Origin of the sequence: methane-oxidizing endosymbiont of Gigantopelta aegis, from assembly GCF_016097405.1 — a bacterium.
In the GTDB taxonomy this organism is placed as follows: domain Bacteria; phylum Pseudomonadota; class Gammaproteobacteria; order Methylococcales; family Methylomonadaceae; genus Methylomarinum.
Map to the genome: position 1 here is coordinate 1 of NZ_JAEHGD010000001.1, position 115,343 is coordinate 115,343.

115 protein-coding genes, 1 tRNA gene and 7 pseudogenes (1 of these 123 running past the window's edge) are annotated in these 115,343 nt (G+C 45.9%); 67 read left to right on the forward strand and 56 right to left on the reverse strand.

All coding sequences use genetic code 11. From position 1 onward, the window contains the following. Positions 1-8: 8 nt before the first annotated feature. The 7 genes from ntrC to JEU20_RS00030 all read right to left on the reverse strand — a co-directional run bounded on the left by ntrC (position 9) and on the right by JEU20_RS00030 (position 9,389). Entirely contained in the window at positions 9-1,436 is a 1,428-nt protein-coding gene (ntrC, locus tag JEU20_RS00005; protein ID WP_281066755.1) for a nitrogen regulation protein NR(I), read from the reverse strand. Beyond that, positions 1,429-2,478, reverse strand: a complete 1,050-nt coding sequence (glnL, locus tag JEU20_RS00010) for a nitrogen regulation protein NR(II) (RefSeq protein ID WP_198242850.1) — start codon at positions 2,476-2,478, stop codon at positions 1,429-1,431. The genes ntrC and glnL overlap by 8 nt, the downstream gene beginning before the upstream one ends. 190 nt (positions 2,479-2,668) lie before the next feature. Beyond that, the gene (gene glnA / locus JEU20_RS00015; protein WP_198242852.1) at positions 2,669-4,078 is read right to left on the reverse strand and encodes a glutamate--ammonia ligase; all 1,410 of its coding nucleotides are present in this window, start codon (positions 4,076-4,078) and stop codon (positions 2,669-2,671) included. A 166-nt stretch (positions 4,079-4,244) separates the two neighbouring features. Beyond that, positions 4,245-5,459: a porin gene (locus JEU20_RS00020; protein ID WP_198242854.1), complete on the reverse strand. Its 1,215-nt coding sequence runs from the start codon at positions 5,457-5,459 to the stop codon at positions 4,245-4,247. Between the two features lie 357 nt (positions 5,460-5,816). Further along, positions 5,817-7,202, reverse strand: coding sequence for an IS3 family transposase (locus JEU20_RS00025; protein WP_425356662.1), 1,386 nt, complete (start codon positions 7,200-7,202; stop codon positions 5,817-5,819). Then, a complete protein-coding gene (locus tag JEU20_RS15705) occupies positions 7,163-7,372 on the reverse strand; it encodes a transposase (protein WP_425356663.1) in 210 nt (69 codons plus the stop codon). The genes JEU20_RS00025 and JEU20_RS15705 overlap by 40 nt, the downstream gene beginning before the upstream one ends. Continuing rightward, complete coding sequence (locus tag JEU20_RS00030; RefSeq protein WP_198242856.1) at positions 7,359-9,389, reverse strand: calcium-binding protein; 2,031 nt, start codon at positions 9,387-9,389, stop codon at positions 7,359-7,361. Before JEU20_RS00030 ends, JEU20_RS15705 begins: the two co-directional genes overlap by 14 nt. Before the next feature lie 244 nt (positions 9,390-9,633). On the opposite strand from JEU20_RS00030, the gene JEU20_RS15710 reads away from it, so the two are divergent. Together JEU20_RS15710 and JEU20_RS15715 are read left to right on the forward strand one after the other, a co-directional pair. Beyond that, positions 9,634-11,949 (forward strand): ABC transporter transmembrane domain-containing protein, encoded by a 2,316-nt coding sequence (locus JEU20_RS15710; RefSeq protein WP_425356664.1) that lies wholly within the window; start codon positions 9,634-9,636, stop codon positions 11,947-11,949. Next, a complete protein-coding gene (locus JEU20_RS15715) occupies positions 11,934-12,488 on the forward strand; it encodes a DDE-type integrase/transposase/recombinase (RefSeq protein ID WP_425356698.1) in 555 nt (184 codons plus the stop codon). The genes JEU20_RS15710 and JEU20_RS15715 overlap by 16 nt, the downstream gene beginning before the upstream one ends. Before the next feature lie 122 nt (positions 12,489-12,610). Here the strand turns inward: JEU20_RS15715 and JEU20_RS00050 are convergent, their stop codons facing one another. From JEU20_RS00050 to JEU20_RS00065, 4 genes and pseudogenes are all read right to left on the reverse strand, one after another. Then, positions 12,611-13,567 (reverse strand): NAD(P)/FAD-dependent oxidoreductase, encoded by a 957-nt coding sequence (locus JEU20_RS00050; RefSeq protein WP_198242858.1) that lies wholly within the window; start codon positions 13,565-13,567, stop codon positions 12,611-12,613. Then, complete coding sequence (locus tag JEU20_RS00055; RefSeq protein ID WP_198242860.1) at positions 13,560-13,877, reverse strand: (2Fe-2S)-binding protein; 318 nt, start codon at positions 13,875-13,877, stop codon at positions 13,560-13,562. Before JEU20_RS00055 ends, JEU20_RS00050 begins: the two co-directional genes overlap by 8 nt. Before the next feature lie 2 nt (positions 13,878-13,879). Next, a complete protein-coding gene (locus JEU20_RS00060; protein WP_198242863.1) occupies positions 13,880-14,956 on the reverse strand; it encodes an ornithine cyclodeaminase family protein in 1,077 nt (358 codons plus the stop codon). A gap of 5 nt (positions 14,957-14,961) precedes the next feature. Next, a pseudogene (locus JEU20_RS00065) lies at positions 14,962-15,327 on the reverse strand (MBL fold metallo-hydrolase); the annotation flags it as partial. Positions 15,328-15,413: 86 nt separating this feature from the next. Between JEU20_RS00065 and JEU20_RS00070 the strand changes: the two are divergent. Next, positions 15,414-16,165, forward strand: a protein-coding gene (locus JEU20_RS00070) for an IS5 family transposase (RefSeq protein WP_198242867.1) whose coding sequence is annotated in 2 segments (ribosomal slippage) — positions 15,414-15,977 and positions 15,980-16,165 — 750 coding nt in all. Because the reading frame shifts where the segments join, the coding sequence is not laid out codon by codon here. Here JEU20_RS00070 and JEU20_RS00075 read toward each other — a convergent pair. Both JEU20_RS00075 and lpdA read right to left on the reverse strand, forming a co-directional pair. Then, positions 16,154-16,450, reverse strand: a complete 297-nt coding sequence (locus tag JEU20_RS00075) for an MBL fold metallo-hydrolase (protein WP_198242869.1) — start codon at positions 16,448-16,450, stop codon at positions 16,154-16,156. The two genes, JEU20_RS00070 and JEU20_RS00075, sit on opposite strands and share 12 nt — an antisense overlap. Continuing rightward, positions 16,450-17,898, reverse strand: a complete 1,449-nt coding sequence (lpdA, locus tag JEU20_RS00080) for a dihydrolipoyl dehydrogenase (protein WP_198242871.1) — start codon at positions 17,896-17,898, stop codon at positions 16,450-16,452. Before lpdA ends, JEU20_RS00075 begins: the two co-directional genes overlap by 1 nt. Before the next feature lie 146 nt (positions 17,899-18,044). Between lpdA and JEU20_RS00085 the strand changes: the two genes are divergently transcribed. Together JEU20_RS00085 and JEU20_RS00090 are read left to right on the forward strand one after the other, a co-directional pair. Next, positions 18,045-18,839 carry a TIGR00266 family protein gene (locus JEU20_RS00085; RefSeq protein WP_198242873.1) on the forward strand — a complete coding sequence of 265 codons (795 nt, stop codon included), beginning with the start codon at positions 18,045-18,047 and terminating at the stop codon, positions 18,837-18,839. Positions 18,840-19,128: 289 nt separating this feature from the next. Next, positions 19,129-19,341 carry a cold-shock protein gene (locus JEU20_RS00090; RefSeq protein WP_198242875.1) on the forward strand — a complete coding sequence of 71 codons (213 nt, stop codon included), beginning with the start codon at positions 19,129-19,131 and terminating at the stop codon, positions 19,339-19,341. Positions 19,342-19,526: 185 nt separating this feature from the next. Here JEU20_RS00090 and ettA read toward each other — a convergent pair whose 3' ends face one another. Beyond that, positions 19,527-21,191 carry an energy-dependent translational throttle protein EttA gene (ettA, locus tag JEU20_RS00095; RefSeq protein ID WP_198242877.1) on the reverse strand — a complete coding sequence of 555 codons (1,665 nt, stop codon included), beginning with the start codon at positions 21,189-21,191 and terminating at the stop codon, positions 19,527-19,529. Between the two features lie 127 nt (positions 21,192-21,318). Between ettA and prmB the strand changes: the two genes are divergently transcribed. From prmB to JEU20_RS00110, 3 genes are all read left to right on the forward strand, one after another. Then, positions 21,319-22,251 carry a 50S ribosomal protein L3 N(5)-glutamine methyltransferase gene (gene prmB / locus JEU20_RS00100; RefSeq protein WP_198242879.1) on the forward strand — a complete coding sequence of 311 codons (933 nt, stop codon included), beginning with the start codon at positions 21,319-21,321 and terminating at the stop codon, positions 22,249-22,251. Beyond that, positions 22,252-23,340, forward strand: coding sequence for a chorismate synthase (gene aroC, locus JEU20_RS00105; protein ID WP_198242881.1), 1,089 nt, complete (start codon positions 22,252-22,254; stop codon positions 23,338-23,340). 84 nt (positions 23,341-23,424) lie between these two features. Continuing rightward, complete coding sequence (locus JEU20_RS00110; protein ID WP_245395029.1) at positions 23,425-23,793, forward strand: cupin domain-containing protein; 369 nt, start codon at positions 23,425-23,427, stop codon at positions 23,791-23,793. 516 nt (positions 23,794-24,309) lie between these two features. Here JEU20_RS00110 and JEU20_RS00115 read toward each other — a convergent pair. Next, positions 24,310-24,753, reverse strand: coding sequence for a ferritin-like domain-containing protein (locus JEU20_RS00115; RefSeq protein ID WP_198242883.1), 444 nt, complete (start codon positions 24,751-24,753; stop codon positions 24,310-24,312). A gap of 204 nt (positions 24,754-24,957) precedes the next feature. Between JEU20_RS00115 and JEU20_RS00120 the strand changes: the two are divergent. Next, positions 24,958-25,707: pseudogene (locus tag JEU20_RS00120) on the forward strand (IS5 family transposase). A 99-nt stretch (positions 25,708-25,806) separates the two neighbouring features. Here the strand turns inward: JEU20_RS00120 and JEU20_RS00125 are convergent. After that, positions 25,807-26,373 (reverse strand): substrate-binding domain-containing protein, encoded by a 567-nt coding sequence (locus JEU20_RS00125; protein ID WP_198242885.1) that lies wholly within the window; start codon positions 26,371-26,373, stop codon positions 25,807-25,809. A gap of 41 nt (positions 26,374-26,414) precedes the next feature. Continuing rightward, the gene (locus JEU20_RS15720) at positions 26,415-26,702 is read right to left on the reverse strand and encodes a winged helix-turn-helix domain-containing protein (RefSeq protein WP_198245740.1); all 288 of its coding nucleotides are present in this window, start codon (positions 26,700-26,702) and stop codon (positions 26,415-26,417) included. On the opposite strand from JEU20_RS15720, the pseudogene JEU20_RS00135 reads away from it, so the two are divergent. The 3 genes and pseudogenes from JEU20_RS00135 to JEU20_RS00145 form a co-directional block, all read left to right on the forward strand. After that, positions 26,660-27,166: pseudogene (locus JEU20_RS00135) on the forward strand (IS5 family transposase); the annotation flags it as partial. The gene JEU20_RS15720 and the pseudogene JEU20_RS00135 overlap by 43 nt on opposite strands. A gap of 177 nt (positions 27,167-27,343) precedes the next feature. Beyond that, entirely contained in the window at positions 27,344-28,726 is a 1,383-nt protein-coding gene (locus JEU20_RS00140) for an alginate export family protein (protein ID WP_198242887.1), read from the forward strand. A 39-nt stretch (positions 28,727-28,765) separates the two neighbouring features. Beyond that, positions 28,766-29,569 carry an ABC transporter substrate-binding protein gene (locus JEU20_RS00145; RefSeq protein WP_198242889.1) on the forward strand — a complete coding sequence of 268 codons (804 nt, stop codon included), beginning with the start codon at positions 28,766-28,768 and terminating at the stop codon, positions 29,567-29,569. Between the two features lie 62 nt (positions 29,570-29,631). Here JEU20_RS00145 and JEU20_RS00150 read toward each other — a convergent pair. Together JEU20_RS00150 and JEU20_RS00155 are read right to left on the reverse strand one after the other, a co-directional pair. Then, a pseudogene (locus JEU20_RS00150) lies at positions 29,632-30,369 on the reverse strand (IS5 family transposase). A 315-nt stretch (positions 30,370-30,684) separates the two neighbouring features. After that, a tRNA-Ser gene (locus JEU20_RS00155) sits at positions 30,685-30,771 on the reverse strand. Between the two features lie 243 nt (positions 30,772-31,014). On the opposite strand from JEU20_RS00155, the pseudogene JEU20_RS00160 reads away from it, so the two are divergent. Together JEU20_RS00160 and JEU20_RS14740 are read left to right on the forward strand one after the other, a co-directional pair. Beyond that, a pseudogene (locus JEU20_RS00160) lies at positions 31,015-31,961 on the forward strand (IS5 family transposase). Positions 31,962-32,031: 70 nt separating this feature from the next. Next, positions 32,032-32,313 (forward strand): hypothetical protein, encoded by a 282-nt coding sequence (locus tag JEU20_RS14740; RefSeq protein WP_214657269.1) that lies wholly within the window; start codon positions 32,032-32,034, stop codon positions 32,311-32,313. 150 nt (positions 32,314-32,463) lie between these two features. Here the strand turns inward: JEU20_RS14740 and JEU20_RS00165 are convergent, their stop codons facing one another. Then, positions 32,464-33,789, reverse strand: coding sequence for an IS3 family transposase (locus JEU20_RS00165; RefSeq protein ID WP_281066756.1), 1,326 nt, complete (start codon positions 33,787-33,789; stop codon positions 32,464-32,466). Positions 33,790-33,839: 50 nt separating this feature from the next. Here JEU20_RS00165 and JEU20_RS00170 point away from each other — a divergent pair, with 50 nt between their 5' ends. Continuing rightward, positions 33,840-34,814, forward strand: coding sequence for an IS630 family transposase (locus JEU20_RS00170; RefSeq protein WP_245395030.1), 975 nt, complete (start codon positions 33,840-33,842; stop codon positions 34,812-34,814). Here JEU20_RS00170 and JEU20_RS00175 read toward each other — a convergent pair. Beyond that, on the reverse strand, positions 34,801-35,148 hold the full coding sequence (locus JEU20_RS00175; protein ID WP_198242893.1) for a transposase: 348 nt from the start codon (positions 35,146-35,148) through the stop codon (positions 34,801-34,803). The two genes, JEU20_RS00170 and JEU20_RS00175, sit on opposite strands and share 14 nt — an antisense overlap. A 56-nt stretch (positions 35,149-35,204) precedes the next feature. Here JEU20_RS00175 and JEU20_RS00180 point away from each other — a divergent pair, with 56 nt between their 5' ends. From JEU20_RS00180 to JEU20_RS00190, 3 genes are all read left to right on the forward strand, one after another. Further along, positions 35,205-35,975: a multicopper oxidase domain-containing protein gene (locus tag JEU20_RS00180; protein ID WP_198242895.1), complete on the forward strand. Its 771-nt coding sequence runs from the start codon at positions 35,205-35,207 to the stop codon at positions 35,973-35,975. 11 nt (positions 35,976-35,986) lie between these two features. Further along, entirely contained in the window at positions 35,987-37,309 is a 1,323-nt protein-coding gene (locus JEU20_RS00185; RefSeq protein ID WP_198242897.1) for an MFS transporter, read from the forward strand. A gap of 80 nt (positions 37,310-37,389) precedes the next feature. Next, positions 37,390-38,319 carry a class I SAM-dependent methyltransferase gene (locus tag JEU20_RS00190; RefSeq protein ID WP_245395031.1) on the forward strand — a complete coding sequence of 310 codons (930 nt, stop codon included), beginning with the start codon at positions 37,390-37,392 and terminating at the stop codon, positions 38,317-38,319. On the opposite strand, the gene JEU20_RS00195 is transcribed toward JEU20_RS00190, so the two are convergent. Beyond that, positions 38,311-38,829, reverse strand: coding sequence for a putative metalloprotease CJM1_0395 family protein (locus tag JEU20_RS00195; protein WP_198242899.1), 519 nt, complete (start codon positions 38,827-38,829; stop codon positions 38,311-38,313). The two genes, JEU20_RS00190 and JEU20_RS00195, sit on opposite strands and share 9 nt — an antisense overlap. Before the next feature lie 132 nt (positions 38,830-38,961). On the opposite strand from JEU20_RS00195, the gene hrpA reads away from it, so the two are divergent. From hrpA to JEU20_RS00275, 16 genes are all read left to right on the forward strand, one after another. Further along, entirely contained in the window at positions 38,962-42,852 is a 3,891-nt protein-coding gene (gene hrpA, locus JEU20_RS00200) for an ATP-dependent RNA helicase HrpA (RefSeq protein WP_198242901.1), read from the forward strand. Positions 42,853-43,047: 195 nt separating this feature from the next. After that, positions 43,048-45,387 carry an alpha/beta fold hydrolase gene (locus JEU20_RS00205; protein WP_198242903.1) on the forward strand — a complete coding sequence of 780 codons (2,340 nt, stop codon included), beginning with the start codon at positions 43,048-43,050 and terminating at the stop codon, positions 45,385-45,387. Continuing rightward, positions 45,384-46,526: a thiolase family protein gene (locus JEU20_RS00210; protein ID WP_198242905.1), complete on the forward strand. Its 1,143-nt coding sequence runs from the start codon at positions 45,384-45,386 to the stop codon at positions 46,524-46,526. The genes JEU20_RS00205 and JEU20_RS00210 overlap by 4 nt, the downstream gene beginning before the upstream one ends. Then, positions 46,523-48,835 carry a 3-hydroxyacyl-CoA dehydrogenase/enoyl-CoA hydratase family protein gene (locus tag JEU20_RS00215; RefSeq protein ID WP_198242907.1) on the forward strand — a complete coding sequence of 771 codons (2,313 nt, stop codon included), beginning with the start codon at positions 46,523-46,525 and terminating at the stop codon, positions 48,833-48,835. Before JEU20_RS00210 ends, JEU20_RS00215 begins: the two co-directional genes overlap by 4 nt. 14 nt (positions 48,836-48,849) lie before the next feature. Continuing rightward, positions 48,850-51,168 (forward strand): acyl-CoA dehydrogenase, encoded by a 2,319-nt coding sequence (locus tag JEU20_RS00220; RefSeq protein WP_198242909.1) that lies wholly within the window; start codon positions 48,850-48,852, stop codon positions 51,166-51,168. 189 nt (positions 51,169-51,357) lie between these two features. Then, entirely contained in the window at positions 51,358-52,083 is a 726-nt protein-coding gene (locus JEU20_RS00225; RefSeq protein WP_198242911.1) for a rhomboid family intramembrane serine protease, read from the forward strand. 85 nt (positions 52,084-52,168) lie between these two features. After that, entirely contained in the window at positions 52,169-52,492 is a 324-nt protein-coding gene (locus JEU20_RS00230; RefSeq protein ID WP_198242913.1) for a hypothetical protein, read from the forward strand. Between the two features lie 100 nt (positions 52,493-52,592). Continuing rightward, the gene (locus tag JEU20_RS00235) at positions 52,593-53,228 is read left to right on the forward strand and encodes a phosphoribosylanthranilate isomerase (protein ID WP_198245744.1); all 636 of its coding nucleotides are present in this window, start codon (positions 52,593-52,595) and stop codon (positions 53,226-53,228) included. Next, on the forward strand, positions 53,225-54,427 hold the full coding sequence (trpB, locus tag JEU20_RS00240) for a tryptophan synthase subunit beta (RefSeq protein WP_198242915.1): 1,203 nt from the start codon (positions 53,225-53,227) through the stop codon (positions 54,425-54,427). Before JEU20_RS00235 ends, trpB begins: the two co-directional genes overlap by 4 nt. Beyond that, positions 54,424-55,233 carry a tryptophan synthase subunit alpha gene (gene trpA / locus JEU20_RS00245; RefSeq protein WP_198242917.1) on the forward strand — a complete coding sequence of 270 codons (810 nt, stop codon included), beginning with the start codon at positions 54,424-54,426 and terminating at the stop codon, positions 55,231-55,233. The genes trpB and trpA overlap by 4 nt, the downstream gene beginning before the upstream one ends. A gap of 14 nt (positions 55,234-55,247) precedes the next feature. Then, positions 55,248-56,207, forward strand: coding sequence for an acetyl-CoA carboxylase, carboxyltransferase subunit beta (accD, locus tag JEU20_RS00250; RefSeq protein ID WP_198242919.1), 960 nt, complete (start codon positions 55,248-55,250; stop codon positions 56,205-56,207). A gap of 2 nt (positions 56,208-56,209) precedes the next feature. Further along, a complete protein-coding gene (gene folC / locus JEU20_RS00255) occupies positions 56,210-57,490 on the forward strand; it encodes a bifunctional tetrahydrofolate synthase/dihydrofolate synthase (protein WP_198242921.1) in 1,281 nt (426 codons plus the stop codon). A 26-nt stretch (positions 57,491-57,516) separates the two neighbouring features. After that, positions 57,517-58,011 (forward strand): SPOR domain-containing protein, encoded by a 495-nt coding sequence (locus tag JEU20_RS00260; protein ID WP_198242923.1) that lies wholly within the window; start codon positions 57,517-57,519, stop codon positions 58,009-58,011. After that, a complete protein-coding gene (locus tag JEU20_RS00265; protein ID WP_198242925.1) occupies positions 58,008-58,499 on the forward strand; it encodes a CvpA family protein in 492 nt (163 codons plus the stop codon). The genes JEU20_RS00260 and JEU20_RS00265 overlap by 4 nt, the downstream gene beginning before the upstream one ends. A 17-nt stretch (positions 58,500-58,516) precedes the next feature. Beyond that, a complete protein-coding gene (gene purF / locus JEU20_RS00270; protein ID WP_198242927.1) occupies positions 58,517-60,028 on the forward strand; it encodes an amidophosphoribosyltransferase in 1,512 nt (503 codons plus the stop codon). A 36-nt stretch (positions 60,029-60,064) separates the two neighbouring features. Next, on the forward strand, positions 60,065-61,246 hold the full coding sequence (locus JEU20_RS00275; RefSeq protein WP_198242929.1) for an O-succinylhomoserine sulfhydrylase: 1,182 nt from the start codon (positions 60,065-60,067) through the stop codon (positions 61,244-61,246). 41 nt (positions 61,247-61,287) lie between these two features. On the opposite strand, the gene msrA is transcribed toward JEU20_RS00275, so the two are convergent. Beyond that, positions 61,288-61,752 carry a peptide-methionine (S)-S-oxide reductase MsrA gene (msrA, locus tag JEU20_RS00280; protein ID WP_198242931.1) on the reverse strand — a complete coding sequence of 155 codons (465 nt, stop codon included), beginning with the start codon at positions 61,750-61,752 and terminating at the stop codon, positions 61,288-61,290. Positions 61,753-61,788: 36 nt separating this feature from the next. Between msrA and JEU20_RS00285 the strand changes: the two genes are divergently transcribed. Further along, the gene (locus JEU20_RS00285) at positions 61,789-62,985 is read left to right on the forward strand and encodes a DEAD/DEAH box helicase (RefSeq protein ID WP_198242933.1); all 1,197 of its coding nucleotides are present in this window, start codon (positions 61,789-61,791) and stop codon (positions 62,983-62,985) included. Between the two features lie 87 nt (positions 62,986-63,072). Here JEU20_RS00285 and JEU20_RS00290 read toward each other — a convergent pair whose 3' ends face one another. Continuing rightward, entirely contained in the window at positions 63,073-63,576 is a 504-nt protein-coding gene (locus JEU20_RS00290) for a peroxiredoxin family protein (protein WP_198242935.1), read from the reverse strand. Beyond that, on the reverse strand, positions 63,560-64,834 hold the full coding sequence (locus tag JEU20_RS00295) for a chloride channel protein (protein WP_198242937.1): 1,275 nt from the start codon (positions 64,832-64,834) through the stop codon (positions 63,560-63,562). Before JEU20_RS00295 ends, JEU20_RS00290 begins: the two co-directional genes overlap by 17 nt. Before the next feature lie 363 nt (positions 64,835-65,197). Here JEU20_RS00295 and JEU20_RS00300 point away from each other — a divergent pair, with 363 nt between their 5' ends. Together JEU20_RS00300 and JEU20_RS00305 are read left to right on the forward strand one after the other, a co-directional pair. Continuing rightward, positions 65,198-65,686 carry a TonB-dependent receptor plug domain-containing protein gene (locus JEU20_RS00300; protein ID WP_198242939.1) on the forward strand — a complete coding sequence of 163 codons (489 nt, stop codon included), beginning with the start codon at positions 65,198-65,200 and terminating at the stop codon, positions 65,684-65,686. Between the two features lie 183 nt (positions 65,687-65,869). Further along, the gene (locus JEU20_RS00305) at positions 65,870-66,817 is read left to right on the forward strand and encodes an IS5 family transposase (protein ID WP_198242941.1); all 948 of its coding nucleotides are present in this window, start codon (positions 65,870-65,872) and stop codon (positions 66,815-66,817) included. Positions 66,818-66,854: 37 nt separating this feature from the next. Here the strand turns inward: JEU20_RS00305 and JEU20_RS00310 are convergent, their stop codons facing one another. From JEU20_RS00310 to JEU20_RS00340, 7 genes are all read right to left on the reverse strand, one after another. Then, positions 66,855-67,079 carry an EAL domain-containing protein gene (locus JEU20_RS00310; protein WP_198242943.1) on the reverse strand — a complete coding sequence of 75 codons (225 nt, stop codon included), beginning with the start codon at positions 67,077-67,079 and terminating at the stop codon, positions 66,855-66,857. Beyond that, positions 67,079-67,669 (reverse strand): GGDEF domain-containing protein, encoded by a 591-nt coding sequence (locus JEU20_RS00315; RefSeq protein ID WP_198242945.1) that lies wholly within the window; start codon positions 67,667-67,669, stop codon positions 67,079-67,081. Before JEU20_RS00315 ends, JEU20_RS00310 begins: the two co-directional genes overlap by 1 nt. Positions 67,670-67,872: 203 nt before the next feature. Beyond that, entirely contained in the window at positions 67,873-68,526 is a 654-nt protein-coding gene (locus JEU20_RS00320) for a PAS domain S-box protein (protein ID WP_198242947.1), read from the reverse strand. Between the two features lie 49 nt (positions 68,527-68,575). Then, positions 68,576-68,860, reverse strand: a complete 285-nt coding sequence (locus JEU20_RS00325; protein ID WP_198242949.1) for a hypothetical protein — start codon at positions 68,858-68,860, stop codon at positions 68,576-68,578. Between the two features lie 38 nt (positions 68,861-68,898). Beyond that, positions 68,899-69,444, reverse strand: coding sequence for a transposase (locus JEU20_RS00330; protein WP_214657270.1), 546 nt, complete (start codon positions 69,442-69,444; stop codon positions 68,899-68,901). Between the two features lie 691 nt (positions 69,445-70,135). Then, the gene (locus JEU20_RS00335; RefSeq protein WP_198242953.1) at positions 70,136-70,306 is read right to left on the reverse strand and encodes a hypothetical protein; all 171 of its coding nucleotides are present in this window, start codon (positions 70,304-70,306) and stop codon (positions 70,136-70,138) included. Further along, on the reverse strand, positions 70,278-70,721 hold the full coding sequence (locus JEU20_RS00340) for a hypothetical protein (RefSeq protein ID WP_198242955.1): 444 nt from the start codon (positions 70,719-70,721) through the stop codon (positions 70,278-70,280). The genes JEU20_RS00335 and JEU20_RS00340 overlap by 29 nt, the downstream gene beginning before the upstream one ends. Before the next feature lie 265 nt (positions 70,722-70,986). Between JEU20_RS00340 and serA the strand changes: the two genes are divergently transcribed. The 24 genes from serA to JEU20_RS00455 all read left to right on the forward strand — a co-directional run bounded on the left by serA (position 70,987) and on the right by JEU20_RS00455 (position 89,376). Beyond that, the gene (serA, locus tag JEU20_RS00345) at positions 70,987-72,573 is read left to right on the forward strand and encodes a phosphoglycerate dehydrogenase (protein ID WP_198242957.1); all 1,587 of its coding nucleotides are present in this window, start codon (positions 70,987-70,989) and stop codon (positions 72,571-72,573) included. Beyond that, positions 72,570-73,214, forward strand: a complete 645-nt coding sequence (locus JEU20_RS00350; protein ID WP_198242959.1) for an HAD-IB family phosphatase — start codon at positions 72,570-72,572, stop codon at positions 73,212-73,214. Before serA ends, JEU20_RS00350 begins: the two co-directional genes overlap by 4 nt. Positions 73,215-73,280: 66 nt before the next feature. After that, on the forward strand, positions 73,281-73,547 hold the full coding sequence (locus tag JEU20_RS14785; RefSeq protein ID WP_245395032.1) for a hypothetical protein: 267 nt from the start codon (positions 73,281-73,283) through the stop codon (positions 73,545-73,547). A 26-nt stretch (positions 73,548-73,573) separates the two neighbouring features. Next, entirely contained in the window at positions 73,574-73,870 is a 297-nt protein-coding gene (locus JEU20_RS14790; protein ID WP_245395033.1) for a transposase, read from the forward strand. Between the two features lie 100 nt (positions 73,871-73,970). Next, positions 73,971-74,936 carry a YebC/PmpR family DNA-binding transcriptional regulator gene (locus JEU20_RS14795; protein WP_245395034.1) on the forward strand — a complete coding sequence of 322 codons (966 nt, stop codon included), beginning with the start codon at positions 73,971-73,973 and terminating at the stop codon, positions 74,934-74,936. 154 nt (positions 74,937-75,090) lie between these two features. Then, positions 75,091-75,588, forward strand: coding sequence for a crossover junction endodeoxyribonuclease RuvC (ruvC, locus tag JEU20_RS00365; RefSeq protein WP_198242961.1), 498 nt, complete (start codon positions 75,091-75,093; stop codon positions 75,586-75,588). Continuing rightward, the gene (gene ruvA / locus JEU20_RS00370; protein WP_198242963.1) at positions 75,585-76,199 is read left to right on the forward strand and encodes a Holliday junction branch migration protein RuvA; all 615 of its coding nucleotides are present in this window, start codon (positions 75,585-75,587) and stop codon (positions 76,197-76,199) included. Before ruvC ends, ruvA begins: the two co-directional genes overlap by 4 nt. A 368-nt stretch (positions 76,200-76,567) precedes the next feature. After that, on the forward strand, positions 76,568-76,756 hold the full coding sequence (locus JEU20_RS00375) for a DUF4160 domain-containing protein (RefSeq protein ID WP_198242965.1): 189 nt from the start codon (positions 76,568-76,570) through the stop codon (positions 76,754-76,756). 72 nt (positions 76,757-76,828) lie between these two features. Beyond that, the gene (locus JEU20_RS00380) at positions 76,829-77,065 is read left to right on the forward strand and encodes a DUF2442 domain-containing protein (protein WP_198242967.1); all 237 of its coding nucleotides are present in this window, start codon (positions 76,829-76,831) and stop codon (positions 77,063-77,065) included. Positions 77,066-77,124: 59 nt separating this feature from the next. Next, positions 77,125-78,159, forward strand: coding sequence for a Holliday junction branch migration DNA helicase RuvB (ruvB, locus tag JEU20_RS00385; protein WP_198245748.1), 1,035 nt, complete (start codon positions 77,125-77,127; stop codon positions 78,157-78,159). Between the two features lie 2 nt (positions 78,160-78,161). Continuing rightward, positions 78,162-78,569, forward strand: coding sequence for a tol-pal system-associated acyl-CoA thioesterase (gene ybgC / locus JEU20_RS00390; RefSeq protein WP_198245750.1), 408 nt, complete (start codon positions 78,162-78,164; stop codon positions 78,567-78,569). Next, positions 78,559-79,236 (forward strand): protein TolQ, encoded by a 678-nt coding sequence (tolQ, locus tag JEU20_RS00395; RefSeq protein ID WP_198242969.1) that lies wholly within the window; start codon positions 78,559-78,561, stop codon positions 79,234-79,236. The genes ybgC and tolQ overlap by 11 nt, the downstream gene beginning before the upstream one ends. Then, the gene (gene tolR / locus JEU20_RS00400) at positions 79,233-79,655 is read left to right on the forward strand and encodes a protein TolR (protein WP_198242972.1); all 423 of its coding nucleotides are present in this window, start codon (positions 79,233-79,235) and stop codon (positions 79,653-79,655) included. Before tolQ ends, tolR begins: the two co-directional genes overlap by 4 nt. A gap of 2 nt (positions 79,656-79,657) precedes the next feature. Further along, positions 79,658-80,590, forward strand: a complete 933-nt coding sequence (gene tolA / locus JEU20_RS00405) for a cell envelope integrity protein TolA (protein ID WP_198242974.1) — start codon at positions 79,658-79,660, stop codon at positions 80,588-80,590. A 6-nt stretch (positions 80,591-80,596) separates the two neighbouring features. Continuing rightward, positions 80,597-81,892, forward strand: a complete 1,296-nt coding sequence (gene tolB, locus JEU20_RS00410) for a Tol-Pal system beta propeller repeat protein TolB (protein ID WP_198242976.1) — start codon at positions 80,597-80,599, stop codon at positions 81,890-81,892. Between the two features lie 160 nt (positions 81,893-82,052). Beyond that, complete coding sequence (gene pal, locus JEU20_RS00415; RefSeq protein WP_198242978.1) at positions 82,053-82,625, forward strand: peptidoglycan-associated lipoprotein Pal; 573 nt, start codon at positions 82,053-82,055, stop codon at positions 82,623-82,625. Further along, entirely contained in the window at positions 82,622-83,398 is a 777-nt protein-coding gene (gene ybgF / locus JEU20_RS00420) for a tol-pal system protein YbgF (RefSeq protein ID WP_198242980.1), read from the forward strand. Before pal ends, ybgF begins: the two co-directional genes overlap by 4 nt. A 3-nt stretch (positions 83,399-83,401) precedes the next feature. Further along, on the forward strand, positions 83,402-84,046 hold the full coding sequence (queE, locus tag JEU20_RS00425) for a 7-carboxy-7-deazaguanine synthase QueE (RefSeq protein ID WP_198242982.1): 645 nt from the start codon (positions 83,402-83,404) through the stop codon (positions 84,044-84,046). A gap of 5 nt (positions 84,047-84,051) precedes the next feature. After that, positions 84,052-84,723 (forward strand): 7-cyano-7-deazaguanine synthase QueC, encoded by a 672-nt coding sequence (gene queC / locus JEU20_RS00430; RefSeq protein WP_198242984.1) that lies wholly within the window; start codon positions 84,052-84,054, stop codon positions 84,721-84,723. A 130-nt stretch (positions 84,724-84,853) separates the two neighbouring features. Continuing rightward, positions 84,854-85,150, forward strand: a complete 297-nt coding sequence (locus JEU20_RS00435) for a hypothetical protein (protein ID WP_198242986.1) — start codon at positions 84,854-84,856, stop codon at positions 85,148-85,150. 327 nt (positions 85,151-85,477) lie between these two features. After that, positions 85,478-86,911: a type II secretion system protein gene (locus JEU20_RS00440; protein ID WP_198242988.1), complete on the forward strand. Its 1,434-nt coding sequence runs from the start codon at positions 85,478-85,480 to the stop codon at positions 86,909-86,911. Between the two features lie 205 nt (positions 86,912-87,116). After that, positions 87,117-87,695, forward strand: coding sequence for a DUF2939 domain-containing protein (locus JEU20_RS00445; protein ID WP_198242990.1), 579 nt, complete (start codon positions 87,117-87,119; stop codon positions 87,693-87,695). 175 nt (positions 87,696-87,870) lie between these two features. Next, positions 87,871-88,668 carry a hypothetical protein gene (locus JEU20_RS00450; RefSeq protein WP_198242992.1) on the forward strand — a complete coding sequence of 266 codons (798 nt, stop codon included), beginning with the start codon at positions 87,871-87,873 and terminating at the stop codon, positions 88,666-88,668. A gap of 174 nt (positions 88,669-88,842) precedes the next feature. After that, complete coding sequence (locus tag JEU20_RS00455; protein WP_198242994.1) at positions 88,843-89,376, forward strand: REP-associated tyrosine transposase; 534 nt, start codon at positions 88,843-88,845, stop codon at positions 89,374-89,376. A 79-nt stretch (positions 89,377-89,455) separates the two neighbouring features. Here the strand turns inward: JEU20_RS00455 and JEU20_RS00460 are convergent, their stop codons facing one another. Together JEU20_RS00460 and JEU20_RS00465 are read right to left on the reverse strand one after the other, a co-directional pair. Next, on the reverse strand, positions 89,456-90,805 hold the full coding sequence (locus tag JEU20_RS00460; protein ID WP_198242996.1) for a vWA domain-containing protein: 1,350 nt from the start codon (positions 90,803-90,805) through the stop codon (positions 89,456-89,458). 43 nt (positions 90,806-90,848) lie between these two features. Beyond that, a complete protein-coding gene (locus JEU20_RS00465) occupies positions 90,849-91,754 on the reverse strand; it encodes a DUF3438 family protein (RefSeq protein WP_198242998.1) in 906 nt (301 codons plus the stop codon). Between JEU20_RS00465 and JEU20_RS14800 the strand changes: the two genes are divergently transcribed. Together JEU20_RS14800 and JEU20_RS14805 are read left to right on the forward strand one after the other, a co-directional pair. After that, entirely contained in the window at positions 91,753-92,169 is a 417-nt protein-coding gene (locus tag JEU20_RS14800) for a helix-turn-helix domain-containing protein (RefSeq protein WP_198245250.1), read from the forward strand. The genes JEU20_RS00465 and JEU20_RS14800 overlap by 2 nt on opposite strands. Positions 92,170-92,198: 29 nt before the next feature. Continuing rightward, positions 92,199-92,777, forward strand: a complete 579-nt coding sequence (locus tag JEU20_RS14805) for an IS630 family transposase (protein ID WP_245395192.1) — start codon at positions 92,199-92,201, stop codon at positions 92,775-92,777. On the opposite strand, the gene JEU20_RS00475 is transcribed toward JEU20_RS14805, so the two are convergent. The 14 genes from JEU20_RS00475 to JEU20_RS00525 all read right to left on the reverse strand — a co-directional run bounded on the left by JEU20_RS00475 (position 92,764) and on the right by JEU20_RS00525 (position 104,476). Next, positions 92,764-94,245 carry a type II secretion system protein GspD gene (locus tag JEU20_RS00475; protein WP_198243000.1) on the reverse strand — a complete coding sequence of 494 codons (1,482 nt, stop codon included), beginning with the start codon at positions 94,243-94,245 and terminating at the stop codon, positions 92,764-92,766. The two genes, JEU20_RS14805 and JEU20_RS00475, sit on opposite strands and share 14 nt — an antisense overlap. 56 nt (positions 94,246-94,301) lie before the next feature. After that, entirely contained in the window at positions 94,302-94,868 is a 567-nt protein-coding gene (locus JEU20_RS00480; protein WP_198243001.1) for a hypothetical protein, read from the reverse strand. Continuing rightward, positions 94,868-96,085, reverse strand: a complete 1,218-nt coding sequence (locus tag JEU20_RS00485) for a type II secretion system F family protein (RefSeq protein ID WP_198243003.1) — start codon at positions 96,083-96,085, stop codon at positions 94,868-94,870. Before JEU20_RS00485 ends, JEU20_RS00480 begins: the two co-directional genes overlap by 1 nt. Before the next feature lie 336 nt (positions 96,086-96,421). Continuing rightward, positions 96,422-97,543, reverse strand: a complete 1,122-nt coding sequence (locus tag JEU20_RS14810; protein ID WP_245395035.1) for a GspE/PulE family protein — start codon at positions 97,541-97,543, stop codon at positions 96,422-96,424. A 75-nt stretch (positions 97,544-97,618) separates the two neighbouring features. Further along, on the reverse strand, positions 97,619-97,918 hold the full coding sequence (locus JEU20_RS14815; protein WP_245395036.1) for a GspE/PulE/PilB domain-containing protein: 300 nt from the start codon (positions 97,916-97,918) through the stop codon (positions 97,619-97,621). Between the two features lie 2 nt (positions 97,919-97,920). Continuing rightward, a complete protein-coding gene (locus JEU20_RS14820; RefSeq protein WP_245395037.1) occupies positions 97,921-98,196 on the reverse strand; it encodes a PilZ domain-containing protein in 276 nt (91 codons plus the stop codon). Between the two features lie 32 nt (positions 98,197-98,228). Further along, positions 98,229-98,435, reverse strand: a complete 207-nt coding sequence (locus JEU20_RS00495) for a hypothetical protein (RefSeq protein ID WP_198243005.1) — start codon at positions 98,433-98,435, stop codon at positions 98,229-98,231. 43 nt (positions 98,436-98,478) lie between these two features. Further along, positions 98,479-98,652: a hypothetical protein gene (locus tag JEU20_RS00500; protein WP_198243007.1), complete on the reverse strand. Its 174-nt coding sequence runs from the start codon at positions 98,650-98,652 to the stop codon at positions 98,479-98,481. 96 nt (positions 98,653-98,748) lie between these two features. Next, positions 98,749-99,033: a hypothetical protein gene (locus tag JEU20_RS00505; RefSeq protein ID WP_198243009.1), complete on the reverse strand. Its 285-nt coding sequence runs from the start codon at positions 99,031-99,033 to the stop codon at positions 98,749-98,751. Continuing rightward, entirely contained in the window at positions 99,030-100,451 is a 1,422-nt protein-coding gene (locus JEU20_RS00510; protein WP_198243011.1) for a PilN domain-containing protein, read from the reverse strand. Before JEU20_RS00510 ends, JEU20_RS00505 begins: the two co-directional genes overlap by 4 nt. Positions 100,452-100,782: 331 nt before the next feature. After that, positions 100,783-101,793 (reverse strand): type II secretion system protein, encoded by a 1,011-nt coding sequence (locus tag JEU20_RS00515; RefSeq protein WP_198243013.1) that lies wholly within the window; start codon positions 101,791-101,793, stop codon positions 100,783-100,785. A 31-nt stretch (positions 101,794-101,824) separates the two neighbouring features. After that, positions 101,825-102,820: a transposase gene (locus JEU20_RS00520; protein WP_245395038.1), complete on the reverse strand. Its 996-nt coding sequence runs from the start codon at positions 102,818-102,820 to the stop codon at positions 101,825-101,827. Then, the gene (locus JEU20_RS14825) at positions 102,783-103,091 is read right to left on the reverse strand and encodes a hypothetical protein (RefSeq protein ID WP_198245660.1); all 309 of its coding nucleotides are present in this window, start codon (positions 103,089-103,091) and stop codon (positions 102,783-102,785) included. Before JEU20_RS14825 ends, JEU20_RS00520 begins: the two co-directional genes overlap by 38 nt. Before the next feature lie 746 nt (positions 103,092-103,837). Continuing rightward, on the reverse strand, positions 103,838-104,476 hold the full coding sequence (locus tag JEU20_RS00525; RefSeq protein WP_198243015.1) for a tetratricopeptide repeat protein: 639 nt from the start codon (positions 104,474-104,476) through the stop codon (positions 103,838-103,840). A 128-nt stretch (positions 104,477-104,604) separates the two neighbouring features. Between JEU20_RS00525 and JEU20_RS00530 the strand changes: the two are divergent. Next, positions 104,605-106,162 (forward strand): annotated as a pseudogene (locus tag JEU20_RS00530) (IS3 family transposase). On the opposite strand, the gene JEU20_RS00535 reads toward JEU20_RS00530, so the two are convergent. Continuing rightward, on the reverse strand, positions 106,134-107,429 hold the full coding sequence (locus tag JEU20_RS00535; RefSeq protein WP_198243017.1) for an O-antigen ligase family protein: 1,296 nt from the start codon (positions 107,427-107,429) through the stop codon (positions 106,134-106,136). The pseudogene JEU20_RS00530 and the gene JEU20_RS00535 overlap by 29 nt on opposite strands. 211 nt (positions 107,430-107,640) lie before the next feature. After that, positions 107,641-108,042 (reverse strand): exosortase system-associated protein, TIGR04073 family, encoded by a 402-nt coding sequence (locus JEU20_RS00540; protein WP_198243019.1) that lies wholly within the window; start codon positions 108,040-108,042, stop codon positions 107,641-107,643. A 217-nt stretch (positions 108,043-108,259) separates the two neighbouring features. Between JEU20_RS00540 and JEU20_RS00545 the strand changes: the two are divergent. Both JEU20_RS00545 and JEU20_RS00550 read left to right on the forward strand, forming a co-directional pair. After that, a pseudogene (locus tag JEU20_RS00545) lies at positions 108,260-108,552 on the forward strand (BrnT family toxin). Further along, positions 108,530-108,772, forward strand: coding sequence for a BrnA antitoxin family protein (locus JEU20_RS00550; protein WP_198243021.1), 243 nt, complete (start codon positions 108,530-108,532; stop codon positions 108,770-108,772). The pseudogene JEU20_RS00545 and the gene JEU20_RS00550 overlap by 23 nt, the downstream one beginning before the upstream one ends. Before the next feature lie 44 nt (positions 108,773-108,816). Here the strand turns inward: JEU20_RS00550 and fdxA are convergent, their stop codons facing one another. From fdxA to JEU20_RS00565, 3 genes are all read right to left on the reverse strand, one after another. Further along, a complete protein-coding gene (gene fdxA, locus JEU20_RS00555) occupies positions 108,817-109,140 on the reverse strand; it encodes a ferredoxin FdxA (RefSeq protein WP_198243023.1) in 324 nt (107 codons plus the stop codon). A 371-nt stretch (positions 109,141-109,511) separates the two neighbouring features. Continuing rightward, positions 109,512-110,201: a tetratricopeptide repeat protein gene (locus tag JEU20_RS00560; RefSeq protein ID WP_198243025.1), complete on the reverse strand. Its 690-nt coding sequence runs from the start codon at positions 110,199-110,201 to the stop codon at positions 109,512-109,514. A 56-nt stretch (positions 110,202-110,257) separates the two neighbouring features. Then, positions 110,258-110,728 carry a CYTH domain-containing protein gene (locus tag JEU20_RS00565; RefSeq protein ID WP_198243027.1) on the reverse strand — a complete coding sequence of 157 codons (471 nt, stop codon included), beginning with the start codon at positions 110,726-110,728 and terminating at the stop codon, positions 110,258-110,260. A gap of 161 nt (positions 110,729-110,889) precedes the next feature. Here JEU20_RS00565 and sodB point away from each other — a divergent pair, with 161 nt between their 5' ends. Next, positions 110,890-111,468, forward strand: coding sequence for a superoxide dismutase [Fe] (sodB, locus tag JEU20_RS00570; RefSeq protein ID WP_198243029.1), 579 nt, complete (start codon positions 110,890-110,892; stop codon positions 111,466-111,468). A 322-nt stretch (positions 111,469-111,790) separates the two neighbouring features. Here sodB and fusA read toward each other — a convergent pair whose 3' ends face one another. The 3 genes from fusA to hda all read right to left on the reverse strand — a co-directional run. Beyond that, positions 111,791-113,875 carry an elongation factor G gene (gene fusA, locus JEU20_RS00575; protein ID WP_198243031.1) on the reverse strand — a complete coding sequence of 695 codons (2,085 nt, stop codon included), beginning with the start codon at positions 113,873-113,875 and terminating at the stop codon, positions 111,791-111,793. A 429-nt stretch (positions 113,876-114,304) separates the two neighbouring features. Continuing rightward, positions 114,305-115,237 (reverse strand): 2-dehydropantoate 2-reductase, encoded by a 933-nt coding sequence (locus tag JEU20_RS00580; RefSeq protein WP_198243033.1) that lies wholly within the window; start codon positions 115,235-115,237, stop codon positions 114,305-114,307. Then, positions 115,224-115,343 carry the final stretch of a DnaA regulatory inactivator Hda gene (gene hda / locus JEU20_RS00585; RefSeq protein ID WP_198243035.1) on the reverse strand. It continues 576 nt past the right edge of the window, so only the last 120 of its 696 coding nucleotides appear in the window; its start codon lies off the right edge, out of view; it ends in the stop codon at positions 115,224-115,226. The genes JEU20_RS00580 and hda overlap by 14 nt, the downstream gene beginning before the upstream one ends.

Consider the following 115,343-nt stretch of genomic DNA (forward strand, 5'->3'; position numbering starts at 1 on the left):
GCGGAGCTCTATGATGAGGTTGAAATATTCAGTTCTTTCAGTTTACGAGTTAAGGTATTGCGGCCATAGCCTAAAAGCTTGGCAGCCTCATTTTTTTTGCCATGAGTTTGAGCAAGAGCAGCTTTGATTAATATTGCTTCGGTAATTGGAATGGCTTGTTTGGCAAGGTCAGTCTCTCCTTGAGCCAATTTTTGTATCGCCCATTGTTTAAAGGCATATTGCCAATCTTCTATTAGCTCGTTGTTTGCATTGGTTTGCACTGGAGGTGATTTGAGTTCGGGAGGGAGGTCTTGTAAATGAATGTGACGGCCTGACGCCATTACCGTTAACCAACGACATAGGTTTTCAAGTTGTCGGACATTACCTGGCCAGTCCAAGGACTTTAAAAAGGTTTCAACTTCAGGTGTCAGGATTTTTATATCGGTTTGCAATTCTTCTGCACTTTTTTGCAGAAAATGCTGCATGAGTAAAATAATATCGCCATTGCGTTCTCGTAATGGCGGAATATGCACCCGGATAACATTAAGTCGATGAAATAGATCTTCTCGAAAACGGCCTTCAGCAACGAGCTGCTCAAGGTTTTGATGGGTCGCTGCAATGATCCTGACATCAACTTTAGTCGGGATGTGGGCACCGACAGGATAAAACTCGTTGTTTGCAAGAACGCGTAACAAACGTGTTTGCAGCTCAATCGGCATGTCACCAATTTCATCCAAGAATAAGGTGCCACGGTTGGCTTGCTCAAAACGGCCTGATCTGCGGCTGAGCGCACCGGTAAATGCGCCTTTCTCATGACCAAATAGTTCTGATTCCATTAAGTCCTTTGGAATAGCGGCCATATTTAACGCAATAAAGGGATATTTGGCACGTGGACTATGGCGGTGTAATGCTTGGGCAACCAGTTCTTTACCCGTTCCAGACTCTCCATTAATCAACACGGTGATATGTGAACGTGCAAGCCGGCCGATGGCACGAAAAACCTCCTGCATGGCAGGCGATTCGCCGATTATTTCTGGCAACTGTTGTTGAGAAGGTAGAGACGATTCTGTAGTGTTCTGCCTGCGTGCTGCGCAGGCTTGCCTGACTTTATCAATAACTATGTTCAGATCAAAGGGTTTGGGTAAATATTCAAAAGCGCCATGTTGAAATGCTGAAACGGCACTGTCTAAATCTGAGTGGGCGGTCATGATAATGACTGGAAGTTCAGGATATTGGTCTCTGATGGCTTGTGTCAGATCCAGCCCACTAATCCCGGGCATACGAATATCGGTAATTAATACATCGGGGTCTTCATGTTGTAGAGCCGTCATTAAATCATTGCCATGACTAAAACAGCGTGTATTGAAGCCGTTTTTTTGTAAAGCCTTTTCTAGTACCCAGCGAATGGATTTGTCATCATCAACAACCCAGATAGTATGAGTGCTCATATTATTCATTATTCTCCAAAGGTAAGAATACAGAAAAGCGTGTGTAACCCGGATGACTATCACATTCGATAAACCCCTGATGCTGATGGATCAGCGATTGGGCGATTGAAAGACCAAGTCCGGTTCCTTCGGGACGTCCGGTAATCATAGGATAAAAAATTTGGCTGATAATATCAGGATGAATGCCCGGGCCATTATCGATAATATCGATTTTTACACACAGTTTATAGCGTTGGCGGCCGATGGTGATCCAGCGCTGTATACGTGATTTAAATATAATTTTTCCACCTTCTGGCAAGGCCTGAACCGCGTTACGCGCAATATTAAGGAAAACCTGAATTAATTGATCCATATCAGCTTTTATTTCCGGAATGCTGGGGTCATAATCGGCGCTAAAAATAATATTTTTCGAGCATTCTGCGCTTAGAAGTTGTTTAACACGCTCCAATGCCTGATGGATATTCATGGGTGATTTTTGTGCGGGTTTATTCGGGCCTAGCATTTTATCGATCAGCTGCTGTAAGCGATCAGATTCTGCGATAATGATCTGAGTGTATTCTTTTAACTCAGGGGCATCTAATTCAAGCTCTAATAATTGTGCGGCACCACGCAGGCCGCCTAATGGATTTTTAATCTCATGAGCCAAGCCTCGCGCGAGCATTTTTGCGGTATTTTGTTGGGCAAGAAGTTGTTCTTCGCGAGTGATTCGTAGATGATTATCGACTGCAATGAGTTCAAGTAAAACAGAATCAAGTTGTTCGTTTTCAATAATGGGGGTCACACTGAAATTAACCATCCGGCTATGTTCAGTATGATTAAGCGGGAGCTCTCGGTCAATGAATTGCTCTTGGGTTTTAAGGCAATGTTCAAGCGTGCTGAGAAAAGCAGGGTTACGCGGTTTTAGTAAGCTTTGTGCAGTTTTTCCAATTAAATGCTTAGCGCTGTCATCAAATAAAATTTCTGCAGCGGAATTGATATAAATCAGCTTTAATTGTCGGTCAAACAATAAAATAGCTTCATTTAGATGATCTAGAATTTTTTTTTCAAGCATAAGCGCAAAGTCGATACGGTGATAGAAAATACAAGCAACTATAATGCCACAAAACAAAATCTGGGGTTAGGTGAGAATATTGCTCATATTCCAAGGAAAGGGCGGCTGGGAAAATAGAAAAAATTGAGAGGGTGGAAACAAAAACGCCCCATAATGGGGCGTTTCTGCTTGCAATGAAGGCAGGGCGCTATTACAGGCTGTAGTACATATCAAATTCAACCGGGTGCGTACTCATGCGCAGGCGCTGAACGTCTTCGGTCTTCAATGCAATATAAGCATCAATGGCATCATCAGAGAATACGCCACCGCGGGTCAAGAACTCACGGTCTTCATCTAATGCTTTTAATGCTTCGTCAAATGAGAAAGCAACCTGAGGGATTGCTTTTTCTTCTTCGGGTGGAAGATCATAAAGGTCTTTATCCATGGCTTCGCCAGGGTGAATTTTGTTTTGGATGCCATCGAGTCCAGCCATCAGCATAGCTGAGAAACACAAATATGGATTCGCGGTAGAGTCACCAAAACGCAATTCGATGCGGCGGCCTTTTGGATTGTTAACAAAAGGGACCCGAATAGAAGCGGAACGGTTGCGAGCGGAGTAAGCCAACATCACAGGTGCCTCAAAACCAGGGACCAGGCGCTTGTAGCTGTTGGTTGATGCATTGGCAAATGCATTCAGAGCTTTAGCATGTTTAATGATGCCGCCAATATAGAACAATGCTGTTTCGGATAGGCCGCCATACAGGTCGCCAGAAAACAGGTTGACGCCATCTTTGGACAAAGATTGGTGAACATGCATACCGTTACCGTTATCACCCACTAATGGCTTAGGCATAAAGGTTGCTGTTTTTCCATAAGCATGGGCAATATTTTGTACCACGTATTTTAACACCAGCACTTCATCGGCTTTGTTGACCAGGGTATTAAACTTGGAACCGATTTCACACTGGCCAGCAGTTGCCACTTCATGGTGATGAACTTCAGTGGTTTGGCCCATTTCTTCCAGCACCAGACACATGGCAGAGCGCATGTCTTGTAAGGAATCGACAGGTGGTACTGGAAAGTAGCCGCCTTTAATGCCAGGTCGATGGCCGATATTACCATCTTCATAGACTTTCTCGGAATTCCAGTGTGATTCTTCAGAATCAACTTGGTAACCGCAGCTTCCCATGGTGCTGGACCAGCGCACATCATCAAATACGAAAAATTCATTTTCCGGGCCAAAAAAAGCCGTGTCGGCAATACCCGTAGATTTCATGTAAGCTTCAGCGCGCTTGGCAATGGAACGTGGGTCACGTGCATAGCCTTGCATGTCTTTAGGTTCAATGATATCGCAACGCAAAATCAGGGTGTTGTCATCGAAGAATGGATCGATGACTGCAGTTGATGGGTCAGGCATCAGAATCATGTCAGATTCGTTAATGCCTTTCCAGCCAGCAACTGACGAACCGTCGAACATATTGCCTTCTTCAAAAGTGTCTTCATCGATGGTGTGGGCCGGGTAAGTGACATGTTGCTCTTTTCCGCGGGTATCGCAAAAACGGAAATCAACAAATTTAATGTCGTTTTCCTGGATCATTTTTAAAACGTTGTCTACTGACATGAGTCCAAATCTCCTGTGTTGTACGTAAGTATTATTGAGAGTTATAAGCGGTATAACGATACCATCAAATAATCCAATATGCCATAAAAAACAAAGCCCCCAGCTATGTTTTAATCATAACTGAGGGCTTTAAAGATTTCATCAAAGGCGATGCACCGATGAATAATCAGAAAGTAATGATAAAGTCCGCTGCAACTTGCACTTGCTCATTTTTGTTGCCACCGAAGACAGTACCGGCACCATTAGTATCGGCCCAATCATAACGGACTTCTGGGCGGAATTTTAACCAGGATACTGGCGCATAGTTGACACCAGCTGAAATGGCGTAGTAGTTGGCACCGAACCAATTGCCAGTTTGAGTTTTTGTGGGGATTCGGCCACCACGGTCACTAAACCATTCAGCACGCAGGCCAGCCGCCAGTTTATCATTGATGTCGTAAGTCAGGTATTGGTTGATACCATACCAGTCAGCATCATCACCAGGCGCATTGCCATCTTCCTGAATGCCAAAATCATGTTGGAAGACATAATGCAGTTTGTCGCTGAAATCATGGGAAAAAACAATGCTGTACATTGTTGTGTTTTGGCCTACTGAATCATTACCATTTTCACCGGTGATCAGTGAGATAGCTAAAGATGAGCGGCCATCATCACTGCCCCAGTTGACACCGCCTAGGAAGCTCCAATCACCACCATCTTGACGGAAGTTATCCCAGCCATCAACAGCACCACCCGTGACAGACCAATTGTCATTGAGTTGGTAAGTCGCTAAAACACCTGTGTGAGTGAATGGTTCGCCATAGTTCATGGTATAGGCGTGTGAATAAAAGAAGTTGTCTGGCGAAGTCACGACTTCATAACCAATAATGGTATAGAAGTGACCTGCTTTTACCGTTAAGCCATTACCCAGTGGGGCAAAAATTTCAACATAGGCCTGTGGGAAAGCAAGATCATATTGGTTGAAATCCCGGATGTTAGCAGGATAGCCTGAGCCGGATCTCAAGATTTGGTTGTCCCATCCAGCAGCCTGGGTTGAAGGTGCATCAGTACCAAACATAAAATCAACTCGGCCACCAATATCCCAGCTAGAACCGCTAGTATCAACCGCTTTTTCCAAATACAGATAAGCCTGATTCAATTGGAATTCATTAACGCGATCTGTGCCAAAAGGAATGGCACCATTATTACCACTAGGGTTGCTATGGGAAGCATAGGTCACGCCGCCATTAACCCAGCCGCCAAATTCCAGGCCAAGATTTTTCATCGCCTGAGTTTCATTGATATTAACGCCTGTAGCCGCTTCAATTGCGCCTTCAGCATGAACTGAACCACCGGCAAGCAAAGCGCCAGCGGCTAAAGGCAATAGTACTGTTTTTTTCATAAGATTTCTCCAAGGTCTTTATAAGTACATTAAAAATAAGGTTAAAGCTACCTTAAGATAATGCTTATATTGAATTATAGAGAATTGTTGGAGAAATGCAACTAATGTTGTTTATGCGCAAAAGTGGTGCGCAATGAACTATTTTGGTGCATAATAAGAAACTTTCTTTAGCTGCTTCCCATCCATATTGCTACCTCTTTGTATTACCAGAACCAACCAGAAGACTTCTTACTCTACTGAAGCACCTACAAAACACCATTCAACATCCATCAACAACTTGCGACAATGAATTTTTGGTGACGCTAAATGTCAACCAACCTGTCGCATTTTTTGCAATAATTTACGAAATGAATTTTATTAAGCTGCTTGACATTCTGTTGTGTTGAAATTTTCCTTATCCGGATTAAGATAAACATGGCCAATGGGCGTTAAATTTCGTGTTTGTCGTCCATTCCATCGCTCTGGATTGTCTCTTTTTGCTTGCTCGATGACTCGTTTTCTTTTTTCGAGTACGGCGCTGTCTAAGCCGTTATGGCGTTGGTTGGGTGTTACAAACTTGAGCGCACTGTGTTGATGTTCATTGTTGAACCAACAAACGAAAGCTTCAACCCAGTTCCTGGCTTCGCTTAATGTTTTAAAAGGGTTTTCTGGAAAGGTATGATGATATTTGACTGTTTTAAATAACGATTCTGAATAAGGATTATCATTACTGACACGAGGTCTGCTGAACGACGTGGCAATGTCTAAATCGACCAATTTGGCCCTTAATGTTGCGCCTTTCATCGGACTGCCGTTGTCAGAATGTATCACCAATTGCTTTTTGTCGATGTTTTCCCGGCGAGCGATATCTTCGATCAAATCAGCAGCGTGTGCGCTTGATTCGGCATCATGAACTTGCCAGCCTACGATTTTCCGACTATAGATGTCCATCACCATGTAGAGGTAAAAATACTGCCCTTTGACGGGGCTTAATAAATACGTAATATCCCACGAGTAGATTTGATTGGCCTGTGTGGCTTTGAGTGACTGCGGTTTATTATGCTGACCTGCGGCTCCTTTAGCTCTGTGCTTAAGCTGGTTGTGGGCTTTCATGACACGATAAAAGGTTGATTCTGATGCGAGATAGCAGCCCAAATCCAATAACCTCGGAACGATTTGATGCGGCGTTAAAGCGCTGTATTCCGGTTTATTAATCACGGTGATGATTTCTTGCTTGATGGCCTCGGATAATTGATTGTGCACAGGCGCTGTATTGTGCAGTCGTAGGTCTTCTGAGAGTCCTTCTCCCCGGTTCCAACGCTGATAGGTTCGAGCTGATATACCCACCAGTTCACAGGCTAATTTCTGCCGCGCTCCATTGTCAACGGCTTCATCAATGAGTGCGCTGTAGTGTTGGCGATCTGAGTAGGCGATTAATCGGCCGCCTTTTCCCCCAGATCGCTTGGCACTTTTTGATAACACCAGTAAAGCCGCTGTTTCTGATAACGCTTTCTCTTTGCGGTTTAGCTCCTTATGCAAACGCTTGTTTTCTTGTTTGAGTTTTGTTTGCGCCTGTTTATATACGGATTCTGTTGATTTAGATTCTGACAAAAATTCCGCTTTCCAGGTATTTAGATGATGTAAGTAGATGCCTTGTTCACGACAATAGGCGCTAGCCTGATCATCGGTGAGATGATGACAATGAACAATGGCTTCAAAACGTTCTACTGTATTCCAATCTTGAGGGCTTTTTTCTTTTGACATGTTTGACTCTGTTTTTCGAGTTGATTTTTCTTAGCTAACCGAATCCATTTTTGAAGTGTGGAGTAACCCACACCTAAAGTAACTGCAATTTGCTTTAGCGATTGTTCTGGTCTTCTGGATAATGCTTTTTCTACTGATTGTACTTTAAATTCTTGGCTAAATACGCTCATTTTTGTCTCCTGATTTAAAATTTCTAGGCGACAGGTATGTTGACATAGGGAAACCACTGCTTTCCTCTCCATGATCACCTGAATCGCTTTTAAACTGCTCTTCCTCTTTCAGGTTTTCATCCTGATCGTCACCCTTAGCTTGCTTCTCATCATGCGGCTTACTGCGTTCTTTATCGTCTTCGCGATCATCAGAGTCACTTTGTGCTAAACGCTCCTCTTTCAGGTTTTCATCCTGATCGTCACCCTTAGCTTGCTTCTCATCATGCGGCTTACGGTACTCTTTATCGTCTTCGTGATCATCAGAGTCACTTTGTGCTAAACGCTCCTCTTTCAGGTTTTCATCCTGATCATCACCCTTAGCTTGCTTCTCATCATGCAGCTTACGGTACTCTTTATCGTCTTCGTGATCATCAGAGTCACTTTGTGCTAAACGCTCCTCTTTCAGGTTTTCATCCTGATCGTCACCCTTAGCTTGCTCCTTACTGTATTCTTGATTGGAATCAGTGCTGGTATTTCTTTTCTCATTGACTAACTCAGGCGCCGGCTTACCGTCGGTAAAGGTGTCGATCTGGCCGTCTTTGATCTGGATGGTTTCAACATCATCGTAAATGTAGTTAGCTTCACCAGTCTGGAGGTTTTTCAGTACAAACCGGCCACTGTTGCCATCGCTTTCAGTAATGCTGATGCGGTCATCGCTAGATCCGGCGTTGATGTTGTTTCTACCGGCACCATCGGTAATAATGTTATTGCCTTCACCGCTAGAAATCGTATCATTGCTTGCGCCGCCACTGATGGTGTCATCTCCCGCATAGCCATACAGTTGGTCATTGCCTTGGGTGACATCATCGTAGTCTGAGTTGAATACTCGTTCGACGTTTTCCTGCTTGTCGGTACGGATTCCTTCTTGGGCATTGCGATAATTGACGCTGTCAAAACCCTCTCCACTATCAATCTGGTCCTGTCCATCGACATAGATGGTATCGTTGCCGTCGTCTCCTTTTACGGTGTCAACTACGCCCCGGGCATCGATGACATCGTTACCGGCACCACCGCTGAGGGTGTCATTGCCTTCGTCACCGGTCAGGTGGTCATTGCTCTCATACCCAAAAATTTGCTCACTGGAAGATGTTCCTTTTAATATGTCATTTTGACTGGTTTCATCAATTCTACTTGTTTCAACATTGATTACCGTGCTGCCTTCGACCTTGACTTGGCCGTCGCTGACGACAAAGTTCAGCGGGATGTCTTCGCCGTGAACATTCTCGGTCGGCGTAAACTTAATAGTGTCGATATTGCTGTCCCGGTCGGTGCTGTATTCCACTGAGCCGAATTTCTCATCCACCGAGACATCCACTACTGCCAGCTTGTTGTCGCCATCGGAATCCGGAGCATTTTCCAGTAACGCTTTGGCCTCAAATTTGATCGCGGTATCTTCTTCAATGGTGCCTAAGCCCACCTTGCCGGCTTCAGAGTTATGATTTTCAGAGTCTGAACTCTTTGGAGTAAGGTAAATTTCTGGTTGCTGAATTGCGTTTGGCGACTTTTGATCGGCAAAGCTTACCATGCTTTCTTGCGGCTTAAATGCCGTTGCCGGGACATAGTTTAAAGCAACTCCGTCATGCTCCAATACAAAATGATTGGATCGTAGTGTATCCTGCGAGCTCTTGAAGGTAATGCTTACTATAGAATCCGATACTGATGGCTCAGTCATATCAAATGTCTGATTATCAATAGCCAAATTCGCTGGGTGAAGCGTTTGGCTTTCATACTTTACAGGATCATCATTAAAGGAATAGCGGTTATTTTCTTTAAGCTTGAAGGCAGAATGCTCATTATTGGCAGCTTGTAAATCATTGGCTGCACCGGGCATAAAGATATTTTGCAGAAACAATTCTTCATGATGTTCTGAGCTGGAAACTGACGAATCAAAGAGTTCCTCTGTTTTCTTGTTTGTTTGTACGGATGAAAAAACAAAATCCTGATCGATGCCATTTTGATTATTGGTTTTATTTGCCATAACGGAACCTTTCAACAATATGCCATCAAGTCATTGATACGATCAGTGACTTTTCGGCTGGAATAAAAATCTTGTACCGAGTCTAGCAATCGTTATCTCATGAAAATGAGCAATCAATCCCAAAAACACTTTCTCAAAAATTCAGACGTTGAATTTTTAGATATCAATCACACAAATTTAGTAAGTTTTTTGTTTTTGAACTATGCTTTTTCGAACCAATATTTAAAAACCGGGAGTCGCGACATTGCCTGAAAGCATTTCACTGCCAAAACTCTGGCGAAGACCTGAAGTGATTGTTTCGTCATTATTGATCAATCTTCTGGCGTTGGCTTTGCCCTTCGTCATTTTGCAAGTTTATGACCGAATCATTCCACACCAGGCCCATGACACTTTTTTGGTGCTGATTTTAGGCATGCTCGTGGTGATTGTGCTGGATTGTGTGTTGAAAATCTTGCGCTCTTTGGTGATGAGTTGGGAAAGCGCCCGTTTTGACCATGAAATCAGCCTCAAAGCCATTGATAAAATTCTGCACGCCAAATCTCAGGATTTTGATAAAAAGCCGATTGGCTATTACATCGACAAGATTTATGCGCTGGAAAAAATTCAGGAATTTTTTTCCGGTCAATCTGTTTTGCTGCTAATGGATTTTCCTTTTGCAATTTTATTTTTGATTCTGGTGGGCATGATCGCCGGGCCCTTGATTGCGATTCCCCTAGTGCTGTTATGTGTATTTATACTGGTTTCCATCAAAACGGGTAATTTACTCCACCAGGCTCTGGAAAAACGCTCAGTCATGGAGGATCGGAGGCAGAATTTTATCATTGAAATTTTACAGGGAATCCACACGGTGAAATCTATGGCGATGGAACCGTTTATGTTGCGGCGTTATGAAAAACTGCAACTACAATCGGCTGAGAGTGTTTATGAACTCAGTCGGCTGAACAGTCTGGTGCAAGGCGTGGGGGCGACTTTTTCCCAATTGGCGGTAATTTTGTTTGTTGGAATCGGCAGTGTTTATGTGGTAAACGAGCAACTCACCGTCGGGGCGCTGGCGGCGGGCACCATGCTGACCAGCCGGGTGTTACAACCGGGGCTTAAAGCCATGAATGTCTGGATACAATTTCAGGCGGTGAGGCTGGCCATCGACAAAGTGAATGAATTGTTTGCCCTGGATATGGAAGTGTCCGGCAAGATCAAATCGACGAACCAATTACAGGGGGAAATCGAACTGGAAAATGTTTGTTTTAAATATCCCGAGCAAGAAAAATGGCTGTTAGACGATGTTTCTTTAACCATAAAAGCGGGCGAAACCATTGGCATAACCGGCCACAATGGGGCTGGTAAAAGCACGTTGATCAATTTATTATCCGGTTTTTTGTTGCCGGTGAGTGGCTCCATCAACATTGATGGCCATTCACTCCGTGAGTTTGATGCCGAATTTTTACGCGCCCGCACAGCCATTGTGCCGCAATATGGCGTACTGGTCGAAGGCACTATTCTCGAAAATATGACCTTATATCGGGAAGATGACGCCATTGATGATGCCATTGAGCTGTCACGCTTGTTTGGCCTGGATAAAATCATTTCCCGTTTGCCGGATGGTCTGGATACGTTTATTGGGGGCGCAGCGATGGAATTTAAAGTACAATCAGTAGAAAAAGCATTATCCAGAAGACCAGAACAATCGCTAAAGCAAATTGCAGTTACTTTAGGTGTGGGTTACTCCACACTTCAAAAATGGATTCGGTTAGCTAAGAAAAATCAACTCGAAAAAACAGAGTCAAACATGTCAAAAGAAAAAAGCCCTCAAGATTGGAATACAGTAGAACGTTTTGAAGCCATTGTTCATTGTCATCATCTCACCGATGATCAGGCTAGCGCCTATTGTCGTGAACAAGGCATCTACTTACATCATCTAAATACCTGGAAAGCGGAATTTTTGTCAGAATCTAAATCAACAGAATCCGTATATAAACAGGCGCAAACAAAACTCAAACAAGAAAACAAGCGTTTGCATAAGGAGCTAAACCGCAAAGAGAAAGCGTTATCAGAAACAGCGGCTTTACTGGTGTTATCAAAAAAGTGCCAAGCGATCTGGGGAAAAGGCGGCCGATTAATCGCCTACTCAGATCGCCAACACTACAGCGCACTCATTGATGAAGCCGTTGACAATGGAGCGCGGCAGAAATTAGCCTGTGAACTGGTGGGTATATCAGCTCGAACCTATCAGCGTTGGAACCGGGGAGAAGGACTCTCAGAAGACCTACGACTGCACAATACAGCGCCTGTGCACAATCAATTATCCGAGGCCATCAAGCAAGAAATCATCACCGTGATTAATAAACCGGAATACAGCGCTTTAACGCCGCATCAAATCGTTCCGAGGTTATTGGATTTGGGCTGCTATCTCGCATCAGAATCAACCTTTTATCGTGTCATGAAAGCCCACAACCAGCTTAAGCAAGAGCTAAAGGAGCCGCAGGTCAGCATAATAAACCGCAGTCACTCAAAGCCACACAGGCCAATCAAATCTACTCGTGGGATATTACGTATTTATTAAGCCCCGTCAAAGGGCAGTATTTTTACCTCTACATGGTGATGGACATCTATAGTCGGAAAATCGTAGGCTGGCAAGTTCATGATGCCGAATCAAGCGCACACGCTGCTGATTTGATCGAAGATATCGCTCGCCGGGAAAACATCGACAAAAAGCAATTGGTGATACATTCTGACAACGGCAGTCCGATGAAAGGCGCAACATTAAGGGCCAAATTGGTCGATTTAGACATTGCCACGTCGTTCAGCAGACCTCGTGTCAGTAATGATAATCCTTATTCAGAATCGTTATTTAAAACAGTCAAATATCATCATACCTTTCCAGAAAACCCTTTTAAAACATTAAGCGAAGCCAGGAACTGGGTTGAAGCTTTCGTTTGTTGGTTCAACAATGAACATCAACACAGTGCGCTCAAGTTTGTAACACCCAACCAACGCCATAACGGCTTAGACAGCGCCGTACTCGAAAAAGAAAACGAGTCATCGAGCAAGCAAAAAGAGACAATCCAGAGCGATGGAATGGACGACAAACACGAAATTTAACGCCCATTGGCCATGTTTATCTTAATCCGGATAAGGAAAATTTCAACACAACAGAATGTCAAGCAGCTTAATAAAATTCATTTCGTAAATTATTGCAAAAAATGCGACAGGTTGGTTGACATTTAGCGGTTAATGAACCTCGATTGATCAAGGCTTGATTGTAATTCGACCAATTCTTTAGTTTGTAGCGTTGTTTCTTTTTCTTGTCCATGCCCTATAATATGGGGATCCTTATGATTTATGCAACAAAGCCGATGCTGACAACTGGCCGCTTGCGTCAGCCAGATATGAGGAATGATGCCAAAATGCGTTAACAGCAAGTCGGTTTCGATGTGATAGGTTTTGCCATTTTTTTGATAGCTTACCGCTTCAATATGCTCATGACCTGTGGCCTGAATGTGTTGCACCGTTTTTATCGTGGGTACACCTGCCTGTTTTAGCGCCTGTTGCAGGATTAAGCCTTTTTGCAGGTAAGAATAGGCGGGCAGGGCTTTGGGCAATAATGGTAATGCATTGATTATATTGGCGAAAGGGGTGGTGTCGAGAATAGCTGCGATAGGTACACCGAGACGACTATATTGCCAAGCAAGTAATAATAACAGGGGGCCGGAGCCTGCAATTACAACCGGCTGCTCAGGGATGAGTTGTGCTGTTTTTAACAAAATTTGGGCGGCACCAGCCTGCATGACACCCGGTAAGGTCCAGCCAGGAAAAGGAATAGGGCGTTCCATGGCGCCGGTTGCAATTAGAATGTTATCGGCTGTGATAATTCGGCTTTGATTGTTGTGGGTCAAGCCGATTTCTCGCGCAGCATTGAGGGACCAGACGCGCGTTTTTGGAAAATAGGCGGCACCGGAGTATCGAAATGCGTCTGCCAGGTGACGGCCATAGCTGTAGTCAGGGCCTAACAGTTGGGCTGTTTTTTCAGGAATATGTTCGATATTGCGATAAATCTGGCCGCCCGGGGTTGGTTGTTCATCAAGTACGGCACATTCCAGGCCTTGTTCTGTGGCCAGTGTTGCGGCTGCAAGTCCGGCGGGCCCTGCACCAATAATAACCAGTGGATAATGTTCATTCACCCGTGTGTTCTCCTGTGCTGGGCAAGCAGCCGGTTTTGTCCTGAATCTCTATGTGCATACCGTCTTTGACATACGTGGTGCAAGCGCGTTGGTTAGGGATACCGTCAATTACCATCAAACAGTCGTAACACACACCCATGAGGCAAAAGGGGGCACGTTTGGCGCCGGATACCGGTGTGCTGCGGGTATAGCGGAGATTTTGACCGAGTACGGCCGCGGCAACGGAAATGCCACTTTGTACGCGGGCTGGTTGGCCATTGATGAAAATCTCGGTGAGCTTGTCAGCAGTTGACGTTAACGGTTTAAACATGATTAAAGCCTGATTTTACTGAGGATGTGTTCATGTTCAAAGACCATGGATTCTTGCAGTTTCAATTCCTGGCCAATATGAGCCGTTTTAGCGCGCTGATACATGGCGTGTGCCAACGCAATATCGACATAGGCTAGACCCACGGCATTGAAATAGATGCGTTCAGTATCCGAGGTGCGACCGGGTTTATGGCCGGAGACCAGTTCATGTAAATCGGCATGAATATCATTATGTGATAGCAGCCCTTCTTTGAACATGCGGCTCAAGGTCTGGGTGCGATGGGTCACGGTATCCCAATCGTCACAGACAATTTTGTCGCATTGCAGGGCGACCTCATATTCATCTTCCCAGCCGCCGATATGGCTGTAAAAAGCGCCGGGCTTCATCCATTCAGCTTTCAATAAAGGGGCCTGGGCGCTGGTCGCGGTGACTAAAATATCCGCTCCGTTCATAGCTTCTTTGGCTGAAGTATGGCAGGCAATAAATTCTATATCCGACAGAATGGGGGATAATTCATTGATAAAGATTTCTTCTTCAATCGCAGTTTTGGCCGAGACGCGACATTGTTTTAAGCTGGGGCGCACGACTTTCATCGCTAGAAGGTGCATTTTTGCTTGTTCGCCCGCGCCGATAAAGCCAATGTTGTGACTGTCTTTTTTAGCCAAGTGTTTGGCGGCAATTGCACCCATGGCTGCAACCCGCATATTAGATGCTAGAGTGCCTTCCATCACGGCGATAGGGAAGCCCTTTTCAATTTCTGACAGGACAAATAAGGCCGATAAGTTCTGCATATCATATTTTTGCGGATTACGCGGAAAAACCGAAACCCATTTCATACCGCATATTTTTTCATCTAGCAACGTGGCGGGCAGACAGTTGATGCGATCTTGGCTGACCGGGTCAAAAATTTGGACAATTTTTTCAGGAAACAGAATGCGATGGTCTTCGAAGGCGAGCATGGTTTTTTCGGCGACTTCGATAGCCATCCTGAGGTCAAAGCAGCCGGCATCGAGCAAGTCTTCCTGAGATAAATAGGTAAAACTGAGTTTGTGAGGACGAGAAGGTAATGGGTTATTCATATGGATTAAATTGCGACGTAAGGGTTGTTTTTCATTTCCTGGCCAAAGGTTGACATTGGGCCATGCCCAGGAATGAAGGCAATATCTGGGCCGAGTGGAAACAGTTTTTGCTGAATCGAGTCAATCAAATCCTGGTGATTACCGCGCGGGAAATCGGTGCGCCCAATTGAACCATTGAATAAAACATCGCCAACGATGGCCAGTTTTGATTCTGGTTGGTAAAACACCACATGGCCAGGTGTGTGGCCGGGACAATGGATAACCTGTAATTTGGTTTGGCCAAATTGAATCTCATCACCATCGCTTAGCCAGCGATCCGGCATAAATGGTTCTGACGGTGGAAAGTTAAATAATTGACATTGCTGTTCTAGGGGCTGTTGCCGTTTTGAAAATCCCCCTTGAAATTCAATAACTCCGCCACATAGATTGTTTATTTTGACTCAAAAACAAGCAAACTATGCCGCGACAACTGCTTACGGATGAACTTTGGGAGAAACTGAAGATAATTATGTTGAAAATGGGAATTTATGACAAACCTTGTCTTCGAAAAACAGTCGAAGGTATTTTTTATCGCTTGCGAGTAGGTTGTCCCTGGAGAGATTTACCCACGGCTTTTGGTAATTGGAATGCGGTATATAAACGATTCAATGACTGGTCTCGTAAAGAAAAACTGATGGGTATTTTTAACGCCCTGGTTGTTGATCCAGACCTGGAATGGGAATTTATTGATGGGAGTATTGTGAAAGCACATCAGCATAATAGTGGTGCGGCCTGTGAACAAGAAACAGCGATAGGGAAATCTGTCGCCGGGAACACCAGTAAAATTCATATGGCCGTTGATGCCTGTGGTCTTCCTATTCATTTCTCAGTGACAGGCGGCGAAGTTCATGACTGTAAAGAAGCACCGAAATTAGTTGCAGAGCTCCCAAAAGGTGACTATATAGTTGCTGACAGAGGCTATGACAGTGAAGCATTACGTCTTCAAATTAAAGACAAAGGGGCTGTTCCTGTTATCCCAAGAAAAAAAAGAATTCAACTCGGGGAAATGATGAAATGGATTGGTGTCTCTACAAATATCGCCATCTCGTTGAAAATGTGTTTGCAAGACTTAAGCATTTCAGAGCGATCGCCACGCGATATGACAAACTCAAACGAAATTTTGAAGGCTCTATCGCTCTGGCTTGCGCCTTTTTATGGTTACCTATGTGAAATGGCAACAGCCCCTAGTGACTGTATCCAAAATTCATCATCGATATGGGGGCCGAAAATCGGAATATCGAGTTGGTTGGCCAGTTTTTTGACCGCGCCGATATGATCCATATGACCGTGGGTGACCAAAATAATTTCAGGCGTTGTCTGTTGTTGTTCTAGGGCATCGATGATTTTGGGAATATCACCCCCTGGATCGACAATGGCGGCTTTGCTGGTTTTGTCGCAGCTTAGAATGCTGCAATTTTGTTGATAAGCTGTGACAGGAATAATGGTGTATCGCATCAATAGATTTTTTGTGGTGGTAAATGGATAGAGCGATTGGCAATGGATAAGGCGGCCTCATGCAGGGCTTCGGAAATAGTAGGGTGGGCATGAATTGTACGTGCTAAATCTTCCGCGCTAGCCGAAAATTCCATCGCCAGAACGGCTTCGGCAATCAAGTCTGAGGCTTGATGCCCAATAATATGGACGCCGAGAATTTGATCGGTTTCAGCCTGAGTAATGATTTTGACAAAGCCTTCCGGTTTTCCCATAGATAAGGCGCGGGCCGATGCTTTAAACGGAAACAGGCCGACATTATAGTTTTCGCCAATAGCTTTTAAGGCTTGTTCGGTTTGACCGACCCAGGCGATTTCGGGATCGGTATAAATGACACTAGGAATAACGTTGTAGTTGATGGGATTATGATTGCCAGCAATATATTCAGCGACAAAAATACCTTCCTCGATGCCTTTGTGAGCCAGCATTGGCCCCAGCAAGGTCAAATCACCAATGGCATAGACACCGGGCAGGCTGGTGCAGCAGTTTTCATCGACATGAACAAAGCCATTTTCATCCAGTAACAGCTCAATTTCATCGCTCACCAGCTTATCGGAATTTGGCTGTCTGCCGGAGGCGACAATCAGTTTATCCAGAACCAGAGTGTGCGTTCCCTCACTGTCTTCGTATTCAACAATCACTCGGTCATTGGCAACCTGGCTGGATATGACGCGCGTACCGAGGCGAATATCCAAACCTTGTTGACAGAATATCAAATACGCTTCCTGGGCGATTTGGTGATCCGGCGCCGTCAGAAAATTCTCTTGGGCTTCCAGTAAAATAACTTCAGAGCCTAGCCGATTCCAGATTTCACCCAGTTCCAGACCAATAATCCCGGCACCAATAATGCCAAGCCGTTCAGGGACTTCGGTCATATTCAGCGCTTGATGGATATTGATGATTAAATCATGGCAATGCGGGGCGCAGTCGAGTTTTATCGGCCTGGAACCTGTCGCCAGAATAATGTGTTCGGCTTCCAAAACCGATGATGTGTTTTGGCTGGAGAGTGAAACCAACTCAATTTGATGATTACTGATCAGTTTGCCATGTGCATGATAGCAATCGATATTCAGGTTTTTAAAAATAGCCTGGATTTGTTGGTTTAACAGGGCGATGGTTTTGTGTTTGCGGTCGATCATTTTACCGACATCAAGCTGAATATCACCGACCTGAATGCCATGCTCGTTTAAATCATGCGTCAGGGTGTGATAAATCCGCGCCGATTCCAGTAGTGTCATCGAGGAAATACAGCCGGCATTGATAAAGGTGCCGCCTAAACTTGGTCGGCCCTGTGCATCTTGCCAGTCATCGATACTGGCGACTTTGAGGCCGAGTTGAGCGGCCCGGATAGCCGCAACATAGCCGGCAGGGCCTGCACCGATAACGATAACATCATAATGTGGTGTCGACATGGCTGCATCCGATAATAAAAACAGTGTGTAGTTTACTACCCGCTGTGACCTATAGTCTATAATCTATCAATATTAGAGTGGTTGTTTGGACGAAAAGCATCTGAAAATAGATGTCATCTCAAGTATAGAAATAGCAGGAGAAAACGATGAGCAGACGATGCCATGAAGTAGATTATAAAATCTTCGGACATGAAATGCAGATGGTTGAAGTGGAGTTAGACCCGGGGGAAACCGTGATTGCCGAGGCGGGGGCTATGACCTATATGGAAGAAGGCATCAGCTTTGAAGCTAAAATGGGTGATGGTTCAGCGGCGGAAAAGGGGCTGTTAGGCGCCTTATTCAATGCCGGTAAACGGGCTATTACCGGCGAATCCTTGTTTATGACGCATTTTACACATAACGGCGCTGGCAAGAGTCATGTGGCGTTTGCAGCGCCTTACCCCGGAAGCATAATCCCCATCGATTTAAGTACTATAGGGGGTGAATTATTGTGTCAGAAGGATGCCTTTTTATGTGCCGCGCTGGGTACGAAACTGGACATTGCCTTCACTAAGCGCTTAGGGGTCGGCTTTTTTGGTGGCGAGGGCTTTATTCTGGAGAAGATGAGCGGTGATGGTATGGTGTTTATTCATGCTGGCGGCACGGTTATCGAAAAGGAACTGCATGGTGGTACATTACGTGTGGATACCGGCTGTTTAGTGGCTTTTCAGCCTTCGGTGGATTACAACATCGAGCGTGCGGGCAATCTTAAAAGTATGGTGTTTGGTGGAGAAGGCTTGTTTATGGCGACGTTACAAGGTCATGGCAAAGTCTGGCTACAAAGTTTGCCTTTCTCCCGTATGGCTGATCGTATTATTGCCAATGCGCCAAGTCATGGTGGTGGCGATCAGGGTGAGGGCTCGGTGTTAGGCGGCATTGGTCGCTTAATCGATGGCGATTGATTTGAGGGATAAGGGCTTTTCGAAAGATATTACGGTGTTGCCAAGCGTTTTTCGACTTGCCCTTTTTAAAAACATTTGCGAGGATGTGAAAATAAAATTGACAAAAGCATTTATCCGCTTATAATAAGCGGAAGCTAGAAAATATGATTTACCTTTGTTTTGTCCATTCGATGTTGCTCCTGTAGTTTCTCGTCCTGTTCTTCATTTCGTAATTTCAAAATTATCTGCTTTACTTAGCCTTTTAGAGCGAACTCTTAGGCTTTATTCAAATTCTTATATAGGACTTATTATGTCTACTACAACTGGTACCGTTAAATGGTTTAACTCTGACAAAGGCTTTGGCTTTATTGAACAACAGTCAGGCCCTGATGTTTTCGTACATTTCAGAAATATTATTAGCGGCGATAGCAGCTACAAATCTCTGGACGAAGGTCAAACCGTAGAATTCAATGTCACACAAGGTCAAAAAGGACCGCAAGCAGAAAATGTGACTGTGATCTAATCTATTCCGCTTGTTAAAAGCGGAAAGATTAAAAAACCGGCTGGGAAGCAACATCCCAGCCGGTTTTTTTTCGCCTGTAGAAAATGGTTTGTGTTTTGAAGAGAGTGGGAAGAGGCAATAAAGCCGATCTGTATTCCCATGCAGCCACATAGGAATACGAGAACGGACAGAGTAAGAGATAATGGTTAAGCGATTTTCTTGTACTTGATCCGATGCGGGTTTTCGGCATCGGCACCCAGTCTTTTAATCTTGTCAGCTTCGTAATCGGCGAAATTTCCTTCGAACCAGACGACTTTGCTGTCACCTTCAAATGCCAGAATATGGGTGGCGATACGATCCAGAAACCAGCGGTCATGTGAAATCACCACGGCGCAACCCGGAAAAGCCAGCAAGGCTTCTTCCAGCGCTCTGAGGGTTTCCACATCCAGGTCATTAGTTGGTTCATCGAGTAACAAGACATTGCCGCCGCTTTTCAATAACTTGGCCAGGTGAACCCGGTTGCGTTCACCGCCCGATAGGTTGCCAATGCGCTTTTGCTGATCCGAGCCTTTGAAGTTGAAGCGGCTGACATAGGCGCGCGACGGCGTGGTGTAATTGCCGACGGTAATCGTATCGAGGCCATCGGAAATTTCTTCCCACACGGTTTTGTTCGGATCAAGGTCATCCCGGTTTTGGTCAACATAGGCAAGCTGAACAGTCGGGCCGAATTCAATTTTACCCGCATCGGGCTGCTCTTCGCCGGCCATCATTCTGAACAACGTCGTTTTACCAGCACCATTCGGGCCAATAATACCGACGATGCCGCCTGGCGGTAATTTGAAACTCAAATCGTCGATCAGCAGACGGTCGCCAAAGCCTTTTTTCAGATGTTCGACATCGATGACCTTATCGCCCAGGCGCGGGCCAGGTGGGATATAAATCTCCTGGGTTTCATTGCGTTTTTGGGCTTCTTGTGAGGAAAGTTCCTCAAAGCGAGCCAGTCGCGCCTTGCTTTTGGCATGACGGCCTTTGGGGTTGGAGCGTACCCATTCCAGTTCCGCTTTCATGGCCTTGATGCGGGAATTTTCCTGTTTTTCTTCCAGCTCCAGTCGTTTTTCTTTTTGCTCCAGCCAGGATGAATAATTGCCTTCCCACGGAATACCCATGCCACGATCCAGTTCCAGAATCCAACCGGCAACATTATCCAGAAAATAGCGATCATGTGTGACTGCGACCACGGTGCCGGTGTAATCGTGCAGAAAGCGTTCCAGCCAGGCGACCGATTCGGCGTCAAGATGGTTGGTTGGTTCATCTAGCAGCAACATATCGGGCTTGGATAACAGTAAACGGCATAAGGCAACCCGCCGTTTTTCACCACCCGACAGTTTGGTGACATCGGCGTCCCAGTCCGGTAGCCGCAGCGCGTCGGCGGCAATTTCCAGTGTCCGATCCAGGTTATGCCCGTCGTGTGCGTTGATGATGTCTTCTAGCCGGGCTTGTTCTGCCGCCAGCTTGTCAAAATCAGCATCAGGTTCAGCATAGGCGGCATAGACTTTGTCCAGGTCGGCAAGTGCTTGTTTAACTTCGGCAACAGCTTCTTCAATATTACCGCGGACGGTTTTTTCAGGATCCAACTCAGGTTCCTGTGGCAGATAGCCGATATTAATCCCTTTTTGTGGTATCGCTTCCCCTTCGATTTCTTTATCGATGCCAGCCATAATGCGCAGCAAGGTGGATTTACCTGAGCCATTTAAGCCCAGTACACCAATTTTTGCACCCGGAAAGAAGGATAGGGAAATATCTTTTAAGATATGTTTTTTAGGAGGGACAATTTTGCCCACCCGATTCATAGAATAAATATATTGCGCCATTCGTTTATCAGCTTAAACACAAAAAAAACGCATTATACGCTTTAATCTGTATAAACAACATGAGTCAAGCGTTACAGTGGTCACAGATTGGTTTAAAATGACGCTTTGATTTGCAAGCTGACGGATTATGCCTTCAACAGACGACCACGCTATCGCTCAAAGCTTATCGAGTATCCGCGATTACATACGCTGGGGTGCGACCGAATTCGCTCGGGAATCGGTTTTCCTCGGACATGGCACGGCCACGCCATTAGATGAGGCGGCGGCTTTGGTGCTGCACAGTGTGCAGCAGCCTTATAACCTGGCAGAGAGTTATTTAGATTGCACGCTGACACTGACTGAACGCGAACACATTATTCAACTGATTCGGCGTAGGATTACAGAACGAAAGCCATCAGCTTATTTGACGCACGAAGCTATTTTTGCGGGATTGTCATTTTATGTCGACGAGCGGGTTCTCGTACCGCGTTCGCCCATTGCCGAATTGATCGAAGAGCGATTCGAACCTTGGGTGGATGAGTCGCAGGTATTTAATATTTTAGACCTTTGCACTGGCAGTGGTTGTATTGCCATTGCTTGCGCTTATGCGTTTCCGGAGGCTGCGGTCGATGCGGTCGATTTATCTGAAGATGCGTTGGCGGTTGCGGCGATCAATGTTGAAAAACATCAGATGCAGGAACAGGTTACGTTGCATCAATCTGATTTGTTCAAGGCGTTAGCTGAGAAGCCGTATGACATCATTGTCAGTAATCCGCCTTATGTCAGTCTGTCGGAATGGGAAAGCTTGCCACCCGAATTTCATCAGGAACCGGCCATGGGGTTTAAAGGTGGCGAAAACGGGCTTGATCTGGTGATAAAAATATTGGCACATGCTGGGGATTATCTGGCCGATAATGGCATTTTAGTGGTCGAAGTGGGAAGCAGCGCCGAAACCTTGCAGGCGACTTTTCCGAACCTGCCTTTTTACTGGTTGGATTTTGAGCGGGGTGGCGATGGGGTGTTTCTGTTGCGTGCAGAACAGGTTAGAGAATTTCATTCACAATTTGAGAGTGCGTTATAAATGTCAGGAAACAGCATAGGAAAATTATTTACCGTGACCACCTTCGGCGAAAGCCATGGTGTAGCATTAGGGTGTATTGTCGATGGTTGCCCACCGGGGCTGGCATTATCCGAGGCCGATTTACAACACGACCTAGACCGCCGAAAACCCGGCACATCCCGGCATACCACGCAAAGACGGGAACCCGACCAGGTCAAGATTTTATCGGGAGTGTTTGAAGGCAGAACCACGGGCACACCGATAGGCTTATTGATCGAAAATACCGACCAGCGTTCGAAAGATTATTCCGATATTGCCGAGACCTTTCGTCCAGGTCACGCCGATTACAGTTATCAGCAAAAATATGGCATTCGGGACTATCGCGGTGGTGGGCGTTCATCAGCGCGGGAAACAGCGATGCGGGTCGCCGCTGGTGCTATTGCTAAAAAATATTTGAAGCAGACACAGGGCATCGAAATTCGTGGCTATTTATCGCAGCTCGGGCCGATTAAAATCGACAAGGTTGACTGGGCTGTGATTGGTAGCAACCCTTTCTTTTGTCCAGATGTCGATAAAATTGCTGAACTGGAAGCGTATATGGATGCCTTGCGTAAAGAAGGCGATTCAATTGGCGCAAAAATAGAGGTTATCGCCAGCCATGTGCCGCCGGGGTTGGGCGAGCCGATTTTCGATCGAATTGATGCTGAACTGGCGCATGCCCTGATGAGCATTAATGCCGTTAAAGGTGTTGAAATTGGCGATGGCTTTGATTGTGTGGCTGCCAAAGGCACGGCATTTCGGGATGAAATGACGCCGGAAGGGTTTTTGAGTAATCATGCCGGCGGTATTCTTGGGGGCATCAGCACAGGTCAGGATATTGTTGCGCGTATCGCATTGAAGCCGACATCAAGCCTTAGAATTCCAGGACAAACAGTCAACCTACGCGGTGAAGCTATTGAAGTGGTCACGAAAGGGCGGCATGATCCGTGTGTCGGTATTCGTGCCACTCCGATTGCCGAAGCGATGATGGCGATTACCTTGATGGACCATATGTTACGACATAGAGCGCAAAATGCTGACGTTGATTCAGGCTTGCCGGTATTGCGATAAATCTATAAGCCATGTTGCCGGGTGATTGCAAAGCTATATGTTTTCTACATATGAATTTTTGGTTTATCAGGGGGCATTTTTGAAATGGAATTACCGACAGTACATAATATGTATCGACACCCGGAAAGCGGTGAGCGGGAAGTTATTTATCCACTGCTGGAAAAAGATAGTTTCAGATTGGAAAAAATCGTGTCTTATGGGCAGGCAACGCCGGCGGGCCAATGGTATGACCAGGATAAGGAAGAATGGGTTTTACTGATTAAAGGCACGGCTGTCATACGATTTGATCCAGGCGGATGCGTCACATTGGCAGAAGGCGATTTCTTAACAATCCCTGTCCATCATAAACACCGTGTGGAGAGTTGTTCTTTTGATGCTGTGTGGTTAGCTTTGCATTATGCAGTGGATGGCCGATTAACTATGCCTTTTTCAACTAAAAAATCGATAAGCTGAAAACCTCAGGTAAAATAAAATCAATGGCTTATATTTTTTAGTTGAGGAGCTTAGAGTTTGCATCACACTAAGCCATTGATTTGTTGTGCCACAATTTAGCTCTTAACTGATGTTACGTAGCGGCTCTTCCATCACATTTCCATAATCTTCCATTCATCATTATTGTGAAAAAAATTCTCTGGCCTCTATCTTTTATCGATACAGAGATCACAGCGCACACAGAGTTATCGTTTGTATCGCTTAATTCCATTGACTGATCTGGATTCATTCAGTTATTAACGACCCTGTAGAAACATTTGTTGTTCATCTTTGCTGTACGGTTTCATTCTCTGAGTTCTCAGTGGTCTGGAGTGTCTATTCATTAGACCCATTCGAGCCCGATCATCGCCGCTTACCGAAATTCTTGGGAATCGCCATTTCGGAGTAACGCAGTGGAAACTAAGGAATCCATAAAGTCACGGCATAACATCAGCTCTTAATTTACATTAAAACTGTAAGGTTTTAAGCTACATTGAGTTATTCGCCTGGTTTTCTTAACATCTTCTGTACATCTCCTAAATGCATTTCTTCAAGAGCGATCATACGTCGAGCATATTCTTCAAGCATGATATTGCGCCCGTTTACGAGCTGAAGTAGTTCCTTATAAGCAGATAAGGCCAATGATTCATGTTCTAATGATTCGCGTAGAATATCGCCAATATCATGACGATGAGTTTCCAGCAAGGGGCCTATACCTAAGGATGGGTGGCCGCCCAAATGGGTAATCAATTCACCGGCCTCGTTTGCGTGAGACAATGATTCAGTTGCCTGGCTACGCATCCAGGAAACAATCGGGATACGGTTGTAACCGAAGACCATCAAGGCATAATGTGTATAGCGGACAATGCCGGCTAACTCGGTTTCCAGAATTTTATTCAGTACGACGATGACGGCATCATTATCAATTTCAGTGCTGTTCATGAGAGTCTCCTCAAGTAGAATGAAGGAGATTTCACTATAACGGATTTATACCCAGTTTGATAGAACACAAGCAAATGGATCAGGATCAGTCGCGATCATGATAAAGAACTCAGAATAGGGGCTGTTGCCGTTTTGAAAATCCCCCTTGAAATTCAATAACTCCGCCACATAGATTGTTTATTTTGACTCAAAAACAAGCAAACTATGCCGCGACAACTGCTTACGGATGAACTTTGGGAGAAACTGAAGATAATTATGTTGAAAATGGGAATTTATGACAAACCTTGTCTTCGAAAAACAGTCGAAGGTATTTTTTATCGCTTGCGAGTAGGTTGTCCCTGGAGAGATTTACCCACGGCTTTTGGTAATTGGAATGCGGTATATAAACGATTCAATGACTGGTCTCGTAAAGAAAAACTGATGGGTATTTTTAACGCCTTGGTTGTTGATCCAGACCTGGAATGGGAATTTATTGATGGGAGTATTGTGAAAGCACATCAGCATAGTAGTGGTGCGGCCTGTGAACAAGAAACAGCGATAGGGAAATCTGTCGCCGGGAACACCAGTAAAATTCATATGGCCGTTGATGCCTGTGGTCTTCCTATTCATTTCTCAGTGACAGGCGGCGAAGTTCATGACTGTAAAGAAGCACCGAAATTAGTTGCAGAGCTCCCAAAAGGTGACTATATAGTTGCTGACAGAGGCTATGACAGTGAAGCATTACGTCTTCAAATTAAAGACAAAGGGGCTGTTCCTGTTATCCCAAGAAAAAGAATTCAACTCGGGGAAATGATGAAATGGATTGGTGTCTCTACAAATATCGCCATCTCGTTGAAAATGTGTTTGCAAGACTTAAGCATTTCAGAGCGATCGCCACGCGATATGACAAACTCAAACGAAATTTTGAAGGCTCTATCGCTCTGGCTTGCGCCTTTTTTATGGTTACCTATGTGAAATGGCAACAGCCCCTAGTCTCGACAAAGGCATTGTAATTTATTATCTGCGTTAAACATTGCGGATTTAACCTGTTTAAGATGTGTTTTAGCTCAGGTGTCAAAGATTTAAAAACCAAAAATAATATTCCCGGGTAATGGCTGAGAAATGTAGGTTTAATTGTTTTGCAACGCTTTCAATGCCTAATCCTGCATCGGCCTGCCGGCTGATAATCATAGTGGCGACGGCTAAATGCGTATGTTCTTCATGATAATAGCCTTGCAACTGCTGTGGCTGAATATGATGTTTCTTTAGTAAATTGTCCAGCAACAGGCGCGTACCCGAACCTGTTTGCCGGTTTACAAATTGCAGTTTCTGCTCAATCAATTGTTGTAGCGTATTGACAGGTTTGTCAGGGTGGCTCATCAATCCTTGCTGTCGTTGCTCTAGCAATATAAATTGGTCGTTTTTATGATTCAGATACTGGCAGAACTGATCCATTAGCTCTTTATTGGCGTCATCCACTGCAATATGAAACCCCGCCATTTCGCATTTTCCTTCCGCATAAGCGAGCAGCGCCTGACTGCTACCTTCTATTTGCAGAGATAGAGGTAATTGTTGTTGACGCAGCTTATTGAGTTTCTCAGAGTCGCTGGCAATTATTCTGAGCTTTTGTTGAGTAGGCAATAATGCCTGTAATGCATTCTGGGCTTTATCTGCTGCTGTTGTTAATGCATCGTTAAAAACAGTTTATTTTCGTGCTCAATTTCCAGTAGTTTTTGCCCAAGAGGACTTAACTGTGACCCTTTCCCGCGTTGCATATTAACCAGTTTCGCGTCAAATAAGGTTTCCATCTGTTTAAGCCTATCCCAGGCTTTGCGATAGGAATAACCGCAACGACTGGCGGCGATACGAAGATTACCGTGTTTTTGTACTTCATTTAATAGGGGCTGTTGCCGTTTTGAAAATCCCCCTTGAAATGGCTTTTGGTAATTGGAATGCGGTATATAAACGATTCAATGACTGGTCTCGTAAAGAAAAACTGATGGGTATTTTTAACGCCTTGGTTGTTGATCCAGACCTGGAATGGGAATTTATTGATGGGAGTATTGTGAAAGCACATCAGCATAGTAGTGGTGCGGCCTGTGAACAAGAAACAGCGATAGGGAAATCTGTCGCCGGGAACACCAGTAAAATTCATATGGCCGTTGATGCCTGTGGTCTTCCTATTCATTTCTCAGTGACAGGCGGCGAAGTTCATGACTGTAAAGAAGCACCGAAATTAGTTGCAGAGCTCCCAAAAGGTGACTATATAGTTGCTGACAGAGGCTATGACAGTGAAGCATTACGTCTTCAAATTAAAGACAAAGGGGCTGTTCCTGTTATCCCAAGAAAAAAGAATTCAACTCGGGGAAATGATGAAATGGATTGGTGTCTCTACAAATATCGCCATCTCGTTGAAAATGTGTTTGCAAGACTTACAGCCCCTAGTCTCAGTACAGCATCTAGTTCGTAATGTGTTTCATCGACAGTCAATTGCATGGTCAATGAAAAGTTTATTTTTATATCAGTCATCATTAAATAGAAAATAGTTGCATATTTTATAACGCAATATTAGTCATTATAATGCATCATCGCTCAATATAAGACGCTATATATGAAAATAAATACATATTTAAAAGCTGGGGCAGTGGCGATACTCGCCCTAAACAGTCTCGCCACTTATGCTCTGACCCGTCCCTGGAAACTGGAAGATGCCATGGACATGCCGGACTGGTTACACTTGTCTGTGGTGCACAGAACCCGTTATGAATCACTAGACGGCCAATACAGAGCCAGCACCAATGGCTTACCGGGTAACGGTGGCGATCAGGCGTTGGTATTACGGACGTTGATTCATGCTCGCACCGATTTAAATTACTTTACTATTGGCGCAGAAATGCAGGACTCGCGCATCGAGTTGGCTGACAGCGGTACGGCAACTTCCAGCAGTAAGTTAACGACAACCATTGCCAATCCATTGGAACTGTTACAAGCTTATATTGAAGCCCCGCTGGATAATCTGCTGATTGAAGGCAGCCATAGTGTGATTCGGGGCGGTCGTATTACGATGGATGTCGGCAGCCGGCGACTGGTTGCTCGCAATCGTTTTCGCAATACCATCAATGGGTTTACCGGACTGGATTGGCAATGGCACTTGGCAAACAAAACATTCAGAGCGTTTTATACGTTACCGGTACAACGCAGAGTTGCGGGAAATATTCTCAACAATCATGCACGTTTTGATTCAGAAGACAGCGCTGTACGTTTTTGGGGATTGTATTACAGTCAAACCGTGTTCAGCACGGCGGTTAAAGGCGAAGCTTTTCTGTTTGGACTGAATGAAAACGATAGCAAAGATAGAGCGACTAAAAACCGGGATCTTTATACCTTTGGTTTCCGCTTATGGCGTTCACCATTGGCCGGTCAGTTTGATTATCAGCTAGAAACAGTTTATCAATTAGGTAAGTCCAGAGTTTCGACGACATCTACAACATCACTGAATCATTGGGCTTATTTTCATCACACTGAATTGGGTTATAGTTTTAATGCGCCCGGAACACCCAGGCTCATCGCACAACTCGATTATGCCAGTGGCGATGATAATCCTAATGATAACCAGAATAATCGATTTGACACACTGTATGGCGCTCGCCGTTTTGATTTTGGCCCGACCAGTACGTACGGAGCCTTTGCCCGGAGCAATTTAATTTCGCCCGGGTTACGATTAAAACTAAAGCCCCTCTCATCACTTAAAACAATGTTTGTCTTGCGAGGATTCTGGCGTGAATCCACAGCCGACAGTTGGGCCACAGCCGGTATTAACGGCTCACAGTCCTATATCGGCACACAATTAGAAGCCCGTTTACGCTGGCAAGCCATACCTAAAAATCTGTCTGTTGAAGGTGGGGTTGTGCATTTGTTTGCCGGTGACCTGATGACTCAAGCCGGAAAAGATGATTCCACCTTTGTTTATACACAAATTACCATCAGCCTCTAAGTGGCATTTTCTTTAATCAATCTAAAAATGGAGTAACACATGAAAAAAATAAATCAAGCATTTTATTTGCTCACGCTTTTCGTTATTGCAACAGTCGTTAATGCCGAACAAGTTTTGCGCATGTCCACCACAACCAGCACTGAAAACTCCGGCCTATTAGCGGTATTGAATCCGGTGTTTGAACAACAAAATAATGTACGCCTGGATGTTATTGCCGTGGGGACGGGTAAGGCGCTAAAACTGGGCGAAAATGGTGATGTCGATGTGGTTTTTGTTCATGCCCCAGAAGCCGAAATGAAATTTGTTGCTGATGGCTTTGGTGTTGATCGCAAAGCTGTCATGCATAATGATTTTGTCATACTTGGCCCGGTTTCAGATCCAGCACATATCAAAGGTTCATCAACGGCTATTGAAGCGATGCAAAAAATCAATAGCAGTAAAGCTGTGTTTATTTCTAGAGGTGATGACTCTGGAACCCATAAAAAAGAAAAGAAATTATGGCAACTCGCCGGTATAAAACCTTCTGGTAGCGAGTACATGGCGGTCGGACAAGGCATGGGGGCTGTACTACAGATTGCTGATGAGAAACAGGCCTATACATTGAGTGACCGAGGCACTTTTATTGCTTATCAAGACAAAATTAACCTAGTTGTCGTTTTTGAAGGCGATAAAGTACTTTTTAATCCTTACCACATTATGGCCGTCAATCCTGAAAAACACCCTCATGTTCAGTATGAACTGGCTAAAAAATACATTGATTTTGTTGTCAGCAAGCAGGGGCAAGATATTATTGCCAACTATAAAAAAGGCGGGCAACAGTTATTTTATCCTGATGCGATATAGTCTGGCATCAATGGTCGATATTTTTAAAAATTAAGCCAAGTTTATTAGGGGCTGTTGCCATTTCACATAGGTAACCATAAAAAGGCGCAAGCCAGAGCGATAGAGCCTTCAAAATTTCGTTTGAGTTTGTCATATCGCGTGGCGATCGCTCTGAAATGCTTAAGTCTTGCAAACACATTTTCAACGAGATGGCGATATTTGTAGAGACACCAATCCATTTCATCATTTCCCCGAGTTGAATTCTTTTTTTCTTGGGATAACAGGAACAGCCCCTTTGTCTTTAATTTGAAGACGTAATGCTTCACTGTCATAGCCTCTGTCAGCAACTATATAGTCACCTTTTGGGAGCTCTGCAACTAATTTCGGTGCTTCTTTACAGTCATGAACTTCGCCGCCTGTCACTGAGAAATGAATAGGAAGACCACAGGCATCAACGGCCATATGAATTTTACTGGTGTTCCCGGCGACAGATTTCCCTATCGCTGTTTCTTGTTCACAGGCCGCACCACTACTATGCTGATGTGCTTTCACAATACTCCCATCAATAAATTCCCATTCCAGGTCTGGATCAACAACCAAGGCGTTAAAAATACCCATCAGTTTTTCTTTACGAGACCAGTCATTGAATCGTTTATATACCGCATTCAATTACCAAAAGCCGTGGGTAAATCTCTCCAGGGACAACCTACTCGCAAGCGATAAAAAATACCTTCGACTGTTTTTCGAAGACAAGGTTTGTCATAAATTCCCATTTTCAACATAATTATCTTCAGTTTCTCCCAAAGTTCATCCGTAAGCATTTGTCGGGGGCATAGTTTGCTTGTTTTTGAGTCAAAATAAACAATCTATGTGGCGGAGTTATTGAATTTCAAGGGGATTTTCAAAACGGCAACCCCTAGAACACTACACTTTTTCTTTAGGCTTTTTCATTTGTTTGCGGTATTGGTTAATTTTATGATGCCCCCTTATTTTTCACGGGTTTTAGTGATTTTGGGGGTATCGGCTTTAAATGTCTGGAGGATGCCCCTAAACATTGACGGACGATAGTACCATTTAGGTATAAAAAACCAGCAATGACGCTGGCTTGAGGACTTTCTTGGACTTGTTTGGATGTATGGCGGAGAGAGAGGATTCGAACCCTCGATACGTTGCCGTATACACACTTTCCAGGCGTGCGCCTTCGACCGCTCGGCCATCTCTCCAAAATGAAGCCGCCCATTATAATTTAAATGGCTAAAAATGCAATCCTATCCCAAAAATAAGTCAGTGCTGGTGATGCGAAACAACGGTGGCGTGGAGCTTCTTTTAAGGTGGGTAGACAAAGTGTGATTGCTCAAGCGTAAAACCACAATCTATTTAATTGAGTAAGGGTATAATGTCGGTAAACTTTTCTAGTTGGCGAAGGCTTTGTTGCATAAATCATAAGGATCCCCATAGTATAGGGTATGGACAAGAAAAAGAAACAACGCTACAAACTAAAGAATTGGTCGAATTACAATCAAGCCTTGATCAATCGAGGTTCATTGACGCTATGGTTCGAAGAATCCATGATCAAGCAATGGCATCAGCCTGAAAAGACAGGCTATAGAGGAAGCCCGATGACGTATTCTGATACTGCTATTCAATGCGCATTGACCCTGAGAGAACTCTTTAAGCTGCCGTTGAGAGCGACACAGGGATGTTTGTTGTCGTTAGTCCAGTTATTAAAGCTGTCTATCCAGATTCCTCATTACAGTACATTAAGTCGCCGCCAGCAAACTCTGGAGGTTCGGCTGCCTCGTTCAAGCAGTCGAACGCCAAGACACTTAGTCGTCGATTCGACCGGCTTAAAAGTCTACGGTGAAGGCGAGTGGAAAGTTCGCAAACATGGTGCCAGCAAGCGCAGAACCTGGCGTAAACTCCATATCATGGTTGATGCACAAACGCAGGAAGTCGTGGCAGTTGAGATGACGGCTAATTTTGTTGGTGATTCCGAAGTCTTGCCGGATTTATTAGAGCAGCTGGATGAACACGACCAAGTTGCCAGTGTGGCGGCGGATGGCGCTTATGATACGATCCAGTGTCATCAGGCGATTCGTAACAAAGGCGCCGATGCATTGATACCGCCGCGGGAAGGGGCGGTGGAATGGCCGAGTGATGAAGATGGGAGAACTCATCCAAGAACAGCGATTGTTCAACGTTGCGCTGAAATCGGGAGAAAGGCATGGAAACAAGAAAGTGGTTATCATCAACGCAGCCTGGCTGAAACGGCTATGTTTCGCATCAAAACGCTCTTTAGTGGCCAATTAAAAACCGGACCTTTGCGGCTCAGATGGTTGAGGCGTATCTCCGCGTCGGCGCAATGAATAAAATGACAGGCCTGGGTATGCCTGAAAGTTATTCTGTTTCATGAATAAAGACTGGAATTTAAGAAAAGAGTACGCTGTGGATTATTTATGCAACAAAGCCGTTGGCGAATAAAAATGAATAAGCAATTTGTTACTCTCTCCTCTCACTTGATGATTTCTCTTAGCGGAATTCTGTTTTGTTTGATGTCAAATATGGTTTATGCCAATGAATCTCGACATCATAATACCCAGCACAAAAATACCAGTTTTCCTAGTTTTGGGCCAGGTGATCATTATTTGCATACTATGTCGGTTAATTTGTCGGATTATCGGCATATTAAAGATATTAGTCATAAGGCGGGGATATTTCTTCGCCAATTTCACGGCGATGGCCTAAAAAGCACCATATCCAATTAACAGCAACTGAAGTTATCGCGCCTATTGCACATGGTATTCCATATCATTACTGGACGTTTAATGATACGGTCCCAGGGCCTATGTTGCGCGTGACGCTAAATGTCAACCAACCTGTCGCATTTTTTGCAATAATTTACGAAATGAATTTTATTAAGCTGCTTGACATTCTGTTGTGTTGAAATTTTCCTTATCCGGATTAAGATAAACATGGCCAATGGGCGTTAAATTTCGTGTTTGTCGTCCATTCCATCGCTCTGGATTGTCTCTTTTTGCTTGCTCGATGACTCGTTTTCTTTTTTCGAGTACGGCGCTGTCTAAGCCGTTATGGCGTTGGTTGGGTGTTACAAACTTGAGCGCACTGTGTTGATGTTCATTGTTGAACCAACAAACGAAAGCTTCAACCCAGTTCCTGGCTTCGCTTAATGTTTTAAAAGGGTTTTCTGGAAAGGTATGATGATATTTGACTGTTTTAAATAACGATTCTGAATAAGGATTATCATTACTGACACGAGGTCTGCTGAACGACGTGGCAATGTCTAAATCGACCAATTTGGCCCTTAATGTTGCGCCTTTCATCGGACTGCCGTTGTCAGAATGTATCACCAATTGCTTTTTGTCGATGTTTTCCCGGCGAGCGATATCTTCGATCAAATCAGCAGCGTGTGCGCTTGATTCGGCATCATGAACTTGCCAGCCTACGATTTTCCGACTATAGATGTCCATCACCATGTAGAGGTAAAAATACTGCCCTTTGACGGGGCTTAATAAATACGTAATATCCCACGAGTAGATTTGATTGGCCTGTGTGGCTTTGAGTGACTGCGGTTTATTATGCTGACCTGCGGCTCCTTTAGCTCTGTGCTTAAGCTGGTTGTGGGCTTTCATGACACGATAAAAGGTTGATTCTGATGCGAGATAGCAGCCCAAATCCAATAACCTCGGAACGATTTGATGCGGCGTTAAAGCGCTGTATTCCGGTTTATTAATCACGGTGATGATTTCTTGCTTGATGGCCTCGGATAATTGATTGTGCACAGGCGCTGTATTGTGCAGTCGTAGGTCTTCTGAGAGTCCTTCTCCCCGGTTCCAACGCTGATAGGTTCGAGCTGATATACCCACCAGTTCACAGGCTAATTTCTGCCGCGCTCCATTGTCAACGGCTTCATCAATGAGTGCGCTGTAGTGTTGGCGATCTGAGTAGGCGATTAATCGGCCGCCTTTTCCCCCAGATCGCTTGGCACTTTTTGATAACACCAGTAAAGCCGCTGTTTCTGATAACGCTTTCTCTTTGCGGTTTAGCTCCTTATGCAAACGCTTGTTTTCTTGTTTGAGTTTTGTTTGCGCCTGTTTATATACGGATTCTGTTGATTTAGATTCTGACAAAAATTCCGCTTTCCAGGTATTTATACTCTTCGCAAATGAGAATTTAGCATAAAAAGATGACGTAATGGAGTGAAATATATAAAATAAGGCCATGTCGAATTACACCCTTCCAGAGACTGAATTAGCCGATTTGCGCGAAGCCCATGGTGAGCTTCGAGAAAAACGTGATGCAGACCGAGTTAAAGCCATCATTCTTTTTAGGTTCAGGCTGGTCAGCAACAAACGTTGCCGAAGCACTTCTCATTGACCGCAATACAATCCGTACCTACTATCGAAAATATAAGAAAGGTGGTCTTGCTAAACTCCTACAAACTCAGCATGTTGGAAGTGCCAGTTTCTTATCGGTTTCAGAAGCGACCGAGTTGGATGAATATCTGCAGAAAAATCTTCACTTAACCGCTAAATCGGTTGCAGCTTACATTAAAGAGCGTTGGCAGGTTCGCTATAGTGAACGCGGTGTGACAGCCTTGCTGCATCGCTTGGGTTATGTCTATAAAAAGCCCAAGCTGATACCCGGCAAAGCTAATGCAAAAGCCCAACTGGAGTTCCTTGAGAAATATCAACAACTAAAGGAAGACAAGCAGCCCGAAGACTTGATATTGTTCATGGATGGTGTTCATCCACAACATAATCCTGTAATGGCTTGTGGTTGGATTAAGCGTGGTGTGGAATTCACGATTCAGAGTAATACCGGGCGTCAACGTCTCAATGTCAACGGTGCAGTCAATATCGATTCTCTGGATACTGTCTGCCGCTTCTATGACACCATCAATGGCGAGGCAACGATTGATCTTTGTAAGGCGATTGAAGAACGTTACCCGAAGGCTGGGACTATTTACATCATTTGCGATAATGCACGCTACTACCGATCAAAGGCTGTCAGACAATTTCTTGAAATGTCGCGAATTGAATTAGTGTTTTTACCGCCGTATGCGCCGAATCTTAATTTGATTGAACGGTACTGGCGATATTTCAAGAAAGAAATCTTATATGACCAGTATTATGAAACATTCAAAGAATTCAAAATAGCCTGCGAGACATTCTTTTCTGAGCCAGAAAAGCATGTCGACAATTTGCGCTCACTTTTAACTGAGAATTTTCAAATTATCGGTGCATGATGGTTTGCTCTATTTTCATGTGCGGAGAGTATAGATGATGTAAGTAGATGCCTTGTTCACGACAATAGGCGCTAGCCTGATCATCGGTGAGATGATGACAATGAACAATGGCTTCAAAACGTTCTACTGTATTCCAATCTTGAGGGCTTTTTTCTTTTGACATGTTTGACTCTGTTTTTTCGAGTTGATTTTTCTTAGCTAACCGAATCCATTTTTGAAGTGTGGAGTAACCCACACCTAAAGTAACTGCAATTTGCTTTAGCGATTGTTCTGGTCTTCTGGATAATGCTTTTTCTACTGATTGTACTTTAAATTCTTGGCTAAATACGCTCATTTTTGTCTCCTGATTTAAAATTTCCTAGGCGACAGGTATGTTGACATAGGGGGGTGATGCAAGGGGATAAGGTGGTGTTGACATTGCATAATGAAGATACGAGTAGTCATAGCCACTCAATTGATTTGCATGCGGTAACAGGGCCGGGTGGGGGTGCCGTTATCACAGAGGTTGAGCCGGGTGAAACGCGTACTCTGTCGTTTACGGCCAAACAACCGGGGTTGTATATTTATCACTGTGCATCAGGCAATGCAGCAACACATATTGCTAACGGAATGTATGGGTTGATTCTGGTGGAGCCGGTTGGTGGTTTGCCTAAGGTTGATAAGGAATTTTATATTGTACAGGGCGAGCTTTTTACCCGCGGGAGTATCGGTGCAACGGGGTTTCAGGCATTTTCACCACAGAAAATGATTGATGAGCGGCCAGAATATATTGTGTTTAATGGTAGAACTGGAGCTTTGACACGTTCTGGTGCATTAACCGCTAAAGTTGGCGATAAAATTCGCTTATTTATTGGTAATGCGGGGGTGTCAAAAATTTCTTCATTTCATATCATTGGTGAAATTTTTGATGCTGTGTATCCAGAAGCGGCGACTTCGACACCGTTGAAAAATGTACAAACGACACTGGTTCCGGCAGGTGGAGCCACTATGGTCGAGTTTAGCATCGATTATCCCGGTAATTATATTTTGGTCGATCACGCGTTAACTCGGATAGATCGAGGAGCATGGGGGGTATTAACTGTGACGGGCCCCAAGAATCCAGAGTTATACAAAAGCTTGGTTGAAAAACAACATTCCAACACAAGACATCATGAAGAATAAAGGAGATTGTTATGCATGAAATGAACGGGGTAGAGCCGGCTCAGCAAAACCGGAGCCTTATTGTCAGTACGGTAGCATTTACCGTCTGTTTCGCCGTTTGGACGATTTTTTCCATTATTGGCATTAAAATCAAGCAAAATCTGGGCTTGAATGACAGTGAATTTGGCTTGTTGGTTGCAACGCCAGTATTAACTGGATCGTTGAGCCGAATATTTTTAGGTATCTGGACCGATCAATACGGTGGGCGTATCGTTTATTTCTTATTGATGATTACGACATCGATTGCAGTTTGGTTATTGTCAACTGTATCCACCTATCCGATGTATTTATTGGCAGCATTGGGTGTGGGCTTGGCCGGTGGCTCGTTTGCAGTAGGCATTGCCTATGTTTCACGTTGGTTTGAGGCTTCTAAACAAGGCACGGCGCTGGGCATTTTTGGTATGGGTAATGTCGGGGCGGCGATTACCAACTTTGGCGCACCGTTTCTATTGGTAGCCTATGGCTGGGAAAATGTAGCCAGAATCTATGCGGTTATTTTATTTGCGACGGCCTTGATTTTCTGGTTTACCACCGAAGAAGATCCCGTGACCAAGGCGCGAAAGGAAAGGGGCGAAAAAATACGTCCAGCATTGATGCAATTGGCGCCACTAAAACATCTGCGAGTTTGGCGTTTTGCGACATATTATTTCTTTGTATTTGGTGGTTATGTGGCTTTGGCGTTATGGTTGCCGCGCTACTACATGGGCGCTTATGGTCTTGAGATCGGCACAGCCGGTATGCTGGCGGCAACCTATGCATTGCCAGGCAGTATCTTTAGAGCCTTAGGGGGCTGGATGTCCGATAAAATCGGTGCACGCAGGGTCATGTATATTACCTTTATCGGTTCGTTGATTTGTCTGTTTTTTATGTCATATCCGGCGACAGATTATGTGGTCCATGGTATCGAAGGGCCGATTCATTTTACGCTTGCGATTGGGCTGGTGCCATTCGTTATCTTGACTATTATTTTGGGTTTTCTGATGTCGCTGGGAAAAGCCGCCGTGTATAAGCATATTCCGGTTTACTATCCCGATCATGTTGGCTCTGTCGGTGGTTTGGTAGGGATGATTGGAGGATTGGGTGGTTTTGTTCTGCCGGTGTGTTTTGGGGTGATGAATGATTTGATTGGCATTTGGACCAGTTGTTTTATGCTGTTATTCGCTATTGTTGGTGTTTCACTGGTCTGGATGCATGTTTCTATTATCATGGCGAACAGAGAACAACACCCTGAATTAAAAGGTGTATCTCAGGATCTGCCTGAAATTATGACTGGCAAGGATGAAAGCTATCCTTGATCGTTTATTTTGGTAAACGCTAAAAAACCACTGGTATTCAGCCAGTGGTTTTTTTATGAAAACCTGGCCTGATAAATGAGATGGTTAAGTTGGAAAAGATTATCGACTATATGCATGCCCCGAGGCAACATGATGACTTGACTCAGGCGCAACGTTTGTTTCATGGTCGTGGTCATGCTTATCCGGGGTTAAATCATGTCACGGTAGACTGGTTGCCGCCGGTTATTTTGATTACCTTGTTTTCCGCGGAGGAATCTGCGCATATTGAGGCATTAACTGCAAGCCTATTATCACATTTTCCGCAATGCCAAAGTATTCAGCTGCAACACCGTTATATTTTAAATGGCCCGATTGAGCTGTTATGGGGTGAGCCAATACATGAGCTTGTAGTCGAGGAAAATAGTCTTAAATTCCACATCCATCTTGGTAAAGCCAGAAATACCGGTTTGTTTTTGGATATGCGTAATGGCCGTGACTGGGTGCGGCGACATAGTCGGTATAAAAGAGTACTGAATTTATTTGCCTACACATGTGGCTTTTCGGTGGCGGCCATTGCAGGTCAGGCTAATTTTGTCATGAATGTAGATATGAGCCGTGCTGCGTTGAGTTTAGGAAGGCAGAATCACCGATTAAATCAGCAGGATTTGAGTCGAGTCAGATTTGATAAGGTCGATATTTTTAAATCATTTGGGCGTTTTAAAAAAAGTGGACCTTTTGACTTGTTAGTTTGTGATCCACCGACCTTTCAGAAAGGAAGTGTCGATATTCGGCGTGATTATCCCAAAATTATGCGTAGGCTAGATCAGTTTATGGCGCCGGACGCGACGCTTATGCTGTGTCTTAACGCGCCAGCGTTAGGTGAGGATTTTCTAATGGACAATATGGCACAGTGTGCGCCGGAATATGAGGTTGTGAAACAAATTACGGCCCCATCCGTTTTTAAAGATGCGCAGGGTAGGGGATTAACCATACTTTGTTTTAAGCGTGAAGAGTATAAAAAATCAGGCTGAAATATCAATTTGCGGTGTTGATTGATTGGACTCTTTTTTATTTTTCAGTTCCTGGTTTTGATTTAATAATTCCATTTGCGCTTTCATTTGCATGGCTGTGGCTTTTGCAGCAACGCGTTGATCCTGCGTAGAAGGTTTGGCCGGGGCTAAGGCGGCACGTTTGATCTGCTCTGCTTTTTGCAGCGTGGCCAGTGGGTCGCCTGAGACCGGTGCGACATTGACGGAAACATCTCCGCCTATGGCATAGCGGCGCCCATCCGGGCCGGTTACAAAGGAAAAGTGAGGGCCGCCTTGCGCCAGTCCGCCGGCTGCCGATAGATGGGCTTGTTCATGAGACCTGACTTCCTGGTCGCGCTGTTTTAATTGCTGAACTTTTTGTAAGTCCTCGTCAGAAAGTTTTTGCGTGCTTTGATGATTCGTTTTATTTTTAGCAGGCGTATCAAGGCGGGCGGCCTGATCATGTCGCATTAAAGGTTGGGGCAATGTGGTGGCGGATGCTGCGTTGATCATATATTCCAGGTTCTCCCCCTGACAGCTCTTCTTATATTCCGGGCGCCTTATGGCAATTCCTGTCAGGAAGGTTATTCTGTGTTAAGCATTTCGCTGAATACCTTTATAATAATGGATTTTTCAGAATTGTCCATGTCCCAGATAGAACACATAAAATCACTGCGTCAACAGTTGGCCGAGTGTATGCAAGTCGATCGATTTCGCTTGAAGCGGCAATTAGATCGGCTCGCGCGTGACATCCGTTTGGGCAAGGATCTAACGGAACAAGTCAGCCGAGTGGCGGCGCGCATTGAGCAGTCGTTAGCAAAAAAAAGGGCACGGCGGGCGTCAATTCCAGTTTTTGATTATCCCGATTTACCGGTTTCAGGTAAAAAAGATGACATCGTTAAGTTGATTCGCAAGCATCAGGTAGTGATTGTTTGCGGTGAAACCGGTTCTGGCAAAACCACTCAGTTGCCCAAGATTTGTCTGGAAGCAGGGCGAGGGCAAACCGGCTTTATTGGTCACACGCAACCCCGTCGAATCGCAGCGCGCACAGTGGCTGATCGCATCGCCGAGGAGTTGGGCGAGAAGCTAGGACAGTCTGTCGGTTACAAGGTGCGCTTTCATGATAAAACCCACGATACCTCGTTGATCAAGCTGATGACGGACGGTATTTTACTGGCCGAGTCACAAAACGATCGTTTTTTGAATCAATACGATACCCTGATTATCGATGAAGCGCATGAGCGCAGTTTGAATATCGATTTTCTGCTGGGGTATCTGAAATGGCTGTTACCCAAACGGCCAGATTTGAAACTGATCATTACCTCGGCCACGATTGACCCGGAACGCTTTGCCAAACATTTTGATGAGGCGCCGATTATTGAGGTCTCTGGGCGCACCTATCCTGTTGAAGTGCGCTATCGCCCGATTGAATTGATTGAGGAAGATGATGAAACCTCGGCTGATGTGCAGCAGGGGCTTATCGACGCGGTGCAGGAATTGCAGCGCGATATGCCGGGCGATATTCTGATTTTTTTAAGTGGTGAACGTGAAATCAAGGAAGCTACCGATACCTTGACCCGCCATTTTTCCAAATCCTATGATATTTTGCCGCTATATTCCAAGCTCAGTGTGCGCGAGCAGGAACGGGTTTTCAAGGGCAGTGGTAGGGCACGTATTGTATTAGCCACTAATGTCGCTGAAACCTCTTTGACTGTGCCGGGTATACGCAGTGTGATCGATACCGGCCATGCCCGCATCAGCCGCTACAGTGCGCGCAGCAAAATCCAGCGCCTGCCTATCGAAAAAATTTCCCAGGCCAGCGCCAATCAACGGGCCGGGCGCTGCGGACGGGTGGCACCCGGGATTTGTATTCGCTTATATTCGGAAGAGGACTTTCTGAATCGGCCGCAATTTACCGAACCCGAAATTTTAAGAACTAATTTGTCGTCGGTGATTCTGCAGATGGCGGCACTGAAACTTGGAGAAATCGAAAAATTCCCGTTTGTCGAGTCACCGGAAGCGAAGATGATTCGTGATGGCAAACAGGTGTTGCATGAAGTCAACGCCTTAGATAACAACGGGAAATTAACCGAAACCGGTCGGCAATTAGCCAAAGTTCCGGCCGACCCTCGTTTAGCACGGATGTTACTAGCAGCGGCAAAATTCAATTGTTTGACGGAAGTAGCCATTATCGTGGCTGGTTTGAGTATTCAGGACCCACGCGAAAAACCGTCAGATAAATTGCAGCAGGCTGAAAGCAAACATGCGCGCTTCAAGGATGAAAATTCGGATTTTCTGGGCTTTTTGAATTTGTGGCAGCATTTTGAGGAAAAAAAGAAACATCTGAGCAATAACAAACTACGTAAATATTGCCGCGATAATTATTTATCGTATGTCAGGATGCGGGAATGGCATGATATTCATAGCCAAATTATGCAGGTCATCAAGGGGGAATTGAAATTAAGACCTAATCAGGTGCCGGCAAGTTACGATGAAATTCATAAAGCCTTGTTGCCCGGTTTGTTATCGAATATCGGTTTTCGGCATGAACAATACGAATACTTAGGTGCCCGTAATTTAAAGTTTTATATTTTTCCAGGATCAGGACAACATAAAGCGCGGCCAAAATGGATTATGGCGGCCGAACAAGTGGAAACTTCCAAAGTGTATGCGCGAACGGTGGCTAAAATTGAGCCGGAATGGATCGAGCAGGCGGCGCCGCATTTGATCAAACGCAGTTATTATGATCCGCATTGGGAAAAAAAGGCCGGCCGCAGCGCGGTTTATGAACGTACCTTGTTGTATGGCATCACCTTGCAGGCTAAGCGTAAAATCCCCTATGAACGGGTTGATCCGAAGGGCGCGCGGGAAATCTTTATCCGCTGTGGGTTGGTTGCGCAGGACTATCACACCCATGCTCCGTTTTTTAAGGCTAACCAGAAGTTGCTGGAAGAAGTGGGCTATATTCAGCATAAAGGTCGCCGCGTTGATTTAATCGAAGATGAAGAGTGGTTATATACCTTTTATGACAGAATTCTGCCGGAAACGGTGGTCAATGGCATCACTCTGGATCAATGGCGTAAAAAAGCCGAAAAGGAAAATCCTAAAATCCTGTTTTTAACCAAGGAAGATTTAACCCGAGGTGGTGATGAGCATGTGGATGAATGGAATTTTCCCGACAGTAAAAAAATTGGCAATTTAACGATTCGGCTGGATTATCGGTTTGAACCCGGACATCCTGAAGATGGTGTGACGGCAGTGGTGCCCGTGCATCAGCTCAACCAACTGACCGAAGCGCCGTTTGATTGGCTGGTGCCAGGCATGCTGGAAGAGAAGCTGATCGCCTTACTCAAGGCTTTACCGAAAAACTTGCGTAAACATTTTGTGCCAGTACCGGAAACAGTTAAAGCCTGTCTGGCAGTTGAGCCGGAAGGTAAGGGTTCGCTGTTTCAATGGTTAAGTGACAGATTGCGTAAATTAACCGGTGAATCAGTGCCCTTGAACCTGTGGCAGCCAGGTGTGTTGAGTGCACATTTACGCATGAATTTTCGTATTGTCGATGAGCAGGGCAAAATTCTGGGAAGCGGGCGGGATTTGAAAGCCTTGCAACAGCAATTTTCTGAAACTGCCGGTGACAGTTTTGATCAATTGGCTGCCGATGAATTGAATTTTACCGGCTGTATTGATTGGCCGGTCGATGAATTGCCGGAAACCTGGCAGTTTATCCAGAATGGTCAGTCTTTTCTTGGCTTTCCGGCGCTAGTCGATGAAGGTGAAACGGTTGGCGTAAAAATGTTCGATACCCGTGACAAAGCCGAATCGGCCCATGTCTGGGGATTGAACAAGTTGTTTCAACTGCAATGTCGAAAATCGTGTCAGTATCTGCGGAAGAACATACCCGTGGCGAAAACTGTGCCGGTATTGTATGGGCAGATGGCTCGGCATTCTATTCTCTCTGACAGGCCGGGTGGTGATTTCAAGCAGGATAGTGTGACGGCCGTGATCGCGCATGTTTTTCTGGGCAATACAGCGATTCGCAGTCAAGCTCAGTTTGAGGAATGCCTGAATCGGCATAAAACCGAGTTGGTCGAAGCGGGTAATCAGTTGGGGCAGAATCTTGATCAGATTATGGATTTGTATGTCAAAATCCGTCAGCAACTGCAACACCCCGGTGTTCAGGCAGCAACCCGCGATGATATTCAGCAGCAACTGGATTTATTGTTATATTCAGGATTTATTCGTTATACCCCGATGTCACAAATTCGGCATATTCCCCGGTATTTAAAAGCCATTTCAATGCGTCTGGAAAAACAAAAGAATGAGGCTCAAAATCTGCAAATACTTCAGCGTTATTGGCGACGTTATTGGGATGAGGTAGAAAAACAGGCCGAAAAACAACCGCTCTGGCCTGAGCTGCAGAAATTTCGCTGGGCGTTGGAAGAGTTCAGAGTGTCATTGTTTGCCCAGCAACTCAAAACCGCCTATCCGGTATCGGCGAAACGGCTGGAAAAAATGTGGGATGAAAGCCATTCGTAAAGAGTATAACGTAGGTCAATCGGCAGAGTTTTGAACCTCTGTAATTTATCTGAGTCCTATCCATTACCTGAAAAATAGCGTATGTTGAATTGTCCTGTTAAGACTTTTATGCAGTAAATCTTATTCGGTGTTTCCTGAATTCGTCTGACCGATGTGCTCAGCATACGTTTTGCCTGCACTACAGGAGTATTGCCGATGGCTTTATCTGACTATCCTGATGAGTGGCCGGATATCGATGATGATTTGTATCATCGCTCGGTTAAGTTATTCAGCGCTGTTCGTAATCTCCTGAGTGTCAACATAAGACTGCATGCTGACGAGCAAGCCCTGCAGGGCGATATTTTTCTATTCAATCATTTTTCCCGCTTTGAAACCTTTATTCCCCAATTTTTGATTTTTGAAAAAACTGGGGCCTACAGTTGTGCCATTGCATCTGCTGAATTTTTTAGAGAAGACACGATATTGTCCCACTATTTAAGACAAGTTGGTGTGTTTCCCCATAATCATCCGCGATTATTTCCGATATTGGCCAACCATATATTACGTGGCCGTAAAGTCATTATTTTTCCTGAAGGTGGCATGGTAAAAGATCGTCGGGTGATCGATAAAAAAGGTGAATACAGTATTTATTCCCGCATGACGGGAGAGCGGCGTAAGCAACACACCGGGGCAGCCATATTGGGACAAGGCGTTGAAATTGCCAAAGTCGCCATTAAAAAAGCATTTGCAGAGGCCAGAGATGATCAGCTACATGCCTGGAAAATAGCGTTGAAATTTGAAAACCTGGATGAATTGATGGCGGCGGCGCTGAAGCCCACATTAATTATTCCCTCAAACATCACTTTTTACCCAATCCGGTCGTCTGAAAATTTGCTGGTTAAGAGCGTTGATTTATTTATGGGCGATATGAGTCTCAGGCAGACGGAAGAATTATTGATTGAAAGCAATTTTTTGCTCAAGGATACGGATATGGATGTCTCAATGGGGGAGCCGATAAACCCCTGCTGTGATTGGAGCGGGCTGACCTATTGGGTGGCTGACAAGGTCGCCCAGGAAATTAAAAATATAGACGATGTTTTCAAACTAAATAAAGCACATGGCGGCTGGTGGGCGCGTTTGCTGAGTTATTTGATGACAAGAAATGCAATATGCTCACGTAACCAATATATGAAACAGATTTATGCCAATACCAGGGTTAATCTGAGTCATCTGGCCTCTGCTTTGATAATGAAGCGTGTGGCTAAACAACACTATGTGATCGAAAAAAAACGGTTTTATACCGTACTGTATATTGCGATTAAACGATTGCAGAAAAAAGAAAATATACATTTACATCGAAGTCTTTTAAATCCTGAGGATTATGCTGACTTGCTTTATGGGCATAGTCGACGTTTTGAGCAATTTATTTGTTTGGCGAAAGAGGCGGAACTGATAACCGAACAGGATGAATGTTATCAGTTTTTACCAAAATTATGTGCGGACTACGATTTTGATCAGATTCGCCTAGAAAATCCGATTGCAGTCTATAACAATGAAGTGGCGCCGTTGCGTGTTGTGCGGCAAATTATCATGGAGGCGGATCAAGATTATACACATATCAAAGATCAGCAACTGGCGGCCTGGAGTTTTGAAGACGAGCATATGAGTCTGGCGTGCGAGCGGGCGCAATATAGCATTGAAAGCTATGATGCGATCAATATGGAACAAACGGTAATCGTCGATCCATCGCCTTTTTTCATTCAGCCGGACAATGCTAATGGAATAGGTATTCTGCTGATTCATGGTTTGTTGGCCAGCCCTGCCGAGTTACGGGATTATGGTCATTATTTATCGCAGCAGGGATATACTGTTTTGGGTGTTCGCATAAAAGGCCACGGTACATCACCTTATGCCCTCCGCGATATCAGTTATGAGGAGTGGCTTAATAGCGTGCAAAGGGGCTTGTTTATTTTAAAAGCACATTGTACGGAAAACGTTGTAATCGGTTTTTCTACCGGTGGTGCGTTGGGATTGAAGCTTGCACATGATTTTCCACAACACATTCAAGCCGTGGTTGCTGTTTCTGTGCCGGTTAAATTTATCAGTGCCTCATTTATGCTGGTACCGTTGTTACACAACACCAATCAGATTGTGCAATGGGTTTCTTCATACGAAGGCGTTAAGCCATTTATCGAAAATGAACCCGAGCATCCACAGATCAATTATCGACATGTTCCTGTCAGAGCTTTATATGAATTAAGGCGCTTGATGCATGATTTGGAGCGTGATGCATCAGAGATTAACACGCCATCATTATTGCTTTATGCCGATAAGGATCCTGTGGTGGATCCTGAGGGTGGTACGGTATTGTTTGAAAAATTGGGCGCTATTGATAAACAGATACGCCTGATCAAGGCTGATCGGCATGGTATATTGATGGAAAATAGTGGCCATATCTGGTCGTTGATCGATGCCTTTTTAGCACAGCACTGTGACGTTCAGGCCTTGGCTAGCTCCCAGAACTCTCCCTTCGCAGAACAGGAGTCCCTGTCATGAAAAATGTTGTTATTTCGGCGTTTAGTCGTTCACCCTTTACGCCAGCCCACAAAGGCGAATTAGCGGCTGTCAGGCCCGATGACATAGCGGCGCAAGTGATTAAGGCGATGCTCAAAAAATCGGCTGTTAATCCGCAAGATATTGAAGATTTGATTTTAGGCTGCGCTTTCCCTGAAGCGGAACAAGGACTGAATATGGCACGCCTTTTGGTTCATTTAGCCGATCTGCCGATCAAAATTGCCGGTGTTACGGTGAACCGGTTTTGTGGTTCATCAATGCAGGCTATTCATATGGCGGCAGGCGCCATTCAGATGAATGCAGGCGAGGTATTTATTTGTGCCGGTGTTGAGTCGATGAGCCGGATACCGATGGGTGGCTTTAATAGTTTGCCAAATCCTGACTTGTATCAGCGCTTTCCACAAGCCTATATCGGCATGGGTGAGACGGCAGAAAATTTAGCCCGTAAATATCACATCAGTCGCAGCGAGCAGGAGCGGTTTGCTTATTTAAGTCAGCAAAAAGCGTTACAGGCGGTGCAGCAGGGACGATTTGGTGACGAAATTGTGCCGATTTATCCTAAAAAAGGTAAGCCGGTCAGTGAGGATGGCTGTCTACGACCGGATTCGAGCTTGGAAGCGATGGCAGAACTGAAGCCCGCTTTTTTGACGGATGGCAGCGTCACTGCTGCAACCTCTTCACCATTGACCGATGGGGCGGCCGCCGTTTTAGTGTGTAGTGAACAATATGCGGATCGACATCAATTAAACAAACTGGCCCGGATAAAAGCCATTGCCGTTTCGGCATGTGAGCCGGAAATTATGGGCATCGGTCCGGTGCAGGCAACAAAAAAGGCTTTACAGCGGGCGGCGTTGTCGTTGCAGGATATCGATTTAGTGGAATTGAACGAGGCGTTTGCAGCGCAGAGCTTGGCGGTTTTAAAGGAATTACCGATTGCCAATGACAAGCTTAATATTGACGGCGGCGCCATTGCCTTAGGGCATCCATTAGGGGCAACGGGAGCCAGGATAACAGGTAAAGCGGCTAGTCTGTTGCAACGTGAACAAAAACGATATGCCCTGGTGACACAATGTATCGGTGGCGGGCAAGGGATTGCCACTATCCTGGAGGCGGTGTCATGAAAATAGCACGTGTAGCGGTTATTGGTGCCGGGGTGATGGGCAGTGCGATTGCGGCTCAAATTGCCAACGCCGGAGTATCCGTCGAGTTGCTGGATAGAGTCGATGAGAAGCAGACCGATCGCGATGCAATTGCCCGTGCGGCCATAACCCGGTTGTTAAAGACAAAGCCCGCGCCATTGATGCATCCGCGCAATGCCCAACTGATTCGCCCCGGAAATATTGAAGATGATTTGAAGCGTGTAGCGACTGTTGACTGGGTCATTGAAGCGGTGATTGAGGATTTGGCTATTAAACAGGATTTATACCGTAAACTGACTGAAATCTGTAAGCCGAAGACATTGATTTCTTCCAATACATCTACCTTACCATTAGCGCTTTTAACTGCCGGTCAATCTGAGACATTTAAAAAGCGTTTCATGATTACGCATTTTTTTAATCCGCCACGATATATGCGTCTTTTGGAATTGGTGGCTCCTGTTGAAATCGATACCGAATTGTTTGACGCTGTAACACAATTTGCCGATATGAGTTTAGGGAAAGGCTGTGTGATTTGTAAAGATACGCCGGGGTTTATTGCCAACCGAATCGGCACTTTCTGGATGCAAACAGCCGTGTTACAAGCGATTCAGATGGATGTGCCGGTGCAGCAGGCCGATACGGTGATGGCGCTTTTTGGTATTCCTAAGACGGGGGTGTTCGGGTTGCTGGATCTGATTGGATTGGATTTGATGCCTCATGTTTTGAAAGGTTTCAAGCAAGCCTTATCAGCCGATGACAAATTGTATCAAATTGCAGTACTTCCAGAGCCTATTCAGAACATGATCGATAAGGGCTATACCGGCCGAAAAGGCAAAGGCGGTTTTTATCGCTTGAAGCCGGGTGAAAAACAAAAAATCAAACAAGTCATCGATTTGAAAACCGGTGATTATCATGTCGCGGATAAATTTAAAATTCAAGATGTGACGCATAAAGTAGAAGATCTACGGCATTTTTTAGAAAGCAACCAGCCTCTTTCACGTTATGCCTGGCGGGTATGGGCGGATACCTTTTGCTATGCGGCCAGCCTGATTCCTGAAATTGCAGATGATATTGCTACGGTCGATCGCGCGATGCGGTTGGGCTACAACTGGCGCTATGGACCGTTTGAATTATTAGAACGTTTGGGGGTTCGGTGGTTTATTGAGCGTTTGCAACAGCAGCAGGAGCAAATACCTGCGTTACTGGCTGATGGAAAAGCATTATATCGGGTGGAAAAGGGTAAACAGCATTTTCTGGATGCAGAGGGTCGTTATCATCCGCTTCAGCGCGCTGCCGGTGTGATGTTGCTTGAAGACATCAAAATACAAACTACTCCGATATTACATAATGCCTCCGCCAGTCTGTGGGATATTGGCGATGGCGTTGTGTGTTTTGAAATGCACAGCAAAATGAATACGCTGGATCCCGATAACTTAGGCTTATTGCAACAAAGCATCGATAAAGTTACGCATGAATACCGCGCAATGGTGATCTATAACGAAGCCGATAATTTTTCGGCTGGCGCAAATCTGACATTGCTGGCACCTGCCATTCAGGCCGAGGATTGGGATACGGTCAAGGCAATTATTCATCTGGGGCAAAATAGTTATCGCATGCTTAAATATGCGCCGTTTCCCGTAGTAGGTGCTCCAACGGGTCTGGCATTAGGAGGAGGCTGTGAGATTTTATTGCATTGTGATGCCATTCAAGCGCATGCTGAACTGTATATGGGGTTGGTTGAGGTTGGTGTTGGGCTTGTTCCGGCTTGGGGAGGCTGTAAGGAGTTGCTGCGGCGTTGGATGACATATCCAAAAATAGCGAAAGGCCCAATACCGCCTATTGCCAAGACATTTGAGTTAATTGGTATGGCTAAGGTGTCTCAATCGGCTCAAGAAGCGAGAGACTTTTTGTTTCTGGCGGAAACGGATGGCATTACCATGAATAAGGATCGTTTGTTGAGCGATGCTAAATCTAGAGCCATTGGATTGGCAGAGCAGTATCAGCCGCCTGAGTCACCAGTATTTTATTTGCCCGGAAAAAGTGGCTGGGCGGCACTCGATATTGCATTGCATAATATGTATTTGTCCGGTCAGGCGACGGCCTATGATGTCGTCATTGGGCGGCATTTGGCGACGGTTTTAAGCGGTGGTGATACCGATATTATCCAGCCATTGAGTGAACAGGAACTTTTGGATTTAGAGTTGGAGGCTTTTTTAGCTCTGTTGAAAAATTCACAAACCCTAGCTCGATTGGCGCATATGCTTAAAACCGGAAAACCTCTCAAAAATTAAACAGGAGGTCTGCTATGACAGGCTTAATCTGGAGTATGATCGGTATTTTTCTCGTTATTATGATAGCGATAACGGCGATACCCAGTTTGCGTCGGCGATGGATTTCCAAACCATTATTTCTGATTCTACGTCAACAAATGCCGCCTGTTTCGAAGACCGAGAGGGAAGCCTTAGAGGCAGGGAATACCTGGTGGGATGCTCAGCTTTTTACCGGAAAACCCGATTGGAGTTGTCTGCAAAATTTACCCATTGCGTGCTTAAGTGATGCGGAAAAAAAGTTTATTGATGGGCCGGTCGAGACTTTGTGTTGCATGTTGAATGATTGGGAAATCACTCATGATCGCTTTGATTTGCCACCAGAGGTTTGGGATTATATAAAACAAAATCAGTTTTTTGGCATGATTATTCCCAAACAATATGGCGGACTGGCATTTTCAGAATTTGCCCATTCCCAAGCGGTGATGAAAATTGCCAGCCGCTGCACAACGGCGGCTGTCACTGTGATGGTGCCTAATTCATTGGGACCAGCCAAATTGTTGTTGGCGTATGGAACCGAGGCTCAAAAACAATATTATTTGCCGCGCCTTGCCCGAGGAGAAGAAATTCCTGCTTTTGCCTTGACAGGCCCCGAGGCAGGAAGTGATGCCGGGGCGATGAGTGACACCGGCGTTGTTTGTTATGACACTTATGAAGGTCAGGAAAAAGTACTTGGTATTCGCTTAAACTGGGAAAAACGTTACATTACCTTAGGACCTGTGGCAACCGTATTGGGATTAGCCTTTAAATTGTATGATCCTGAGCATTTGCTGGGGAATATTGAAGACATTGGCATTACGCTGGCATTGATTCCGACCGATACAGCCGGTGTTTCGATTGGTAAGCGTCATTATCCATTGGATTCGGCCTTTCAAAATGGCCCAAATTGGGGAAAAGATGTTTTTATTCCCATTGATTGGGTCATTGGCGGTCGAGAACAGGTTGGTAATGGCTGGAAAATGCTAATGCAGTGTCTGGCGACGGGGCGAGCGATTTCATTGCCAGCACTCAGTGTCGGCGCGGCAAAATTTATTTGCCGAAATACCGGGGCTTATGCGCGCATTAGAACCCAATTCAAATTGCCGATTGGCGCATTTGAAGGCATTGAAGAGGTTCTGGCCAGGATGGCGGGATTGACCTATTTAATGGATGCAGCAAGACACGTTACCTGCGCCGCCTTAGATGATGGCCAAAGACCCGCTGTTATTTCGGCTATCGTCAAATATCATCTGACAGAGAATATGCGTCGGGTTATCAACGATGGTATGGATATTCAAGGCGGATCTGGAATTTGTTTGGGGCCGGCTAATTATATCGGTCGACTGTATCAGGTTATTCCTGTGGGTATTACGGTAGAAGGTGCCAATATATTGACCCGTAGCATGATTATTTTCGGCCAAGGTGCGGTGCGCTGTCATCCATTTGTGCAGGCTGAAATGCAAACCTTGATTGAGGCCGATGCGCAAAAGGCCATTATGGATTTCGATCGATTATGGGGCAAACATGTTCAATTTTTTATCCGCAATCTTGGGCGTGCCAGCTGGCTTGGGTTTAGCCGGGCTTATTTTGTAAAGACACCGGGTGACAAAGTGACTAAACCCTACTATCGGAAATTGGCTAAACTAACCAGCAGTTTTGCCGTAGCGGCTGACTTTGCCTTAATGATTTTAGGCGGGAAGTTAAAACGTAAAGAAAGAATATCGGCATACTTTGGTGATGTTTTGAGTTATCTATATTTATGCTCCTGTGTACTCAAACATTTTGAAAATCAAGGCGCTCAGGAAGAAGATAGGGCTTTATTGGCTTGGGCCTGTCAATACAGTTTATGGCAAGCTGAGGAGGCGTTATGGAAAGCGTTGGCATTATTGCCGACTCAAGTGCCGGCAACCATTCTGCGTGGTTTATTGTTTTCAACCGGACGAACCTGCGCGGCCCCGGATGAGCATTTGATTAGCGTATTAGCCAAAATATTGTTGAATGATAATTCAACACGCGAGCGCTTGACTGCCGGTATTTATATTGACCAACGTCCGGATGATTCAAGCGGTCGAATAGAAGTTGCATTTAAGGCGATTTTACAAGCGGCACCCATTGAGATTAAACTGCGTGAGGCTCGACAACAAGGTAAGCTGACAGAATATGAGTGGCCACAAATGGTGCGTGAGGCATTGCAAAAAGGACTGATAACTGAAAAAGAATCTGACATAATCGAAGCTGCAGAGATCGCTCGCTCAAAAGCCATTGCGGTTGATGACTTTATGCCGGAACAATTGGTGCGACGATCAAATTTTGCCTAATGCTGCATTAGAACAAAAAAACCGCAAAAAAGAGTCGTTGTTTTTTCGTCGTAGAATCAAACATCATTGGGCTGATTTGAACAAAGCATTGTTGCAGATTAGTTTTTTGCAATATATTTCTCATTTATAAACAGTCACTTGGGTTTTATATCAGACGGGTGACGCCATGCTAACAACAAAAATAATTTTATGATCCCACTCAGAGATACCGCCCCCTGTAATATTACGCCATATGTGACGCGCACCATCATGGTCATTTGTATTGTCGTGTTTGTGTGGATGCAGTTATTGCCACCCGCATGGCAACGCTATTTGGTTTATATGTATGGTATGGTGCCCATGCGCTATTCCAATCCACAATGGGCTTTAGCTTTTGGATTGCCGCCGGATGGCTATTTGTCTTTTCTGACCAGCTTGTTTTTGCATGGGGGATGGTTGCACTTGATTGCAAATATGCTGTTTTTATGGATTTTTGCCGATAATGTCGAGTCATCCATGGGGCATGTACGGTTTTTGCTGTTTTATATTCTGACGGGTCTGGTCGCAACCTATGTGCAATGGTGGTATGACCCGAATATGATTTATCCGGTCGTGGGTGCTTCAGGGGCGATTGCGGGGGTTTTGGGGGCGTATTTTTTTCTGTTCCCCTATGCGCGCGTCATTATTATGATTCCTATTTTGTTTTTTCCACTGTTGTTTGAGATTCCGGCAATCGCGTTTTTAGGGTTCTGGGTTATCATACAATTACAAAAAGCCACCACTGCAGTAATGTTTTCCGGTACTATCGTGCATGAAGCCTTATGGGCGCATCTAGGTGGTTTTTTGGCGGGTGCGTTATTGCATCCCTTGTTTTTGGATCGAAACCGGATTGACGGGACAGCAATAGAATCCGACGATGATGAAATTGAGCCTTAAAAACGCGCGTAAAAATTAACCTGTAGGGCAAAATTACTTTATAATACCTGGCTAGCTTCAAACTCAATTCGGGAAAAATATTTCAATGAAAAAAGTCAATATTGCGTTGGTAAGGTTGTTTCAATTTGTCGTTTTTGTGTTGTTTACCTTTATGGTACTCGCTTATTTTGGTGCAATGATTCTGGTTCCTCTGGATGCTGTTGTGCTGATTAGCAAATTATTGGGATTGATCGGTTTAAACACATTGTTTGGCGCGATTATCGCTGTACCTGTCGTGGCTTATCTGGGGATGATGGTTTACAAAACGCCGGGTTTGGTTAATCTGGTTATCGAGATTGGCATGGATCTGGTTAGATCAGGTAAAACACGGATTGAAGCGTTTAATAAAATTGTTGAAGAAATTCAATAATATGTCATTTATGCCGGATAAGAGATAGATTTGAAAGGGCTTTCTGTGGAAGGCCTTTTTTTTATCATAAAATGATCTGCTATGCTGTGATATGAAAACAATACGAACCCGTGTTAAGATTTGCGGCTTTACACGGCCTGAAGATGCCGTTTTTGCGGCAGAAGCCGGGGTAGATGCGATAGGATTGGTGTTTTACCCACAAAGTCCACGTCATGTCAGTATCACCAGCGCGCGGGAAATTGTTAGCGCTTTGCCGGCATTTGTTTCCGTAGTGGCTTTGTTTGTGGATGAAAGGCCGGCGCAGATAGAAAAGGTTTTAGATCAGGTCGCCATTGATTGTCTGCAATTTCATGGCCAGGAGCCGGCAGATGCCTGCAGAATTTATAAAAAACCGTATATTAAAGCCATTCGTATGCAGGCGCAGACCGATCTCGATACGCTTCAGCAACATTATCATGATGCCTCGGCCTTGTTATTGGATGCCTGGCATCCAGTTGTGCAAGGTGGGACTGGGCACAGCTTTGATTGGCGTATGATTCCCGATCGGTTAGCATTGCCTGTGATTCTGGCGGGCGGTTTGACCGTTGACAATGCCAGCGAGGCAATCAGAGCCGTCAATCCGTATGCACTGGATGTGAGCAGTGGCGTCGAGATAGAAAAAGGCATCAAGGATCCAGCCAAAATTACAGCATTTATCCGTAATACCAACCGAGCAAGCATAGAAGAACAATTATGACAGAACATTACAATATGCCGGATGAAAGAGGGCATTTTGGGCCTTATGGCGGTATTTTTGTGGCAGAAACATTGATGCCCGCAATCAATGAATTGAATGAGGCCTATCAAAAATACATGCAGGATGCTGAATTTCAGCGCGAATTAGATGCTGACTTGCAGCATTATGTGGGCCGTCCTTCGCCACTATATTATGCAAAGCGCTGGAGCGAGGCCTTAGGTGGTGCACAGATTTACCTGAAACGAGAAGACTTGAATCATACCGGTGCGCATAAGGTCAATAATACTGTAGGCCAGGCCTTACTCGCCAAACGGATGGGGAAGAAGCGGATTATTGCCGAAACGGGTGCTGGCCAGCATGGCGTGGCGACGGCGACTGTCGCGGCAAGACTCGGACTGGAATGTGTGGTTTATATGGGTGCGGTCGATGTCGAACGCCAGGCCTTGAATGTCTACCGCATGAAATTGCTTGGGGCGACCGTTGTCCCGGTTGAATCAGGTTCCAGAACCTTGAAAGACGCTTTAAATGAGGCCTTGAGAGACTGGGTCACTAATATCGATGATACTTTTTATATTATTGGTACTGTCGCAGGTCCCCATCCTTATCCGGCCATGGTCAGAGATTTTCAGACTGTGATCGGGCGCGAGGCGAAACAACAATGCTTGGATATGACCGGGCGTTTGCCTGATGCCTTAGTCGCATGTGTCGGCGGCGGCTCAAATGCTATTGGTTTGTTTTATCCGTTTATTGATGATGCTTCTGTAAAAATGTATGGCGTGGAGGCGGCTGGCGATGGTGTGGAAACCGGACGACATTCGGCACCGCTGTGCGCTGGAAAACCGGGTGTGTTGCACGGCAACAGGACCTATCTGATGGCCGATGAGGATGGTGAAATTATTGAAACCCATTCCATCTCGGCCGGCCTTGACTATCCAGGTGTGGGGCCTGAACATGCCTGGTTGAAAGATACAGGCCGGGCCGAGTATGTCAATATTACTGATGATGAAGCCTTAGAAGGCTTTCATGCCTTGACGCGCATGGAAGGCATTATTCCCGCATTAGAGTCGAGCCATGCCATGGCCTATGCCATGAAACTGGCGCCGACGATGAGCTCTGAGCAAATCATGATTGTCAATTTGTCAGGTCGCGGTGACAAAGATATGCATACCATGGCACAAAGAGAGGGGATTAAACTATGAGCCGCTTAGAGCAGCGTTTTGCGGCATTGAATGCCGCAGGCCGGAAAGCCTTGATTCCATTTATTACGGCCGGCGATCCTTATCCAGAATTTACTGTTCCGTTGCTGCATGAGATGGTCAAGGCGGGTGCCGATGTGATTGAGCTCGGTGTACCGTTTTCTGATCCTATGGCTGATGGCCCTGTGATTCAACGCGCTAGTGAGCGCGCCTTAGAGCATCATGTGGGCTTGCGCAAAGTGCTGGATATGGTAGCTGCTTTTCGCCGGGATGATGAAAAAACCCCAATTGTCTTGATGGGGTATTTGAATCCAATCGAAATTATGGGTTATGAAAACTTTGCCAATGCGGCAGCGCGAGTCGGTGTTGACGGCGTCTTGACGGTTGATTTACCACCGGAAGAAGCAGAAGACTGTGTTTCGTTGTTAAAAGCGCGCAATATTGATCAGATTTTCCTGTTAGCGCCGAACAGCGATGCCAAGCGGGTCGAATTGATGGATAAAGTCGGCAGCGGCTATTTATATTATGTGTCATTAAAAGGCGTGACGGGCGCTGGACACCTGAATACTCAGGATGTTGAGCAAAAACTGGCGATGATTAAACAGCATACGCGCTTGCCCGTCGGTGTCGGCTTTGGTGTTAAAGATGCTAAAACAGCGAAAATACTGGCTGAAATAGCCGATGGTGTTGTGGTCGGCAGTGCCCTGATTAGCAAGATTGAGGCTAATCAGGATGATCCGGAACAAGCCCGGTCTGAAATTATCGAACTCTTGTCATCTATGCGTCAGGCTATGGATAGTGACGCTTAAATCGGAGCAGAAAAATGAGTTGGTTTGAAAAATTAGTCCCGTCGATCATCCGCACAGATGGTAATGAACGAAAAGCAAGCGTTCCTGAAGGGTTGTGGAATAAATGTCCTTCCTGTGATGCGATTCTTTACAATGCAGAACTGGAAAAAAACTTCAATGTGTGTCCTAAATGCGAATTTCATATGCGCATTTCAGCGCGTGTGCGGCTGGAAATGTTTTTGGATGAAGGAGAAAAAGAAGAAATCGCAGCCGGTTTAAAAGCCAGCGATCCCTTAAAATTTAAAGACAGCAAGAAATATAAGGATCGCCTGGCGCAGGCGCAGAAAAAAACCAAGGAAAATGATGCCTTGATCGTCATGAAAGGCACTTTAAAAGGTAAGGGTATCGTTGCCGCCGCATTCGATTTTGGTTTTATGGGCGGCTCAATGGGAGCTGTTGTCGGTGAGAAATTCGTTCGCGGTGTCAATGAAAGTCTGCGCACCGGTTTTCCGTTTATCGTGTTTACCGCCAGTGGTGGTGCACGTATGCAGGAATCGTTGCATTCCTTGTTTCAGATGAGTAAAACCAGTGCCGCGCTGGCGCGCTTGTCGGAAGCCGGTATTCCGTATATTTCGTTTATGACCGACCCGACGATGGGTGGTGTTTCTGCAAGTCTGGCCATGCTAGGTGACATCAATGTTGCAGAGCCTAACGCGCTGATTGGTTTTGCCGGTCCACGCGTGATTGAACAAACAGTGCGGGAAAAATTACCGGAAGGTTTCCAGCGTAGTGAGTTCTTACTGGAGCACGGGGCGATAGATATGATTGTCGATCGCCGGGAAATGCGTGATACCATCGCCAGTATTTTAGCGATGCTGACAGCGGCGCAAGTTACATCGCCTGTGGAAGAAACCCAAACGACGACAGTGACGGAAAGCGAAGCGGTTACAGAAGAGACGATAGCCTCGTCTGAAGGTGAAAATCAAGACGTGTGAATATGCCTCGTTTTGATACGCTCGCGGCTTGGTTGGCCTGGCAAGAAGGCCTGCATCCCCGGACGATTGATTTAGGGCTTGAGCGGGCGGCGCGTGTATTCAGAAGGTTGAATCCCCGCGGCAAAAAACCGGTTACCCTGACCGTCGCCGGAACCAATGGTAAAGGCTCGTGTATCGCCTTGCTGGAAGCGATGTATCGAGCTCAAGGTTATCGTGTTGGCAGTTACACCTCGCCCCATATCATTGATTACAATGAACGCATCCGAATTGATGGTAAATCCGTTGACGATGCATTGATTTGTCGGTCTTTTGCCCGCATCGATGAAGCGCGGCGGGAAACGACGCTCAGTTATTTTGAATTCAGTACACTGGCCGCTTTGGATATTTTCTCTCAGGCCGATCTGGATATTCAATTATTGGAAGTCGGGTTGGGAGGAAGGCTCGATGCTGTCAATATCGTGGATGCAGACTTGACGCTGGTGACGACCATCTGTATTGATCATGTCGATTGGCTGGGCGAAACCCGGGAAGCGATAGGCCGGGAAAAGGCCGGAATTTTTCGCCCCGGTATTCCTGTTGTCATTGGTGACAGGCAGCCGCCTCAGTCGTTGCTAGATGTGGCAGAGCAACTTAAAGCCCCAGTTTATCGGATTGGTGTGGACTTTGATTATCGAAAGACTGCCGAAAGCTGGCAGTGGCATTTTAATACGCTGAACAAAGAAGATTTGCCACCTCCGGCTTTGCCGGGGGCGCATCAATTTGCCAATGCATCCACGGTTATGACGGCCGTCACGGTATTTCAGCCTCAGTTGGCGATATCTGACTCGGCGATTCGTCAAGGACTGGAGCAGGTCCATCTGGCCGGACGGTTTCAAAAAATTGACGGCGATGTACCGATTTTGCTTGATGTCGGGCATAATCCACAGGCGGTAAAGGCGTTGCGTGACTATCTGGAACAGCATTTCAAACACTATAAAATTCACGCCTTGTTTTCCATGATGCAAGATAAGGACATCGTGCAGGTTGTTGAGATCATCAAAGATGCTATTACAGATTGGACGTTGGCGCCATTACGCACGCCGCGTGCAGCGAGTGAAGAATCTATATTGGCAGTTTTTCAGCAATCTAATGTTAAACAGGTGGCAGCAGGCTTTCGAGATTTCAGTAGTGCGTTCAAGCATGTCGAACAACAGGCAAAAAATGGCGAATTGGTTCTTGTTTTTGGTTCTTTTTTTCTGATTTCGGAATTTATGGTCTATCAGAAAAGTCAATTACCGGCTTAAAAGCGGTTTAATCAAGAGGGGCGACAATGGATCAGGAACTTAAACAACGATTGGTTGGGGCAATTGTAATTACCGCATTGGCGGCTATTTTTTTGCCGATGTTATTTGACGACCCTGTCAGCCAAAGCAGTCGTCAAATCAATCAATTGACGATTCCACCGCTACCTGAAAAATTGCAACAGGCACAGGCACAAAAACTGCCTGAATCGACAAAAGATGTTGTTCAAAAGCCTTTGTATCAAGCGAAAAAAAGCCAGAATATAGAGCCTTCCGAATTAGCCGATTGGTATATTCAAGCCGGTGGATTCGGCGTTAAGGAAAATGCCTTGAAGCTTAAGAATCGTTTACGGCAACAAGGTTTTTCGGCCACGATTGTCAAACAGAAAACTCAAAGCGGAACCTTGTTTAAAGTTCAGGTTGGCCCTGAATTGACGCGTGAGCAGGCTGAGCGGGTCAAAGCACGGCTGGAAAAGCTCAATCAATTAAACAGTTTTATCACTCAACAAAGTGAGCGCTCATGATCTGGATTGATTACGCCATTATTGCCTTGATTGTGGTCTCGGCTGTGATTGGATTATTGCGAGGATTTGTTAAAGAAGCCTTTTCATTGGGGATTTGGGTCTTGGCTATCTGGGTCGGACTTACATTTAGTCGTGAATTTTCTTTGTTTTTAGAATCTGTGATCAGCCTGCCTTCTGCACGAATGGCGGCGGCTTTTGCCGTGTTATTTATTATCACATTGATTTTAGGCGGCTTAATCAATTATTTATTGGGCGCGTTGATTGAAAAAACCGGACTGACCGGGTCCGACCGCTTTGCCGGGATGATTTTTGGTTGCGTTCGCGGAGTTGTCGTTGCGGCCTTGATGATTATGCTGGCCGGGTTGACGCCTTTGCCCGCCGATCCGTGGTGGAAAGAATCACAACTGATACCGCCATTACAGTCCGTAGCCGAATGGCTGGGACAGCATTTGCCGTCGGGTATGGCAGATTATATTCATTATCATTAATTAATCAGGTTGTTTTTATGTGTGGAATTGCCGGCATTGTTGCCCATCAGAATGTCAATCAGGAATTATATGATGCATTGACTGTTTTGCAGCACCGTGGCCAGGATGCGGCCGGAATTGTAACCTGCGAAGGGAATCGGTTTTATTTGCGTAAGGATAATGGTTTGGTGCGTGATGTTTTTTCAACCAGTCAGATGCTACGCTTGCGTGGCAATATGGGGATTGGACATGTGCGTTATCCAACGGCGGGTTGTACCAGCTCAGCTGAAGCTCAGCCGTTTTACGTAAATTCCCCATTCGGATTGACCTTAGCGCACAATGGTAACTTGACCAATACCGAACAATTAAAAAAAGAGTTGTATCAACAGGATCAGCGTCATATCAATACCGACTCTGATTCAGAAATTTTGCTCAATGTCTTTGCCCATGAATTACAACAATTGGGAAAACTAAAAATTTCTGCCGATGATGTTTTCACAGCTGTCAGCAAGGTGCATAAGCGCTGTCGGGGTGCATACGCCGCTGTGGTGATGATTGCAGGCTTTGGAATTTTGGCATTTCGCGATCCACATGGTATCCGGCCGGTTGTCTATGGACAGCGCAAAACAGAGTCCGGTATAGATTATATGATTGCATCGGAAAATGTTGCTTTGGATGTTCTGGATTTTACCCGCACGCGTGATTTAGAACCGGGGGAAGCGATTTTTATCGACGCCGAAGGGACGGTGCAAACGCGCCAATGTGCAGATAATCCGATGTATAGCCCGTGTATTTTCGAGCATGTTTATTTTGCGCGACCGGATTCCATTATTGATGATATTTCGGTGTACAAGGCACGCTTGCGTATGGGGGAAAAACTGGCTGAAAAGATTCTTCGTGAATGGCCAAATCATGATATCGATGTCGTGATTCCTATTCCTGATACCAGTCGCACCTCTGCCTTGCAATTGGCTAATCGCTTAGGTGTCAAGTTCCGGGAAGGCTTTATCAAGAATCGTTATATTGGCCGAACCTTTATTATGCCTGGGCAGCAAATGCGGCGTAAATCGGTTAAACAGAAGTTGAATGCCATCAGTTTGGAGTTTGAAGGCAAGAATGTGATATTGGTGGATGACTCGATTGTCAGAGGGACGACATCGGAACAGATTATTCAAATGGCGCGTGATGCGGGTGCCAAAAAAGTCTATATGGCCTCGGCGGCGCCACCGGTACGCTACCCTAATGTTTATGGTATCGACATGCCCGCAGCCCATGAATTGATTGCACATAATCGCACGACGGAGGAAGTCTGTCAGGCTATTGGTGCCGATTATTTGGTTTATCAGGATCTTGATGATTTGATCGATGCGGTACGTCGCGGCAACCCTAAAATACAACAGTTTGATACCTCGTGTTTTAGTGGTAAATATGTCACAGGCGATATTGATCAGGCGTATTTGGATAGAATCGAAGCCTTGCGTAATGATGATGCACAAAATCAACAACGTTGCAGCGAAAATTTTATTATCGAGATGCAAAATCACCATTAACGCTAAAAATACGCATTTTAATACTGGAAAACAAACGTGAGTAAAACAGACTGGAATCAATATTCTCTCGAAACCCAGGCTATCCGGGCAGGGCAAAATCGGACACAGGAAGCCGAACACAGCATACCGATTTTTACCACCTCGAGCTATGTCTTTAACAGCGCGGAAGAGGCGGCTTTACGCTTTACCGGAAAACAGCCGGGCAATATTTATTCTCGTTTCACCAATCCGACCGTCAGTGCTTTTCAGGAGCGGTTGGCGGCGATGGAGCAAGGCCAGCGCTGTTTGGCGTTTGCCTCAGGGATGGCGGCGATTATGGCTGTCGGTATGGGATTGTTGAAAGCCGGCGATCATGTGGTATGCTCTCGCAGCGTGTTTGGTAATACGGTATTGATGTTTCAGAATTATTTTGGCAAATTTGGTGTGGAAACCGATTTTGTCACATTGACGGATTTATCGGCCTGGGAAGCGGCAATCAAACCCGAAACCCGCTTTTTATTTTTGGAAACACCGTCTAATCCATTGATCGAAATTGCCGATATTGAGGCCTTGGCCGATCTGGCACATCAACACGATTGTTTATTGATTGTCGATAATGTTTTTTGTACGCCGGTCTTACAAAAACCCTTGAATTTAGGCGCCGACCTGGTGGTTCATTCTGCCACTAAATATATCGATGGACATGGACGCTGTGTTGGGGGAGCGGTCATCGGCAATGACGAACTGATTGAAAACAACATTTATCCGTATTTAAGAACAGGTGGGGCAACATTGAGTCCTTTCAATGCCTGGACCTTTCTATCCGGACTGGAAACCTTGGCGATTCGAATGAAAGCGCATTGCGACAATGCGTTTGAACTGGCCAAATGGTTACAGCAGCAACCAGCGGTTGAAAAAGTACATTATCCGGGGCTTGAAGAACATGCCCAACACGAACTGGCCAAACGGCAGCAAAGCCATTTTGGTGGCGTTGTCAGTTTTGAACTCAAGGGTGGAAAAGAGGCGGCTTGGAAATTGATTGACGCGACGCAACTGTTGTCAATTACCGCAAATTTAGGCGATGTTAAAACCACCATCACCCATCCGGCCTCAACCACGCATGGTCGTTTAGCGCCAGAAGTGCGTCTTGAGTCCGGCATTACAGACAGCCTGGTCAGAATCTCCGTTGGACTGGAGAATATAAACGATATCAAAGCGGATTTATTACGGGGGCTATGATATTTCTGCCCCTATCCTGTGCAGCCGGTTCATGCATAGTGTCAGTGGCAAAAACTTCGTCCTTGTTTTTCCAGGTAACGCTGATGGTAGTCTTCAGCCGGATAAAATACCGATGCTGGCGTAATTTGTGTCACGATAGGCGTGTTAAAAACACCGCGTTGCTCCAGCTCCAGTTTTGATTGCAGGGCCAACGCTTTTTGTTCATCGTTATGATAAAAAATGGCGCTGCGGTACTGGCTGCCCACATCCGGGCCTTGTCGATTCAAGGTTGTCGGATTGTGAATTTGCCAAAACAGCGCCAGCAAATCCTGATAGCTGATCTTATCAGGGTCATATGTAATTTCAATGGCTTCGGCATGGCCGGTAAGGCCGGTGCAGACCGATTTATAATCGGGATTTTCGGTATCGCCGCCGGTGTAACCCACCCGAGTATCTGAAACCGGTAATTGTCGAAACTGGGCCTCGACGCCCCAAAAACAGCCCGCAGCAAAGGTTGCGATTAACATTTTTTTACTCTCATTAAACATTCGAATTTTACCCAAATGGAGCTTGCTCCACCCATTCTTAAAGCCATAGCCGAACAAGGCTATACTACGCCCACACCGATTCAGCAACAAGCGATCCCTGTTATTTTGCAGGGCAGGGACATTCTCGCTGGTGCGCAGACTGGTACTGGAAAAACCGCTGGATTTGCCTTGCCGCTATTACAATTATTGCAAAATCAACCGCGTCCGACGCTGCCGCGACCTACTCGCGTTTTGGTATTAGTGCCAACTCGGGAGCTTGCATCGCAGGTTTATGAAAGTTTTAAAGCCTATGGTAGGCACTTGCCTTTCATTACAGAGCAGATTTTCGGTGGCGTCAATATCAATACCCAAATCAAACGCCTAGCTAAAGGCGCTGATATTTTAGTCGCCACCCCCGGACGCTTGCTTGATCTGATGTATCAGAAAAAGGTCGATTTATCTCAGGTGCAACATTTTGTGCTGGATGAAGCTGATCGCATGCTGGATATGGGTTTTATTAAAGATATTCGGAAAATCATTCAGGCATTGCCAGACAAACGACAAAACCTGATGTTTTCAGCGACTTATGAAAAAGAGATTAAAGTGCTGGCGTCACAATTATTACATGACCCAGTCGAAGTTTCGGTCGCCCGAGATAATAAAGCGGCCGATAAAATTAAACAAACGATTTACCCGGTTAGCAAGGAAGATAAACGTGAATTACTGTCCTGGTTGATTGGACATGGCCATTGGCAACAAGTCCTTATTTTTGTGCGTACCAAACATGGCGCCGACCGCTTGGTACGGCAACTCATCAAAGACGGTATTCGCAGTATTGCCTTACATGGTAATAAGAGTCAGGCCGCGCGCAATCGTGCGTTACAGGCATTTAAGCAAGGCGAGGTGACAGCTCTGGTGGCGACCGATATCGCTGCGCGGGGATTGGATATTGAACAATTGCCACATGTTGTCAATTTTGATTTACCTAGCGTCGCGGAAGATTATGTGCATCGTATTGGCAGAACAGGTCGGGCCGGGCATGAGGGAGAAGCTATTTCATTGGTTTCGCCCGAGGAAGCTTATCTATTGCATGGTATCGAAAAACTACTGAAAACTAAATTACCCCGAGTTGCCGATACCGGTTATGCGCCGGTATCGCTGGATAATATCAAAAAACCAGCCAGTAAGCCTCGCCCACGCCGTGCTGGCGGGGCGCAGAAAAAAAACTGGTGATAAAAAGCCTTTTCGTGCGCGTAAACGTAGGTCGACGCCTGCCAAGCCCAGCGCCAAGCGCGGTTGATAAGCCATAGCATACTGAACTTATGATTGGGCAGCATTAAGCAGCCCTGTAATTTTTTCCCGCATTATATCAATATCAAACCGGCCTGTTTTTCGCCAGATTATTGTGCCGTAAGGTGCGATTAAAAAACTGGTTGGCGTTAATGCGACACCGCCAAAGGCCTTATTTATTTCGCCATGTAAATCCAACGAAAGCGGATAGGGTATCGCCATCTGTCGTTTGAGTGCGACAACATGGCTTGGAATATCATAAGGCATACTGATAGCAATAATTTCAAGCCCCTGTTGATGGTATTCCCGATAAAGTTGTAATAAATCGGGAATCTCTTTTAAACAGGACGGGCAGTTTGTCGCCCAGAACGTGACGATAACCGGCTTGCCATGGAAATCGCGCATATTAAATCGTTGGTTATCGATCGTTTGAATCACCACATCAGGCACAGGCGGCAAGGGTTTGAAAAAAACAATGCCGGTCAGTATGGCAAACGCCAGTAAAATCAAAAAAAGTTTATTTTTCTTTGTCATCAAGATATTGTTTATAACTGTCACATAAAGCCCGGTAAAGTGGTACGGGTTGAATCAGTTTGGCCGTACCAGTGGCGAAAAAAGCGGTTGCCATCAATGGAATCAAGATTTCATGACTGTAGGTCATCTCCATCACAATGACAAAAGAAGTCAAAGGCGATTGCAACATGCCGGAAAAATAAGCTGTGATTGCGAGTAAAATCATGATTTCTGCCGGCGCAATAGGAAACCATTGGGCAAGATTTGCACCAATGCCGGCGCCGGTCGCAATAGATGGAACAAAAATACCGCTAGGAACACCGCTGAAGGCGGTTAATAAGGTGGCCAGCATCTTAAAGATTGGAAACCAGGGATCAATAGCATTGCCTTCCAGAATGGAGCGGGCTTGCTGATAACCCGTCCCAAAACTGTTACCCTCAGAATAAAAGCCTAATAAAGCAATGCCGCCACCACAGGCGAAGGCAATGGTGAAAATTGAAAGATTAGATTGCGCCAACCAGCGACCGCAAGAGATAAGCAAGCGGCTGAACAAACCACCCATAAGACCACCTGCGATACCACATAAGGGAATGACCAGCCAACCATAGCCCCAGGGTAAAATAAAAGATTTATCACTGAAAAAGATATATTTTTTCAGAAAAATATAAGCAACGACACCCGAAAAAACAATCGCCGTCAACACCAGCGAACTGACTTTTTCTTCCAACGATCGACCCATTTCTTCAATGGCAAAAATAATCCCCGCCAGCGGCGCGCTGAACATGGCTGCAAAACCGGCGGCGCTACCGGCCAGGATCAGCCCTCGTTCCATATAATGTAACGGAAAACGCACGGCCCGCCCCAGAGAAGCCATGATCGACGCGCCAACATGAGTGGCCGGCCCACCAAAGCCAATCGATGCACCAGAAAACAAACCCATAATCGTCAGCAGCATTTTACCGACAACAATGCGCAAAGAAAGTAAATGATTCCGTCGTGACAGGTCGCCTGTGATTTCCAGTGCGGTTTTGACCTGGGGGATGCCGCTACGTTCAGAGCCCGGAAAAAATCGAAATGTTAGCCAAGCCGTTATGCCTAAACCTACCGGCGCAGCGACAAAGTTAAACCAGAAATAGCGTTTCGATAAAATGCGATACGTCTCGCCCGCCCATTCGCTTAATAATGTCATGGCAACGATGAGCAAGCCGACAAAAACGGCACCTAGCCAGAAAACCAACCTTTGTTTCCAGGCTGAAATAGAAAGCAACGAATCTGACATGGTTTAAACCAAGGATAAAACCGTTTAACTTATCATAAAAAAGACCGCTGTTGCCCGACAAAATTAAACTATGTTATTTAACCTGTTTTTAATGCGGCATATGACATGGTTTTATGACAGCTTGCTGATTGTGATTTTATTAGATAGCGGAAAATTTAAAACTGCGCTTGGAAAAAATATGATTTTTGTCGGAGAGCTTTAGCCGTTAGGTTGCGTTATTGTTGACGGCTAAGGTTGGTTATTTGAGGGCAGAGAGCTGTGAGGCTGGATTATATTTTTGTCGATTAAGATGGCATGGGTTGTGCTGAAGATTGCATAACAGCAACAGCGTTGCTTATGTGCAACTATAAGGAAAAATGAACCATGTTAAATCGAAAAAAATCACTTTGTCTTTTTTTAGGCGCGTTGCCCGTACTGCCTGCTCAGGCTGAATATGTGGGGGAAGTCCATCAGGGTGAAGATATGATTATCACCACCGCACATAAACTTTTCCCTAATACGACCATAGCTTCACCTAAGTTTGAAATCACCGAAGAAGATATGGAAAAAATCAATGCGACAACTGCTACGGATTTAGTCCGCAATGCGCCAGGTATTCAGGTCAGACGGCGATTCATTGGTGACACCAATGGCGTGGTGGCCACTCGGGGGTCAACCAATTTTCAGACCGCACACACCATGCTGTTTCAGGACGGAATTCCACTCAGCAATATGGCGCAGACTAAATGGAATGGCGCGCCGCGCTGGAATTTAATCGCGCCGAATTCGGTCGAATCAATCGATATTTTGTACGGCCCGTTTTCGGCGGAATATTCCGGATTAATCAAAACACCTTCGGTGATTTCCAGTTGAATAAACGGTGGGATTCCCTTTTTTTCGAGTTCTTGTGTTTTCAGCGATAATTGCTTTTGCAACGCCCCATAACCTTTTAGAAATTGCTGTGCGGCTATATTCACGGATAAATAAAAAGTCTCTGGAAGCAGGTTTTGTTGAGGCTTTGTTGCATAAATCATAAGGATCCCCATATTATAGGGCATGGACAAGAAAAAGAAACAACGCTACAAACTAAAGAATTGGTCGAATTACAATCAAGCCTTGATCAATCGAGGTTCATTAACGCTATGGTTCGAAGAATCCATGATCAAGCAATGGCATCAGCCTGAAAAGACAGGCTATAGAGGAAGCCCGATGACGTATTCTGATACTGCTATTCAATGCGCATTGACCCTGAGAGAACTCTTTAAGCTGCCGTTGAGAGCGACACAGGGATGTTTGTTGTCGTTAGTCCAGTTATTAAAGCTGTCTATCCAGATTCCTCATTACAGTACATTAAGTCGCCGCCAGCAAACTCTGGAGGTTCGGCTGCCTCGTTCAAGCAGTCGAACGCCAAGACACTTAGTCGTCGATTCGACCGGCTTAAAAGTCTACGGTGAAGGCGAGTGGAAAGTTCGCAAACATGGTGCCAGCAAGCGCAGAACCTGGCGTAAACTCCATATCATGGTTGATGCACAAACGCAGGAAGTCGTGGCAGTTGAGATGACGGCTAATTTTGTTGGTGATTCCGAAGTCTTGCCGGATTTATTAGAGCAGCTGGATGAACACGACCAAGTTGCCAGTGTGGCGGCGGATGGCGCTTATGATACGATCCAGTGTCATCAGGCGATTCGTAACAAAGGCGCCGATGCATTGATACCGCCGCGGGAAGGGGCGGTGGAATGGCCGAGTGATGAAGATGGGAGAACTCATCCAAGAACAGCGATTGTTCAACGTTGCGCTGAAATCGGGAGAAAGGCATGGAAACAAGAAAGTGGTTATCATCAACGCAGCCTGGCTGAAACGGCTATGTTTCGCATCAAAACGCTCTTTAGTGGCCAATTAAAAAACCGGACCTTTGCGGCTCAGATGGTTGAGGCGTATCTCCGCGTCGGCGCAATGAATAAAATGACAGGCCTGGGTATGCCTGAAAGTTATTCTGTTTCATGAATAAAGACTGGAATTTAAGAAAAGAGTACGCTGTGGATTATTTATGCAACAAAGCCTTTTGTTGATGCCAAATCATTCCTTGGCGGAAGCTTTCTTGCAATACCCACTCCCCAAGTTTCTCAATGCTGCCCATTTTCTCCGCGACGGGAATAAACTGGTCTGGAAAAATTAACCCTTTATCCTGATGTTGCCAGCGAACTAAGCTTTCCGCACCGACTATTTTGCCGGTGTTCAAATTGATTACCGGTTGATAATAAAGCACTAATTCATTCTGTTGAATGGCTTTTTTAATGCATTATGCACGGCCACCATTTTAGAGATATCGTGTTGCATTTTAGGCTGGTAAAATTGAATCATATTTTTACCCGCCGCTTTAGCTTCATACATGGCAGTATCAGCGTATTTCAACATCGTTTCCACATCTTGCGCATCATCTGGGAAAAGGCTGATGCCAATACTGCAACTGATTTCAACCGGATAGCCATCGACTTGATGAATTTGGTTAATAGCCTGCAAAATGGCTTCAGCACGTTGCTCAATAATCTCAGGACTATTTACCTCGCCTAAAATGACGACAAACTCATCGCCTCCTAGCCGGGCCAACACATCCGATGCGCGAACTTTCGAACGTAAACGGCGAGCCACCTCACATAGCAACGCATCCCCCAGTGCATGTCCCAGGGAATCATTGACATACTTAAAGCCATCCAAGTCCAAGAAAATGAGTGCAAAAGGTTGGTTCTTATGTTGTGATGATGCCACATCTTGCGTTAAACGCGTCATGAGATAATTTCGATTGTACAATCCTGTCAGCTGGTCAATATTGGCTTTTTTTCCAAATCTCTGATTCATTCTGCAAACGTTCTGTAATATCCTTTGAATGGCCACATAATAATTTTGCTGATTGGTTCCATCCCATACTCTAGAAATATTGGATTCTAAAGGAAGCTCTGTGCCATCCTTGCGTCGATTAATAAAGTTACCTTCAAAATGTCCCGTTTGTTCCAGTGATGCCCACATCTCTTTATAAAATGTGTCTGGTTGCTTATTAGAGCTTAGAATTTTAGGATTTTACCTAACACTTCTTCTTTAGAATAACCCGACATCTGCTCAAAAGCTTTATTAACAAAGGTAATGTTGTTATCCGCATCGGTCATAATGACAGCTTGATCGATATTCTTCACTGCCTCATAAAATAATTTCATCCGGGTTAAATAGTCATCATTATCCTTAACTAATTTGGCAAACGTATTGACGATGTGTCCTAGCTCATCATGTTCCTTGAGCATTTGAATTTGTGTAATATCCTTTTGATGATTAAGTACCGCCATATTGTTCTGTAGGGCTTGCAATCCTCTGGATAATGTCAGCAGTATTGATTTTCCCCATAAAATCAGGATAAGGAGAAAAATGCCCATTCCAAACAAGGCGATTGTGAGGTTCGTTTTCGCAGTCTCGGCTTCTTGACGTATATGCGCTAAAATTTGCTGTTGTTTTTGTAAAGCATACTGTTTAATGATTTCGATTCGTTGCGTGGTTATTTGCCACCACTGCTCTGGAGGTATCGACGGCATTTGATATTGAATGGTTGAAACCGCTTGCAAAGCTTCTTGATCAGAAATTTTTACGATGTTATCAATTTCTTGAGCAAACTTATCTTCAGCATGAAGCTGTTTCACTTTATCAAGCATTTGGCGATAGCTCTTCATCACCTGGAAAATGGTTTCAAAGGCTTTCTGAGTCGATGCCGTTAATCGGTCATCTGACTGAACCTTTTGAAAAAAAAACTGAAAGATTTTGAAATTCTGTAATAAATTTTTGATAATAAATCGGATCTTTACGAATTAAATAATTTTTAAAATCATGGATCAAGCCGCCATAACCAATCAACCTAAGCGCCTTATTTAAATATTCATCACGAAGTGCTTTTTCTAAAATTGACCGACGTACCTGTTTAATCTGAAGCATAAGGGCTTGTAAATTTTCATCCTTTTGTGTCCACTGATAGATCTTCTCCAAACGTTCTTGTTTTGCAATGGCCACCGTAATATACTCTCCGCACATGAAAATAGAGCAAACCATCATGCACCGATAATTTGAAAATTCTCAGTTAAAAGTGAGCGCAAATTGTCGACATGCTTTTCTGGCTCAGAAAAGAATGTCTCGCAGGCTATTTTGAATTCTTTGAATGTTTCATAATACTGGTCATATAAGATTTCTTTCTTGAAATATCGCCAGTACCGTTCAATCAAATTAAGATTCGGCGCATACGGCGGTAAAAACACTAATTCAATTCGCGACATTTCAAGAAATTGTCTGACAGCCTTTGATCGGTAGTAGCGTGCATTATCGCAAATGATGTAAATAGTCCCAGCCTTCGGGTAACGTTCTTCAATCGCCTTACAAAGATCAATCGTTGCCTCGCCATTGATGGTGTCATAGAAGCGGCAGACAGTATCCAGAGAATCGATATTGCCTCTGCACCGTTGACGACAACTCTCATCTTGACATTTGACGCCCGGTATTACTTTGATGATTATCGTGACCGCCATATTGTTCTGTAGGGCTTGCAATCCAACCATAATGTCAGCAGTATGGATTTTCCCCATAAAATCAGGATAATCCATGATGCCCATATCCAGTCAAGGTGATTGTGAGGTTCTTTTTTTGTTGATATTTCTGAAGACGATATGCGCTGAAAATTTGCTTGTTGTTTTTGTAAAGCATACCGTTTAATGATTTTGATTCGTTGCGTGACACGTTTTTGCCACCACTGCTCTAAAGTCTCGGAGGTATCGTTCGGCATTTGATATTGAACGCTCTTTAATTGAAGCCGCAAACCGATTTAAAGGTTCTTGATCAGAAATTTTTACGATGTTATCTAAATTTCTTGATAAGAAACTTATCTTCAACATGCTGCTGTTTCACGTTTGTCAAGCATTTGGCAAGCTCTTTTTCATCACCTTAAATGGTTTCAAAGTAGGTCTGAATCGATTGTTAATCGGTCAATCTGACTGAAGTGCTTGAAAAAAAACTGAAAGATTTTTGTAATAAATTTTTGATAATAAATCGGATCTTTACGAATTAAATAATTTTTGGCTCATGGATCAAGCCGCCATGCAATCACCGTTTTTGACCCATCGAAGCTCATCATGAAGTGCGGAAGTTTTTCTAAAATTGACCGACGTACCTGTTTAATCTGAAGAAGGGCTGTGTAAATTTTCATCCTTTTGTGTGGCCTTGATTTATATCTTTCTCCATTACGTCATTTGTTTTGCTAAATGGCCACCGAAGAGTATATAACGCAAGGCATTCACCTTATGTAATTCCACGCTCTTGTCCAGCCGCTTCTTTTAAATCATACAAACCATATAACAGCAGTAAGTTCCGTAGTTGACCAATACCTTCATATTCAAAGGCGTACTCCTGAATCAGCAAATTGAGCTGCTCAATAAGTTGGCTATAGCCCGTAAATACCTTTTCTTCCAATTCCTCCCTGCTTTTCATCGGTCGCAGCATCTGTAATTGCTGGCGTAAATGATGCAGGTTTTTTGACTGCCTCATTCATGTTGTGGCTTAACATATCCTGATCAGTTGGCTGGGGTAATTGAGCCAACAAGCTATTAACTTTTTGTTGTTGTGTTTCCAAAGCCTTAAGTAATTGTGGAGATGAGTGATCGCCATTGACCCATCCTAAATAAAACCCTCGCTCTGCTGCTAATGCGGAAGTTAATGCTAAATAGGGCTTTAACGCAACAAACATTTCTTCTGCACGCGTGGCGGATTGTTCCTTTTGAGCTTGCTGGACAATAAAAAGCCCTAATGTAAACACAAACATTAACGTGACCGGCAACCACACCAATAATTGAATTTTTTGTTTTAAACCGAGTGAATGACGTAACATTGAGCTGATTTTCTGTATGAAACGTAGAAATATCTTTTAATCATAGCAAACCCCAGGCCGCTGTCGATAAACGGTGATTCGGTAAGTTACCGCTGAGTTATTTTTTTCGATCGTTAGCAGCAGGTTATCCGGTATTTGGGAGCTATCAAAGAAGTGGCTTTAATCGCTTGGATAAGACTAAATACTGGAGCGGTATAATTTTCTCATTTTCAGGCTAAAGCTGCTAAAATAGCGGGTTTATTCCATCCTTTGATAAACCCGACGCATGAAAAAAATACTGATTTCCGACAAGCTGGCCGACGATGGCATCAATTTTCTGAATGAACAGTCCGATATTCAGGTGCATATTCAAACGGGCCTGAGTGAAGATGAATTATGCGAATTGATTCCAGAGTTTGATGCCTTATTGATTCGCAGCGGTACCACGGTGACCGCTAAAGTCCTGAAAGCCGCTAAAAATCTCAAAGTTGTCGGCCGTGCCGGGATCGGTGTCGATAATGTCGATATTCAGGCCGCAACCGAACAAGGCGTGATCGTCATGAATACGCCGGATGCTAATGCCACGACGACTGCCGAATTAGCCATTGCACACATGTTTTCCTTGAGCCGGAATCTGCCAGAGGCGAATGCCTCGGTCAAGGCGGGGAAATGGGAACGTTCCAAATTGATGGGAGCTGAAGTTTCACACAAGACCTTGGCGATTTTAGGTTTCGGCACGATTGGCCGTATCGTTGCACAACGCGGCAATGGGCTTAACATGCGCGTTATCGCTTATGACCCTTTTGTTACGCCGGAAATTTTTGCCGAATATGGTGCAGAATCGGTCAGCTTGGAAGAACTGGTCAAGCAAGCCGACTATTTGACCTTGCATTGTCCTCTGCTGGAAAAAACCCGTCATATCATCGGTGCTGAGCAACTGGCGGCGATGAAAAAAAGTGCCATGTTGATTAACTGCGCGCGCGGTGGCCTGGTGGATGAAGCGGCTTTATATGATGCCTTGACTAATGGTCAAATCGCCAAGGCGGCGTTAGATGTGTTTGAACATGAACCGCCGAAAGATTCGCCTTTACTGACATTGGATAATATCGCCTTTACACCACATTTAGGCGCATCAACCCGTGAAGCTCAAGTGGCGGTCAGTGTTGAAATCGCACGTCAGGTCGTTACCTACCTAGAAACCGGCGAAGCCATTAATGCACTGAATATTACCCGACTGTCAGCCGATGCGCTGAGAAAGGTCAAGCCGTTTATGGGGCTGGCACATATTCTGGGCAAAATGCTAATCAACCTGATCGATGCGCCGATTAAAACACTGGATGTGGTCGCTTGTGGACAGGTGGCTGATGTCGAAATCAGACCGATTTCGGTTGAAGTTTTGGTGGGCATGTTAGTCGATCAGTTTTCGACGCCCGTGAATAGCGTCAATGCCGAGAATATCGCCAAGAAGCAGGGCATTTCATTGGTCGAAACCCGGACAGATGAGGCGGAAGGCTATTTGTCGGTGATTAAAGTGAAAGGCCATTGCGATAATGGGGAAACAGTTTCACTAGAAGGCACTTTACTCGGCGACAGTCATCCCAGAATTATCAAAATCAATGATTTTGAAATTGAAGTCGTGCCGGAAGGCGTTTTACTGGTTACCAAACATGAAGACAAACCTGGCGTCATCTCTGCGATCAGTTCGGTATTGGGCGAATCCAATATCAATATTTCCCGTATGCAGGTCGGTACGGCTGACAGTCAACAACAAGCCATGGCTGTCATCAGTATTTCAGAACCTTTAGATGATGCTCGGCTACAAGCAGTTTGTGATATTCCGGCAGTTAAAACGCTCAAGCAAATTCAATTATGAGTTTTGACGTCATCTGTTTTGACTGCGATAGTACCTTGAGTACGGTGGAAGGTATCGATGAACTGGCACGAAAAAGTGGTGCTTTTGATCAGGTGGCCGCATTGACCAATCAGGCCATGAATGGTGAAATTGCATTGCAGGAGGTTTATGGCAAACGCCTGCAATTAATTAAACCAGACAAACAAGCGATCGATTGGCTGGCGCAACTTTATATTATGCAGATGGTGGACGATGTCGATACGGTGATAAGCCGCTTGCAGCAGGCGGGTAAAGACATTCATATCATCAGTGGTGGTATTCGGCAGGCGATTTTGCCGCTGGCGGAAAAACTCAATATTCCCGCTGCCAAAGTTCATGCTGTCAATATCGTGTTTGATGACGAAGGGCGTTATCAAGGTTTTGATACGCAATCACCGTTGGCCCGAAGTGGCGGCAAAGCGGAAATTTGCAAGCAGCTTTCAGCAGATAAAAAAACTGCAATGATTGGTGATGGTAATACCGACCTAGAAGCTAAACACGCCGGCGCTGTGGTGATAGGCTTTGGCGGTGTTGCCGCACGCGAGCGGGTCAAACAGGAAGCTGATTATTTTGTGGACGGTCCCTCGTTGCGGCCGGTTCTGGATTTATTATTAAATCATTGATTATGAGTTGAAAAATAAAGGTGTGGCCACCACATAGAGTCTTTTACCGACAAAAGTGAAAACCCTATGAAAAAGCAGCCACATCACATAGATACTCGTTTTGAACAATTTGTGCAAGAACTTCCAGAGGATTATCAACAACAAGCCTATGAATTTAAAGCCTTCACGCGTGCGCGCAAGATCCGTTCGCCCTTACAACTGTTACAGTTGGTGATGCTCTACTGTGGTCTGGATTTCTCCTTGCGGAGTTGCGCCGGCGAGGTGGCTCACTTACAGGGCTACCTGAGTGATACGGCGGTAAAAAAAGACTGGCGGCCTGCGTTCCTTGGGTAAAATCCTTACTATCGAGCGTATTTGGGTTGCAAAATGTGATTGACAAGGGGTCGTTAAGCTTCGTTGTTATTGATGGCTCGACCGTGCAGGAACCCGGTGCAACAGAAACCACGTATCGGCTGCATATCGCGATAGATTTGATTTCGCTGACATTGCGCCAGGTTGAAGTCAGTACGGACAAGATTGGCGAAAGCCTTGACCATTATGTGCTGGAATCGGGCGATATCGTGTTGATTGATCGTGGCTACAATCAACCGAAGTCGTTGGTGCCTTTATTGACCGAGGTGGCGATATTGTGCTGCGCTATAACGCACACAGCATGAATTTATACGAGCTTGACGAGCACGGCAAAATGATATAAAAATTGACTGGGAAACGAAATTACAACGTCTCGGGAAACAAGCGGGGGCTATCCCGGTTTATTTGTGTCATGATAACAAACGCATCGCCTGCACGGTACATGCGGTTCCGTTACCTGCCGAAAAAGCGGCGCAAGCACGCCGTAAAGCGAAACTCAGAGCGCAGAACAAAGGACGTACAGCCCGGGAAAAAACGCTCTATCTCAGTGAATGGGTCTTGATTTTAACGTCCGTGCCGGTCGAGTTGCTCAGTACCGAAACGGCTGCCGCGCTCTATCGGGTACGCTGGCAGGTGGAATTGGTGATCAAGCGGCTGAAAAGCCTGTTGGCGATCAATCAATTACGTGCCCGTAAAGACAGTCAATTGGCCGAATTATATTTACAAGGCAAGCTGCTTTATGCAGCGGTCACGGAAAAAATCGCGCAACGTTGTTTTACCAAGGCCTTGACGAAAATGGATGGGCCGCGTGCATTGACACCATGGCGTTTGTATAAAACGATTGCTGAGGACATTAAATCAGGATTGAACGCCTGTTTTCCGAAGCAAGAACGCTTTCAGCGTGATTATTTGAAAAGCGTTAGCGAACGCCCGAGAAAACGTTCGTTGCAGAGTCTACCTGAACCGATTTTGGGGGTGATTCAGCAATGCAGAGAACTGAGCTCGGTGGCCTATATGTTCCGTAAAGTGGGTATTATCAGTTATCCAGCAGGCGTCAATGAAGATGCTGTGATGGAAGCGGCCTTGGAAGCGGGTGCTGAAGATGTCATCACCAATGACGATGGGTCTATTGATGTATTTACCGATCCGCAAGAGTATTTAAATGTCAAAGAAGCGATGGTGGCGGCAGGCCTGGAGCCTGAGAATAGTGAAGTAACCATGCATGCGGATAACAAAACCGATTTGGATGAAGCCACCGCCGAAAAAATGATACGTTTGATTGAGCGTTTGGAAGACCTGGACGATGTGCAGGAAGTTTATTCCAACGCCGATATCAGCGACGATATCATGGAAAAAATGGCAGCTTCCTGATTTACGCTTTGTTGATTATGTATTATGGCTTGAATATCTTTTTTGTAGGATGGGTGGAGCGCCCGCGAAACCCATCGCATAAACACTTGATGTTTGTTATGACACGCCCCGGACAAAGTTCGGCTGACATAAATGACAACGGCGGAGATAGGTTTTGAGCCGAATTCTAGGGATAGATCCTGGCTCCCGTATCACCGGCTACGGTATCATCGAAGCCGGTGTAAACAGTAGTCGTTATATTGCCAGTGGCAGTATCCGTATTAAAGCAGATACTTTTCCGCAACGCCTAAAACAGGTCTTTGATGGCATCACAGAAGTCATTGCCATGTACAGTCCGGAACAAATGGCAATCGAGCAGGTGTTTATGCACAAAAATGCCGACTCTGCCCTGAAACTGGGGCAGGCCCGAGGCGCGGCTATCTGCGCCGCGCTTAATTGCGACCTGCCGGTGCATGAATACGCGGCGCGGCAAATCAAACAGGCGCTAGTAGGCAAAGGCAATGCCGATAAGGCTCAGGTGCAGCATATGGTCAAAATTCTGTTAAATATTCAAGGCACATTGCAGGTTGATGCGGGGGATGCATTGGGGGTTTGTCTGTGCCACAGCCATCATCAACAAACTCAACAACGCTTGAGTAGAGCTGGGTTATGATTGGATTTTTACGCGGAAAATTGCTGTCTAAAAATCCGCCGCAATTGCTGTTGGATGTCCATGGCGTCGGCTATGAAATCGAAGCACCGATGACCACCTTTTACGACTTGCCAATGGTGGGGGATGAAGTGGCCTTATATACTCACCTGGTGGTGCGGGACGATGCGCATATTTTGTTTGGCTTTTCGAAAGAAAGCGACCGCTTGATGTTCAGAACCCTGATTAAAGTCAATGGCGTTGGTCCCAAACTGGCCTTGACTATCTTGTCTGGCCAAAGTGCTGAAGAGTTCCGCCGCTGCATTGAAGATAATGATACGCAATCGTTGATACGTTTACCCGGTGTCGGCAAAAAAACCGCCGAACGCCTGATTGTAGAAATGCGTGATAGGCTGCCGGCATTAAGCGAGAATTCAGAGACAGGGATTAAGATAAACCCCGGTCAGTCGTCAGGAGCAAATCCGGGCAACCCAAGGCAAGAAGCCATCACCGCCTTATGTGCACTCGGCTATAAGCCTGCCGATGCCAGTAAAATGGTGCAAGGTGTTACGAGTGAGGATAAAAGCTGTGAAGATATTATTCGCCTTGCGCTGCAAGGGACGATCAAGCGTTAATTTTTTGAGAGGGCGCTGACGTTTTCGGCTGTCTGGCCCAATGGCGCAGACTTTGCCTCGGAGTCTCGTAACTGCTCACCCGGTTGTGTTTTAGCCGGAGTAGGTCATTGATTTATCAGGACACGTGAATACATCCATGTAGTTCTGCATAACATCCCTGTTATGCAAGCCTGATAAATCAACAACCTACACCTGCTTTTTAGAGGGGGTGAGTAGATACGGAGTCTCTAAAACAACTGCAAAGGGGTAGGATGGATAGATAGAGGCACCAGCCGAAACCCATCGTAACACCAACAAACCAAATAACCCTATGATTGAAAGCGATCGCTTGATCAGTAATTTTTCATATTGTAGAAATCAGCAAAAGAATGCCAGTCATTAGTCGCTTTTATGGTATTTTGATTGCCATGTATTTTCTTGATCATAACCCACCTCATATACATGCAAAATATTCAGGGTATGAGGCATTGTTTGATTTTAACGGCAATATGATTGAAGGATTCCTGCCTAAAAGAGCGGTTAAGCTGGTTCAGGAATGGGTTTTTTGTAATAGATAGGCGTTGGAAGAAAATTGGAAAAGAGCAATGGCAGGAGAGCCTTTAAAATCAATTGAACCGTTGGAGTGACTGATGTTGCATATTAAGTCTGTTAAACATATTTCAGAGTATAAATTGTGGCTTGCATTCGATGATGGCACAGCGGGCGAGGTTGATTTGGCTAATGCCTTGAATGGCCCTGTTTTCGAGCCATTAAAGGATATTGAATTATTTTCAAAAGTATCATTAGACCCGGAACTTGAAACGGTTGTCTGGCCCAATGGCGCAGATTTTGCGCCGGAGTTTTTAAAACAACTGCAAAGAGGATAGGATAGGTAGAGGCGCCAGCCGAAACCCATCGTAACGCCAATAAACCAAATAACCTTATGATTGAAAGCGACCGTTTAATCAGTGCGACGCCCCAAAACGAAGAAGACAGTGTTGATCGTGCGATTCGGCCAAAGCGTCTGAAAGACTATATAGGGCAGACTGAATTACGCCAGCAGATGGAGATTTTTATTCAAGCTGCGGTTGCCCGCTCGGAAGCGCTGGATCATGTGCTGATTTTTGGCCCGCCGGGCTTGGGTAAAACCACGTTGGCTAATATCATCGCCACCGAAATGGGCGTCAATATTCGGCAAACCTCAGGGCCTGTGCTGGATAAAGCCGGTGATCTGGCGGCCTTGTTGACCAACCTCGAAGCGCATGACGTGTTGTTTATCGACGAAATTCACCGCCTTAATCCGGCTATCGAAGAAGTGTTGTATCCGGCGATGGAAGACTACCAGATCGACATCATGATCGGTGAAGGCCCGGCCGCGCGCTCGATCAAGCTGGACTTACCACCATTTACCCTAGTTGGCGCGACCACCCGGGCTGGGCTTTTGACCTCGCCTTTGCGTGATCGCTTTGGTATCGTGCAACGGCTGGAATTTTACACGGTTGAAGAATTGACCCAAATCGTCATGCGTTCGGCGCGGTTGCTAAAAATGGAAATGGCTGAACAGGGCGCGGCTGAAATCGCCGGTCGTTCGCGCGGTACACCACGTATTGCCAACCGACTGCTGCGCCGAGTCAGAGACTTTGCCGAAGTCAAAAGTGATGGCAATGTCACACAAGACATTGCCGCCCAGGCGCTTAAAATGTTGAAAATCGACGATAATGGTTTCGATACCCTGGATCGCAAATTACTCAAATCGATGATTGAACATTTTGACGGTGGGCCGGTCGGACTTGATACACTGGCCGCTGCGATCAGCGAAGAGCGGGGCACAATAGAAGATGTGCTGGAACCATATTTATTACAACAAGGCTTTATTATGCGTACACCCCGCGGGCGTATCGTCACCCAGAAGGCCTATTTACATTTTGGCCTGAAACCGCCGGCAACTGAAGCCATGACACAATCACTTTTTGATGACTGATGATGCAACCATTTAGCTGGCCTGTCCGTGTTTATTATGAAGATACCGACGCCGGTGGCGTGGTGTTTTACGCCAACTATCTTAAATTTTTTGAACGCGCCCGAACCGAATACTTGCGCGCGGCCGGTTTTGAACAAGACCAGCTGATGACTGAAGCGGGGGTAATTTTTGTCGTCCGCTCGGTGCAGGTGGATTATTTAAAACCGGCACGTTTTAATGATTTGCTACAAGTAACAGCTAACGTGACGCTCGCCAAAAAAACCAGTTTCATGTTCAAACAACAGGTTATACGCGAAAATACAGTACTGTGTCAGGGCGATATTCGCATTGCCTGTCTTGATGTTCACAGTATGCGACCGAAAGCGATTCCACCCCTCATCCTGGAAACCCTTGCACATCATGAACAGTGAAATATCGTTTTTAGACTTAATCCTCAATGCCAGTTTTGTTGTCCAATTCGTCATGCTGTTGCTGTTGCTGGCCTCGGTCATGTCTTGGACTTATATATTCAGCAAACGCGCTGAGCTTAAACAGGCCGAACGTATCGCCGAAGATTTCGAAGAAAAATTCTGGTCAGGTGTCGAACTCAGTACATTGGTCAAAGATTTAAAAGCTCGGGAAGAGGATGTGGACGGCATCGAAAATATTTTTTTGGCCGGCTACAAAGCATTTGCCCGTATGGCCAAGCAGGAGGGTATCAGCCCCGAAGTCAAAATCGAAAGTGCCCAGCGTGCCATGAAAATAGAATTAGCCAGAGAACTGGATAAACTCGATGAAAGCCTGCCGTTTCTGGCGACAGTCGGTTCGACCAGTCCCTATATCGGCTTGTTTGGTACGGTTTGGGGGATTATGAATGCATTTAGCGCGTTAGGTGAAATGAAACAGGCCACTTTGGCCAATGTCGCGCCCGGTATTTCCGAAGCTCTGATTGCAACCGCTATGGGATTGTTTGCGGCGATTCCGGCGGTAATTGCCTATAACCGTTTTTCCACCCAACTCGATAGGCTGGCCGGACGCTATGAATTGTTTATGGATGAGTTTCTGGTTGTCTTGCAACGGCAGGTGCATCAGTCATGAGCCGACGACAATCTCGCCGTAAACCGATGTCGGAAATCAATGTTGTCCCTTACATTGATGTCACCTTTGTCCTCCTGGTTATTTTCATGATTACAGCGCCCTTGGTGCAGACCGGCGTGGAAGTTGATTTGCCGCAGGCCGAAACCAAAACCGTCGAGACTAAAAACATCCCACCGTTAATTATCACCGTTGATAAACAAGGTCAGTATTTTATCGATGTGGGTGAGAATACAAACCAACCGGTAGCGGCACAACAACTTCTGATTCGGGTCGCAGCCGTGTTACGCTATCAACCCCAAACACAGGTTTATATTCGCGGCGACAGACAAGTCGATTATGGCAAGGTTGTCAGTGTGATGGCGGCCTTGAAAAATGCCGGCGTTAAAACTGTGGGACTGATGACACAACCGGTTTCGTAACCATGGGAAAACATGCCTACTATTTCGCCTGGTCGATTGCCTTGCATCTGGCGTTACTGCTGCTGTTTTTTCTGGGTGCATCGACTCGCAATCCAAACCGGGTACAAAAACCGGAACCTGAAATTATTGAAGCCTCGGTGCTCGATGAAGATAAAATCGAACAGGAAGTTGCCAAGTTAAAACAGCAGGCGCAGGCCAAACAAAAACGCTTACAAGCCGAAAAAGAGAACGCCCAGAAACTGTTGCAACAGGCACGTCGGCAGCGTGAGCTGGAAGAACAAAAAATTCGTAAACTGGCACAGCAGCGAAAACAAGAAGCCGAACAACTGGCGCAAAAACGTGCTCAATTAAAACGCCAGCAGGAACAAGAAGCGGCGCGTCTGGCGGCGCTTGAAAAGCAACGGGCCGAAGCTGAAAAAAAACTGGCGCAGCAACGTAAAGCCGAACAGCAAGCACGCCTGAAACGCGAACAGGCCGAGAAAAAACGCAAAGCTGAAGAGCAAGCGCGCAAAAAGGCTGAACAAGCCCGAAAAGCTGAACTGGCCCGTAAAAAGGCCGAACAAGCTCGAAAGGCTGAGCAGGCACGCAAGGCTGCGGAATTGGCTAGGCAGAAAGCGGCTGAAGAAGCCAAGCTACAAGCCCAAGCGGCTCGGAACATGACGATACGAGCATCGCGGGCGATTCAGCAAAAAGTCAACAACAGCTGGATTCGGCCGATGACTTCGCGCAAGGGGTTGCGCTGTACGGTGCGTGTCACCTTATTGCCCAGCGGCGATGTCATGGATGTGCGTGTTGTGAAAAGCAGTGGTGATACGGTTTTTGACCGCTCGGCGGAAAATGCAGTTAGAAAGGCATCACCATTGCCCGTGCCGAAAGATCGCAGCGTCTTTAACAAGAACTTTAGAACCTTTACCTTTGTTTTTAATCCGGAATAAGCTGACATGATAAAACGTAAACTCTTGTTGTTACTGCTAATAATAGGGCTGTTAGCTGGATTCGGTCCAGTGCGGGCGGAAGGATTAACCATTGAAATCACCAAAGGCACCGAAGCTGCGATGCCAATCGCCATTGTGCCGTTTGGTCATGCGCCGGGCCGAGTGCCAAGGGTTGATATCGCTGCGGTGATTCAGGATGACTTAAGTGCCAGCGGTTATTTTAAACCCTTGCCTCGGGCTGATATGCTGACCCGGCCGACCGACCCCACCCGCATTCGGTTTCGTAACTGGCAGGCCTTAGGCCAGGATTATTTATTGATTGGTCAGCTTACACCGACTGCAGGGCTGTATGAGATTCGCTTTCAATTGTTTGATGTGTATAAAAGCGAACAAATCATGGGCTACAAATTAACCACGCGGGGCGATAAATTACGGCAGGCTGCGCATAAAATAAGCGACCTGGTGTTTGAAAAACTGACCGGCAAACCGGGCGTTTTTAATACTCATATCGCCTATGTTACCAGCCGCCGGATTGCCGGTAACAAACGTCGCTACCGTTTGATGGTAGCTGATGCCGATGGTCATAATGCCCATGAAATCGCCGCATCCTCGCAACCTATCATGTCACCAGCCTGGTCACCCGATGGCAAGCGCATCGCCTATGTTTCGTTTGAAGGGCGACGATCGGCGATTTATGTGCAAACATTGGCGACAGGCAAACGGCAAAGGGTGGCGCATTGGCGCGGAATCAACGGCGCGCCGGCTTTTTCGCCGGATGGCAAGCAACTGGCTTTAACCTTATCTAAAGACGGCAGCCCCGACATTTATATTTTGGATTTGACCACACGCCGGTTGCGAAAAATCACCCACAGCTATGCGATCGATACCGAAGCGACCTGGTCGCCGGATGGCCGCTATTTGGTATTCACTTCCGACCGGGGCGGCAAGCCGCAGCTGTATAAAATTTCGGCACAAGGTGGCCGGGCAAAACGCTTGACCTTTCGTGGCGATTATAATGCGCGTGCCCAGTTTTCTCCTGATGGCCGCAAACTGCTGATGGTGCATGGCAATCGAGGCGATTATCGAATTGCCGTGATGGAGCTAGCCAATGGCGCCATCAATGTTTTGAGCGGCGGCCGGCAGGATGAATCACCCAGCTTTGCGCCCAATGGCTCCATCGTGTTATACGCCACACGCAAAGGCAATAAATCCTATTTAGCCACGGTATCGGCCGATGGCAGTATGCACCGAAGATTGGCATTCAGCGGCGGTGATGTCAGAGAACCGGCCTGGGGGCTTTAATCGATTTTAACCCAGTCTTACCATTGTCGTGTCACAGTTAATTTTATGTTATTGATTGGATACTGGGTTAAAAGAAATAATTAACACAAAATGTAGGGTGGCGAGGCAATAGTCAAAACCCATTATCTGAGCGAATAAAACCTGAATGGAGATATAAATCATGCACCTTAAACAATACAAGCTGTTCGGCATCGTGCTCTTAACCCTGACGCTTGCAGCCTGCAGCTCAACCGAAGAAAAGGCCGCTAGCATTATCGACCAAAGCCAGAATGCCGGCGCAGTCGTTCCCGCAGATGGCGCGACGACAAAAGGTTACAGTGATGAAGCCGATATTGCCGGCACCGAATTGAGCGCCGAAGAATTAGGCGCAGAATTTAGCGACCCACAAAGCCTACTGTCCAAGCGTACTATTTATTTTCAATACGATAGCAGCCAGGTGCAGCAGGATTTTATTCCCGTAATTGCCGCCCATGCCGCTTATTTATTACAACATCCAAATTACAAGCTGGTGCTGGAAGGGCACGCCGACGAACGTGGTTCGCCCGAATATAATATTGCACTTGGCGAACAACGTGCTAAAGCTGTCAGCCGTTTGATGGAAGCACAGGGGGTGCCTCCTGCACAGATTACTATCGTCAGCTATGGCGAAGAAAAACCCGCCGTTGATGGGCATGATGAAGCTGCCTGGCAATTAAACAGACGTGTCGAACTGGTTTATGAAGGTGTCAAATGAATAAAAAACTGTTGCTGCTGTTATCACTTATCAGCAATGTGAATGCCGATGTCCGGCCGCTGCCGCCTGTTGTTGACAATTCAATGGTCTCTAATGGCGCACAATATACCCATGCAGCGCCGGCTAATGGCGTTGTGTTTGAATTATTGGGTCGGATTGAACAACTTCAACGTGAAGTGCAGGAACTGCGTGGCATGGTGGAAGAGCAAGGCTATCAGCTCAGTGAATTGAAAAAACGCCAAAACAATATATACACCGACCTGGATCAACGCCTTCAAGCCCTGGCAAATGGACAACCGCTGCCACAAAACACAATTCAGCACGCAGGCACCGAGGCAGTGCAATCGCAACAGGCAGAAACCCAGGCAGAAACCTCGGCACCCGCGCAAATATCCGATAAGGATGACTATCAAAAAGCCTACGAATTATTACGTAATGGTCATAATAGCCAGGCCATCAAGGCCTTTAAGGCATTTATTCAGCAATTTCCAGCCAGTGAATACGCCGACAATGCTCAATACTGGCTGGGTGAAGCCTATAAAGTCAACCAACAGCCAGAACTGGCTAAAGCGGCTTTTCAAAAAGTCATCGAACAATACCCGGATAGCTCAAAAGTGCCCGATGCTTTGCTTAAACTTGGCTATATCGCGATTGAACAAAACAACCTGGCTAAAGCCCGCGACTATTTAACCCGAGTCAAAGTTGATTATCCGGGTACGGCGGCCGCGCACTTGGCTGAAAAACGACTATTGCGATTGGACAGACGCCTGTAAGTGATGGAAAAAAGCATACGCATAAGCGAAATTTTTTATTCGCTGCAAGGCGAGTCCGACAGCGTGGGCTGGCCTACTGTCTTTATTCGCCTGACAGGTTGTCCCTTGCGCTGTGTCTGGTGTGATACCGAATACGCCTTTCACGGGGGCGAGCGGCAAACTATCGAGCACATCACAGAACGGCTCAAACAATGGCAAACCCGATTTGTAACCGTAACCGGTGGCGAACCCTTAGCCCAGCCTGCCTGCCTGGATTTGTTATCGACGCTAGCCGACCAGGGCTATCAGGTGTCGCTGGAAACCAGTGGTGCGATGGATATTTCAAAGGTTGACTCGCGCGTGATTAAAGTGATGGATATCAAGCCACCCGCTTCCGGTGAAATGGCACGTAATCGCTACGATAATATTGATTATCTGACTGCTAAAGACCAGGTCAAATTCGTCATTGCCGATGATAAGGACTACGTCTGGAGCAAACAGATCGTTGAACGCTACAATCTGGCTGAACGTTGCCAAGTCTTATTCTCCCCCGTGATGGGGAAAATGTCACCCGCTAGACTAGCGGATAACATTCTTAAGCATCAGTTGCCGGTTCGATTTCAACTACAACTTCATAAAACACTTTGGGCCGATGCCCGGGGTAAATAAACACTATGTCAAAAAAAGCTGTCATCCTGCTGTCTGGCGGGCTGGATTCTATTACCGTTTTAGCCCATGCCAAACAACAAGGTTACCACTGTTACGCCCTCAGTTTTGAATATGGCCAGCGCCATAATGCAGAACTCGAGGCGGCCAGAAATATTGCCAAACATTACCAGGTCATCGAACATAAAATCATCCGCATCGATCTCGGCTCCATTGGTGGCTCGGCCCTGACCGACGATCATATCGCTGTGCCACAGACACCCCAGCAAGGCATCCCCGTTACCTATGTGCCCGCGCGCAACACCATCTTTCTCTCTTTCGCACTAGGCTGGGCCGAAGTGTTGCAGGCCCACGATATTTTTATCGGTGTCAATGCTGTCGATTACTCAGGCTACCCCGATTGTCGGCCTGAATTTATCAAAGCTTTTCAGGACTTGGCTAACCTGGCCACCAAAGCTACGGTAGAAGGCCAGCAAATTACCATACACACACCGCTGATAAACCTAAGCAAAGCTGACATTATCAAACAAGGATTGGCTTTAGGCGTTGATTATCGTCATACCGTTTCCTGCTATTCCGCCGACCCGCAAGGCCGCGCCTGTGGTCAATGCGACGCCTGCCGCCTGCGAGCTGCGGGCTTTAAAAACTTAGGGCTAGAAGACCCCACCCGTTATCAATAGCTCGCGCGATCTAACGTGCTTGCGTAGAACGCCTAAATCCCGGTTGCCAAGAGTGTAAAAATGTTTAATACTGAACAATGCATCCGGGCGATGCAAGATAAAAAATACACTCAACGGAGGACACCTGTTCATGAAAAAAACTATCGCTTTAGGGCTGAGCCTTTTCGGCCTAACTCTGGTAACCCCATCGGCAATGGCAAACAGCGACTACCCGGCATCTGACTATCAGCCTAAAGTCGTCTATATCGATAAAGAAGCGACGCAAGCCAGTAGCGGTGGTTCAAGCTTCGACCCCGATTACCCGGCGGCAAATTTTCAGCCTAAAGTCGTCTACCTCGACAAAACTGCTGCCAGAAAACCCCCTGTTATCAAATTTGACCCTAACTACCCCGCCGCATATTTTCAGCCCAAAGTGATTTACCCTTAAATCATTCAGTACAGTAATCGAAATCACCCTAAAAAGGCAGGCAAAAGTCTGCCTTTTTATACGCTTCATCATAACGCCGACGACGCTCGCTAACCGAAGCGGCCTGTCTTGCTACCAACCTCTTCCGTGCAAAACTATATCTGATGGCATAAAAAATGCTGTCAGATATAAAACATAAAAACGCAAAATAACAGCCAATGCGCTGAATACTACACATTACCCCGTTATAGACTGCACATAAACAGTGTTTGATAAAGGTAAAGTGTGTGATATGCCGCACAAAAAATGCGTTAAATAACATAGTTTAATTAAATACAGGTTGAAACAGTGAAACAGCAGGGTTTTTCCTTAATCGAACTGGTCACCGTGTTATTGATTATCACGGTTCTCAGCACCATCGCCATCCGTTCCACCGTCGATATTGGCTACAACGCCCGTTACGAGCAAACCAAAGATCGCCTGAACAGCATCAAACAAGCCATCATCGGCAATCCCAATCGCTACCTGAACGGCCAGCCGGATATTCATGGCTTTGTCGCCGATATGGGGCGGTTGCCGGATAATGTTAGGGAGTTAATTCAACGTTATAATTGCTCAAATCCAGTAGGAGCTGGTCCGAATAATTGCATAACGCCAGGAACACCTGCATGGTTTGATACTACAAATGTTTCAGTAAGTAACAATTTAAAACATGGTTGGAATGGCCCTTATTTAACCGTATCGGATAATCCGGCCAACCCGGATGCTTATACCGATGGCTGGGGACGGGAAGCTCAAGGATATTGCAGTGATCCGACCATTACGGACCAAACTGCTTGTACCGGAGCAAATACATGGACTGTGGCTGCAAATGATTTTAATTATGGATGGGGCTATGTAATTGACAATCCGAATACAGGTGATTTAACCATTAAGAGTTATGGACGGGACCAAACAGCGGGAGGGAGTGGAGATTTTGAAGGAGATTATCCTTCAAGCCAGCCGGTCATCAATCAAAGTGACTGGGTAGTGAGTATCAGTGGCGGAGTAACGATAGGATTTATAAAACCCTATACACCTGTTCAGCGAGCATCTCAGCCAACCTCTTTATGCACAGACCCTACCAATATAACAGAATCAACCTGTTTAACTCCTGAATCCTGGTATGGCGGGTGTAGTAAAGCCGGTTATATCAATAAAGATAGCTGTATAGCTGCCGGAGGAAATTGGAAATCATGTTCTGATGGGGTCAGTACGAACAAAACAACCTGCGAAGCGGCGTCAGGACATTGGTATGGAGAAGGCTATGGATGCAGTAATCAGCAAGCGAATGATAAGGTCAGTTGTTTGGCACTTTCCGCTATTTGGAGAAGTTGTACCGACAATGGAACGATAACCGATCAGGCAACCTGTTTGTTGAATAATCAAATATGGTATGGCGATTCGAACTATACGGTGGATTTACCGCCTCAGCCAGGTTCATACAATTCGAGAAATATTTGTATGAAGGTTTTTTTCCGGAAAAATGATGGAACAGTGGGGGCTGCAGAGAGCAGTGCGGTTTCAATCGTCGAGAATGGTGGTTTTCAGACAATTACGCTTAATACTTTTAAAGATAGTACAAATACTGTTGTTACCGATATTCCCATAGGTATAAATTCCATAGGGATCTACACACATGATGGCACAAACTGTACAACGAACATTTATCCAGCAGATAGAGCTGGCCCCATCCCGGTATTATTCGCTCCACACCGCCAGTTAGCGGTGATTCAATGGTAATGGTTGATCTCGTTCCCACGCTTCGCCGCACAAGGATGTGCAAGTGCAGCTTGAAACAGGATGTCGGTTGCTGCCGCGTGGGAATGCATATCACGGACGCTCCATCGTCCCGTGACGTACAACGTCATAAAAGGCATTCCCACGTATAACGTGGGAACGAGGTGAACGCTTTCTCTGACAGAATTTTTAATAAAAGGTAAAAACAATGCAAATCAAAGGAATCTATGTTTTTTTACTATTAGGCTTTATTCAACTGGCGGCTTTGTTTGTTGCTTCGCCTTATATGACCGCACAAAAAATTGCAGAGATCATTCACACTGAAGATGAAGCCGCCTGGGCTAAGGAAATTGATCAGGATTATTTCAAAAAATACACACGAGCATTACTCGATGGCATGCTTCGGATCAAAATGTCGGCTGATATACAACGTGGCCATACGCGCGAAGCACTGCAAGACTATACCTTTGCTAGCAAAACGCTGGAAAAGCATGTTAATAAATTGGTTTCAAACCAAGGGATACCGCGTTTTTTATGCGGTGAAGTTTTAGAAGATGTCGCTAAAAACGACCAAACAGGTGGTTGCTGGCAAGCTAAGGGTAGCGTTAAATGGTTAGGCTTGAACCGGGCAGCGATTGAATATATCAACCCTAAACGCAATTGGCATAGCCGTTTACTGTTACAGCGCACAGGTCTTTTATCCTGGCGGGTAGTGGATGTCGAATTGCCTTTGGATCAAATACTGCAAACCTTTGTGAATACTTTGAAGGCGGCTGAAAAAATGTAGTGATGTAGGGATAGCTACGACTGTATGGATGCAGAGCAAAGAGCAACGAAAAAGCTGTTGCCGAAAGCGAAGCGAAACCCATCAAAACGAGTGGCAAGGTGCTTAAATTGATGGGGGATATTAGACCATGACCGGTGGTGTGCTTTTATGTGTTTGAGATCAAGAGAATGAAAAAATGATAAACAAGTTTTTTGAAAAAGGGATGACGCTCCTCGAATTGACAATTGTGTTGCTCGTCTTGGTGGCATTGGCGGGCTTGACGATACCGTATGTTTCCGGCACCGGCCAAATGGCGCGTTGTCAGGCGACCGATGCGACCATGCGGGCGATTAAAGAAGCGATTATGGGTGGCGCCAGCGGGCCGGGGTTTTATGGGGATTTGTTGGGGTATTATCCCAAAAAGACCAAGGGAACGGCTGCTGATTATGATTTGCATTATTTATTTACCAGATATGATGTTGGTGCTAGTGCTTCAGATTGGTCAAAATATAATCCCAAAACAGCAGTCGGCTGGCGGGGGCCTTATTTAGATCAAGGACGAAGTTTGAAGGCGGATGTATTGAATAAATTAAATTCAACCTTTGATGATACTAACTATGTGCATATTGGCTTAAAATTATATGATGGTGCTGATGCTGATACTACAAAAACAGTTCAGGAAGCTGAGAAATTAGTGCATATCATGGATGCCTGGAATAGACCGATAATCCTTCAAATTCCCTATGACACTTATACATCAACTTATACACTTGAGTATGCCCGCCTAGTTTCAGCCGGACCTGGTTCTGGAATGAAGCCGGGGGATGCTAAGATTGATACACATATACAATATAACAGTAATCAAACGAATTCTTGTCCTGATACCAATATATCAAAAACATTTGATGCCTGTGACCGAAAAGACGACAGGGTTCTTTATTTAAAACATCCCGACCCATACGCAGCAGGCAACACCCCCTGTGATCAGTTATAAGTTTTGCTCGCTCCAGCATCATGTGACGTGCAACGTCACTATAGGCATTCCCACGCCGGAGCGTGGGAACGAGAGGGGCGGATTCTCGTTCCCACGTTATACGTGGGAATGCATACCGGGACGCTCCAGCGTCCCGTAACGCGGGCGGGAGAATATCAAAAGTGAGGAAATGTTATGGGCCGAAGCCGTTACCAGATAACCGAAGCGGACAGACCCCATTTTTTGACGAACACGATCATCAACTGGATTCCGGTTTTTACCCGGCCGGCTACGGTTCAAATTATTCTGGATTCATTGGCGTATCTGCAAAAAAATGAGGGCGTAAAAATCTACGGATACGTAATTCTGGAGAATCATTTACATTGGATTGCTCAGTCGCCTAATTTGGCAAAAGACGTGGCCCGATTTAAGGCATTTACCGCCCGGCAATTGGTGTATTGTCTGGCTGAGGCAAAGCAGGACAAAATCTTGCAACAATTCTGTTTTTATAAGAAAAAGCATAAGTCGGATCGGCAACATCAGGTCTGGGAAGAAGGCTCACATCCCCAATTACTGCAAACTGAAGAAATGCTGAGGCAGAAGCTGGATTATATCCATCAGAACCCGGTCAAGCGGGGGTATGTGGATAAAATTGAGCATTGGCGTTATTCCAGTGCGCGGAATTACCTGGGCATGCCGGGGTTGATCGATGTTTATCGAGATTGGTGATGTTTGGGAGTTGTGACGTATAACGTCACGAAATGCATTCCCACGTACAACGCGGGAACGAGAAAACGAGAAAAATGAATTATGATTCATTGATTGGGCTGAAGTTTTGATTCAATAAAATATCGGCCAGTCCAGGATGCAGCCAGCGGGTCAGTTTTTTCGTAAGCAGGGTGGGCGGGTGTGTTTTTTGTGGCAATTTGTTGAGGAATGGGGCTGGCGATAACTTGATTGATAAATGCTTCAAGCGTTCGGCTATTTGTTTGTCTTGTAGATAACTCCGATACAGTTTTTTCAGACGTTGTTGCTGTTGTTTGTTGGCGTGCTGAAATTTTTCCATGGCGTACAGTGGCGCGAATATATCCGCTGCATTTTCGTTGTCAGCCGTAACGGGCAGGTTTTGTTCAAGCTGTTGTCGGAGTCGGTGCCGCTGTTCGGGGGATGACTGTTTGACCTGTTCTATGATCTGTTGGACTTCAGTCTGGGGAAGTGCGTTTTTAGTGTTATTGTCCAGCGCGGCGATGTGTTGCACCAGATTATCGGGATCAATAGTCGGTGTTGATTGCTGAAGTTGAGTTAGAGACGCTTCTAGTTGGGTGTTGCTGAGCCCGTTTAGGTTTATTTCGTCCATGTCGGGTATTTTGGCCGTTGGTTTTATTTGAGCGGCTGCTTTAAGTAATTGATCGGCGGAGAGTTTTGATAATACATTGGGGTTTAAGCCTTGTTTCAGGATGGTTGATGGCTCTGAGGCAACGGGTTTTGCGGTGACGGGTTCGGTTTGAACCGGTGGCGGTATTTCAACACGGGTCTCTGATTCGGGTCTGATCCCGGATTGATACAGCGCAAAGCCGGTAATCGCTAAAATAGCCGTCAAGGTAAACAGTATCAGGCCGGTGTAAAAGTAAGCTTGACGCTGGCTTAACTGGTGTTTTTGCAACGCCTGTTCAATGGCTATGCTGGAGGGTGGGGGATCTGATGCAACAGCACTGGCTTTGGCGGCGTGTGTCGGCTTGTGCGGCGATTGTTTGGTTTGTTTGTGCACACGCCAGTATTTTTCAAACAAGCTCATTTTGGCATTGCAGTTTTCGCAGCGTTGACGTGTTAGTTTTTCGGGCTTTTTCTGTGTGTGTTGGCAAAAAGGGCAGGTGATGGTTTGCTCAGGCAAGGGTTCTAGTTCAAAATCGAGGTCATGATTGATGGCGGGTCGATAACGACTAAGAAGCCCTATTTGCAGCAGTTTTTTCTGGAATTCTTGTGCCTGATCTAAGCTGACGTTTTTGGCAAAACAGTATTCTCCAGGCTGTTGCTGGGCTTTTTTGTAGAGATGATAGCGTCCTGCGTAATGAGCCAGGAAGGCCGCTTCAATGTGTTCTGTCTGGTGTTTTTTTTCAGGCAAAATGCCTGCGATAAAAACGTCGTAATGTGTATCCATGCGTAAACAGAAAAGACCAGGAGTCAATCGTCATCAAAACATCTTATTCTGAATTTTCCTTGAGTTGATTGACGATATCCCGATAAGAACTGTCTGAGATTACATACAAATAGGTGGAATCGCCCATTGCACCTAAGCTCTTTAAGCGTGGGTTTTCAATGGTCGAGGCCAGCCAGTGGCCTTTAAGATGCTTATAATCGACAGTCAATGGTGAATCTGACAAGTTGTAAACCGCGATGGCGGTAACATACACATCACCTTTACGCCAGCTAGCGACCGGAATGGTTTTAAGACGGGGGTCATTAAGCAAGTCAACAGATGGAATACTCTTTAACGAGACGGGTTTTATTACCGGATGCGTTTCACGCTTATCCGGTGATTGGCGGATAGTACGGGCGGCGTATTCAACCAGATCGCGATAGTTTTGTTGTGACGGGTTGAACGACATATTGTTTTGCAGCGAACTTGTCTCAGCGCTACCTTTTCCATTGATACTATCGAATTTGTCCTGCAAGTCATATTCTTTGTACGGTTTTTCCAGGCGGTAGCCATTTTGAGTTCGACTAGGGTTGGAATAGATACCCATTTCCTCAATATCATGAGCCACCGGATGCAAACTGTGATCACGAATATAGTGCTGGCTGAATTTGGCGGTTGCAGTGGGGTTAGTGGTGATGTAAGGACGAATGATAACGACCAGTTCGGTGCGTTTTCTTAGTTTGGCCGTTTCACGGAAGAAAAAACCCAGCCCTGGAATATCGCCCAAAACCGGCACTTTGTTTTCCACATCGCTGGATTTATCTTCAATCAAGCCGCCGACGGCAATGGCTGAACCATGGCGGGCGATGATGGTGCCACTGAAGGTTTTGGTTTGTACTATACTCTTCGCAAATGAGAATTTAGCATAAAAAGATGACGTAATGGAGTGAAATATATAAAATAAGGCCATGTCGAATTACACCCTTCCAGAGACTGAATTAGCCGATTTGCGCGAAGCCCATGGTGAGCTTCGAGAAAAACGTGATGCAGACCGAGTTAAAGCCATCATTCTTTTAGGTTCAGGCTGGTCAGCAACAAACGTTGCCGAAGCACTTCTCATTGACCGCAATACAATCCGTACCTACTATCGAAAATATAAGAAAGGTGGTCTTGCTAAACTCCTACAAACTCAGCATGTTGGAAGTGCCAGTTTCTTATCGGTTTCAGAAGCGACCGAGTTGGATGAATATCTGCAGAAAAATCTTCACTTAACCGCTAAATCGGTTGCAGCTTACATTAAAGAGCGTTGGCAGGTTCGCTATAGTGAACGCGGTGTGACAGCCTTGCTGCATCGCTTGGGTTATGTCTATAAAAGCCCAAGCTGATACCCGGCAAAGCTAATGCAAAAGCCCAACTGGAGTTCCTTGAGAAATATCAACAACTAAAGGAAGACAAGCAGCCCGAAGACTTGATATTGTTCATGGATGGTGTTCATCCACAACATAATCCTGTAATGGCTTGTGGTTGGATTAAGCGTGGTGTGGAATTCACGATTCAGAGTAATACCGGGCGTCAACGTCTCAATGTCAACGGTGCAGTCAATATCGATTCTCTGGATACTGTCTGCCGCTTCTATGACACCATCAATGGCGAGGCAACGATTGATCTTTGTAAGGCGATTGAAGAACGTTACCCGAAGGCTGGGACTATTTACATCATTTGCGATAATGCACGCTACTACCGATCAAAGGCTGTCAGACAATTTCTTGAAATGTCGCGAATTGAATTAGTGTTTTTACCGCCGTATGCGCCGAATCTTAATTTGATTGAACGGTACTGGCGATATTTCAAGAAAGAAATCTTATATGACCAGTATTATGAAACATTCAAAGAATTCAAAATAGCCTGCGAGACATTCTTTTCTGAGCCAGAAAAGCATGTCGACAATTTGCGCTCACTTTTAACTGAGAATTTTCAAATTATCGGTGCATGATGGTTTGCTCTATTTTCATGTGCGGAGAGTATACATCGATATTGGCATCGATCAATGCGCCTGCAACCTGAACCGGAATGGTGGCTTTGGTTGGACTGAGTGTCGATTGCTCGATCAAAATTCTGAGACTGACGGTATTATCCTGATTGATATTCGGGGTTAACAATAATGTTGTGCCAAGATTGCGGACTTCGGTTTGAGGGACAATGATGGTCTGGTTGATAATATTGGAATTACCAGTATTGGTTGTCACGGCGGCTGATTCTTGATAGCCGTTGACAATAGGGCGCTCATCGCCAATAAACACCCGGCTGACCTCCTGATTGGCGGTCAATAAAATAGGGGTGGCTACTTCAGTCACGCGGCCTTCTTTTTCCAGCAATTGCAGCCGTGCTTCAAAGCGTTTGCTGACATAAGTGGCGAGCAAGGCTGGGTTAAAAGCGGAAGCTGCCGCTGTTAGGGTGTTATTTAATGCAGCCGTCGCATTTTGACCTTCTGTTAAAGCGGCATGGCCATTATTTTTAAGTTTGAAGTCGAATAATGAGTTATAACCGTCTGACAAATCAATCTGCAACAGTTTGACTTCCATCAGAACGGTTGATAACTCGGTGTCTACCTGTTTATAAAGCTGGTCGATTTCGCCCAGAACCTTGCGGTCGCGTGTGCGAATCAACACCCGGTTCTGCCGTTTGATACGAGTCACATAAATCGGTGACAAGCGCTCGATCAGACGGCTCATCGATTGTGCACTGCCTTGAAAACGGCCAGAAAACAATCCTTCCACTTCAGATTTCGGCAGCATTTTCTGGCTATCGACAACATCATTGGTGTCAATGGTTTGAGTATTACTGTTATTGCCTCCTGTTCGCCGTGTATTTAAGCCCGATCGATTGCTCCGACTGCCTCGTTGATTACTGTTTCTACCACCAATGCCACTAGAACCACCAATGCCACCAGCACCACCGGCCGTAACACCAAAATTCGAAGAACTGCCATTCCCTAAGTTCATGGTATTTTTCGCAATTAGGTTATAGCGTTGCAAACGGTCGGATAAGTCACTGATGATTTCAGTTTCATCAGCACCAGGGCTTAGTCTTACTCGGTCGAAGCCATATAAATCCTGAATAATATAAGCAAAATCCAGCGCATTACGCTCATGTTTGAAGGTATAAATTTTGGTTTGCTCGTTTTTGTAATCAACCTTGCCGAGGCGAAATTCATCCACCGTATAAACCCGCACCACCCCGGAGCGCGGGTCTTTTTGGTACCACAAGTTATAGGTTTTCGCCATCGCCTCCAGCACATCCATCGGCTTGATATTTTTTAGATACAAGGTCATTTTGACTTTGGCTGCTGCCTTGGACGCCACCACATTCATACCGGACTGGTCGGACAAAATGCGCAGCGCATCGCTGACGCTGATGTCGCGAAATTCCAGTTGTGCGATTTTTTTGGGCGCAGCGAACATAGATGACGAAAAAAGAGGAAGTGCAAAAAATAAAGAAACAAACAATAAACGGAACATTAGTGTAAAACCAGAGTTTCGTGAGCAGGGTTAAGAATTAGAGTGACCGAATTAGGCGTGATTGCTTCGACCTCAATGGTATAAAGTTGATTATTTTTGATCACCGAGCTTGAATCACCTTCATGGAGATGAACGACATCACCGTCAATTTGCAACACAATACTCGATTGCTCATCCGTAGGGTGCGCCTTACCCTGTATTAAAAGCTGGCGTGCAGTTTTTGGATGATAAATCTTGCCGAGCAGCCGAATAGCCGGAAAATTCAATGCTTGCTGATCCGTTTGCGCTGAGGTGCTTTTACCGCGGCTGTTTTTTAGCGCCTGAAGGAAATTTTGGTTAATTTGGGTTGGGTCTTTAAGTGGCGGCGGTTGTTTTTTTTCGTCAGTTTTTTTAATCGCTGCAACCGGATCGCGCAAGACGGTTGTGGCTTTGTTGATATTATCCACAGACAGCTTGGATGAGCGGCTGTAAAGCATATTATTTTCAGCCTTTTTTTGTGTCTCTTCGGCCCAAGCGACGGTAAGCGACGTCGCAATAAGCCAACCTAAAAAAAATCGTAATAACATTAAGAAGGGCTGCCCCCCGCAGCAGAAAACATGGCCACCAGAAAGGCGGCATAAACAAATCCAATAATCCCACCGACAATAATGGTCATGGTCGGGGCGATTAAACCAATTAAGGTCGCAATCGCTTGTCGTAACAATTCATCGTGGTATTCGGTCATTTCGGCCAGGATTTCATCGAGCGCGCCGGAGCTTTCACCGACCTTGATCATCTGCATCACCAACGGCATATAGCCGGCATTTTCCAAAGGGTCAGCCAGGCTAGAGCCAAGCATCACCCGTTCACGGGCATGGGCGACATGGCTGGCCATAAATTTATTGCCATGCAGGTTTGACATAATCTCCAGCGCATCGATAATTAACACCCCGGCCGACAGCAACAAGCCCATCGCCCGGCAAAACAACACCGTCCCAGCCAATCTGAATACCTTGCCGAACACCGGAATATGTAAGGCGATACGGTCAATCCACCAGCGCGTGATTTTTACGTTATACAGCAGCACAAATACCGCAATCGATACGATAAAGCCCACCAGTAATATCATCGAGTTCGCGACAAACCAGTCGGAAACATCAATCAATGCCTGGGTAATCGGTGGCATTGGCTTACCCATGATTTTCAGCAGTTTTTTGATTTCCGGCACAATGCTCGTCAACATAAAGGCCACCAGACCAATTGCCATCAGCAAGGTAAAAGCCGGGTATTTCAAGGCACCAAAAATTTGTTTTTTTAATTTTCGGCTGATTTCCATTTCTTTAGCGGCCTGATCCATCACAGTGGAAAGCGAGCCGGTTTCCTCACCGACCCGGATCAAATGTACGATTAAATTGGAAAAAATACGGTGTTCCTGTAAGGCTTCGGTAAAGGTGCCGCCTTGTAAAATATGATCACTGATTTGTTGCCAGACTTTTTTGGTGCCGATGCGGCCATACCGACGCGTAATTTCTAACGCATCGAGCAGGCTGATACCGCTGCGCAGCATCACCGCCATTTGATGAAATGCATGTTCCACATCAAAGGAGGTGATGGAACGATAATCTAAAGGATTCAAGCTCCAGGTTTTTTCATCACCGGCTTTTTTCTTTAAGGGCGCGATCTTGAGTACCAGCAAGCCTTGCTGGCGCAGGGCCATGACAGCACTGTCTTGATTGGCACTTTCGATAATGTCACTGGTCTGTTGGCCGCTTCTGTCGCGGGCGGTGTAACTGAAAAACGGCATATTATTCCTCGTTGCTACGCAGAGCATAGGAATGCGGGGTTTGACGCTTTAGCCTCTGGTGACGTAGAACGTCACGGTATGCATTCCCACGCAGAGCGTGGGAACGAGAAAACTCTGCATTCCCACGCGGCAGCAACCGGCATCCTGCCTCAAGCTGCACTTGCACATCCTTGTGCGGCGGCAGCAACCGGCATCCTGCCTCAAGCTGCACTTGCACATCCTTGTGCGGCGGCAGCAACCGGCATCCTGCCTCAAGCTGCACTTGCACATCCTTGTGCGGCGAAGCGTGGGAACGAGAACTGACAGTAGCTACCGCGTGGGAACGAGAAATGACCATTACCATGACGACGCCACCAGCATAACTTCGTCGAACGAGGTTTTCCCCGCTATCATTTTGTCGATGGCATCTTCCAGCAGACTTTTCACGCCGTCAGCACGCATTTTAGCGACCAGCTCAGATTCCGACTCACCTTCTGCCACCATTCTGGCCCATTCGGTTTTCAGTTCCAGTAATTCATATAATCCAATCCGGCCGTTGTACCCTTTGTTCCCACAATAAATACAGCCGGCCGGGTCGTAAATGGTCTGGCCGACCAAATCAAGCCGGTCAATGGCGATGGCCTCCTTTTCCGTCAATGGGCGGGGAATCGGGCAGACATGACATAAACGTCGTAACAGCCGTTGCGCTACGCTCAAGCGCAATGCGGCCGCCACCAGATAAGGCTCCACCCCCATATCGATCAAGCGGGTGACGGTGGCGGCGGCTGAATTGGTATGCAGCGTGCTTAATACCATGTGACCGGTCAAGGCTGCCTTGATGGCGATTTCGGCGGTTTCCTTGTCGCGGATTTCCCCAATCATCACCACATCCGGGTCATGGCGTAAAATACTGCGTAAGGCCGAGTTAAACGTTACTTTGTCGGAATTGGCATCGATCTCACATTGCGCGGCACCGGCAATTTCATATTCAATCGGGTCTTCGACCGTCATGATGTTAATCGGTTTTTCTTTCAACAACATATTGATCGCCGCATACAGCGTGGTAGTTTTACCGCTGCCGGTCGGGCCGGTTAAAATCATCATACCCTGTATGCGTTTTAAAAAACTCTCCACAAGATATTGATGCTCCGGCATAAAGCCGAGCTGATCCAGCGTCAATGCTGTTTCTTGCGATACCAGCAATCGCAGGGTCAGCCGTTCGCCATAGCGGGTTGGCAAGGTCGCCACCCGTAAATCCACCTTACCGCGGTTGCCGCTGATGGTATGGCTGAAGCGGCCATCTTGAGGTGCCCGTTTTTCGGCAATATCCAGCCCTGCCATCACTTTCAGACGGCCGGTCAGTTCCATTGTGGTATCAGGCTTTAAATGCTCAAACAACTCGAGCTGGCCATCAATCCGCATGCGAACGGTAGCGCCTTTCGGCGTCGGGTCAATATGAATATCGGATGCGCCGCGCAAAAAGCTGAATCCAGCAAATGATTGGCCAGCTCAACAATTTCAGACAAAGCATCGTCTTCTTTTTGCTGGGCCGTTTTAGGGGGGCAAGTTCGGTGCCGTAAACCTTTTTAGCACCACGTCCAGGTCATGTTCATCGACATCCCAGACGACTATCGGCGCTTTTAGCATGCGCTCAAGACTATGCAGCAAGGTCTGGTTTTTCAGATTATGGCTGGCGACATGGACTTTTTTCTCCATTTCGATAAACGGCAACACCTTACGCCGTACCGCAATGGCGGCTGGAATGCGCATTGCGCAGGCAGGGTCCACCCGCACCGCCTTAATATCCAGATGATGATCGCCCGGCACAATCTGCACATGATCAACAAATTCCACGCCTAAGCGCACACCGCTATCGGTTTTTGTAGCCAGCGAACCTTCGCTTTGCGGGTGAGCTTTTTATGGCCGGTATCCAGCGATAAGGTCAATTCCATATCGGGCAAAACCGCTGCCTCGGGAGCCGGAATAATCAAGCCAGCGCCATGCGCTGAGGTATCGACAACCTCCGATTCCAATGTCAGTACCGCATCGGTAAACAAACTGGCCTGCCAACCCGATACCGGTGCGCGTTCGTCCTGACGCAGATCATCGGTTTTGGGTGATTTTTTTGCCAACTGGCTAAGGCAAACTGTGGTTTATTCATAATTTACATCCATAACGCCAGTTTCCATTGCATGGCACCTTCATCATCCGGCGATTGCATGGAAAAGATAACCGGTAACACTGAAATTTGCGGCTCGTTCCCCACGCTCCAGCGTGGGAATGCAAATGGCGTATAAGCCGGTGAACACCGGTATGGGTTCCCACGGAGGACCGTGGGAACCAGAAGTAAGGAAAATTGTGGTTTATTCATGATTTACATCCATAACGCCAGTTTCCATTGCATGGCGCCTTCATCATCCGGCGATTGCATGGAAAAAGAGAACCGGTAACACTGAAATTTTTTGTTGTTTTAAAGAAGAAAGTGCATGATACATGGCCAAATAATTGCCGCGCAGATCAAGCTCTTGTACGGTAATGGTTTCCCCAGGCTGCAGCCAGCTTTTAATATCGCGGATCGATTTTGACAAATCAGCAACCTGTAAGGTTTTACTGGTCTCTTCAATGACGATAACCTGATTATCGGCCAGGCTTTTGAAACCAGACCCGCCGTTTTTGCACTGTCCTCAGCACTGGTCATAAAGCCTGCAATGGCCTGGATTTTTGGTTTGCAGCGTGTTTTTTTTCTGCATTAGCGTATTCAATTGTTGATGCAAGCGCATTTCCTGTGTTCGTTTAGCGTTCAGTGCTGCAGGAGACAAGCCTTTTTGCATCATCTCGATATATTTTTTTTCGGCATCTTTTTTGGCTTCCACCATAAAATTACTGACGAACACAAAATAAATCACGGTGATAAACAGGGCGGGTAAAGCCCTTTTCAGCATCTGTTCGCGTTTTTGTTCCGGTGTCATGGCTGAGTGCTGTGTGTGGCGTTAATAAATCCTTCTAAGCCCTGGTCAAGCAGGGCAAAGCTAAATTGCCAGGGGCCATCATCCTCAAACAGCCCCATCGCTTTCTTGGTAGCCGGCTCCAGCTTCCAGCCCAGCGCGGAAATGCTCGGCTCAATGTTCGTTGTCAGTTGATTGACCAGGTAAGGCTTCAATGCATAGCCTGTGATTAGGATGGTATCGTGTTCCGGGCTGATTTGCTCAATCACCAAATCATCAGGACTATAGCGGGCCAACGCATCAAGCAGGGCGAGTGGCCGGTTTTGCAAGGCGCTGAGAGCGGCTGGAATTTGATCGACATTCTTTTCCATCAGCGACACGTCTTTGTTTAATGCATCCACCTTGTCGCGTAGCGTGGCGATAGTTTTGCTTAAATTGCCCGATTCCGATTCCAGTTGGCTCAGTTCCTGTGTTTTAAACTCAAAATCCTGCTTGAAATACCAGTTGACACTGAAATGTGCGCCACACAGCAGTGCAGCGGACACACCGCCGGCAACCATATACACAATATCCTTGTTCAGGCGTTTTTGCGGATTGAGCAATGGCACCTGAAGGTCATCGGCGGTTGCAAGATGCTTGGCCCACAAACTTAACCAAAATACCAGTGCGCCGTCTGAGGACAGCTTGTAATTTTCATCGGTATGGGCCATATATTCCATCTGGTCGCCAATCAGCGTTTCGGATTTATCCACTTCGCCGATTTCCATAATCCATTGGTCAACTTCCAGTTGCCAGTCAGGATTTTGTTTGGTGTGAAGGATTTGCAAGGTCAAACCCAACTCGGGCGTTTTTGCCAGCATAAATACGCTGCCGGGCCAATGTTCAATCCGAAACCAGCTCGGCACATCCGCACCCGAAATTAACACAGGCAAGCCGCCAGCATGGCATAACCCCCCGTACTGGCAGCGTTTTTTATGCAAGATTGCCTTGATTTTGGCTAAGGTTTCCTGAGCGACCAAGGTAATCCAGTAGTTGGCCATGTCATCGGCTGTGCCGATATAGTGATGCGATAAAAAACTTTTGCCCGCCGAATGGCCGGTCATACCCTCGTATTCAAATTGCAAAGCCTGTTCGAGTACCTCAGGCTCTACACCTTCCACTTGCACCGAAGGCAGGCTGAGCAAATAGGTCGGGAGACGGTTATACAATAGCCACACTTTGCGGCCAACTTTTGGCTGGTCGTCCGCTAACAGTTGCTCTAGTGTGTTGGGTAGCGTGTTGGACGATTTGCAGGCGATTTCAATTGGGTGGATTTCGCCTAACACATCCCCTTTGCGATCAAAATCGACGCGAAATGTGGTCGATTGCGTGATATAAAACAAGGTATGCGCGGGGCGGGAAAAGACCTTAGGTAAAGGAATGCGGAGTCGTTTTATATCCATTCGGGTTCGTTTTTTATTGTTATGTCCTGCGCTTTGTCAGGACGCGCCTGTGTCATGCGGCGAAAGAAAGTCCAGTGCCTTAAAACGCCTCATACCGCTGGGCTTTAGCATGAAAGCCCAGCGGTATGAGGGGAGCCTTAACTCCTGTACCGGCTCCGTATCATCCATAATCAAATTCCCTTAAGCGTCTTTTCATCCCTGTCAGACTTAAAACCGAACCGCGAGAAACAGAGGGGTTGTTTGCGGTTCGGTGTGTAGTGCTGAAATCAAGGAACAATGCCTGTATAGGGCAGGGCGTTGTTCTTATGAAGTCAGATTATTTGAAGTCAGATTATTGGTTCGCTACAGAAGCGTAGTGAGAAGCTAAAGCACCGCCCAGACCTTCTAATTTCATCATTGGCATGACGGTTGTTAAGAATTGAGCTGGCTTTTGAGTAGAACCTGTCCAAGTAGTTGAACCAATAGTGCCCGCAGCAGCTTGGTCGCCAGGATTGGTTTCTGGAACGTTATACCCAGTTGCAGCACTAGTACAGGTTGCCATATTGTTGACAGCAGTGGTTGTGGTGGCTCCTGCAGCGTAAAAGCTAGTTACAGCCTGATTGTTAGCATCTAAACAAACATTAGCTTTAGGGACAGCATAAACAGCCAAAATACGATTGTATTTGTTTTTTGCACTCATTGCCCCTGTTTTAGCAAAATGCACTGGTGCTTCAGCTATAGTTTTGCCAATCATAGCTGAGTCTTGACCAACGCCGAATAGAACGTAATCAAAAGCACTTGTATTTACTTTGCGCCCCAGGATTTTACTTAAAGCGGCATCGTCTGGAATACAGCCCATTGCATCTGTACCCATGGTACACGCCGTGCCTTTTACATTAATTGCTGCAAAAGACTGATTGGTTCCTGCTGATAGAGCAATATCCCCATTGGTAGCCGCGAAAGTGGCATCAGAAGTACCGTTATCCATTTGTTTTAGGTTGCTAATACCAATGTCAACAAATGCCTTGCCATCAATCGCGACTTCTTTAAGATAATCATTAGTACCTAAGCCCCCCATCATTTTGGTGTAGATGTTGCCGTTGGAGGTACTAGCTGTATTTGTAGTTGTAGTTATCAGCGAGTCATAATTGTCTGGATGACCCATAAATTGAACGTCATAACGTTGAATAGCTGAATTAACAGCATAAAGGCTGTCAGAGTTGACGCTGTCATGCGTTTTGCTGACAAATCCACCGACATACGGAATCATCAAACCGGCCAGACCAATCAAGACCAGTAAAACAACGGTTAATTCGATCAGCGTCATACCTGCCTGACGCGCTTTAGAGCTATAATACTTCATGTGGGTTTCTCCCATTTCGTTAGTTAATGTTTTAAGTGAACACTAACGAGTCCGCTGCCTGTTGCTGGTGAGAGCGTTCGACAGCGGGGGGGGAGGCCCTTTTCAAATAATCACGCTGAAAGCGTTCTTGCTTCGGAAAACAGGCGTTCAATCCTGATTTAATGTCCTCAGCAATCGTTTTATACAAACGCCAGGGTGTCAATGCACGCGGCCCATCCATTTTCGTCAAGGCCTTGGTAAAACACCGCTGCGCGATCTTTTCCGTAACCACCGCATACAGAAGTTTGCCCTGTAAATACAATTCGGCCAATTGACTGTCTTTACGGGCACGTAATTGATTGATCGCCAACAGGCTTTTCAGCCGTTTGATCACCAATTCCACCTGCCAGCGTACACGATAGAGCGCGGCAGCCGTTTCGGTGCTGAGCAACTCGACCGGCACGGACGTTAAAATTAAGACCCATTCACTGAGATAGAGCGTTTTTTCCTGGGCTGTACGTCCTTTGTTCTGCGCTCTGAGTTTCGCTTTACGCCGGGCTTGCGCCGCTTTTTCGGCAGGTAACGGAACCGCATGTACCGTGCAGGCGATTCGTTTAGTATCATGGCACAAATAAACCGGAATAGCCCCCGCTTGTTTCCCGAGACGTTGTAATTTCGTTTCCCAGTCAATTTTTATCATTTTGCCGTGCTCGTCAAGCTCGTATAAATTCATGCTGTGTGCGTTATAGCGCAGCACAATATCGCCACCTCGGTCAATAAAAGGCACCAACGACTTCGGTTGATTGTAGCCACGATCAATCAACACGACATCGCCCGATTCCAGCACATAATGGTCAAGGCTTTCGCCAATCTTGTCCGTACTGACTTCAACCTGGCGCAATGTCAGTGAAATCAAATCTATCGCGATATGTAGCCGATACGTGGTTTCTGTCGCACCGGGTTCCTGCACGGTCGAGCCATCAATAATAACGAAGCTTAATGAACCACTGTCAACCACCTGATGCAACCCAAATACGCCCGATAGCAAGGATTTTACCCAAGGAACGCAGGCCGCCAGTCTTTTTTACCGCCGTATCACTCAGGTAGCCCTGTAAGTGAGCCACCTCGCCGGCGCAACTCCGCAAGGAGAAATCCAGACCACAGTAGAGCATCACCAACTGTAACAGTTGTAAGGGCGAACGGATCTTGCGCGCACGCGTGAAGGCTTTAAATTCATAGGCTTGTTGTTGATAATCTTCTGGAAGTTCTTGCACAAATTGTTCAAAACGAGTATCTATGTGAGGTGGCTGCTTTTTCATAGGGTTTTCACTTTTGTCGGCAAAAGACTCTATGTGGTGGCCACACCTTTATTTTTCAACACGTAATCAATGATTTAATGGCTTAAGTTGGCGCTTATGGGGAGGCCCTTCCCCATGTTCATGTAAGCTCCGTTATCTATCCACCGTCCCGGTGTTCATCTTCCCTGAAATGAACGAACTTGTTAGACACGGTATTTAATGCAGGGAGTGTGCCAGGTTTTTATTTTTGGCATAAAAATAGCGTTTTTCTTTAGTTTGTATTGAGATTTGTTCGCTAAGCGATTGATTTTTATCATGACAATAAAGAAATTATTTTTAGGGAAATGGGTTGTGCTGCATTGGCGAGCAGAGGGTCAGGGTTGGTGTGGAGCTAAAAATAAAAAACTGCGGCATATGACACAGTTTTTTGTGTTAAATAACATAGTTTAATTCTCTTAAAAGGGTCAGAGTCCTTTCTATAAAGCGTCACCTCTCGTTCTCGTTCCCACGTTATACGTGGGAATGCCTGTAGTGACGTTGCACGTCACATGACGCTAGAGCGTCAGGGTATGCATTCCCACGTGCAACGTGGGAACGAGAAACGAGAAAAGCCGGTAGCTGTCGCCGCACAGGGATGTGCCAGTGCAGCGTAAGGCAGGATGTCCGTAGCTGCCGGCGTGGGAACGCATTTAGTGACGTTGTCCGTCACGTGACGCTGGAGCGTCAAGGCATGCATTCCCACGTGTAACGTGGAACGAGAGTAAGGGTTAGTCATGTGATTGGGAAAGTTGTTTCTCCAGCACTTGAATATGCTGTTTGATCATGCGTTGATAGCGTTGTCTCGATTCATCCTGGGGTGACAGGCTGCGTATGCCAGGCGTGTTAAACCAGCGGGTGGATTGTTTTAATACCTGCAAGGCTTTTTGGGGGTGTTGATGTCTTTGATAATACAGGGCCAGGTCAATACTGGCCATTTCAGAGGTTGGGTCTAGCCTGTGGGCGTGTTTTAGGAGTTGTTCGGCAAAAGGTTCGTCGCTTGGCGGAAGCAGGTCGGGAATCATTTTTAGCCGGATTTCGTTTTCATGGTCTGGGAAGTTTTGTACCAACTGCGCCATTTTTAAATAGTAACGGCTGTATGTGGGAGATTGCTGGAGCATTTGTAATGTATAGTCGAAGGCCTTATTGATAATTTTTTGTTTTTGTTGGCTATCAGGATCATGCAGGGCCTGGTAGTGATAAAGCTCTGTCAGGCGCAGTAAGGGTGAGGGGTGGTTTGGATTGAGCTGGTGATAAAAAAGTATGGTTTCGGCGTTGAGTTTTTGGTTGTCGCGGGTGCCAAACCAATCCGATTGAAATTCCATGTTAGCGGTGATGTAGCTGTTGATGGCCAGGGTTACCCAGGCCAAGCTCAGGCAGAGTGGTGCTAAGGCGCTAAACAGTTTGGCTTCGCTGAGAGGTAGGACGTAAAGCGGTTTAGGTTTCCCCCTATGTCAACATACCTGTCGCCTAGGAAATTTTAAATCAGGAGACAAAAATGAGCGTATTTAGCCAAGAATTTAAAGTACAATCAGTAGAAAAAGCATTATCCAGAAGACCAGAACAATCGCTAAAGCAAATTGCAGTTACTTTAGGTGTGGGTTACTCCACACTTCAAAAATGGATTCGGTTAGCTAAGAAAAATCAACTCGAAAAAACAGAGTCAAACATGTCAAAAGAAAAAAGCCCTCAAGATTGGAATACAGTAGAACGTTTTGAAGCCATTGTTCATTGTCATCATCTCACCGATGATCAGGCTAGCGCCTATTGTCGTGAACAAGGCATCTACTTACATCATCTAAATACCTGGAAAGCGGAATTTTGTCAGAATCTAAATCAACAGAATCCGTATATAAACAGGCGCAAACAAAACTCAAACAAGAAAACAAGCGTTTGCATAAGGAGCTAAACCGCAAAGAGAAAGCGTTATCAGAAACAGCGGCTTTACTGGTGTTATCAAAAAGTGCCAAGCGATCTGGGGGAAAAGGCGGCCGATTAATCGCCTACTCAGATCGCCAACACTACAGCGCACTCATTGATGAAGCCGTTGACAATGGAGCGCGGCAGAAATTAGCCTGTGAACTGGTGGGTATATCAGCTCGAACCTATCAGCGTTGGAACCGGGGAGAAGGACTCTCAGAAGACCTACGACTGCACAATACAGCGCCTGTGCACAATCAATTATCCGAGGCCATCAAGCAAGAAATCATCACCGTGATTAATAAACCGGAATACAGCGCTTTAACGCCGCATCAAATCGTTCCGAGGTTATTGGATTTGGGCTGCTATCTCGCATCAGAATCAACCTTTTATCGTGTCATGAAAGCCCACAACCAGCTTAAGCACAGAGCTAAAGGAGCCGCAGGTCAGCATAATAAACCGCAGTCACTCAAAGCCACACAGGCCAATCAAATCTACTCGTGGGATATTACGTATTTATTAAGCCCCGTCAAAGGGCAGTATTTTTACCTCTACATGGTGATGGACATCTATAGTCGGAAAATCGTAGGCTGGCAAGTTCATGATGCCGAATCAAGCGCACACGCTGCTGATTTGATCGAAGATATCGCTCGCCGGGAAAACATCGACAAAAAGCAATTGGTGATACATTCTGACAACGGCAGTCCGATGAAAGGCGCAACATTAAAGGGCCAAATTGGTCGATTTAGACATTGCCACGTCGTTCAGCAGACCTCGTGTCAGTAATGATAATCCTTATTCAGAATCGTTATTTAAAACAGTCAAATATCATCATACCTTTCCAGAAAACCCTTTTTAAAACATTAAGCGAAGCCAGGAACTGGGTTGAAGCTTTCGTTTGTTGGTTCAACAATGAACATCAACACAGTGCGCTCAAGTTTGTAACACCCAACCAACGCCATAACGGCTTAGACAGCGCCGTACTCGAAAAAAGAAAACGAGTCATCGAGCAAGCAAAAAGAGACAATCCAGAGCGATGGAATGGACGACAAACACGAAATTTAACGCCCATTGGCCATGTTTATCTTAATCCGGATAAGGAAAATTTCAACACAACAGAATGTCAAGCAGCTTAATAAAATTCATTTCGTAAATTATTGCAAAAAATGCGACAGGTTGGTTGACATTTAGCGGTTTGCAGGATGAGTGGTAGGCCAGTGCCAGGAAGAAACCGGCGAGTATATTTAAGCCTATATGGTAGAAGATAAAATCGGCGGCTGCATGAATAAAGAAGGTGGCGGCGGCTAATGCTAATGCGCCGGTTAGCAATGCAGGAGTTGTTGATTGAGGATGTGGCTGAAGGTTATGACGCAACAGGCGAGCGATCAGGATTAAAGGAAGCAGAGCTAACAATAGTAGAATTGGGCCGCCTTCGTGTAAAAATTGTAAATAATCATTGTGTCCAAAATAGCCACCTGAGACTTCAGCGGGGTTACGATATTGTGGATAGATTGCGGCAAAACTGCCAATGCCGCTACCTAAGACAGGATAGTCTTGAGTGATTTTTAGCATGGATTGATAAAGCATGATGCGGGCATTGATGGAGCCGATGCCAGGAATGGTGCCGTTTGTCAGTGCTGTTTTGTCGGCCATGTCTTGCCCGCCCATCCCTTTTGCGTAGCCGTATATGAGCAGGAAGGAGAGGGCGACTGTCAGGCACAGTTGTATGGCTTTAGATGGCGTGAGTTGTCGGTAACGGTTTGCCAAATAGAGTAAAACCGGCAGTGTCATCAAATAGCTCAGCATGGAGCCGCGTGAATAGGTGGAGAATAGGGCGATGCTTAGCAGGGCGGTGAATAATAAGTAGCGTTTTTGTCCGTTTTTTCCTGGGCTGAGTAAGTAAAAGGCATTGACAGGGAGTAGGCCTGCGGCGAATAACGCGCCAAAATTACCTTGATAAATCATCGGGCCATGTGTGGATTGGGCTGTGTTTAAAAATTCTCCGGTTGCCCAGAATGCGTAAAAGCCTATTACCAAAAGGAGCAAGGTGAGGAGTTGTTGGTCGCTGACCCAGGGTTTTAACCAGCCACGGAGCAAGAAGGCAAACGGGAAGGCGCTAATAATCCAGGCGGTATAAAAAGATAGCAATGGTGCCTGGCTCCAGAGGATGGTGGCAAATAGCCAGAGGATTGTCAGGATGGCGAGCAATTCGGGCAGCCGGATGATTAGTTGCGATGCTTGGCGCAGATTGTAATACAGGGCGATGGCGGCAGTTATCATCAGGAGCAGGCTGCTGACTGTTAGGTTGATGATGTTGAGGCCGGTGCCTTTATAGGTGATCGCGATAAACAAGCTGCTGGAGATTAAAGCCAGAAGCCCAATGGAGAGTGTATTGTGTTTCATGCGGTTTTGGGATGTAAGATAAAACCATCCTTGAAGCAATTATCAGGCCAACTATTTTTTAAAGGGTCAGAGTCGTTTTTTAGGCAACCTCTCGTTCCCACGCTTTGCGTGGGAATGCCTGTAGTGACGTTGCACGTCACGAGACGCTGGAGCGTCTTGGTATGCATTCCCACGTGCAACGTGGGAACGAGAGGTCGAGTGGTCTGGGGTGTTAGTCGTGTTGTGGGTCGGTTTGGGTGTCCATTTTGAAAATCTGGCCGTAGCTGGTGTCTTTTTCAAAATAGTCTTGCCATGGGTAGGCCGGTTCTACAATTTGGCGCGTGGGCAGGGGGGAGGTGACTAAGTCGGTGGCGCCGGTGGCTGTGCGGCCAACCATGTTGATAAGGCCTTTGGCCAGGCCACCGGTCAGGCCGTAAAAAATGTTGCTCTGGTTGGTGGTGTTGATGATGTTTTTAGGAATTTCCAGCGCAGAGAGTGCGATGTTGGCCAGGCCGTTAATGGCTTTGTGGGTGACGCGCTCGCCGTAGCTTTTGTGTTCATCTGCGAATGCAGGGGTTGAGATAACGAAGCTAAGCAGGAGTGTAGTGATTATGCGGGTGTTATGTGGTTTCATTACTTATTCCTTTTGTGCAAATAAATGTGAGTATAGCAGAGCCTTGGAGGATGGTGGGGGGAGAGAATACGGAAAAAAGTGGCGTTAGGCGGGGTGGTTGCCAAGAGTGTCGGGAAGCTTGGCTTTTAAGTGGGGTGGTGTTTGTTTTGATGGGTTTTGGTTGTTGCTGTAAGTTTTGGGTATGGCGAAATAGCCATATTTATGCTATTTTTTCCCTATGAGCGAATCGAACTTCGAATGGGATGAGGCCAAAAACCTTGAGAATCAGCAAAAGCACGGGGTTTCCTTCTATGAGGCACAATATGCCTTCCTTGATGAGCACCCCGCGTTATTGCCGAAGATTTGGCCCATAGTAAACAGGAAAAGCGGTATTATTGCTTCGGTCTGGTTCAAGAGAAGAATGGAGTTCTGACAGTTCGGTTTACCTATCGTTCCGGGTGCATTCGAATTATCGGTGCAGGTTATTGGCGCAAGGGCAGGAAAATCTATGAGCAAACAAATTCAATATAGTGATGAGCCGGTTGGTGAAGTCAAGTTAATCGCAGACTTTCTGCCATCACCGGCAGAGCTTGCTGTCAAAAGCAAAAACACAAAGGTTACAATTTCGCTAAGTTCGGAGAGTGTGGCCTACTTCAAGCAAGCAGCAAAAAAGCACCACATGCAATATCAGAAGATGATTCGGCAATTGCTTGATGAGTATGTGGCTCATCAAAAAGGCGCTAACAAATAGCTCTACCGGCACTTTAGTCTGCCGGTGAGCATGGCGTTATCGGGTTATCTTTCTAATAGGTCAAGTTTGCCGGGTTTGCCGTTCCAGTCGTCAGCATCTGGCAAGGGGTCTTTGACTTCTGTGATGACGGGCCATTCCTTTGCAAGTTCGGCGTTTAATTCTATAAATTGTTCCTGGTCGGCCGGGAGTTCGTCTTCTGCAAAAATGGCGTTGGCGGGGCATTCCGGTTCGCATAATGTACAGTCAATGCATTCTTCCGGATCAATGACGAGGAAGTTGGGTCCTTCGTGAAAACAATCTACAGGGCAAACATCAACACAGTCTGTATATTTACATTTAATACAATTTTCAGTGACTACAAAGGCCATGTTTTTATCCAAATAGTTAATGTGAATGAGTGGTCGTATATTATCAGAATATCGGCAATTAAAAAAACCGGATTTTGCTGGTTTAAAGTTTGTTGCTTATGGCGTAGTGGGAGGATTTTTGTGTTTTTCTCGTTCCCATCTATGTTGTACGTGGGAATGCGTTTTGTGACGTTATACGTTACGACTCCCAAACATCACCAATCTCGATAGATATCGATCAACCCCGTTATGCCTAGGTAATTCCGCGCAACTTTCGATATTCCTCACCCACTTTGCGGGCGGGACGCAGGAGCGTCCCGGTATGCATTCCCACGTGTAACGTGGGAACGAGGATTAAAAAAAACGGATTTTGTTGTTTTCCGATGTGTTGTTTATGGCGTAATGGGGGAGTTTTTGTATTGGGTCTGGCCGGAAAAGAGTTGTGCCAGTTTTTCTTTGCCTGAATGGTTTAGAACGGCTATGACTTCTTGCTTTAATTGGCTGTCGGCGAATTGTTGTGTTGTTCTGAGTGGGGCTGCTAAGGCTTTTTTGAGGTAGTTTAACGCGTCTTGGTCTTGTCCTTGGCTGAGTAGAAATTTAGCGTAAAAATAATTGCTGTCTATGCCATTTGGATTGATTTTCAGCCCTTTTAGTAGCATTTGTCTGGCTTTTTCGTTGTCGCCGAAAGAAATTGGCCAGGGTGGTGCCATGAAATAGAGTGTGCCGAGCGTGGTAAAGGCGGTGCCTGCTAGTGCGTTTGGGTTTTGTTTTATGCTTTGTTCTAACAGTGTTTTTGCGTTGTCTAAAGCGGTTAGGGCTTCAAATGCGGGTAGGTTGGCTGCCTGGGTGGAGAGTAAAACGGCATGCCAGATTTTAGGCTCGACCGCTTCAGGGTATTGTTGGCTTAATGTTTGGGCTTGCTTGATGAGCGCTGAGAGTGAGGCTTTTTGTTGTTCGTGAGTTTGTTGGTAATAGGCTTTTGCCCAGTCGCTTTCAAGCTTTTCGATGGCGTCATCAAGTGGGCGCGCAGCAACTGTGCTTGAGATGAGTAGTAAAATTGCAACATATGTTGTTTTAATCATACAAGCAATATAATGCAATTTTACCTATATTTCAATATATTTGCGTCCGAATGAGGCTATTTCCAGTTTTTGTAGGGGTTTTTGCATAGGTTGTTGTTGTAATAACGCAAATCATGTGTGACTTCTTCGCCAATCCAGTCGGGCAGGCTGAATTTTTCTTCAAGACTCTGCAGTTCGACTTCAGCGACGATTAGGCCGGCATTGTCGCCGGTAAATTCATCGATTTCCCAGACATGCTGGTCATGGTTGACAAAGTAACGGGTCTTTTCAATCAGCGGTCTGTGACATAAGGTTTCCAGCATTTTTTCGGCATCGGCTAGCGGGATGCTGTATTCAAACTCTTGGCGGTGGTTGCCGATGGTGGCGCTTTTTATGTTGAGCCAGGCATCGGTGTCTGAGGTTCTGACGCGAATTGATGTTTTATCGTTGCCGCATAAGTAACCTTGACGATAGCGGACAGAGTGGCTGATGTGTTGGCGCCAGTTGTCATTTTTGAGTAAGAATTTGTGTTCTATTTCAAGTGCCATGATGTCACCGTCTTTGTGTTGTGGGGCGGGTATGATAAAACATTAGAGTGCTAATCACATAATTCTTTATTATAATAGTGGGTTATTAGCTTAAGGTGTGTCCTTAGCTGATAATATAACTCGTATTCTGGATGCAGGATATTTTTTTACAGGAGAGAATCATGACTTTTGAATTACCCCCATTACCTTATGCAAAAGATGCTTTGGCGCCTCATATTTCTGAAGAAACACTGGAGTATCACTATGGTAAGCATCATCAGACCTATGTCACTAATTTGAATAATTTAGTGCCGGGTACTGAATTTGAAGGTAAGTCTTTAGAAGAGATTATTAAAACGTCCTCAGGCGGCATTTTTAATAATGCAGCGCAGATTTGGAATCATACGTTTTATTGGAACAGTTTGTCGCCAAATGGTGGTGGTGAGCCTACCGGTGAGTTGGCTAATGCGATTAACAGAACGTTTGGTTCTTTTGAGGAGTTTAAGGAAGCATTTACTAAGTGTGCGGTAACGACGTTTGGTTCGGGTTGGGCCTGGTTGGTAAAAAATCCTAATGGTACGCTGGAGTTGGTGAGCACCAGTAATGCGGGTTGTCCTTTGACTGAAGGTCAAACGCCATTGTTGACGTGTGATGTTTGGGAGCATGCTTATTATATTGATTACCGGAATGCACGGCCTAAGTATTTGGAGGCATTTTGGAATCTGGTAAATTGGGATTTTGCGGCGAAAAATTATCAGTAGCTGATGTTTCATAGAGCTGGGTTCCCCGGGGCTGTTATTTTAGGTTGTAAGTTGTAGGATGGGTAGGACGAAGTGAAGCCCATCAATAAATGGTTTAGCGCTTGTTCCCACGCTCCAGCGTGGGAATGCATATGGCGTATAAATCGATAAGCGCCGGCATGGGGTTCCCACGGAGGACCGTGGGAACCAGAGGTCGTGGCTAAAGCCGCTCCTACGGGGTTTTGCTCTGGTGGCATAAATAAAAAAGCCCGCAATGATAATCGTTGCGGGCTTTTTTTTGCCAAGTGGCCAGAAGCTGATGCTTCTGGCTTTGATGTCGCAATTAGCTGTTTTTATTGCGTTCCTGGGCTTCTTTGATGACTTCATCAGCCACGTTTTTAGGGCATGGCGCGTAGTGCGAAAATTCCATCGAGAATTGTCCACGGCCCGATGTCATGGTTCTCAAGTCACCAATATAACCGAACATTTCGCTCAATGGCACGTCGGCTTTAACGCGAACGCCGGTAACACCGGGTTCTTGTGCTTTGATCATGCCACGACGACGATTCAAGTCACCGATAACATCACCGACATTATCTTCAGGGGTGTAAACATCCACTTTCATGATCGGCTCAAGCAGTTGAGGGCCGGCTTTAGGGATGGATTGACGATAAGCGGCTTTTGCGGCAATTTCAAATGCAATCGCTGATGAATCCACTGCGTGGAAGGCACCGTCAAACAGAGTTACTTTGACGTCTAAACATGGATAACCGGCTAAAACGCCTTTTTCCATGCTGCTTTCAAAGCCTTTTTCAACGGCTGGCCAGTATTCGCGTGGTACGTTACCACCGGTTACTGTCGATTCAAATTCGAAACCGGTGCCGGGTTCTGCAGGTTCCAGAATATAGTCGATTTTCGCATATTGACCTGAACCACCCGATTGTTTCTTGTGGGTGTAGCTGTCTTCAATGCGTTTCGTGATGGTTTCACGGTAGGCAACTTGTGGTTTGCCGACATCGACTTCGATGCCATGTGTTCTTTTTAAGATGTCGATTTTGATGTCGAGGTGTAATTCGCCCATGCCTTTAAGGATGGTTTCGCCACTGTCTTCGTCGGTTTCAACCCGGAAGGAAGGGTCTTCCTGGATCATTTTACCAATTGCAATGCCCAGTTTTTCCGCGCTAGCTTTGTCTTTAGGCGCAACTGCGATCGAGATAACCGGATCCGGGAATACCATCGGCTCAAGAATAGCCGGGTCTTTAGGGTCGCACAAGGTATGACCGGTTTGGACATTTTTCATGCCGATAACAGCGACGATATCGCCCGCTTGGGCTGAATCGAGTTCTTCCCGCGAGTCGGCATGCATTTCAACCAGACGGCCAATTCGTTCGGTTTTACCAGTCGAGCTATTTAGGACGGTCATGCCTTTTTCCATGCGACCGGAATAGATGCGGATAAAGGTCAGTGCGCCAAAGCGGTCGTCCATGATTTTGAACGCTAATGCGCGTAATGGGCGGTCTGGGTCAACGATGGCAAACTTGCCGGTTTCATTACCTTCCAGATCAACTTCAGGCTGAGGTTTGACTTCGGTTGGGTTGGGCAGGTAATCGACAACGGCGTCGAGAATTAGCTGCACGCCTTTGTTTTTGAAAGACGAGCCACAATAAGTCGGGAAGAAGTCGAGCGCGATGGTGCCTTTGCGAATGCATTTTTTTAAGGTGTCAATATCGGGCTCTTCGCCATCCAGATATTTTTCCATGGCTTCGTCGTCTTGTTCCAGCGCCGTTTCGACCATTTTTTCGCGCCATTCTTCAACTAGATCAACCATGTCTTCAGGAATATCTTTGATTTCGTATTTTAGTGGGTCGCCAGAGTCATCCCAAACCCAGGCTTTGCGCGTTAACAGATCAACCACACCAACAAAATCATCTTCGCGGCCAATGGGCACGGTCATAACCAGTGGGTTTGCACCGAGCACATCTTCAACCTGTTTGACGACACGGAAGAAATCAGCACCTAAACGATCCAGTTTGTTGATATAGATGATCCGAGCAACTTCTGATTCGTTGGCATAACGCCAGTTGGTTTCAGATTGGGGTTCTACACCGCCGGAGCCACAGAATACACCGATACCGCCATCTAATACTTTCAGGGAGCGATACACTTCGATGGTAAAGTCAACGTGTCCCGGGGTGTCGATGATATTTAACCGATGACCGTTCCATTCACAGGTTGTCGCAGCAGACTGAATGGTAATACCGCGTTCCTGCTCCTGCTCCATAAAGTCGGTTGTGGCTGCGCCATCATGAACTTCGCCGATTTTATGGATTTTACCGGTCAGTTTGAGGATACGCTCCGTGGTTGTGGTCTTACCGGCGTCAACGTGGGCGAAGATACCGATGTTTCGATATAGCGATAGATCTGTCATGTTTGTACTCTAAAAAATGGACATAAAAAAACAGTTAACCCTTATGCAAAACAAGGGCTTGGTGTCTGGTTATAAACGTGGTTTTTTAATCGACCGGAAACGGCGAATATTAACCGAGCAAAGCCGAAACAAAAAGGCTTTAAAAAACTTTGTATTTTAACCTAAAAAGCCAAAAAAAGCAGAATAAATCCAGCACCTCGTCCTGAAGGTCAAGGTTTTCTTTAAGGAAATCCAGCCCCTCATCGAGGAGCTGGATAAAATTATGCACCTTTTCATCCTCGCCATTAATGATGAGGTATTCTGAGGTGCTGGATAAATCAAGTCGTGCAATTGAAAAGGATAGCAGGATGGGTGGTTTTTTAAAGTAACTGATGTGTTACGTTGAGCTTGTATTTTTTCGCGCTAGGAGGGTGTCGCAGTAGAATTTTCCTAAATCTGACAGCCTCCTAGTTGACGCAATTGCATTAACGCATATAAGGCTTTGAGGTTGGGGCAGTCAAGCTGCTGGCGAGTAGCGGCACGTATGGCATTGCCGAGAATGGCTTCGGTTTCCAGCGGTCGGCCGTTTTCAAAGTCCAATAGCATGCTGGTTTTATATGGTGGCATTTTATAGGTGCTTTCGATATTGCTATCGATAATATCCGCCGGTAGCGGGTGGCCGCAGGCGGCGGCAATATCAAAAACTTCCTGCATGATGCGGCGGATAAATGCTTCCTGGGTTGACAGTATATCGAGTGTGGCCAGGCCGCCGGAAAGCACCGGCAGGGGGTTGAAGGGGGCATTCCAGATACATTTTATCCAGCGCCCGGTGATGATGTCGTCCATGCCTATGCATTCGATACCGCTTTGTTGAAATAAATCGATCAGGGTTTGAGTTTTTTGCGAAACGCCGCGCGGTACATTGCCCAGGGTTAATTTGCCGTAGGCTAGGTGGGTGATCGTACCGGGGGTTAGTCGGTTGCAGCAGATAAAAGCCAGGCCGCTGATGACTTCGTTATTGGGAAAAGCTTCGGCGAGTTCCTGTTCGATTTCGACGCCATTCTGGATAAAGACAATTGCGGTGTCAGGCGATACGGCATCGCGAATCAAAGCCACGCGGTCGCTGTCGGGCGTGATTTTACTGCACAGGATGACATAATCGGCAACACCTTGATAATCGGCGGCCCGGGTGACAATTTGGCTGGGCATAAAGCGCCAGTGTCCTAAAAGGTGGCTGTTGATTTGATAACCTTGTTTTTTTACAACAGGGTAATCTGAGCGACAGACAACGGCGACATCGCAGCCTGCCTTAGCTAGCAGGGCGCCGTAAAATGCGCCTATTGCGCCCGCGCCGACGATGAGAATGCGTTTAGTTTGGGCCATTTTGGTCAATGATGCGTTTAATCATGGCAACAGAAAGTTTGCGTTTTTCCATCAATGTGGTTTGCGCTATTTTATCCAATAATTGCCATAAACCGGGTAGGTTGCG

What these genes read in the sequence shown, in the direction of transcription:
- ntrC (WP_281066755.1), bottom strand. Translation starts at nt 1,436, where the DNA reads ATGAATAATATGAGCACTCATACTATCTGGGTTGTTGATGATGACAAA.
- glnL (WP_198242850.1), bottom strand. Translation starts at nt 2,478, where the DNA reads ATGCTTGAAAAAAAAATTCTAGATCATCTAAATGAAGCTATTTTATTG.
- glnA (WP_198242852.1), bottom strand. Translation starts at nt 4,078, where the DNA reads ATGTCAGTAGACAACGTTTTAAAAATGATCCAGGAAAACGACATTAAA.
- JEU20_RS00020 (WP_198242854.1), bottom strand. Translation starts at nt 5,459, where the DNA reads ATGAAAAAAACAGTACTATTGCCTTTAGCCGCTGGCGCTTTGCTTGCC.
- JEU20_RS00025 (WP_425356662.1), bottom strand. Translation starts at nt 7,202, where the DNA reads ATGTCAAAAGAAAAAAGCCCTCAAGATTGGAATACAGTAGAACGTTTT.
- JEU20_RS15705 (WP_425356663.1), bottom strand. Translation starts at nt 7,372, where the DNA reads ATGAGCGTATTTAGCCAAGAATTTAAAGTACAATCAGTAGAAAAAGCA.
- JEU20_RS00030 (WP_198242856.1), bottom strand. Translation starts at nt 9,389, where the DNA reads ATGGCAAATAAAACCAATAATCAAAATGGCATCGATCAGGATTTTGTT.
- JEU20_RS00055 (WP_198242860.1), bottom strand. Translation starts at nt 13,877, where the DNA reads ATGTTTAAACCGTTAACGTCAACTGCTGACAAGCTCACCGAGATTTTC.
- JEU20_RS00060 (WP_198242863.1), bottom strand. Translation starts at nt 14,956, where the DNA reads ATGAATAACCCATTACCTTCTCGTCCTCACAAACTCAGTTTTACCTAT.
- JEU20_RS00075 (WP_198242869.1), bottom strand. Translation starts at nt 16,450, where the DNA reads ATGCGATACACCATTATTCCTGTCACAGCTTATCAACAAAATTGCAGC.
- lpdA (WP_198242871.1), bottom strand. Translation starts at nt 17,898, where the DNA reads ATGTCGACACCACATTATGATGTTATCGTTATCGGTGCAGGCCCTGCC.
- JEU20_RS00085 (WP_198242873.1), top strand. Translation starts at nt 18,045, where the DNA reads ATGAGCAGACGATGCCATGAAGTAGATTATAAAATCTTCGGACATGAA.
- JEU20_RS00090 (WP_198242875.1), top strand. Translation starts at nt 19,129, where the DNA reads ATGTCTACTACAACTGGTACCGTTAAATGGTTTAACTCTGACAAAGGC.
- ettA (WP_198242877.1), bottom strand. Translation starts at nt 21,191, where the DNA reads ATGGCGCAATATATTTATTCTATGAATCGGGTGGGCAAAATTGTCCCT.
- prmB (WP_198242879.1), top strand. Translation starts at nt 21,319, where the DNA reads ATGCCTTCAACAGACGACCACGCTATCGCTCAAAGCTTATCGAGTATC.
- aroC (WP_198242881.1), top strand. Translation starts at nt 22,252, where the DNA reads ATGTCAGGAAACAGCATAGGAAAATTATTTACCGTGACCACCTTCGGC.
- JEU20_RS00110 (WP_245395029.1), top strand. Translation starts at nt 23,425, where the DNA reads ATGGAATTACCGACAGTACATAATATGTATCGACACCCGGAAAGCGGT.
- JEU20_RS00115 (WP_198242883.1), bottom strand. Translation starts at nt 24,753, where the DNA reads ATGAACAGCACTGAAATTGATAATGATGCCGTCATCGTCGTACTGAAT.
- JEU20_RS00140 (WP_198242887.1), top strand. Translation starts at nt 27,344, where the DNA reads ATGAAAATAAATACATATTTAAAAGCTGGGGCAGTGGCGATACTCGCC.
- JEU20_RS00145 (WP_198242889.1), top strand. Translation starts at nt 28,766, where the DNA reads ATGAAAAAAATAAATCAAGCATTTTATTTGCTCACGCTTTTCGTTATT.
- JEU20_RS14740 (WP_214657269.1), top strand. Translation starts at nt 32,032, where the DNA reads ATGAATAAGCAATTTGTTACTCTCTCCTCTCACTTGATGATTTCTCTT.
- JEU20_RS00165 (WP_281066756.1), bottom strand. Translation starts at nt 33,789, where the DNA reads ATGGCCTTATTTTATATATTTCACTCCATTACGTCATCTTTTTATGCT.
- JEU20_RS00170 (WP_245395030.1), top strand. Translation starts at nt 33,840, where the DNA reads ATGGTGAGCTTCGAGAAAAACGTGATGCAGACCGAGTTAAAGCCATCA.
- JEU20_RS00175 (WP_198242893.1), bottom strand. Translation starts at nt 35,148, where the DNA reads ATGAGCGTATTTAGCCAAGAATTTAAAGTACAATCAGTAGAAAAAGCA.
- JEU20_RS00180 (WP_198242895.1), top strand. Translation starts at nt 35,205, where the DNA reads ATGCAAGGGGATAAGGTGGTGTTGACATTGCATAATGAAGATACGAGT.
- JEU20_RS00185 (WP_198242897.1), top strand. Translation starts at nt 35,987, where the DNA reads ATGCATGAAATGAACGGGGTAGAGCCGGCTCAGCAAAACCGGAGCCTT.
- JEU20_RS00190 (WP_245395031.1), top strand. Translation starts at nt 37,390, where the DNA reads ATGGTTAAGTTGGAAAAGATTATCGACTATATGCATGCCCCGAGGCAA.
- JEU20_RS00195 (WP_198242899.1), bottom strand. Translation starts at nt 38,829, where the DNA reads ATGATCAACGCAGCATCCGCCACCACATTGCCCCAACCTTTAATGCGA.
- hrpA (WP_198242901.1), top strand. Translation starts at nt 38,962, where the DNA reads ATGTCCCAGATAGAACACATAAAATCACTGCGTCAACAGTTGGCCGAG.
- JEU20_RS00205 (WP_198242903.1), top strand. Translation starts at nt 43,048, where the DNA reads ATGGCTTTATCTGACTATCCTGATGAGTGGCCGGATATCGATGATGAT.
- JEU20_RS00210 (WP_198242905.1), top strand. Translation starts at nt 45,384, where the DNA reads ATGAAAAATGTTGTTATTTCGGCGTTTAGTCGTTCACCCTTTACGCCA.
- JEU20_RS00215 (WP_198242907.1), top strand. Translation starts at nt 46,523, where the DNA reads ATGAAAATAGCACGTGTAGCGGTTATTGGTGCCGGGGTGATGGGCAGT.
- JEU20_RS00220 (WP_198242909.1), top strand. Translation starts at nt 48,850, where the DNA reads ATGACAGGCTTAATCTGGAGTATGATCGGTATTTTTCTCGTTATTATG.
- JEU20_RS00225 (WP_198242911.1), top strand. Translation starts at nt 51,358, where the DNA reads ATGATCCCACTCAGAGATACCGCCCCCTGTAATATTACGCCATATGTG.
- JEU20_RS00230 (WP_198242913.1), top strand. Translation starts at nt 52,169, where the DNA reads ATGAAAAAAGTCAATATTGCGTTGGTAAGGTTGTTTCAATTTGTCGTT.
- trpB (WP_198242915.1), top strand. Translation starts at nt 53,225, where the DNA reads ATGACAGAACATTACAATATGCCGGATGAAAGAGGGCATTTTGGGCCT.
- trpA (WP_198242917.1), top strand. Translation starts at nt 54,424, where the DNA reads ATGAGCCGCTTAGAGCAGCGTTTTGCGGCATTGAATGCCGCAGGCCGG.
- accD (WP_198242919.1), top strand. Translation starts at nt 55,248, where the DNA reads ATGAGTTGGTTTGAAAAATTAGTCCCGTCGATCATCCGCACAGATGGT.
- folC (WP_198242921.1), top strand. Translation starts at nt 56,210, where the DNA reads ATGCCTCGTTTTGATACGCTCGCGGCTTGGTTGGCCTGGCAAGAAGGC.
- JEU20_RS00260 (WP_198242923.1), top strand. Translation starts at nt 57,517, where the DNA reads ATGGATCAGGAACTTAAACAACGATTGGTTGGGGCAATTGTAATTACC.
- JEU20_RS00265 (WP_198242925.1), top strand. Translation starts at nt 58,008, where the DNA reads ATGATCTGGATTGATTACGCCATTATTGCCTTGATTGTGGTCTCGGCT.
- purF (WP_198242927.1), top strand. Translation starts at nt 58,517, where the DNA reads ATGTGTGGAATTGCCGGCATTGTTGCCCATCAGAATGTCAATCAGGAA.
- msrA (WP_198242931.1), bottom strand. Translation starts at nt 61,752, where the DNA reads ATGTTAATCGCAACCTTTGCTGCGGGCTGTTTTTGGGGCGTCGAGGCC.
- JEU20_RS00285 (WP_198242933.1), top strand. Translation starts at nt 61,789, where the DNA reads ATGGAGCTTGCTCCACCCATTCTTAAAGCCATAGCCGAACAAGGCTAT.
- JEU20_RS00290 (WP_198242935.1), bottom strand. Translation starts at nt 63,576, where the DNA reads ATGACAAAGAAAAATAAACTTTTTTTGATTTTACTGGCGTTTGCCATA.
- JEU20_RS00295 (WP_198242937.1), bottom strand. Translation starts at nt 64,834, where the DNA reads ATGTCAGATTCGTTGCTTTCTATTTCAGCCTGGAAACAAAGGTTGGTT.
- JEU20_RS00300 (WP_198242939.1), top strand. Translation starts at nt 65,198, where the DNA reads ATGTTAAATCGAAAAAAATCACTTTGTCTTTTTTTAGGCGCGTTGCCC.
- JEU20_RS00305 (WP_198242941.1), top strand. Translation starts at nt 65,870, where the DNA reads ATGGACAAGAAAAAGAAACAACGCTACAAACTAAAGAATTGGTCGAAT.
- JEU20_RS00315 (WP_198242945.1), bottom strand. Translation starts at nt 67,669, where the DNA reads ATGAATCAGAGATTTGGAAAAAAAGCCAATATTGACCAGCTGACAGGA.
- JEU20_RS00320 (WP_198242947.1), bottom strand. Translation starts at nt 68,526, where the DNA reads ATGAAGAGCTATCGCCAAATGCTTGATAAAGTGAAACAGCTTCATGCT.
- JEU20_RS00330 (WP_214657270.1), bottom strand. Translation starts at nt 69,444, where the DNA reads ATGGATTATCCTGATTTTATGGGGAAAATCCATACTGCTGACATTATG.
- JEU20_RS00340 (WP_198242955.1), bottom strand. Translation starts at nt 70,721, where the DNA reads ATGTTACGTCATTCACTCGGTTTAAAACAAAAAATTCAATTATTGGTG.
- serA (WP_198242957.1), top strand. Translation starts at nt 70,987, where the DNA reads ATGAAAAAAATACTGATTTCCGACAAGCTGGCCGACGATGGCATCAAT.
- JEU20_RS00350 (WP_198242959.1), top strand. Translation starts at nt 72,570, where the DNA reads ATGAGTTTTGACGTCATCTGTTTTGACTGCGATAGTACCTTGAGTACG.
- JEU20_RS14785 (WP_245395032.1), top strand. Translation starts at nt 73,281, where the DNA reads ATGAAAAAGCAGCCACATCACATAGATACTCGTTTTGAACAATTTGTG.
- ruvA (WP_198242963.1), top strand. Translation starts at nt 75,585, where the DNA reads ATGATTGGATTTTTACGCGGAAAATTGCTGTCTAAAAATCCGCCGCAA.
- JEU20_RS00375 (WP_198242965.1), top strand. Translation starts at nt 76,568, where the DNA reads ATGCCAGTCATTAGTCGCTTTTATGGTATTTTGATTGCCATGTATTTT.
- JEU20_RS00380 (WP_198242967.1), top strand. Translation starts at nt 76,829, where the DNA reads ATGTTGCATATTAAGTCTGTTAAACATATTTCAGAGTATAAATTGTGG.
- ybgC (WP_198245750.1), top strand. Translation starts at nt 78,162, where the DNA reads ATGCAACCATTTAGCTGGCCTGTCCGTGTTTATTATGAAGATACCGAC.
- tolQ (WP_198242969.1), top strand. Translation starts at nt 78,559, where the DNA reads ATGAACAGTGAAATATCGTTTTTAGACTTAATCCTCAATGCCAGTTTT.
- tolR (WP_198242972.1), top strand. Translation starts at nt 79,233, where the DNA reads ATGAGCCGACGACAATCTCGCCGTAAACCGATGTCGGAAATCAATGTT.
- tolA (WP_198242974.1), top strand. Translation starts at nt 79,658, where the DNA reads ATGGGAAAACATGCCTACTATTTCGCCTGGTCGATTGCCTTGCATCTG.
- tolB (WP_198242976.1), top strand. Translation starts at nt 80,597, where the DNA reads ATGATAAAACGTAAACTCTTGTTGTTACTGCTAATAATAGGGCTGTTA.
- pal (WP_198242978.1), top strand. Translation starts at nt 82,053, where the DNA reads ATGCACCTTAAACAATACAAGCTGTTCGGCATCGTGCTCTTAACCCTG.
- ybgF (WP_198242980.1), top strand. Translation starts at nt 82,622, where the DNA reads ATGAATAAAAAACTGTTGCTGCTGTTATCACTTATCAGCAATGTGAAT.
- queE (WP_198242982.1), top strand. Translation starts at nt 83,402, where the DNA reads ATGGAAAAAAGCATACGCATAAGCGAAATTTTTTATTCGCTGCAAGGC.
- queC (WP_198242984.1), top strand. Translation starts at nt 84,052, where the DNA reads ATGTCAAAAAAAGCTGTCATCCTGCTGTCTGGCGGGCTGGATTCTATT.
- JEU20_RS00435 (WP_198242986.1), top strand. Translation starts at nt 84,854, where the DNA reads ATGAAAAAAACTATCGCTTTAGGGCTGAGCCTTTTCGGCCTAACTCTG.
- JEU20_RS00445 (WP_198242990.1), top strand. Translation starts at nt 87,117, where the DNA reads ATGCAAATCAAAGGAATCTATGTTTTTTTACTATTAGGCTTTATTCAA.
- JEU20_RS00450 (WP_198242992.1), top strand. Translation starts at nt 87,871, where the DNA reads ATGATAAACAAGTTTTTTGAAAAAGGGATGACGCTCCTCGAATTGACA.
- JEU20_RS00455 (WP_198242994.1), top strand. Translation starts at nt 88,843, where the DNA reads ATGGGCCGAAGCCGTTACCAGATAACCGAAGCGGACAGACCCCATTTT.
- JEU20_RS00460 (WP_198242996.1), bottom strand. Translation starts at nt 90,805, where the DNA reads ATGGATACACATTACGACGTTTTTATCGCAGGCATTTTGCCTGAAAAA.
- JEU20_RS14800 (WP_198245250.1), top strand. Translation starts at nt 91,753, where the DNA reads ATGTCGAATTACACCCTTCCAGAGACTGAATTAGCCGATTTGCGCGAA.
- JEU20_RS00465 (WP_198242998.1), bottom strand. Translation starts at nt 91,754, where the DNA reads ATGGCCTTATTTTATATATTTCACTCCATTACGTCATCTTTTTATGCT.
- JEU20_RS00475 (WP_198243000.1), bottom strand. Translation starts at nt 94,245, where the DNA reads ATGTTCGCTGCGCCCAAAAAAATCGCACAACTGGAATTTCGCGACATC.
- JEU20_RS00480 (WP_198243001.1), bottom strand. Translation starts at nt 94,868, where the DNA reads ATGTTATTACGATTTTTTTTAGGTTGGCTTATTGCGACGTCGCTTACC.
- JEU20_RS00485 (WP_198243003.1), bottom strand. Translation starts at nt 96,085, where the DNA reads ATGCCGTTTTTCAGTTACACCGCCCGCGACAGAAGCGGCCAACAGACC.
- JEU20_RS00495 (WP_198243005.1), bottom strand. Translation starts at nt 98,435, where the DNA reads ATGAATAAACCACAATTTTCCTTACTTCTGGTTCCCACGGTCCTCCGT.
- JEU20_RS00505 (WP_198243009.1), bottom strand. Translation starts at nt 99,033, where the DNA reads ATGACACCGGAACAAAAACGCGAACAGATGCTGAAAAGGGCTTTACCC.
- JEU20_RS00510 (WP_198243011.1), bottom strand. Translation starts at nt 100,451, where the DNA reads ATGGATATAAAACGACTCCGCATTCCTTTACCTAAGGTCTTTTCCCGC.
- JEU20_RS00515 (WP_198243013.1), bottom strand. Translation starts at nt 101,793, where the DNA reads ATGAAGTATTATAGCTCTAAAGCGCGTCAGGCAGGTATGACGCTGATC.
- JEU20_RS14825 (WP_198245660.1), bottom strand. Translation starts at nt 103,091, where the DNA reads ATGAAAAAGCAGCCACCTCACATAGATACTCGTTTTGAACAATTTGTG.
- JEU20_RS00535 (WP_198243017.1), bottom strand. Translation starts at nt 107,429, where the DNA reads ATGAAACACAATACACTCTCCATTGGGCTTCTGGCTTTAATCTCCAGC.
- JEU20_RS00540 (WP_198243019.1), bottom strand. Translation starts at nt 108,042, where the DNA reads ATGAAACCACATAACACCCGCATAATCACTACACTCCTGCTTAGCTTC.
- JEU20_RS00550 (WP_198243021.1), top strand. Translation starts at nt 108,530, where the DNA reads ATGAGCAAACAAATTCAATATAGTGATGAGCCGGTTGGTGAAGTCAAG.
- fdxA (WP_198243023.1), bottom strand. Translation starts at nt 109,140, where the DNA reads ATGGCCTTTGTAGTCACTGAAAATTGTATTAAATGTAAATATACAGAC.
- JEU20_RS00560 (WP_198243025.1), bottom strand. Translation starts at nt 110,201, where the DNA reads ATGATTAAAACAACATATGTTGCAATTTTACTACTCATCTCAAGCACA.
- JEU20_RS00565 (WP_198243027.1), bottom strand. Translation starts at nt 110,728, where the DNA reads ATGGCACTTGAAATAGAACACAAATTCTTACTCAAAAATGACAACTGG.
- sodB (WP_198243029.1), top strand. Translation starts at nt 110,890, where the DNA reads ATGACTTTTGAATTACCCCCATTACCTTATGCAAAAGATGCTTTGGCG.
- fusA (WP_198243031.1), bottom strand. Translation starts at nt 113,875, where the DNA reads ATGACAGATCTATCGCTATATCGAAACATCGGTATCTTCGCCCACGTT.
- JEU20_RS00580 (WP_198243033.1), bottom strand. Translation starts at nt 115,237, where the DNA reads ATGGCCCAAACTAAACGCATTCTCATCGTCGGCGCGGGCGCAATAGGC.